The 115,343-nt window shown below is 69.5% G+C and carries 97 protein-coding genes and 3 tRNA genes; 61 read left to right on the forward strand and 39 right to left on the reverse strand.

Features of this window, described 5'->3' with window-relative positions; genetic code table 11:
- Positions 1–67 precede the first annotated feature (67 nt).
- From rplI to ACTVCO_RS00530, 5 genes are all read right to left on the reverse strand, one after another.
- Positions 68–517: a 50S ribosomal protein L9 gene (gene rplI, locus ACTVCO_RS00510; RefSeq protein WP_443726432.1), complete on the reverse strand. Its 450-nt coding sequence runs from the start codon at positions 515–517 to the stop codon at positions 68–70.
- Between the two features lie 29 nt (positions 518–546).
- Positions 547–783 carry a 30S ribosomal protein S18 gene (rpsR, locus tag ACTVCO_RS00515; RefSeq protein WP_102510777.1) on the reverse strand — a complete coding sequence of 79 codons (237 nt, stop codon included), beginning with the start codon at positions 781–783 and terminating at the stop codon, positions 547–549.
- Between the two features lie 85 nt (positions 784–868).
- The gene (locus ACTVCO_RS00520; protein ID WP_443726433.1) at positions 869–1,372 is read right to left on the reverse strand and encodes a single-stranded DNA-binding protein; all 504 of its coding nucleotides are present in this window, start codon (positions 1,370–1,372) and stop codon (positions 869–871) included.
- Between the two features lie 64 nt (positions 1,373–1,436).
- Positions 1,437–1,790: a 30S ribosomal protein S6 gene (gene rpsF / locus ACTVCO_RS00525; protein WP_443726434.1), complete on the reverse strand. Its 354-nt coding sequence runs from the start codon at positions 1,788–1,790 to the stop codon at positions 1,437–1,439.
- A gap of 178 nt (positions 1,791–1,968) precedes the next feature.
- Positions 1,969–4,383 (reverse strand): penicillin-binding protein, encoded by a 2,415-nt coding sequence (locus ACTVCO_RS00530; protein ID WP_443726435.1) that lies wholly within the window; start codon positions 4,381–4,383, stop codon positions 1,969–1,971.
- A gap of 267 nt (positions 4,384–4,650) precedes the next feature.
- On the opposite strand from ACTVCO_RS00530, the gene ACTVCO_RS00535 reads away from it, so the two are divergent.
- The 12 genes from ACTVCO_RS00535 (at position 4,651) to ACTVCO_RS00590 (ending at position 18,684) form a co-directional block, all read left to right on the forward strand.
- Complete coding sequence (locus tag ACTVCO_RS00535; RefSeq protein ID WP_443726436.1) at positions 4,651–5,301, forward strand: PadR family transcriptional regulator; 651 nt, start codon at positions 4,651–4,653, stop codon at positions 5,299–5,301.
- Positions 5,302–5,303: 2 nt separating this feature from the next.
- The gene (locus ACTVCO_RS00540; RefSeq protein ID WP_443726437.1) at positions 5,304–6,398 is read left to right on the forward strand and encodes an inositol-3-phosphate synthase; all 1,095 of its coding nucleotides are present in this window, start codon (positions 5,304–5,306) and stop codon (positions 6,396–6,398) included.
- Positions 6,399–6,488: 90 nt separating this feature from the next.
- Positions 6,489–7,823, forward strand: coding sequence for an MFS transporter (locus ACTVCO_RS00545; protein ID WP_443726438.1), 1,335 nt, complete (start codon positions 6,489–6,491; stop codon positions 7,821–7,823).
- A gap of 212 nt (positions 7,824–8,035) precedes the next feature.
- Complete coding sequence (locus ACTVCO_RS00550) at positions 8,036–9,760, forward strand: ABC transporter substrate-binding protein (protein WP_443726439.1); 1,725 nt, start codon at positions 8,036–8,038, stop codon at positions 9,758–9,760.
- 46 nt (positions 9,761–9,806) lie between these two features.
- A complete protein-coding gene (locus ACTVCO_RS00555; protein WP_443726440.1) occupies positions 9,807–10,802 on the forward strand; it encodes an ABC transporter permease in 996 nt (331 codons plus the stop codon).
- On the forward strand, positions 10,795–11,799 hold the full coding sequence (locus ACTVCO_RS00560) for an ABC transporter permease (RefSeq protein WP_443726441.1): 1,005 nt from the start codon (positions 10,795–10,797) through the stop codon (positions 11,797–11,799). Before ACTVCO_RS00555 ends, ACTVCO_RS00560 begins: the two co-directional genes overlap by 8 nt.
- Before the next feature lie 3 nt (positions 11,800–11,802).
- Positions 11,803–12,705, forward strand: coding sequence for an ABC transporter ATP-binding protein (locus ACTVCO_RS00565; RefSeq protein ID WP_443726442.1), 903 nt, complete (start codon positions 11,803–11,805; stop codon positions 12,703–12,705).
- A complete protein-coding gene (locus ACTVCO_RS00570) occupies positions 12,702–13,571 on the forward strand; it encodes an ABC transporter ATP-binding protein (protein WP_443726443.1) in 870 nt (289 codons plus the stop codon). Before ACTVCO_RS00565 ends, ACTVCO_RS00570 begins: the two co-directional genes overlap by 4 nt.
- Positions 13,568–15,280 (forward strand): beta-N-acetylhexosaminidase, encoded by a 1,713-nt coding sequence (locus tag ACTVCO_RS00575; RefSeq protein ID WP_443726444.1) that lies wholly within the window; start codon positions 13,568–13,570, stop codon positions 15,278–15,280. Before ACTVCO_RS00570 ends, ACTVCO_RS00575 begins: the two co-directional genes overlap by 4 nt.
- Positions 15,277–16,857, forward strand: a complete 1,581-nt coding sequence (locus ACTVCO_RS00580; RefSeq protein WP_443726445.1) for an N-acyl-D-amino-acid deacylase family protein — start codon at positions 15,277–15,279, stop codon at positions 16,855–16,857. The genes ACTVCO_RS00575 and ACTVCO_RS00580 overlap by 4 nt, the downstream gene beginning before the upstream one ends.
- On the forward strand, positions 16,854–18,212 hold the full coding sequence (locus ACTVCO_RS00585) for an alanine racemase (protein WP_443726446.1): 1,359 nt from the start codon (positions 16,854–16,856) through the stop codon (positions 18,210–18,212). Before ACTVCO_RS00580 ends, ACTVCO_RS00585 begins: the two co-directional genes overlap by 4 nt.
- A gap of 43 nt (positions 18,213–18,255) precedes the next feature.
- A complete protein-coding gene (locus ACTVCO_RS00590; RefSeq protein WP_443726447.1) occupies positions 18,256–18,684 on the forward strand; it encodes a RidA family protein in 429 nt (142 codons plus the stop codon).
- A 40-nt stretch (positions 18,685–18,724) separates the two neighbouring features.
- Here ACTVCO_RS00590 and ACTVCO_RS00595 read toward each other — a convergent pair whose 3' ends face one another.
- On the reverse strand, positions 18,725–20,224 hold the full coding sequence (locus tag ACTVCO_RS00595) for a CCA tRNA nucleotidyltransferase (RefSeq protein ID WP_443726448.1): 1,500 nt from the start codon (positions 20,222–20,224) through the stop codon (positions 18,725–18,727).
- A 92-nt stretch (positions 20,225–20,316) separates the two neighbouring features.
- Between ACTVCO_RS00595 and ACTVCO_RS00600 the strand changes: the two genes are divergently transcribed.
- The 3 genes from ACTVCO_RS00600 to murJ are packed head-to-tail and all read left to right on the forward strand — an operon-like array spanning position 20,317 to position 24,745.
- Positions 20,317–20,901: an NUDIX hydrolase gene (locus ACTVCO_RS00600; protein ID WP_443726449.1), complete on the forward strand. Its 585-nt coding sequence runs from the start codon at positions 20,317–20,319 to the stop codon at positions 20,899–20,901.
- Positions 20,901–23,084: a DUF6049 family protein gene (locus ACTVCO_RS00605; protein WP_443726450.1), complete on the forward strand. Its 2,184-nt coding sequence runs from the start codon at positions 20,901–20,903 to the stop codon at positions 23,082–23,084. Before ACTVCO_RS00600 ends, ACTVCO_RS00605 begins: the two co-directional genes overlap by 1 nt.
- The gene (gene murJ / locus ACTVCO_RS00610; RefSeq protein ID WP_443726451.1) at positions 23,081–24,745 is read left to right on the forward strand and encodes a murein biosynthesis integral membrane protein MurJ; all 1,665 of its coding nucleotides are present in this window, start codon (positions 23,081–23,083) and stop codon (positions 24,743–24,745) included. The genes ACTVCO_RS00605 and murJ overlap by 4 nt, the downstream gene beginning before the upstream one ends.
- A gap of 54 nt (positions 24,746–24,799) precedes the next feature.
- Here the strand turns inward: murJ and ACTVCO_RS00615 are convergent, their stop codons facing one another.
- Positions 24,800–25,186 carry a YchJ family protein gene (locus ACTVCO_RS00615; RefSeq protein ID WP_443726452.1) on the reverse strand — a complete coding sequence of 129 codons (387 nt, stop codon included), beginning with the start codon at positions 25,184–25,186 and terminating at the stop codon, positions 24,800–24,802.
- A gap of 103 nt (positions 25,187–25,289) precedes the next feature.
- On the opposite strand from ACTVCO_RS00615, the gene ACTVCO_RS00620 reads away from it, so the two are divergent.
- The 3 genes from ACTVCO_RS00620 to trxA all read left to right on the forward strand — a co-directional run bounded on the left by ACTVCO_RS00620 (position 25,290) and on the right by trxA (position 28,798).
- Positions 25,290–27,428, forward strand: a complete 2,139-nt coding sequence (locus ACTVCO_RS00620; protein WP_443726453.1) for a hypothetical protein — start codon at positions 25,290–25,292, stop codon at positions 27,426–27,428.
- A 66-nt stretch (positions 27,429–27,494) separates the two neighbouring features.
- Positions 27,495–28,472, forward strand: coding sequence for a thioredoxin-disulfide reductase (gene trxB, locus ACTVCO_RS00625; RefSeq protein WP_443726454.1), 978 nt, complete (start codon positions 27,495–27,497; stop codon positions 28,470–28,472).
- A complete protein-coding gene (trxA, locus tag ACTVCO_RS00630) occupies positions 28,472–28,798 on the forward strand; it encodes a thioredoxin (protein WP_443727128.1) in 327 nt (108 codons plus the stop codon). Before trxB ends, trxA begins: the two co-directional genes overlap by 1 nt.
- 138 nt (positions 28,799–28,936) lie before the next feature.
- On the opposite strand, the gene ACTVCO_RS00635 is transcribed toward trxA, so the two are convergent.
- The 8 genes from ACTVCO_RS00635 to rpmH all read right to left on the reverse strand — a co-directional run bounded on the left by ACTVCO_RS00635 (position 28,937) and on the right by rpmH (position 35,896).
- Positions 28,937–29,935, reverse strand: coding sequence for a ParB/RepB/Spo0J family partition protein (locus ACTVCO_RS00635; RefSeq protein WP_443726455.1), 999 nt, complete (start codon positions 29,933–29,935; stop codon positions 28,937–28,939).
- On the reverse strand, positions 29,932–30,972 hold the full coding sequence (locus ACTVCO_RS00640; protein WP_443726456.1) for a ParA family protein: 1,041 nt from the start codon (positions 30,970–30,972) through the stop codon (positions 29,932–29,934). Before ACTVCO_RS00640 ends, ACTVCO_RS00635 begins: the two co-directional genes overlap by 4 nt.
- Before the next feature lie 55 nt (positions 30,973–31,027).
- The gene (gene rsmG / locus ACTVCO_RS00645; RefSeq protein ID WP_443726457.1) at positions 31,028–31,726 is read right to left on the reverse strand and encodes a 16S rRNA (guanine(527)-N(7))-methyltransferase RsmG; all 699 of its coding nucleotides are present in this window, start codon (positions 31,724–31,726) and stop codon (positions 31,028–31,030) included.
- A 1,801-nt stretch (positions 31,727–33,527) separates the two neighbouring features.
- Positions 33,528–34,028: a Jag family protein gene (locus ACTVCO_RS00650; protein WP_443726458.1), complete on the reverse strand. Its 501-nt coding sequence runs from the start codon at positions 34,026–34,028 to the stop codon at positions 33,528–33,530.
- 47 nt (positions 34,029–34,075) lie between these two features.
- Positions 34,076–35,026: a membrane protein insertase YidC gene (gene yidC / locus ACTVCO_RS00655; protein WP_443726459.1), complete on the reverse strand. Its 951-nt coding sequence runs from the start codon at positions 35,024–35,026 to the stop codon at positions 34,076–34,078.
- Entirely contained in the window at positions 35,026–35,430 is a 405-nt protein-coding gene (gene yidD, locus ACTVCO_RS00660; protein ID WP_443726460.1) for a membrane protein insertion efficiency factor YidD, read from the reverse strand. Before yidD ends, yidC begins: the two co-directional genes overlap by 1 nt.
- Positions 35,396–35,755, reverse strand: a complete 360-nt coding sequence (gene rnpA / locus ACTVCO_RS00665; protein WP_443726461.1) for a ribonuclease P protein component — start codon at positions 35,753–35,755, stop codon at positions 35,396–35,398. Before rnpA ends, yidD begins: the two co-directional genes overlap by 35 nt.
- A 3-nt stretch (positions 35,756–35,758) precedes the next feature.
- Entirely contained in the window at positions 35,759–35,896 is a 138-nt protein-coding gene (rpmH, locus tag ACTVCO_RS00670) for a 50S ribosomal protein L34 (protein WP_206188174.1), read from the reverse strand.
- A 412-nt stretch (positions 35,897–36,308) separates the two neighbouring features.
- Between rpmH and dnaA the strand changes: the two genes are divergently transcribed.
- The 11 genes from dnaA to ACTVCO_RS00725 all read left to right on the forward strand — a co-directional run bounded on the left by dnaA (position 36,309) and on the right by ACTVCO_RS00725 (position 48,170).
- Positions 36,309–37,757 (forward strand): chromosomal replication initiator protein DnaA, encoded by a 1,449-nt coding sequence (dnaA, locus tag ACTVCO_RS00675; RefSeq protein WP_443726462.1) that lies wholly within the window; start codon positions 36,309–36,311, stop codon positions 37,755–37,757.
- A gap of 455 nt (positions 37,758–38,212) precedes the next feature.
- On the forward strand, positions 38,213–39,343 hold the full coding sequence (gene dnaN / locus ACTVCO_RS00680) for a DNA polymerase III subunit beta (protein ID WP_443726463.1): 1,131 nt from the start codon (positions 38,213–38,215) through the stop codon (positions 39,341–39,343).
- A gap of 15 nt (positions 39,344–39,358) precedes the next feature.
- Positions 39,359–40,600, forward strand: coding sequence for a DNA replication/repair protein RecF (gene recF, locus ACTVCO_RS00685; protein WP_443726464.1), 1,242 nt, complete (start codon positions 39,359–39,361; stop codon positions 40,598–40,600).
- 67 nt (positions 40,601–40,667) lie between these two features.
- Complete coding sequence (locus tag ACTVCO_RS00690) at positions 40,668–41,174, forward strand: DUF721 domain-containing protein (RefSeq protein ID WP_443726465.1); 507 nt, start codon at positions 40,668–40,670, stop codon at positions 41,172–41,174.
- Between the two features lie 288 nt (positions 41,175–41,462).
- Complete coding sequence (gene gyrB, locus ACTVCO_RS00695) at positions 41,463–43,529, forward strand: DNA topoisomerase (ATP-hydrolyzing) subunit B (protein ID WP_443726466.1); 2,067 nt, start codon at positions 41,463–41,465, stop codon at positions 43,527–43,529.
- Between the two features lie 69 nt (positions 43,530–43,598).
- A complete protein-coding gene (gyrA, locus tag ACTVCO_RS00700; RefSeq protein WP_443726467.1) occupies positions 43,599–46,247 on the forward strand; it encodes a DNA gyrase subunit A in 2,649 nt (882 codons plus the stop codon).
- The gene (locus ACTVCO_RS00705; RefSeq protein WP_443726468.1) at positions 46,244–46,840 is read left to right on the forward strand and encodes a DUF3566 domain-containing protein; all 597 of its coding nucleotides are present in this window, start codon (positions 46,244–46,246) and stop codon (positions 46,838–46,840) included. Before gyrA ends, ACTVCO_RS00705 begins: the two co-directional genes overlap by 4 nt.
- A gap of 105 nt (positions 46,841–46,945) precedes the next feature.
- Positions 46,946–47,019: transfer RNA gene (locus ACTVCO_RS00710), tRNA-Ile, on the forward strand.
- Between the two features lie 28 nt (positions 47,020–47,047).
- Positions 47,048–47,167: a DLW-39 family protein gene (locus ACTVCO_RS00715; protein ID WP_443726469.1), complete on the forward strand. Its 120-nt coding sequence runs from the start codon at positions 47,048–47,050 to the stop codon at positions 47,165–47,167.
- A 10-nt stretch (positions 47,168–47,177) separates the two neighbouring features.
- Positions 47,178–47,253, forward strand: a tRNA-Ala gene (locus ACTVCO_RS00720).
- 152 nt (positions 47,254–47,405) lie between these two features.
- Entirely contained in the window at positions 47,406–48,170 is a 765-nt protein-coding gene (locus ACTVCO_RS00725) for an HAD-IIB family hydrolase (RefSeq protein WP_443726470.1), read from the forward strand.
- Between the two features lie 125 nt (positions 48,171–48,295).
- Here the strand turns inward: ACTVCO_RS00725 and ACTVCO_RS00730 are convergent, their stop codons facing one another.
- Positions 48,296–49,405 (reverse strand): hypothetical protein, encoded by a 1,110-nt coding sequence (locus ACTVCO_RS00730; RefSeq protein WP_443726471.1) that lies wholly within the window; start codon positions 49,403–49,405, stop codon positions 48,296–48,298.
- Between the two features lie 117 nt (positions 49,406–49,522).
- Between ACTVCO_RS00730 and ACTVCO_RS00735 the strand changes: the two genes are divergently transcribed.
- Entirely contained in the window at positions 49,523–50,062 is a 540-nt protein-coding gene (locus tag ACTVCO_RS00735; protein ID WP_443726472.1) for a peptidylprolyl isomerase, read from the forward strand.
- Positions 50,063–50,113: 51 nt separating this feature from the next.
- A complete protein-coding gene (locus ACTVCO_RS00740) occupies positions 50,114–51,067 on the forward strand; it encodes a rhomboid family intramembrane serine protease (protein ID WP_443726473.1) in 954 nt (317 codons plus the stop codon).
- Between the two features lie 189 nt (positions 51,068–51,256).
- Here ACTVCO_RS00740 and ACTVCO_RS00745 read toward each other — a convergent pair whose 3' ends face one another.
- On the reverse strand, positions 51,257–51,601 hold the full coding sequence (locus ACTVCO_RS00745) for a cell division protein CrgA (RefSeq protein ID WP_443726474.1): 345 nt from the start codon (positions 51,599–51,601) through the stop codon (positions 51,257–51,259).
- Positions 51,602–51,712: 111 nt separating this feature from the next.
- On the opposite strand from ACTVCO_RS00745, the gene ACTVCO_RS00750 reads away from it, so the two are divergent.
- Positions 51,713–52,450, forward strand: a complete 738-nt coding sequence (locus ACTVCO_RS00750) for a DUF881 domain-containing protein (RefSeq protein WP_443726475.1) — start codon at positions 51,713–51,715, stop codon at positions 52,448–52,450.
- Between the two features lie 82 nt (positions 52,451–52,532).
- Positions 52,533–53,156 carry an aminodeoxychorismate/anthranilate synthase component II gene (locus ACTVCO_RS00755; protein WP_443726476.1) on the forward strand — a complete coding sequence of 208 codons (624 nt, stop codon included), beginning with the start codon at positions 52,533–52,535 and terminating at the stop codon, positions 53,154–53,156.
- 101 nt (positions 53,157–53,257) lie between these two features.
- On the opposite strand, the gene pknB is transcribed toward ACTVCO_RS00755, so the two are convergent.
- The 7 genes from pknB to ACTVCO_RS00790 are packed head-to-tail and all read right to left on the reverse strand — an operon-like array spanning position 53,258 to position 62,675.
- Positions 53,258–55,360 (reverse strand): Stk1 family PASTA domain-containing Ser/Thr kinase, encoded by a 2,103-nt coding sequence (gene pknB / locus ACTVCO_RS00760; protein WP_443726477.1) that lies wholly within the window; start codon positions 55,358–55,360, stop codon positions 53,258–53,260.
- Positions 55,360–57,138, reverse strand: coding sequence for a serine/threonine-protein kinase (locus ACTVCO_RS00765; protein ID WP_443726478.1), 1,779 nt, complete (start codon positions 57,136–57,138; stop codon positions 55,360–55,362). The genes pknB and ACTVCO_RS00765 overlap by 1 nt, the downstream gene beginning before the upstream one ends.
- On the reverse strand, positions 57,135–58,583 hold the full coding sequence (locus tag ACTVCO_RS00770) for a peptidoglycan D,D-transpeptidase FtsI family protein (protein ID WP_443726479.1): 1,449 nt from the start codon (positions 58,581–58,583) through the stop codon (positions 57,135–57,137). Before ACTVCO_RS00770 ends, ACTVCO_RS00765 begins: the two co-directional genes overlap by 4 nt.
- Positions 58,580–60,052 carry an FtsW/RodA/SpoVE family cell cycle protein gene (locus tag ACTVCO_RS00775; protein ID WP_443726480.1) on the reverse strand — a complete coding sequence of 491 codons (1,473 nt, stop codon included), beginning with the start codon at positions 60,050–60,052 and terminating at the stop codon, positions 58,580–58,582. Before ACTVCO_RS00775 ends, ACTVCO_RS00770 begins: the two co-directional genes overlap by 4 nt.
- A gap of 22 nt (positions 60,053–60,074) precedes the next feature.
- Entirely contained in the window at positions 60,075–61,454 is a 1,380-nt protein-coding gene (locus ACTVCO_RS00780; RefSeq protein ID WP_443726481.1) for a PP2C family protein-serine/threonine phosphatase, read from the reverse strand.
- 5 nt (positions 61,455–61,459) lie between these two features.
- Positions 61,460–61,954 (reverse strand): FHA domain-containing protein FhaB/FipA, encoded by a 495-nt coding sequence (locus ACTVCO_RS00785; RefSeq protein WP_443726482.1) that lies wholly within the window; start codon positions 61,952–61,954, stop codon positions 61,460–61,462.
- A 10-nt stretch (positions 61,955–61,964) separates the two neighbouring features.
- On the reverse strand, positions 61,965–62,675 hold the full coding sequence (locus tag ACTVCO_RS00790) for an FhaA domain-containing protein (RefSeq protein WP_443726483.1): 711 nt from the start codon (positions 62,673–62,675) through the stop codon (positions 61,965–61,967).
- Between the two features lie 228 nt (positions 62,676–62,903).
- Here ACTVCO_RS00790 and ACTVCO_RS00795 point away from each other — a divergent pair.
- From ACTVCO_RS00795 to ACTVCO_RS00835, 9 genes are all read left to right on the forward strand, one after another.
- Positions 62,904–62,986: transfer RNA gene (locus ACTVCO_RS00795), tRNA-Leu, on the forward strand.
- A 398-nt stretch (positions 62,987–63,384) separates the two neighbouring features.
- The gene (locus ACTVCO_RS00800; RefSeq protein ID WP_443726484.1) at positions 63,385–66,936 is read left to right on the forward strand and encodes a DUF7927 domain-containing protein; all 3,552 of its coding nucleotides are present in this window, start codon (positions 63,385–63,387) and stop codon (positions 66,934–66,936) included.
- A 68-nt stretch (positions 66,937–67,004) separates the two neighbouring features.
- Positions 67,005–68,534 carry a SpaH/EbpB family LPXTG-anchored major pilin gene (locus ACTVCO_RS00805; RefSeq protein ID WP_443726485.1) on the forward strand — a complete coding sequence of 510 codons (1,530 nt, stop codon included), beginning with the start codon at positions 67,005–67,007 and terminating at the stop codon, positions 68,532–68,534.
- Positions 68,535–68,584: 50 nt separating this feature from the next.
- Positions 68,585–69,502 (forward strand): class C sortase, encoded by a 918-nt coding sequence (locus tag ACTVCO_RS00810; protein ID WP_443726486.1) that lies wholly within the window; start codon positions 68,585–68,587, stop codon positions 69,500–69,502.
- A 124-nt stretch (positions 69,503–69,626) separates the two neighbouring features.
- Complete coding sequence (locus ACTVCO_RS00815) at positions 69,627–70,436, forward strand: succinate dehydrogenase cytochrome b subunit (protein WP_443726487.1); 810 nt, start codon at positions 69,627–69,629, stop codon at positions 70,434–70,436.
- Entirely contained in the window at positions 70,433–72,391 is a 1,959-nt protein-coding gene (locus ACTVCO_RS00820; protein WP_443726488.1) for a fumarate reductase/succinate dehydrogenase flavoprotein subunit, read from the forward strand. Before ACTVCO_RS00815 ends, ACTVCO_RS00820 begins: the two co-directional genes overlap by 4 nt.
- Complete coding sequence (locus ACTVCO_RS00825) at positions 72,388–73,137, forward strand: succinate dehydrogenase/fumarate reductase iron-sulfur subunit (RefSeq protein ID WP_443726489.1); 750 nt, start codon at positions 72,388–72,390, stop codon at positions 73,135–73,137. Before ACTVCO_RS00820 ends, ACTVCO_RS00825 begins: the two co-directional genes overlap by 4 nt.
- Positions 73,138–73,296: 159 nt before the next feature.
- Positions 73,297–74,754, forward strand: coding sequence for an aspartate ammonia-lyase (gene aspA, locus ACTVCO_RS00830; RefSeq protein WP_443726490.1), 1,458 nt, complete (start codon positions 73,297–73,299; stop codon positions 74,752–74,754).
- Positions 74,751–76,076 carry an anaerobic C4-dicarboxylate transporter gene (locus ACTVCO_RS00835; protein ID WP_443726491.1) on the forward strand — a complete coding sequence of 442 codons (1,326 nt, stop codon included), beginning with the start codon at positions 74,751–74,753 and terminating at the stop codon, positions 76,074–76,076. The genes aspA and ACTVCO_RS00835 overlap by 4 nt, the downstream gene beginning before the upstream one ends.
- Before the next feature lie 89 nt (positions 76,077–76,165).
- Here the strand turns inward: ACTVCO_RS00835 and ACTVCO_RS00840 are convergent, their stop codons facing one another.
- Positions 76,166–77,737, reverse strand: coding sequence for an aspartate:alanine exchanger family transporter (locus tag ACTVCO_RS00840; RefSeq protein ID WP_443726492.1), 1,572 nt, complete (start codon positions 77,735–77,737; stop codon positions 76,166–76,168).
- Between the two features lie 151 nt (positions 77,738–77,888).
- Between ACTVCO_RS00840 and ACTVCO_RS00845 the strand changes: the two genes are divergently transcribed.
- Both ACTVCO_RS00845 and ACTVCO_RS00850 read left to right on the forward strand, forming a co-directional pair.
- The gene (locus tag ACTVCO_RS00845) at positions 77,889–78,710 is read left to right on the forward strand and encodes a YwiC-like family protein (protein ID WP_443726493.1); all 822 of its coding nucleotides are present in this window, start codon (positions 77,889–77,891) and stop codon (positions 78,708–78,710) included.
- Position 78,711: 1 nt separating this feature from the next.
- Positions 78,712–79,812, forward strand: coding sequence for an FAD-dependent oxidoreductase (locus ACTVCO_RS00850; RefSeq protein WP_443726494.1), 1,101 nt, complete (start codon positions 78,712–78,714; stop codon positions 79,810–79,812).
- 44 nt (positions 79,813–79,856) lie between these two features.
- On the opposite strand, the gene ACTVCO_RS00855 is transcribed toward ACTVCO_RS00850, so the two are convergent.
- Positions 79,857–81,266, reverse strand: a complete 1,410-nt coding sequence (locus ACTVCO_RS00855) for a glucose-6-phosphate dehydrogenase (RefSeq protein WP_443726495.1) — start codon at positions 81,264–81,266, stop codon at positions 79,857–79,859.
- 71 nt (positions 81,267–81,337) lie between these two features.
- On the opposite strand from ACTVCO_RS00855, the gene ACTVCO_RS00860 reads away from it, so the two are divergent.
- Positions 81,338–83,134, forward strand: coding sequence for a glycoside hydrolase family 15 protein (locus ACTVCO_RS00860; protein ID WP_443726496.1), 1,797 nt, complete (start codon positions 81,338–81,340; stop codon positions 83,132–83,134).
- Between the two features lie 180 nt (positions 83,135–83,314).
- On the opposite strand, the gene ACTVCO_RS00865 is transcribed toward ACTVCO_RS00860, so the two are convergent.
- Positions 83,315–83,461 carry a hypothetical protein gene (locus tag ACTVCO_RS00865; RefSeq protein ID WP_166412512.1) on the reverse strand — a complete coding sequence of 49 codons (147 nt, stop codon included), beginning with the start codon at positions 83,459–83,461 and terminating at the stop codon, positions 83,315–83,317.
- A 108-nt stretch (positions 83,462–83,569) separates the two neighbouring features.
- On the opposite strand from ACTVCO_RS00865, the gene ACTVCO_RS00870 reads away from it, so the two are divergent.
- From ACTVCO_RS00870 to ACTVCO_RS00880, 3 genes are read left to right on the forward strand one after another with little or no spacing between them, the layout of a single operon-like run.
- Entirely contained in the window at positions 83,570–84,475 is a 906-nt protein-coding gene (locus tag ACTVCO_RS00870; RefSeq protein WP_443726497.1) for a LysR family transcriptional regulator, read from the forward strand.
- A complete protein-coding gene (locus tag ACTVCO_RS00875; RefSeq protein WP_443726498.1) occupies positions 84,472–85,053 on the forward strand; it encodes a low molecular weight protein-tyrosine-phosphatase in 582 nt (193 codons plus the stop codon). The genes ACTVCO_RS00870 and ACTVCO_RS00875 overlap by 4 nt, the downstream gene beginning before the upstream one ends.
- Positions 85,054–85,084: 31 nt before the next feature.
- A complete protein-coding gene (locus tag ACTVCO_RS00880) occupies positions 85,085–86,257 on the forward strand; it encodes a pyridoxal phosphate-dependent aminotransferase (protein WP_443726499.1) in 1,173 nt (390 codons plus the stop codon).
- Between the two features lie 98 nt (positions 86,258–86,355).
- Here the strand turns inward: ACTVCO_RS00880 and ACTVCO_RS00885 are convergent, their stop codons facing one another.
- Together ACTVCO_RS00885 and ACTVCO_RS00890 are read right to left on the reverse strand one after the other, a co-directional pair.
- Positions 86,356–87,345 (reverse strand): ABC transporter permease subunit, encoded by a 990-nt coding sequence (locus ACTVCO_RS00885; RefSeq protein WP_443726500.1) that lies wholly within the window; start codon positions 87,343–87,345, stop codon positions 86,356–86,358.
- Positions 87,345–88,451, reverse strand: a complete 1,107-nt coding sequence (locus ACTVCO_RS00890; RefSeq protein ID WP_443726501.1) for an ABC transporter ATP-binding protein — start codon at positions 88,449–88,451, stop codon at positions 87,345–87,347. The genes ACTVCO_RS00885 and ACTVCO_RS00890 overlap by 1 nt, the downstream gene beginning before the upstream one ends.
- A gap of 211 nt (positions 88,452–88,662) precedes the next feature.
- Here ACTVCO_RS00890 and ACTVCO_RS00895 point away from each other — a divergent pair, with 211 nt between their 5' ends.
- Together ACTVCO_RS00895 and ACTVCO_RS00900 are read left to right on the forward strand one after the other, a co-directional pair.
- Positions 88,663–89,079: a (deoxy)nucleoside triphosphate pyrophosphohydrolase gene (locus tag ACTVCO_RS00895; protein ID WP_443726502.1), complete on the forward strand. Its 417-nt coding sequence runs from the start codon at positions 88,663–88,665 to the stop codon at positions 89,077–89,079.
- Between the two features lie 152 nt (positions 89,080–89,231).
- Positions 89,232–90,512, forward strand: coding sequence for a hemolysin family protein (locus tag ACTVCO_RS00900; protein ID WP_443726503.1), 1,281 nt, complete (start codon positions 89,232–89,234; stop codon positions 90,510–90,512).
- A 71-nt stretch (positions 90,513–90,583) separates the two neighbouring features.
- Here ACTVCO_RS00900 and rlmC read toward each other — a convergent pair whose 3' ends face one another.
- The 3 genes from rlmC to ACTVCO_RS00915 all read right to left on the reverse strand — a co-directional run bounded on the left by rlmC (position 90,584) and on the right by ACTVCO_RS00915 (position 93,790).
- Positions 90,584–91,735: a 23S rRNA (uracil(747)-C(5))-methyltransferase RlmC gene (gene rlmC, locus ACTVCO_RS00905; RefSeq protein ID WP_443726504.1), complete on the reverse strand. Its 1,152-nt coding sequence runs from the start codon at positions 91,733–91,735 to the stop codon at positions 90,584–90,586.
- A gap of 32 nt (positions 91,736–91,767) precedes the next feature.
- The gene (locus tag ACTVCO_RS00910; protein ID WP_443726505.1) at positions 91,768–92,205 is read right to left on the reverse strand and encodes a heavy-metal-associated domain-containing protein; all 438 of its coding nucleotides are present in this window, start codon (positions 92,203–92,205) and stop codon (positions 91,768–91,770) included.
- An 85-nt stretch (positions 92,206–92,290) separates the two neighbouring features.
- Positions 92,291–93,790: an SDR family NAD(P)-dependent oxidoreductase gene (locus ACTVCO_RS00915; protein ID WP_443727129.1), complete on the reverse strand. Its 1,500-nt coding sequence runs from the start codon at positions 93,788–93,790 to the stop codon at positions 92,291–92,293.
- Positions 93,791–94,104: 314 nt separating this feature from the next.
- On the opposite strand from ACTVCO_RS00915, the gene ACTVCO_RS00920 reads away from it, so the two are divergent.
- Together ACTVCO_RS00920 and ACTVCO_RS00925 are read left to right on the forward strand one after the other, a co-directional pair.
- Positions 94,105–94,860: an ABC transporter ATP-binding protein gene (locus ACTVCO_RS00920; protein WP_443726506.1), complete on the forward strand. Its 756-nt coding sequence runs from the start codon at positions 94,105–94,107 to the stop codon at positions 94,858–94,860.
- Positions 94,842–96,389 (forward strand): hypothetical protein, encoded by a 1,548-nt coding sequence (locus ACTVCO_RS00925; protein WP_443726507.1) that lies wholly within the window; start codon positions 94,842–94,844, stop codon positions 96,387–96,389. Before ACTVCO_RS00920 ends, ACTVCO_RS00925 begins: the two co-directional genes overlap by 19 nt.
- Before the next feature lie 662 nt (positions 96,390–97,051).
- Here the strand turns inward: ACTVCO_RS00925 and ACTVCO_RS00930 are convergent.
- Entirely contained in the window at positions 97,052–97,909 is an 858-nt protein-coding gene (locus tag ACTVCO_RS00930; protein WP_443726508.1) for a sugar phosphate isomerase/epimerase family protein, read from the reverse strand.
- Between the two features lie 97 nt (positions 97,910–98,006).
- Between ACTVCO_RS00930 and ACTVCO_RS00935 the strand changes: the two genes are divergently transcribed.
- Positions 98,007–98,897 carry a formate/nitrite transporter family protein gene (locus ACTVCO_RS00935; protein ID WP_443726509.1) on the forward strand — a complete coding sequence of 297 codons (891 nt, stop codon included), beginning with the start codon at positions 98,007–98,009 and terminating at the stop codon, positions 98,895–98,897.
- Here ACTVCO_RS00935 and ACTVCO_RS00940 read toward each other — a convergent pair.
- On the reverse strand, positions 98,894–99,961 hold the full coding sequence (locus tag ACTVCO_RS00940; RefSeq protein ID WP_443726510.1) for a hypothetical protein: 1,068 nt from the start codon (positions 99,959–99,961) through the stop codon (positions 98,894–98,896). The genes ACTVCO_RS00935 and ACTVCO_RS00940 overlap by 4 nt on opposite strands.
- A 170-nt stretch (positions 99,962–100,131) precedes the next feature.
- Here ACTVCO_RS00940 and ACTVCO_RS00945 point away from each other — a divergent pair, with 170 nt between their 5' ends.
- On the forward strand, positions 100,132–100,839 hold the full coding sequence (locus ACTVCO_RS00945) for a Type 1 glutamine amidotransferase-like domain-containing protein (protein ID WP_443726511.1): 708 nt from the start codon (positions 100,132–100,134) through the stop codon (positions 100,837–100,839).
- A gap of 75 nt (positions 100,840–100,914) precedes the next feature.
- Here ACTVCO_RS00945 and metE read toward each other — a convergent pair whose 3' ends face one another.
- The 4 genes from metE to ACTVCO_RS00965 all read right to left on the reverse strand — a co-directional run bounded on the left by metE (position 100,915) and on the right by ACTVCO_RS00965 (position 106,583).
- Positions 100,915–103,284: a 5-methyltetrahydropteroyltriglutamate--homocysteine S-methyltransferase gene (gene metE / locus ACTVCO_RS00950; protein WP_443726512.1), complete on the reverse strand. Its 2,370-nt coding sequence runs from the start codon at positions 103,282–103,284 to the stop codon at positions 100,915–100,917.
- A 23-nt stretch (positions 103,285–103,307) separates the two neighbouring features.
- Positions 103,308–104,309, reverse strand: coding sequence for a methylenetetrahydrofolate reductase (locus ACTVCO_RS00955; RefSeq protein ID WP_443726513.1), 1,002 nt, complete (start codon positions 104,307–104,309; stop codon positions 103,308–103,310).
- A gap of 205 nt (positions 104,310–104,514) precedes the next feature.
- On the reverse strand, positions 104,515–105,057 hold the full coding sequence (locus ACTVCO_RS00960; RefSeq protein ID WP_443726514.1) for a PH domain-containing protein: 543 nt from the start codon (positions 105,055–105,057) through the stop codon (positions 104,515–104,517).
- An 80-nt stretch (positions 105,058–105,137) separates the two neighbouring features.
- Complete coding sequence (locus tag ACTVCO_RS00965; protein WP_443726515.1) at positions 105,138–106,583, reverse strand: family 20 glycosylhydrolase; 1,446 nt, start codon at positions 106,581–106,583, stop codon at positions 105,138–105,140.
- Positions 106,584–106,668: 85 nt separating this feature from the next.
- On the opposite strand from ACTVCO_RS00965, the gene ACTVCO_RS00970 reads away from it, so the two are divergent.
- From ACTVCO_RS00970 to ACTVCO_RS00995, 6 genes are all read left to right on the forward strand, one after another.
- Positions 106,669–107,826 carry an ROK family protein gene (locus tag ACTVCO_RS00970; RefSeq protein ID WP_443726516.1) on the forward strand — a complete coding sequence of 386 codons (1,158 nt, stop codon included), beginning with the start codon at positions 106,669–106,671 and terminating at the stop codon, positions 107,824–107,826.
- 64 nt (positions 107,827–107,890) lie between these two features.
- Complete coding sequence (locus ACTVCO_RS00975) at positions 107,891–109,150, forward strand: extracellular solute-binding protein (protein ID WP_443726517.1); 1,260 nt, start codon at positions 107,891–107,893, stop codon at positions 109,148–109,150.
- 76 nt (positions 109,151–109,226) lie between these two features.
- A complete protein-coding gene (locus ACTVCO_RS00980; protein WP_443726518.1) occupies positions 109,227–110,192 on the forward strand; it encodes a carbohydrate ABC transporter permease in 966 nt (321 codons plus the stop codon).
- A gap of 1 nt (position 110,193) precedes the next feature.
- Entirely contained in the window at positions 110,194–111,009 is an 816-nt protein-coding gene (locus ACTVCO_RS00985; protein WP_443726519.1) for a carbohydrate ABC transporter permease, read from the forward strand.
- A gap of 63 nt (positions 111,010–111,072) precedes the next feature.
- On the forward strand, positions 111,073–111,855 hold the full coding sequence (gene nagB, locus ACTVCO_RS00990) for a glucosamine-6-phosphate deaminase (protein WP_443726520.1): 783 nt from the start codon (positions 111,073–111,075) through the stop codon (positions 111,853–111,855).
- Positions 111,840–112,760, forward strand: a complete 921-nt coding sequence (locus ACTVCO_RS00995) for an ROK family protein (RefSeq protein ID WP_443726521.1) — start codon at positions 111,840–111,842, stop codon at positions 112,758–112,760. Before nagB ends, ACTVCO_RS00995 begins: the two co-directional genes overlap by 16 nt.
- Before the next feature lie 123 nt (positions 112,761–112,883).
- Here the strand turns inward: ACTVCO_RS00995 and ACTVCO_RS01000 are convergent, their stop codons facing one another.
- Positions 112,884–113,492: a thymidine kinase gene (locus tag ACTVCO_RS01000; protein WP_443726522.1), complete on the reverse strand. Its 609-nt coding sequence runs from the start codon at positions 113,490–113,492 to the stop codon at positions 112,884–112,886.
- Positions 113,493–113,613: 121 nt separating this feature from the next.
- On the opposite strand from ACTVCO_RS01000, the gene ACTVCO_RS01005 reads away from it, so the two are divergent.
- Positions 113,614–115,143, forward strand: coding sequence for an amino acid permease (locus ACTVCO_RS01005; protein ID WP_443726523.1), 1,530 nt, complete (start codon positions 113,614–113,616; stop codon positions 115,141–115,143).
- Positions 115,144–115,343 lie beyond the last annotated feature (200 nt).

Raw genomic sequence — 115,343 nt, forward strand, 5'->3', positions numbered from 1 at the left:
TGCGCGCGGGAAGCACGACGCCCGGCCCTCCTCGCGGGGAACCGGGCGTCGTTGGTCAGCGCTGCACTCAGGCGGCGACGACCTTGATCTTGACGTTCGCGGAGACCTCAGCGTGCAGGCGAACCGACACGGTGTAGTCGCCGGTCGACTTGATCGTCTGAGCGACCTCGACCTTGCGGCGGTCGATCTTGGGGCCACCGGCAGCCTCGACGGCCGCGGCAATGTCCGCGGTCGTCACGGCACCGAAGAGGCGCCCGCCGTTGCCGGCCTTGGCCTCCACAGCGAATGCCTTGCCCTGGAGTGCGTCGCGCACAGCGCGGGCACCCTCGAGCGTTGCGATCTCGCGGGCCTTGCGGGCCTTGCGAATCGCGGTGACCTCAGACTCGGCACCCTTGGACCAGACGGTCGCCAGGCCACGGGGGACGAGGTAGTTGCGCGCGTAACCGTCCTTGACGGTCACGACGTCGCCGGGCTCACCGAGGCCAGTGACCTCGTGCGTGAGGATGAGCTTTGCCATCTTCTGTGATTTCCCTTCGAGGCGTCGGCTCAGCGAGCCGAGGACGAGTAGGGCAGGAGGGCCATTTCACGCGCGTTCTTGACGGCACGCGCGATCTGACGCTGCTCCTGGACGGAGACACCCGTGACGCGGCGCGCACGGATCTTCCCGCGGTCAGAGATGAACTTGCGCAGGAGCGCAGAGTCCTTGTAGTCGACGACGTCGATCTTCGCGGACTTCAGCGGGTTGGACTTCTTCTTGGGCTTGCGGACAACGGCCTTGGCCATCGTGGGGGCTCCTTGTCAGGTGCTGTCCCTCCGTGCCGCAGGGCGGCCGGAGGGTCGTCGTGTCTGTGTCCCGGGTGGGGAACGGTCAGAACGGGGGCTCGTCGGAGAATCCGCCGCCTGAGGCTGCGGGACCGGACGTGGCCCACGGGTCGTTCTGCTGGTAGCCACCGCCACCACCACCCTGGGGTGCGCCGCCGAATCCGCCACCACCGCCGCCACCCGAGCGCTGGGCTCGTGTGACCTTGGCAGAGGCGTACCGCAGGGACGGACCGATCTCGTCCACCTGCAGCTCGACGACGGTGCGCTTCTCACCCTCGCGGGTCTCGTACGACCGCTGGGTCAACCGACCCTGGACGAGGACGCGCATGCCCTTGGTGAGGGTCTCTGCGACGTTCTCGGCGGCCTCGCGCCAGACCGAGCAGCGGAGGAACAGCGCGTCGCCGTCCTTCCACTCGTTCGCCTGGCGGTCGAAGGTGCGGGGCGTGGAGGCCACCGTGAAGTTGGCCACCGCTGCACCCGACGGGGTGAAACGGAGCTCCGGGTCCGCGGTGAGGTTTCCCACCACGGTGATGACAGTGTCACCAGCCATTGCCTACTCCTTCGAGATGTACGGGACCCATCGGCTCATGCCGACGGGGTGGAGCGTGGAGACGTCAGGAAGCGTCGGCCTCTGCGGGGGCCTCGGCGACGACGGCGGGTGCCGCTGCGGCCTTGGACTCCTCGCGGCGGAGCACCTTCGTGCGCAGGACGACCTCGTTGAGGCCGAGCTGGCGGTCGAGCTCCTTGGCGGTCGCGGGCGTTGCGGTGAAGTCAACCACCGCGTAGATGCCCTCAGACTTCTTGTTGATCTCGTAAGCGAGACGACGGCGGCCCCAGATGTCGACCTTGTCGACGGATCCACCCTCGGTCGTGACGACCGTGAGGTACTTGTCGAGCGACGGGGCGACGGTGCGCTCCTCGATCTCGGGATCCAGGATGATCATCAGCTCGTACTGACGCATGCTCATACCCACCTCCTTTGGACTTGGCGGTCACGGGACTTCCGTGACAGGAGGGTTGTTGCGTCGCCCTGCGCTGAGCACGTCCGATGGCGGACGGTCGACGCAGGGCAGGATGTCAGGGTACCGGAAACGCTGGCACCCTCACCAACCGTGTGACAGACCGCTCAGGGCCTGGCACTTGTGGTCAGGGCTTCGCGGGCGGCCCGGGCTCCCGCTTGCCCCCGGCCTGGGCCGCGGGCTCGGTCGTCGGGTCGCCCGGATCCTGCGTCGCGGGGGGGCTCGGAGTGGCCTCCTGCTCGGGGGTCGGCTCGGTCGTCGGATCGGGCTCGGGCTCGGGCTCAGGCTCGGGAGGCGGGCCCGAGGACACGATGATCGTGATGCTCGATCCGGGCGGAACCTCGGTTCCCCCGCCGGGCTGCGTCGAGATGACGGTGCCCTTGGGCACGGTCGCGTCGTCGCGGTAGACGACGACGGCCTCGAGGTCGGCGCGAGCAAGGGCTCGGCGCGCGGCCTTCTCGCTCGATCCGGCGAGGTTGGAGGGCACGACGGCCGACGTCGGGGTCGTCTCGGTCTCGGTCTCGGTCTCGGTCGGTTCGGTCGAGGGGTCCTCGGTCGGCTCCTGCGTCGGCGTCGGTCGTTCGGGGACCGTGCGCTCGGGGAAGTTCTCGACGGGAACGCCTTCCATCGCCTTGATCATGTACGACGTCCAGATGTCCGATGGCGCGGAGCTCCCTGTGATCTCCCGGTAGCCACGGAACGGCGTGATCTCCTCCTGGGTGCCATCCTCGCCGCTCTGGTAGAGCGCGACGGCCGTGACGACCTGCGGAGTGAAGCCGACGAACCATGCGGAGCGGTTGTTGCTCGACGTTCCCGTCTTGCCGGCGACGGGTCGACCGAGACGCTTGGCGGTCGTGCCCGAGCCGCGCTCGACGACTTGGGTCATCGCGTAGGTCGTGTCGGCGACGACGTCTGCTTCGATGACGCGGCGGGGAGGCGTGGACCCGCGGTAGACGTCGTCGTCCTCGCCGAGACGGCGCACCGACTCGACGATGTACGGGTCGGAGTGCATACCGCCGGCGGCGAGGGTTCCGTAGGACTCCGCCATGTCGATCGGGTGGACGGCTGCGACGCCGAGGACTGAGGACGGCACGTCGTCGAGGTCCGGGGTGTCCGCGGGGATTCCGGCACGCACCGCGACCTCGTTCGTCACGGCGGGGGTGAGCTCGAGGTTGAGCTCGACGAAGGGGGTGTTGATGGAGAACTCTGTGGCGCGCAGCAGGGTGACGCGTCCCCAGCTCTGGTTGCCGAAGTTGCGGACGGGGTCCTTGACGCCCTCGAAGCGACGCCCGCTGCGGCCGTCGAACCGGTCGTCGAGCGTGTGTCCGGACTCGAGCGCCGCGACGAGCGTGAACGGCTTGAACGTCGAACCGGCCTGGGCCCGGTCTTGGGTGACGCGGTTCTGCTGGACGACCGTGTAGTCCTCACCGCCGTACAGGGCGCGGATCGCGCCTGTGCTCGCGTCGAGCGAGACGGCTGCGGTCCGCAGGTTCTTTGACGCTCCCTCGAGGAGCCCTTCCTTGAGGATGGTCTCTTGGAGCGCGGCCTGGTTCTTGCGGTCGATCGTCGTGACGATGCGCAGCCCCGCCGTGCCGATCTCGTCGTTGGTCGTGAGTCCCGTCGCGACGACCTCGCGACGCACCATGTCGAGCAGGTAGCCCCGGGGACCCGCGAGCGCGTTGGACCGTTTGACCTTGATCGTCTTCGGGAGCTTGAGCTTGTCAGACTCGGCCTGGGTGAGGGCGCCCGTCTCGACCATCGCGCCGCGGACGTAGTCGAAGCGACGCTGGGCGTCCTCCTCGCTCGTCCGCGGGTCGAAGTTGTTGGGCGACGGGATGACGCCTGCGAGGAGGACGGCCTGGGCGGTCGTGAGCTCCTTGGCGTCGACCCCGAAGTAGGCCTGTGCGGCGGTCTGGATGCCGTTGGCCCCGCGGCCGAAGTAGATGGTGTTGATGTAGCTCGCGAGGATCTCGTCCTTGTCGACCTCCTGGCCGAGCTTGAGGGAGAGCAGTGCTTCCTGGAGCTTGCCGACGTAGTCCGTCACTGTCTCGTCGCCGAGATAGCGCTCGGCGTACTGCTGGGTGATGGTCGAGCCGCCCTGGCGCTTGCCGGTCGTGACGTTGATCCACAGCGCGCGCGCCATGCCCTTGACGTCGACGCCGGCGTTCTCCCAGAAGGTCCGGTCCTCGGCTGCGACGACGGCGTCCTTGACGACGTCGGGGATCTCGGACTCGTCGACGATCTCGCGGTTGATCTCGAGGAACTTGCCCATCTCCGTCTTGCCGTCGGAGTAGTAGACGGTCGTCGTCTGCGCGAGCGCGACAGAGGAGGCGTCGGGGATCTCGGTGCGGGCGTAGGCCGTGATGAGGGCTCCGACGCCGACGGCGATGACGAAGAGGAAGGAGGTGAGGATGAACCGCCACGAGGGCATCCAACGGTGGATGCGGCCCCGGCCTGCCCGTGGGTAGTTGAGCAGCCGACGACGGCTCGGCGTTCGCGCTGGTGCGCGTCCCGCGCTCGTTGCCTTGCTCGACCTGGTCACGTTGACCCCTTCTCTTTCGGTAAGACGACCGTACGAACCCTATGCGCTTGATCGGCTCGTACGGCAGGAGCATGGGGGCCGCCTCGGACTCTGCCCGGGGCTGCCGCGTGTGCTCCGCACGATCTTCACAGAGCGCGTGACGTGCCGCACGCGTTGCGCCTTGCGGCGGGCGGTCGTGCGCCATAGTCTCTCCGATGTATCGGTTCGATACATCGACGTGCTCGTGGCCTCCTGGGCTCGCGCGACGACCAGGCGGGGAGGTGCAGCGTGCGCGCACGATCGACGGTTCTCGAGACCGCGATCCTCGGCATCCTCGCTGACTCTCCCCTGCACGGCTACGAGCTGCGCAAGCGGCTCAACGTCGTGCTCGGGTCGTTCCGCGCGCTCTCCTACGGATCCCTCTACCCGGCCCTGCGCTCTCTCGAAGGGCGCGCTCTCATCGCCGGGACCGAAACCACGGACGCCCCTCCTCAGCACGCACTCTCCGGACGCCGCTCGCGCATCGTGTACGAGCTCACGGCGCTCGGCAAGGAGTACCTGCAAGGGTTGCTGTCCTCAGCAGGCCCCGCGGCCTGGGAGGACGAGAGTTTCGACGTGCGGTTCGCCCTGTTCGGGAAGACCGACGCCGAGACCCGCCTGCGCATCCTCGAAGGACGTCGCACGCGGCTCGCCGAACGCCTGGAGATGGTGCGCGAGAGCGCCAACCGGACCCGCGAGCGTCTCGACGAGTACACGCTCGAGCTTCAGCGGCACGGCCTGGAACAGGTTGAGCACGAGGTCGCTTGGCTCGACGAGCTCATCGACACCGAGCGCGGGCGTCCCCGTGCTCCGCGGTCCGAGGCGCGACGCGCACCGGGCAGCACCACGCAGAACGAAGCCGCGGACGACCGCCGTCCCGGCACGAACAGCAAGGAGTGAGGATGACCTCCATCCGCGTCGCCATCGTCGGCGTCGGCAACTGCGCCGCGTCGCTCGTCCAGGGCGTCCAGTACTACCGCGAGACCCCGGCCGACCAGAAGGTCCCCGGCCTCATGCACGTGCAGTTCGGCGACTACCACGTCAAGGACATCGAGTTCGTCATGGCGCTCGACGTCGACGCCAAGAAGGTCGGCTTCGACCTCTCCGAGGCGATCGGCGCGTCCGAGAACAACACCATCAAGATCGCCGACGTCCCGCCGCTCGGCGTGACCGTCCAGCGCGGCCCGACCCTCGACGGCATCGGCAAGTACTACGCCGAGACGATCGAGGAGTCGGACGCCGAGCCGATCGACGTCGTGCAGCAGCTCAAGGACAACAAGGTCGACGTCCTCATCTGCTACCTCCCCGTCGGCTCCGAAGCTGCCGCGAAGCACTACGCCCAGTGCGCGATCGACGCGAACGTCGCCTTCGTCAACGCCCTGCCCGTCTTCATCGCCTCCGACCCCGTCTGGGCGAAGAAGTTCGAGGACGCTGGCGTGCCGATCGTCGGCGACGACATCAAGTCGCAGGTCGGCGCGACCATCACCCACCGCGTGCTCGCGCGTCTCTTCGAGGACCGCGGTGTCATCCTCGACCGGACGTACCAGCTCAACGTCGGCGGCAACATGGACTTCAAGAACATGCTCGAGCGCGAGCGTCTCGAGTCCAAGAAGATCTCCAAGACGCAGGCCGTGACCTCCAACCTTGAGGACGGCCCTCTGGCCGGCAAGAAGGAGGACCGCAACGTCCACATCGGCCCGTCCGACTACGTCGCGTGGCTCGACGACCGCAAGTGGGCATACGTCCGCCTCGAGGGTCGCGCGTTCGGTGAGGTTCCCCTGAGCCTCGAGTACAAGCTTGAGGTCTGGGACTCCCCCAACTCGGCCGGCATCATCATCGACGCGCTGCGCGCGGCGAAGATCGCCAAGGACCGCGGCGTGGGCGGCCCGATCCACGCTGCTGCGACGTACTTCATGAAGTCGCCGCCGCTGCAGATGGAGGACGGCGTCGGCCGCGCCCGTCTCGAGGCGTTCATCGCCGGCGAGGTCGAGCGCTGACCGTTCGTCCTTCCGGACTCTGTCACGGGTGAGCCCCGCGCCACGGCGCGGGGCTCACCCGTTTGTGCAGGTCCCGGTTACGGTGGTCGGGTGCGCGTCATCACTGAGCTCGGGACCTTGCTGAAGATCCGTGACTTCCGACGGCTCTTCGCGATCAGGCTCGTGAGCCAGTCGGCCGACGGCATGTTCCAGGCCGGCCTCGCGACCCTCTTCTTCTTCTCTCCCGAGCGCGCGTCGAGCGCCGGGCAGGTCGCGGTCGCTTTCGCCGTGCTCCTCGCGCCGTTCACGATCGTCGGCCCGTGGGCTGGCGTGTTCCTCGATCGCTGGCGTCGGCGGCAGGTGCTCCTCGTGGGCAACCTCGTGCGCTCGGCGGTCGCCATCGTCATCGGTGGGCTCATGCTCGCGACGCCCGCGGGCGAGGATCTGGGGCTGGGGATCTACGTCCTCGCTCTCGTCAACCTGTCGATCAACAGGTTCTTGCTCTCCGCCCTGTCGGCGGGTCTGCCGCGGATCGTCGACGGTCCGCTGCTCCTCACCGCGAACTCCCTCCTGCCGACTCTCGGAGCTGTGGCGTCGGGGGTGGGCGCGGGGCTCGGGCTGGTCATCGGGCTCGTCGCACCGGCGGGCCGGGTCAAGGACGCGGGCGCCGTCGTCGTCGCCGCGGTGCTCATGGCCGGGGCGTCTGCGCTCGCGCTGCGTCTGCGTGCCGATCGACTCGGCCCCGAGGATCCCGATCGGACTCCTCTGCGCAGCTCGCTGGGTGTCATGGCGCGGGACCTAGCCGCGGGGGCGCACTACCTCTGGCGGCGCGGGACGCCAGGGCAGGCGCTCGTCGTCATGGCCGTGCACCGTTTCTTGTTCGGCATGACCATGGTCTACGGGATCTTGCTCGCGAAGAACTATCTCGCTGACCCCGCGGATGCGACGGGCGGGCTCGGCACCTTCGCTCAGATCGGCGCCGCGACCGGCGTGGGGTTCGCGGCGGCCGTCGTACTGTCACCCACCGTGGGGGCTCGGCTCGGGCAGCGTCGATGGATCCTCGTGTGCCTGGGGCTGGGGGCCTTCGCGCAGGGCGCGCTTGCGATTCACGTCTCGCTTCCCCTCATGCTCGTGGCGGGAGCCGCGCTCGGGCTGTCGTCGCAGGGTGCGAAGATCGCGGTCGACACGATCGTGCAGCGGGATACGGCCGACGAGTTCCGGGGACGCGCCTTTGCGTTGTATGACGTCCTCTACAACACCGGGCTCGTGGGTGCGGCCGCGCTTGCGGCGCTCGTCCTGCCCGACGACGGCTATTCGCGCCCGTTGTACGGGGCGCTTGCGGCGGTGTACGTCGTGGTGGCGTGGGTGTTTGCGGGGCGTGGGGCGCGGGTTGCGCACGAGGTCGAGCTTCCGGGCCGCGCGGCGCGGGAGTCCGAGGCGGCCTGACCGGCTCTCCGGCCGGCTGGTCGTGCGCCGTGGGGACCGTCGCGGGAGGCGTCCCACGCGTTTGTCAGGTTGGCTGCCTAACGAAGTCTCATCTTGGTAACAACCTCCGACTGACCGGGCATGGGTAAGTAAGTGTTCCTTACTATGGCTGCAGCCCTCCTCGCGGAGGCCCGTTGGCGCAATGATGCGTCATTGAGCGAAAGGGACGACGAATGTTCCGCACTACCCGCAAGCGCATGCTCCCCGTGGTAGCTCTCACGGCAAGCCTCTCGTTGCTCGCCGCCGGCTGCGCCGGCGACGACAAGCCCACCGAGACCCCGAAGCCCGGTGGCTCGGGCTCCTCTGACGGCGCCGCCGCCAAGATCGACCGCCCGCTCGTCGTGTTCGCCGGTTCACAGACGCCGATCACGCCGAACTTCAACCCGTACGCGCCCACCGTGCTCCACGGCGCCCTCGGCCCCATCTACGAGACGCTCTTCCACTACAACAAGACGTCGGCCGACCCGGCCACCCCGATGCTTGCCGAGTCCTTCGAGTTCAACGAGGACGGGACCGCGGCGACCATCAAGATCCGCCAGGGCGTCAAGTGGAACGACGGCAAGGACTTCACCGCCGACGACGTCGTCTTCTCCTTCACCAACGTCGCCAAGGCGAACTACATCGACAGCGCTACGGCCGTCGACGCCTCGACCGTCGAGCTGAAGTTCAACGCGCCGTCGTTCACCAACGAGTGGGCCATCTTCGGCGCGACGTTCATCGTCCCGAAGCACATCTTCGGCGAGTTCACCGACCTTGAGAAGCTCGTGGCGTTCGCGAACGACACTGCCCCCGTCGGGACCGGACCGTTCGTCCTCGAGGCCGCGACGTCCGCGTCGTACACGCTCAAGGCCAACCCGACCTACTGGCAGAAGGGCAAGCCCGCGCTCCAGGAGGTCCAGTACCTCGGGATCGACGGCAACAGCTCCGCACAGGCCATGATGCAGGCGGGCGAGCTCGACTACATGTCGCTCTTCGTGCCGAACCCCGAGTCGCTCACCGGCGGCGGCGAGGTCGCCATGGTCAACACGCCCATGGACCCGACCGTGCTCTACACGTGCGCCAACGCAGATCTTGGCTGCGAGGGTGCTCAGACGGACCCCGCCGTCCGCAATGCCCTCAGCCTCGCGCTCGACCGCGGCACGATCAACAAGAAGGCCTTCGTCGGTCTCGCCGGTTCGATCTCACCGACGTTCGCGCTCCTGGGCCGTGACGACAAGTGGATCGCCGACGACATGCCCAAGGAGATCGCTCAGGCGGCCGACGTCGCGGGGGCCGAGAAGACCCTCACCGACGCGGGCTATGCCAAGGGCTCGGACGGCATCTTCGCCAAGGACGGCAAGAAGGTCTCCATGAAGCTCATGGTGATCTCCGACTGGTCCGACTACGTCGCAGCCACCGAGCTCATCTCCGCCCAGGCCAAGGCCGCGGGCATCGAGGTCACGGTCGAGACGACCGACTGGGACGGCTTCTCCAACGCCCGCCTCTCCGGCGACTACGAGCTCATCATCGGCGGTATGGTCGGCACGTCGCTGTCCGACCCGTTCCAGCTCTACCGCGACTGGTTCGCCGGGACGCACACCCAGAAGGTCGGCACCAACCTCGAGCCCGGCCAGTGGAACATGACCCGGTACTCGAACAAGATCGTCGACGACGCCGTCGCGGTCGCAGCAGGGACGCGTGACGAGGCCACCAAGAAGGAGGCCTACGGCAAGATCCAGACGGAGATCGTCCGCGATCTCCCCTACATCCCGCTCATCATCAACGCCACGCAGACGTTCTTCAACACGGTCGACTACAGCAACTGGCCGACCGAGGACAACATGTTCGCGTTCCCGGCCTCGTGGGGCTCGGTCTCCTCGGGTGTCGTGCTCGCTGACCTCACTGGTCCCGCGAAGTGACATCTGAGCCGAAGAGGAGCTGGAACGAAGTGAGGACGGCAGCACGATGAAGTTCTACGTCAGAAGGATCACCTTCTATCTCGTGACCCTCTGGGCAGCCATCTCCCTCAACTTCTTCATCCCGAAGCTCATGCCGGGCAATCCCGCCGACATCTTCAGGGAGAACCTCCTCCGCCAGGGGGGCGAAGTCACGCCCGCCATGGAGAAGACGATCCAGCTCCTCTTCGGCTCACCCACCGACTCCCTCTGGGAGCAGTACACGCGGTACTGGTCGAACCTCTTCCAGGGCAACCTGGGAATCTCGACCACGAAGTACCCCACCCCCGTGACAGAGCTTCTCGCGGACGCGATGCCGTGGACCCTCATCCTCGTCGGCACCGCGACCGTCATCGCGTTCGTCCTCGGAGTCGGGCTCGGCGCCTGGGCCGGCTGGAAGCGAGGCACGTGGGTCGACGGGTTCATCCCCGGATCTGCGCTCCTGCAGTCGATCCCCTACTTCTGGCTCGCGCTCGTCCTCGTCGCAGTCTTCGCTGTCAACCTCGGGATGTTCCCGATCATCGGCGGCTACTCGGCCCGCGAGTTCCGTGGTGGGCCCGAGATGTCATGGGCGTTCATCTCGAACGCTGCATTCCACGCCGTTCTCCCAGCGGCCACGATCGTCATCTCCTCCGTCGGCGGCTGGCTCATCGGGATGCGCAACATGATGGTCGCGACGCTGTCGGAGGACTACGTGACGACCGCCGAGGCCAAGGGCCTCAAGCCCTCACGCGTCTTCCTCACCTACGCGGCCCGCAACGCTGCACTCCCCTCGCTCGCGGGCTTCACGATCACGCTCGGGTTCGTCGTCGCCGGATCGATCGTCATGGAGCAGGTCTTCTCCTACCCCGGCATCGGCAAGCTCATGATCACCGCAGTCACCCAGAAGGACTTCGCTCTCATGCAGGGAGTGTTCCTCGTCATCACCCTCACGGTGCTCGCGGCGAACTTCCTCATGGACATCTTCTACGGAATCATCGACCCGAGGGCGCGTCAGAATGTCTGAGAACACGACCATCGAGACCACCGCCGACGCCGCGCTCAGCCCAGCGGCAGGAACACCCGTCCTCAGCGGCGCACCCCAGCGCGGCGGCCTGCGGTCCTTCATGCCGCGGATGTCCGGCAAGCTCATCGTCGGCCTCATCCTCACGATCGGCATCACCGCGTTCGCGCTCATCGCACCGCACGTCACGCAGGACCCCCGCGTCTACGAGTCCGACCGCTTCCTGCCCCCGGGCGGCGGGCACCTGCTCGGCACCAACAACCTCGGCGCCGACGTCCTCGCCCAGCTCGCAGAGGGCGCCGCAGGCTCACTCATGGTGGGGCTCGTCACCGGAGTCATCGCGATCACGCTCTCGCTCGTCTTCGGCATCGTCGCCGGGTACGTCGGCGGGTGGACCGACGAGATCCTCTCGCTCATCACAAGCATCATGCTCGTCATCCCGGGCCTGCCACTCATCATCGTCATCGCGGCCTACCTCGAGAACCGCGACCTCATCGTCATCGCGATCATCCTCGGGCTCACCAGCTGGGCCGGGCCAGCGATCGTCCTGCGCACGCAAGCACGATCCCTGCGCAACCGGGACTATGTCGCGGCGTCCCGCGTCGCCGGCGAACGACCGACTCGCATCATCCTCGTCGAGATCCTCCCCAACCTGCTGCCGCTCCTTGCTGCCCAGTTCCTCGGCGCGTTCATCGCAGCAATCCTCGCCGAAGCCGGTCTGTCCTTCCTCGGCCTCGGCCCCTCAGGGTCCCTCACCTGGGGCGTCATGCTCAACCAGGCGATGGCCCACAACGCCTTCCAGATCGGGGCGTGGTGGTGGTTCGTCCCACCGGGCCTGCTCATCGCCCTCTTCGGCTGCGGCCTCTCGCTCATCAACTTCTCGATCGACGAGATCATCAACCCCAAGCTCCGCAATGCTCCGGCCGCGGTCAAGAGCGTCCGCAAGGCGCGCAAGGCGGGCGCCGAGGTCACGTCCTCCGCAGCCCCGAAGGAGGCCTGAGACATGCCCGTCGCACCGCTGAGCTCTGCCGAGCACGCCGCCTACCTCGCGCAGCAGACCCCCGTCCTCACAGCGACCGACGTCTCGGTCACCTACGAGGTCACGCCACCGGTCGAGGCCGTCAAGCACGTCTCGCTCACCCTCAACCGCGGCGAGATCCTCGGCCTCGCCGGTGAGTCCGGCTGCGGCAAGACGACGCTCGCGTACGGACTCAACCGCCTGCTCAAGCCGCCGGCGCTCCTCACGAGCGGCGCCGTCACCTTCCACGACGACAGCGGCGAGAACATCGACGTCGTCGCACTGGGCGACGCACAGCTGCGAGCCTTCCGCTGGGACAAGGTCTCGATGGTGTTCCAGGGCGCGATGAACTCGCTCAACCCGGTCATCTCCATCCGTGCGCAGCTGCATGACATCTTCACGACGCACCGTCCGACGATGTCTCGCAAGGAGAAGGAGGCGCGCGCCGCCGAGCTCCTGCAGCTCGTCGGCGTCGACCCGAGCCGCCTCGGCTCCTTCGCGCACGAGCTCTCGGGCGGCATGCGCCAGCGCGTGATGATCGCCATGGCGCTCGCGCTCAGCCCGCAGGTGATGATCATGGACGAGCCGACGACGGCCCTCGACGTCGTGGTCCAGCGCGGGATCCTGCGCGAGATCATGCGCCTGCGCGAGCGGTTCAACTTCGCCGTCATCTTCATCACGCACGACCTGCCGCTGCTCCTGGAGATCTCCGACCGCATCGCCGTGATGCGGTCCGGTGAGATCGTCGAGCTCGACACCGCCGAGAACATCCTCGGGGCACCTCAGCACGAGTACACGAAGAAGCTCCTCGGGTCGTTCCCGAGCCTCTTCGGCGAGCGCGGCGACTTCGTCCGCACCGGAATGACGACGACGGAGGCGGGCAAGTGACCGGGAGCCTCGAGGTCCGTGACCTCACCAAGGACTTCAAGATCCGCAAGGGCTTGAGGAGCACGGCATTGCGCGCGGCCGACCACGTGAGCTTCACGCTCGAGCCCGGCAAGACCATCGCGCTCGTCGGCGAGTCAGGCTCCGGCAAGTCGACCGTCGCCCGGATGATCGCGAAGCTCGAGACCCCGTCGTCGGGGCAGATCCTGCTCGACGGTGAGGACTCCGCGACCCGCGGCTCGGGCCTGCGCGACTATCGCAACAACGTGCAGATGGTCTTCCAGGATCCGTTCGCCTCGCTCAACCCGTTCCACTCGATCGCGCACCACCTCGAACGGCCGCTGACGATCCATGGCCGCGCACGCTCGCGTGACGAGATGAACACGCTCGTCGACGAGCTGCTCGAGCGCGTCAACCTCACACCCGCGTCGGCGTACGCAAGCCGGCGCCCGCACGAGCTCTCGGGCGGGCAGCGCCAACGCGTCGCGATTGCCCGTGCGCTCGCTCCCGGTGCCCGCTTCCTCATCGCTGACGAGCCCGTCTCGATGCTCGACGTCTCGATCCGCCTCGGGGTGCTCAACCTGCTTGCGCGCCTCCAGCGTGAAGAGAACCTCGGTGTCCTCTACATCACGCACGACCTCGCGACAGCCCGCCACTTCTCGGACGAGATCCTCGTGATGTTCCGCGGCAAGGTCGTCGAGCGAGGCCCGTCCGACGAGGTCATCCTCAACCCGCAGCACGACTACACCAAGCTGCTGCTCTCGGCCGCCCCCGAGCCCACCAACCAGGGCAAGCTCCGCCGCGAGGTCCGTGAGGAGCTCGCGAGCGGCGCCGGCCCCGGCGACCGCTTCGGCACCAGCGGCCTGTGACCGGCACCGCGGCGTCACGCGCTCCGCTGCCCCTCCCGCGTTCTGTCGCCGCGGGTCAGGGGACCGTCGCCCTCCACGACGGGACGCGGTTGCGTGTCGCTCCTCAGCTCCGTCCGGCCGCCCGCAGGTGGGCCCGTGACGCCGCGGATGCCTTGGGGATTGACGTCGTCCTCGCTGAGGACGACGCTCACGTCGTCCTCGATCTCGACCCCGTCCTGCCCGCCGGCGGCTACACCCTGGCAACCAGCCGCACCGGTCCGCGCGTGACGATCATGGCGGGCGACCTCGGCGGTGCGTTCGCCGCCGTGCAGACGCTGCGCCAGCTTGCGGGCCCTGACGCTTTCCGGCGCGCGCCCAGCGCGTCGCCGGCGCACCTTGAGCTTCCGGTCGTCGCGATCGAAGACGCTCCGCGGTTCGGGTGGCGCGGAGTTCTGCTCGACGTCGCCCGGCACTTCATGCCGAAGGCCGACGTCCTGCGCTTCGTCGATCTCGCAGCCGCGCACCATCTCAACGTGCTGCACCTGCACCTCACCGACGACCAGGGCTGGCGCGTCGAGATCGACGCTTTCCCCCTCCTCACGGAGGTGGGCGCATGGCGCCGGGCGACGCAGGTGGGAGCCTGGCGCTTCCCCAACCTCGACAACCAGCCGCATGGCGGCTTCTACACGAAGGACGACCTGCGCGAGATCGTCGCGTACGCGCGGGCCCGCGGCATCGAGATCATGCCGGAGATCGACGTGCCCGGGCACGTCGAGGCGGCGATCGCCGCCTACCCGGACCTGGGGGTCTCCGCGAAGCCGCGCGAGGTAGGCGTCACGTGGGGGATCTCGACCGACGTGCTCGACCCGGGCGAGGCGACGCTCGACTTCTTCCGCACCGTGCTCGACGAGCTCGCCGACGTCTTCGACGGGCCGTGGCTCGGGCTCGGAGGCGACGAGGTTCCGCCCCACCTGTGGCGCGAGGCACCTCACGTCGTCGCGCAGGCTGAGGCGCTCGGGCTTGCGTCCGTCGACGAGCTGCACGGCTGGTTCGTCGGCCGCCTCGCCGAGCACGTGCTGAGCGTGGGGCGGCGTCCCGTCGTCTGGGACGACGCCGTGACCGAGCACCTGCCGCAGCAGACGATCGTCACGTCGTGGCGCGGCTTCGCCGCGGGCGTACGCGCCACGCAGGCCGGCCACGACGTCGTCATGGCGCCCGAGCAGGTCGTCTACCTCGACCACCGCGCGGCCGACGGCGAGGACGAGCCCGTCCCCGTGGGCTTTGTCCGCACCCTGGAGGACGTCTACGCGTTCGAGCCCCTGCCCGCCGACGTGCTTGAGCTCGCGGGCCCGGTCGGCCCGGGCCGGGTCCTCGGCGTGCAGGCGTGCCTCTGGGCCGAGCACCTTCCCGACGCCCGACGGCGCGACTACGCGGCCTTCCCGAGGCTCGCGGCGTTTGCCGAGGTCGCGTGGTCGCACGTGACGGACCGCTCCCCCGGCTCGGCCGCTCAGGCAGAGTTCCACGCTCGCCTTGTCGACGCCCACCTGCCGCGGCTTGCAGCCGCAGGCGTCGAGCTGCGCCCGCTTGCGGGCCCGCTCCCGTGGCAGAAGCGCCCGGGAGTCCCGGGATGGCCGCTCGACCTGGCCGCCACGCTCGCGGCAGCGGGCCCCGAGGGCCACGTCGGCGGGTGGCACGAGGGCAACGAGAACACCGCGGGGGCGCCGGCATGATCATCCGTGGCGCCCGTGTGCCCGAGGGCACGGGTCTCTCCGACCCCGTCGACCTTCACGTCACGGGTGACCGGCTCACGGCGCTCATCCCCGCGGGCACCGGGGGCGCCGCGGGCGCCGCGGGTGCAGCGGGCACAGCGACCGCGGACCAGGTCGTCGACGCGGACGGCCGCATCGCTCTGCCGGGCTTCATCGACGCGCACTCGCACGCGGAGTCGGCGCTCTTCGAGCCCGACATCCAGCTGGCCCTCCTGCGCCAGGGCGTCACGAGCGTCGTCCTGGGCCTCGACGGCGTCTCGTTCGCGCCGGATCCGTCCGGGGCCGGCTGGGCGGGCGCCTACTTCGCGGGGATCCTCGGACCGCACCCGACGTTCAGGGGCGGCTCGGTCGCGGACCTGCTCGCGACGTACGAGGCGACGACCCCGCTCAACGTCGCCTACCTCGTGCCGCACGGGACGCTGCGGCACGCGGTCCTGGGAGGATCGGCGGCACCCGCGGACGACACGGCCCGGGCGCGCATCGTCTCGCTCCTCGAGGAGGCTCTCGACGACGGCGCCGTCGGGCTGTCGACGGGTCTGGAGTACGTCCCGGCCGCGTACGCGGACCGCGCAGAGCTCGAGGCTCTCGCACGCGCCGTGGCGGAGCGAGATCTTGTCCACGTGAGCCATATGCGCGGCTACGAGGAGCACGCGGCGCGCGCCCTCGGCGAGCTCACGCAGCTCGCCGTCGCGACCGGCGTGCGCACGCACGTCTCGCACCTGCACGGTCCTGCCGACGAGATCGTCAGGGCCCTGGCGGCAGCCACCGACGCGGGCGTGGATATGACGTTCGACTCCTACCCCTACCTGCGCGGCTGCTCGATCCTCTCGATGGTTGCGCTGCCGACGTGGCTCCCGCTCGCGGACGCCTCCGCCACCCGGGAGGCGCTCGCCGAGCCCGTGGCCGCGGCACGGGTCTCCGCGCACCTCGCGACGCTCGACGATCTGTGGCCCCGGGTGACCCTCGCGTCAGTCCCGGGGGAGCTCGCGTGGGCCGAGGGCCGAACGCTCCTCGACGTCGCCGCGCGGCTCGGGAGCACTCCCGCGGACGCGGCGCTGCGCCTTCTGCTCACGTCCGACCTGCGGGTCACGTGCCTCTTCGAGCAGCCACCGACGGGGACGGACGCCGCCCTCACGACGCTCGCGTCCCACGCCGGGCACACCGTCGGCTCGGACGCGATCTACCCGGGCTCGCACCCGCATCCTCGTGGCTGGGCGACGTTCCCGGCGACGCTTGCGCGCATGCTCGCACCGGTCGGTCCATGGTCGTGGGCCGACGCGGTCGAGCACCTGTCGACCCGCGCGGCCCGCGCGCACGCGCTTGCGCGCGGAACCCTCGGCATCGGCTCGGTCGCCGACATCGTGCTCGTGGACGAGGGCGCGCTCGCCCCGCGCGCCACGTACGTCGATCCGCGCGTGCCTGCGGACGGTATCGACGACGTCGTCGTCGCCGGCGTCCCCGTGCTCGCCGCCGGAAGGCTCACGGGAGCCACGCCCGGGCGCGCGCTGCGCCCTCAGCCAGGAGGCGGTCGAACATGACGACGACCACGACGCGTCCCGGGACCACCGTCGGTCCGTGGACGAAGGGACTGCGTCTCGACGAGGCCAGACCGCTCGAGGAGGTGCGGGCACACCTCGCGGCGCATCGTCCTGCGCTCACCGACGCGCTCTTCTCGTGGCCGCTGCTGACGATCGACGCCGACGCGCTCGACCACAACCTCACGACGATGGCGCGGATCGCCGCCGACCGGGGCGCGCTTCATGCGCCGCACGCGAAGACGCACATGTCACCGCAGCTCGCGGAGCGTCAGCTGACCGCGGGTGCGTGGGGTCTGACGGTCGCTGACGGGGCTCAGCTGCGGGCCGTCCTGGCGTGGGAGCTGCCCGCCTTGCGTCGCGTCGTCGTCGCCAACGAGCTCGTCGACGCACGTGACCTGCGCTGGTTGTGCAGCGAGCTCGCGCGCCGCGCGTCGCTCGGGCGTCCTGTCGAGGTCCTCGTCCAGGTCGACTCAGCGCGCGGGATCGAGGTGATCGCGGGCGTCCTCGCCTCGATCCCCGGCCTGCACGACATCGGCGCGGCGGTGCCCGGCATCCTGGTCGAGCTCGGTGCGAGCGGCGGCCGGGCAGGGGCACGCAGCCTTCAGGAGGCCGAGGCCCTCGGCCGGCTCGCCCACGCTCAGCACGTCCCGGTGCGGGGCGTGAGCGGCTACGAAGGTTCCGTCGCCCGGGGCTGTGATGCGGCGGCGCTCGCGACCGTCCGACGCTTTGTCGCGGACCTGCGCGAGCTCGCCGGCCGTCTCGTCGCGAGCGGCGTCGTCACGCTCACCTCACCCGCGGGTGTGGCCGACGAGCCTGCCGTCATCGTCTCCGCGGGGGGCAGCGCGTACCTCGACGTCGTGCTCGACGCTCTTCCGGGCCCGGTCCTCCCGCCGGGGTACATGAACGCGGTCTCGGTGCACCCGGTCGTCCGTGCGGGCGCGTATCTTACGCACGACGACGGTCTGCTCGCGCGCGCGAACCCGTGGTCGCGGATGCCCGCCGAGTGGCGTGCCGAGGCGCCCAGGCCTGCGCTCCGGGTGCACACGCAGGTCCTCTCGACGCCCGAGCAGGGCCTCGCCGTCCTCGGCGCGGGTCGACGTCACGTGCCGTACGACATCGACCTCCCTGTTCCTCTGGGCATCTCGGGGTGGGCGGTGACGAAGGTCGACGACCAGCACGCGTACCTGCGTCATACCGCTGGGCCGCCGGACGCCCCGACGCCGACGTCCCTCCAGCCGGGCCAGGTCATCACGCTCGGCCTGTCGCACCCGTGCACCGTGTTCGACAAGTGGCGCACGGCCGTGCTCATCGGCCTCGACGGCCGCGCGATCGACGTCATCGAGACCCAGCTCTGAACCCTCGCGTCCCACCGCCCGTCCACGACCGAAGAGAGACACCATGTCCGTTGGCCCCAAGGTTGCCGTGAGCACGCCCGACGCACCTGCCCCCGCGCACACGTTCCACCAGGGTGTGCGTCGGGGACCGTTCGTGCAGGTCTCAGGCCAGGGACCGGTCGAGCCGGCGACGGGCGAGTACCTCTTCCCCGGGGATGTCGCAGCGCAGACGACCCGTACGCTGCACAACGTGCTCGCGATCGTCGAGGCTGCAGGGGCGACGTTCGACGACATCATGATGTTGCGCGTCTACCTCACGCGTCGGGAGGACTTCGCCCTCATGAACGACGCCTACGGTGCCTTCGTCACGGCCAGGTCGACGACGGGTGTCCTGCCGGCGCGCACGACGGTCTTCACCGGGCTCCCGCGCGCCGAGATGCTCGTCGAGATCGACGCGTTCGCGATCGTCGCGTTCGCGATCGTCGCGGACTAGCTGCGCGGGGCGCAGGCCGTGCACCGCGTCCGAGCCCGGCTCAGTCGCCTGCGCGCTCCGGCTGGTCGTCCCACCAGACGAGGAGCGCCTCGCGGCCCTCGTCCTCGCTCATGGGACCACGGTCCATGCGGAGCTCGAGCAGGTGCTTGTAGGCGCGTCCCACGAGCGGGCCCGGTGTGACCCCGAGGGTTGCCATGATCTGACCGCCGTCGAGCGCGGGCCGGATCGACGCGATCTCTTCAGCGGCTGCGAGCGTCGCGATGCGCTGCTCGAGGTCGTCGTAGGCTGCGCGCAGGCGCGCGGCCTTGCGCTTGTTGCGCGTCGTGCAGTCGGCGCGCGTGAGGCGGTGGAGGCGTTCGAGGAGTGGCCCGGCGTCCGTGACGTAACGACGGACCGCCGAGTCGGTCCAGGCACCGTCGCCGTAGCCGTGGAAGCGCAGGTGGAGCTCGACGAGACGAGCGACCTGCTGGATCGTCTCCTTGTCGTAGCGCAGCGCCCGCAGGCGCTTCGTCGTGAGCTTGGCTCCGACGATCTCATGGTGATGGAAGCTCACGGATCCGTCGTTCTCGAACCGGCGCGTCGCGGGCTTGCCGCAGTCGTGCAGCAGAGCCGCGAGGCGCAGGACGAGGTCGGGGCCGGGCACGGGGCCGTCGGGGCCCGTCTCCAGGTCGATCGCCTGCTCGAGGACGGTGAGCGTATGCTGGTAGACGTCCTTGTGCCGCTTGTGCTCGTCGACCGTCTCGCGCATGGTCGCGAGCTCGGGCAGGACGTGCGTCGCAAGTCCAGAGTCCATGAGGGCCTCGAGGCCGCGGCGCGGGTGCGCGGCGACGAGCAGCTTGTCGAGCTCGGCGCGGATGCGCTCCGCCGAGACGATCGTCAGGCGGTCGGCCATCGCGGTCATGGCCGCCCACGTACCCGGTTCGATCGTGAAGCCGAGCTGGGCTGCGAAGCGGGCGGCCCGCATCATGCGCAGCGGGTCGTCGTCGAACGACATCTCGGGTGCGATCGGGGTGCGGAGCACACCGATGGCGAGGTCCTCGAGCCCACCGTGGACGTCGACGAGCTCGAACTGCGGCAGGCGCAGCGCCATGGCGTTGACGGTGAAGTCCCGGCGCGAGAGGTCCCCGTCGAGCGTGTCACCGAACGTGACGACAGGCTTGCGTGACTCGGGGTCGTACTCGTCGCTGCGGTACGTCGTCACTTCGACGACGACGTCCTCGCGGTCGAGCCGCGCGAAGCGGCGCGCGCCGATCGTCCCGAAGGCCTTGCCGATGTCCCAGTGGGCGTCGCCCCAGCGCGCGAGGAGCGCGAGCGTCTCGTCGGGCGTGGCCGACGTCGTGAAGTCGAGGTCGTTCGAGGCGCGGCCGAGGAAGGCATCCCGGACCGGGCCACCCACGAGCGCGAGCTCGTGGCCTGCGGCTGCGAAGATCTCACCGAGCTCACGGACCTCGGGGGGCAGGGAGGCGACGACAGAGAGCGCACGGCGCCGGAGCTGCTCGAGCGTCGCCTGTTCGGGCTGGGGAATCTGGTCGTCGTCCACGACGACCAAGCGTGCCAGATGGAGCGGTCGGCGGCCCAACGGATCAGCGGTTCGTGGCCCGACTACCCCGTGGCCTTCGTTACAGTGACGTTATGGAAGAGCACGCGGCCGAGGGTCAGGGACGTCCGGGCGTCCCTGCACCGCCTGGCGGGCACGCGCTCCGCATCGATCGTGTGGCGGTGCGTCGCTCTGCCGTGCACACGACGTCCCAGCTGCCCGTCGTCGACGAGACGTCCGCGGGCGGGCTCGTCGTGGGGCTCGAGGACGGCACGCCGTGCGTTGCCGTCATCGCCCGACGCAACCGGGCCGGACGCCTCGAATGGTGCCTTCCCAAGGGCCACCTCGAGGGCGTGGAGACTCCCGAAGAGGCGGCGGTGCGGGAGATTCACGAAGAGACTGGGATCCTCGGGCGCATCGTCGAGCGCATCGGTTCGATCGACTACTGGTTCTCGGGCGACGGGCGGCGCGTCCACAAGGTCGTCCACCACTTCCTCCTCGAGGCGATCGGCGGGTTCCTCACGGTCGAGGGTGACCCCGACCATGAGGCTGAGGACGTCGCGTGGGTTCCTCTCGCCGATCTCGACGCCGTCCTGTCCTACCCGAACGAACGGCGGCTTGCCGCCGAGGTGCGGGCCCTTCTCCGGCGCGGCAGCGCGTCTCACGGCACGGCTCCCTGATGGGCCCCAGGTTCGCAGGTCGTCCCGCGCGGGACGGCCGGGTGCGCGCGCGCAGCAACGCGCTGGTGGGGACGGCTCTCGCGGCTCTGCTCACGCTCGCGTCGCTCGGTGCGGCGCTGCCCGCAGCCGCGGCGGCGTCAGCGACCGGTGCCCGCAGCGTCGTCGCTGAGCCCGCGGCGACGCCCGCGCCCACCGTCGTCGTCACCGAGGTGCTGCCGCGCGCGATCGGGACCTCCGACACGGTGCGGGTCACGGCGCTCGTGACGAACACGACGGACGTCCCTCTCGAGTCCGCGCACGCACAGCTGGGCGTCGTGCGGTACCGCCTGTCCTCGCGCGAGGCGTTGCGCGGCTGGGCCGCGGGCGAGGTGACGACGATCCCCCCGACACCCGTCGCGCGCCAAGACCTCGAGGGACCCCTGGCGCCCGGTGCGTCACGGGTCGTCACCCTCACCGCACCCGCCGTCGACCTGCGCCTCCTGCCCTACCCGGAGTCGAGCGGCGTCCGCGGCATCGTCGTGAGCCTCGCCGACCCCGTCCGCGGCACGCTGGGCGAGGGTCGGGGCTTCCTCACCTGGACACCGACGCTCGACGTCGACCCCGTCCGGCTCTCCGTCATCGTGCCGCTCACGGGCCCCGCACCGGATCCGACGGACGTCGCGGCGTGGTCGACGCGCATCGGCGTCGACACGGCGCCCGGCGGGCGCCTCAGCACGGTCGTCGCCGGAACGGCCGCGACCAAGGGTGTCTCGTGGGTCGTCGACCCGGCGCTCGTCGAGCAAGCCGCAGCAGGCACCCCCGTCACCGCGGCGTGGGCGTCAGCCCTGCTCGCGGGCGCGAACGGGCGGGACGTCTTCGCCACCGACCGCTTCGACCCCGACCTTGCGGCGCTCGCCGCAGCCGACGTCACGCCGCTGGGTGACGACCGCGAGCCCCTTGCGCCACCGAGCGCCGCCGCCACGCAGCCCGACGACCAGGCGACACCGACGGACAATCCGGTCGAGGCGGCACGGCGGGCTGCCCAGGCGTGGCGCACCGATCTTGCGCTCCCCGCGACGCGGACCGCGTCGACGACGTTGCTCGCTGCGGCCGCGTCCGCGGGACGGTCGCTCATCGTCGTCGACGACGGCCTCGCCGGGACCGGGATGACGACGGCACCCGGGTCTGTCGCCGTGACGACGGACGGGGGGTCGATCACGGCCCTCGTCCCGGACGCGATCCTTAACCAGCTGTTCGCTGAGGCGACCGCGCCCCTCGACCCTGCGGTCCCCGCCGCCCACGCGGCTGCGGCGCGGTCGCACGCGCTCATGGTGCTCCTGGCCGAGCTGGCGACGGTCGGTGAGGAGCCAGCCCTCGCGCAGCCTCACGTCGTCATCACGGCGGACCGTTCCTGGTCGCCCGACGGCGCGGCGGTGACCGCCGTTCTCGCGACGCTCGCCGGCGACCGCACGATCGACCTCGTCCCTGTCTCGACGCTCGTGGGCTCGCCCCAGGCCGCCGTGCCCCGCACGCCGCTGCCCGAATCGGCATCGCCGGTCGCCGACCTGCGGCCCGTCGCGGTCCGGCGTGCCTGGGAACGGGTGAGCGACGTGCGCGCGTTCTCGGACGTCGCGGCCGACCCGGGCGCGCTGAGCGACGGACCGGTCGACGCCACGTCCGCAGCGCTCGCCGTGGCGTGGCGCAGCGCGACGGGAGAGCGCCTGCGGCTCCTGGGTGCTGCGCGCGCGCAGACGGAGCGGATCCTCGAGGGCATCTCGGTCGTCGCCGGGAGCGACATCAACCTCATCTCCGACCGCGGTGACCTCCCCATCAGGATCCGCAACGATCTCGGTGTCGCGGTGTCGATCGGCGTCGCGCTCGTGCCCGACGACCCCCGCCTGAGCGTTCTGGATACGCCGTCTGCCGTGGTCGAGCCCGGGACCGAGGTCAACGTCGAGGTCCCGGTGCGAGCCATCGGCTCGGGCGACGTCACCGTGCTCGTGCAGCTGCGCGGTCCGAGCGGTGACGTCGTCGCCGAGCCCTACGCGTTCGACGTGCGCGTGCGGGCGGAGTGGGAGACGGTCGGGACCGCGGTCATCGGCGTGCTGCTCGCCCTGCTCGTCCTCGGTGGTGTGGTCCGCACGATCCGGCGTGGGCGCTCGACCCGGCGCACAGCCCCGATCCGCCCCTTGGAGGACGCGTGAGCGAGGCCGCACAGGGTTCTGACAGCCTCGGACGGTCGAGCGTCGTCATGGCGGTCGGGACGGCTGCGTCGCGTGGCCTCGGGTTCGTGCGCAACATCCTCCTCGTCGGGGCCGTCGGCGCGACGGGGATCGCAGCCGACACGTTCGACGTCGCCAACAAGATCCCGACGATGATCCACGCGGTCGTGCTCGGCGGGATGCTCAACGTCGTCCTCGTCCCGGCGATCGTCAAAGCGTATGCACGGCGGGACGGGGCCCGGACCGTCGACAAGCTGGTGACGTCGGCAGCACTTGCGCTCGTCGCGCTCACGACGATCGTCATGGTCGGGATGGGCGTCGTCGTCCTGGCGCTCGGCGGTTCGCAGTGGTCGCCTGCGCAGCAGGAGCTCGGTGTCGTCATGGCGCTGTGGTGCGCGCCGCAGCTGTTCTTCTACGGCATGTACGCGGTCCTCTCGCAGGTGCTCAACGCGCGTCGCGTCTTTGGTCCGGGCATGTGGGCGCCCGCGATGAACAACGTCGTCTCGATCCTCGGCTTCGGCGTCTTCGTGGCGATGTACGGCTGGTACGAGCCGGGGGCGCCGCTCGACGCGGTGACGTGGTGGACCTCGCCCCGGATCATCCTCATCGCGGGGACGGCGACGCTCGGGATCGTCGCGCAGGCGCTCGTCCTCCTTCCCGCGTTGCGCCGGGCGGGGATCACGCTCCGGCCGAACATCGATCCGCGCGGTGCCGGACTGCGCTCTGCGGGCAAGGTCGCCCTGTGGACGCTCGCAGCGACGCTCCTCGACCAGGGGGCGGTCGCGGTGACGACGCGGATCGCGGCGAGCGCGCCGTGGGCCGCGGGTGACGGTGTGGCGGCGGTGCCCGGGGTCGCAGGGCCGAGCGCGTACACGCAGGCGCTCATGATCTATCTGCTGCCGCACTCGCTCGTCACGGTCTCGGTCGCGACAGCGCTCTTCACCGGTATGGCGGCAGCGGCGCACGCGGGGCGCAAGGACCTGGTCCGACGGGACCTCTCGCGGGGGCTGCGCACGATCGGTGTCTTCACGCTCGTCGCCACCGCCGTGCTCGTCGTCCTGCGCGAGCCTCTCGTGCGTGTGCTCGTGCCCTCGATGTCGCTCCCGAGCCAGGCGGCGATCGCCCAGGTCCTGGGCGTCATGGCGCTCGGTCTCGCGCCGCTCGGCGCCATGGTGTCGATGAAATGGGTGTATTTCGCGTTCGAGGACGGTCGCACGGTCTTCGTCATCCAGGTGCCGATCGCAGCGACGCTAGTCGGGGGTTCCCTGCTCGGCTCGGTCGTCCTGCGCCCTGAGCTGTGGGTCGTCGGAGTCGCGGCCGCGATGGCGCTGTCGAACGTCGTGGGCGTGCTCCTGCGTGGGCGTGCCCTCGGACGGCGGCTCGACGGCATGGACGGCGCGCGCATCGTGCGTCTCTACGTCCGTGCGGGAGTTGCCGCGCTCGTCGGCGGAGGTGCCGGCTTCGCAGCTCTGTCCGCGTTCGGCGACCGCGCTGTCGAGTCCTGGCCGTGGGCGGTTCTCGCGTGCGTCGTCGTCGGGGCGGTCATCGGGGCGGTCTACCTCGGGCTGCTCCGGCTCATGCGGGTCGAAGAGACGGCGGCGCTGCGCGGTCTGGTCGAGCGGGTCGTGCGCCGCGGGCGCTGACATTGACGGTCGCGCGCGGGGTCGGCTCAGCAGGCGCGGCCCGGCGGGCGCGGCTCAGGCGTCGCGGATGTCCCCGTCGAGGTAGTACCAACGCCCGCCGCGTCGCAGGAACCGGCTGAGCTCGTGCAACCGGCCCGGCCCGTCCGGCCCTCCCCACGTCGCGATGAACTCCACCGTGCCCTCGTCCTCCCCGGGGCCGCCGCCGTCGGCCACCTGGACTGTGAGCCCCGTCCACGCGGGGCCGTCGGCGAGATCGATCGTCTCCGGGCGCGTGCGGGGGTGCCAGGTGCGCCACACGTGATCGGCGTCGCCCAGCACGTAGGCGGTGTAGCGCGAGCGCATGAGGTCGGCGGGGGTCGCGGCTTCCCGCTCGCGGTGGAGCAGCGGAAGACAGCACGTTTCGAGGGTCGAGCCGGAGCCGCAGGGGCAGGTCGCTGGCATGCCCGTACGGTAACCTCCCCGCCGACGTGGTCGTCCACCGTAAGATCGATGAGGGCGACGCGGCACATCCGCTGAACCTGTGACGTCCACCGGAAGGGGCACCGTGACCGAGTCGCACGTCGGAGACGTGATCGCCGAGCGCTACCGCCTGCGCGAGCGTGTTCCCTACGACGTCGGCGACGCTGAGCGTTGGGCGGCGGAGGACGAGATCTTGGGTCGCGAGGTGCTCGTCACGATCGTGTCGGGCGAGCGTGCCGAGGTCGCGCTCGACGAGGCCCGCCGTGCGTCGCTCGTCATGGACCCACGCCTTGTGCGGATCCTCGACGTCGGCCGCGCGGACGTCGTCCCCTACGTCGTGATCGAGCGTCCCCGAGGCCGCACTCTCGACGACGTCGTCCTCGAGAGCGGCCCGCTGTCGGGTGAGCACGCCCGTGCGATCGTCGGAGAGGTTGCGCAGGCTCTCGCGGTCGCCGAGCGCCGCGGGGTGCATCACCTCGCTCTGCGCCCTTCAGCCGTCCACCTGGCGCCCGGCACCGTTCAGCTTGAAGGCCTCGGCCTCGATGGCGCGCTGGGTGACGGCTCGCTCGGTGGTTCGCGTGCGAGCCTCCCGGCCGACGCCGCCGGCCTGGGACGACTCCTGCAGTTTGCGCTCACGGGACAGCGCATCGCCGACGTTCCTGTGCCCGCCGGAGCGCTCGACGGGCCCGCGGACGACGATGTCGAGGCGGTCGCCCTGGCCTCCGTCGCACGTTCCCTGCTCACGAGCCTCACCCCTGGGCTGCGCGCGCCGAGCGCGCTCGTCGAGGAGCTTGAGCCGTGGGGCGAGGTGCACGTGCCCGAGGCTCCCGTGCCCGCACCGAGCAGCCCCGTTCCTGCGCCTGCGCCTGCCGCTGCCGCTGCCGCTGCCGAGGCGAGCCTCGAGGGCGAGGCCTCCGAAGACGTCGGTCCTGCTGCCCTGGCGGCCGTCCCGGGTCCGCCGACGACCGGGGCACCGGCCGCCTCCGACCCCGCCGTGGGTGGCGAGCGCCCCGCCAACGCGATCGATGTCGCCGAGGCGGCCGTACCCGAAGGACCCGTGGTGCCAGCTCCTCTCGAACGCACATCGGTGCGCGGCATGCTCGCGGGCACGCCGCTCGCACCCGCCGTTCCCGGCGCCCCCCAGCCGCCACCTGCCGCCGAGCCCGTCCGCCGCACGAGCGTGCGGGGCGGAGGCGCCAGCCTCCCCGGCGGGGTGGGTGCTGCCGCTGCGGCAGCAGCCGCGGCCGGGGTCACGGTCGTCGGCTCAGGTGCGGGGGCCGCAGCGGGAGCCGTTGCGGGCGCTGCGGCGGGCACTGCGGCGGGTACTGCCGGGGTTGCCGGAGCAGGAGCCGCCGGGGTTGCCGGCGGGGCGACAGGCGCCGCAGGAAGTGCCGCTGCTGGCACAGCGGAGGGGATCGCACCCGGGAGCGCCGCAGGAGGCACCGCCGGATCGACGCCTTCCGCTCCGAGCGCGGCGCCCGTGGGTGCCCCCGCGGCCCGCGTGTCGTTCGACGCGGCGGTCCTCCAGCAGGCCCATTCCGCGGCAACGCCGACGCAGCCGCGAGTTGGTTCACGCCCGACGACCGCTGCCCGCAGCGCAGAGATCCGTACGATGCGCTTCGATCCCACGATCTTCACGCTCGTCGTCGCCCTCGTCCTCGTGGTCGGTGGGGTCCTGTGGTCCATGGGCAACCTCACGGAGTTCCGCTCCCCCTTCCAGTGGGGCTCGAACATGCGGCCCGTCGCAACCGACGGCTCGGACGGCACGCAGTCACCTCCCGCGACGACTCCGCCGACCCTGCCCGTCATCGTCTCGGCTCAGCAGCTCGATCCGGACGGCGACGACAACGAGCACCCCGAGGCGGTTCCGCGCGCGATCGACCTCGACCCGACGACCGGCTGGTTCACGCGCACCTACCGCTCGGCGACGTACGCGGGCATGAACAAGCGTGGTCTGGGCATTGCCGTGACGTTCGAGAAGCCCGCTCCGGTGTCGACCGTCTACATCCAGTCGAACAGCACCGGCGGCCGCATGGAGGTCCGCGCGACCGACCCCTCGAAGCCTGATGAGGGCACGGTCCTGTACAAAGGCCCCATCGAGAAGGACATGGAGATCGAGGTGAAGGAGCCGGTCGAGGCCGAGCACATCGTGCTGTGGTTTACCGAGCTGCCGCAGACCTCGGGCCAGAACCGCGCGGAGATCCTTGAGATCTCGGTGTCCTAGACCCTCGGGAACAACCCCTGCACCGTCCGGCGTTGACCGGGTGGAGACCTCAAGAGTGGAGAGCACGTGAGCAACGAGCACAACGGGGACGTTCGCGACCTCATCATCGTCGGTTCTGGCCCCGCGGGCTACACGGCCGCGGTCTATGCGGCGCGGGCCGGCCTGAGCCCGCTGGTCCTCGCGGGTGCGTTCACCGCGGGCGGTGCCCTCATGAACACGACGGACGTCGAGAACTTCCCGGGGTTCCCCGACGGCGTCATGGGCCCCGAACTCATGGCCGGCATGCAGAAGCAGGCTGAGCGCTTTGGCGCGGAGATCGAGTGGGACGACGCGACCGAGCTCGACCTCACAGGCGACATCAAGCTCGTGACGACGTCGGAGGGCACGGTCTACAAGGCTCGCGCCGTCATTCTCGCGACGGGTTCCGCCTACCGTGAGCTGGGCCTCGAGGACGAGCGACGCCTCTCGGGCCGCGGGGTCTCGTGGTGCGCAACGTGCGATGGGTTCTTCTTCAAGGACCAGCACATCGCGGTCGTCGGAGGCGGTGACTCGGCGGTCGAGGAGGCGACGTTCCTGTCGCGCTTCGGCTCTCAGGTGACGATGATCCACCGCCGTGACGAGCTGCGTGCGTCGAAGATCATGGTTGACCGGGCGATGAATGACCCGAAGATCTCGTTCGCGTGGAACTCTGAGGTTGTTGGTATCACCGGTGACGACAGGGTTCGCTCGCTCACGCTGCGTGACACCGTGACGGGTGAGGAGCGCGAGCTCGACGCGACGGCCCTGTTCGTGGCTATCGGTCACGTACCGCGCACCGACCTCGTCAAGGGTCAGGTTGACCTCGACGAGAACGGATACATCGTCGTGGAGGGCCGCTCGACGCGCACGAACCTTCCCGGGGTCTTTGCGTGCGGTGACGCTGTCGATCACACGTACCGGCAGGCCATCACCGCAGCCGGGACGGGTTGCTCGGCCGCTCTCGACGCCCAGCACTTCCTGGCGGCACTCGACGACACGACGTCGTCGGTCGTTGCGGGGGCATGATGGCTGCCACTCCTGTCACAGACGCGACGTGGGCCGACGAGGTCATGGGCGCCGACGTTCCGGTGCTCGTCGACTTCTGGGCTCCGTGGTGCGCACCGTGTCGGCAGGTAGCTCCCATCGTCGAGGAGCTCGCGGTGCAGTTCGCGGGCCGGGTCAAGGTCGTCAAGCTCAACACTGATGAGAACCAGGCGACGACCGCGGCCTATGGCATCGTGTCGATCCCGACGCTCAACATCTATTCGGGCGGGGAGCTCGTCCGGTCGATCGTCGGCGGGCGCCCCCGGCAGGTGCTCGCCAAGGAGCTCGAGGACGTTCTCGCTGGCTGATGCGGTGAGCTGAGGTCGTGCGACGGTGTGCGACAGCGCGCGTTGGCGAGTGCGCTATGGCGGGCAGCGCGCGGGAGTGACGAAACGCCTGTGGCCCTGATCCGTTGGATCAGGGCCACAGGCGTCTGTGGTCGATGTCTATCGCTTCCGGAGGACACCCGGGTCTTCGGGTGCCATGACGTCGAGGATCCGGTTGAGGTCGTCGACGGACGCGAACTCGATGGTCATCTTGCCGCGCGTGCGGCCGAGGTCCACCTTGACGCGGGTCTCGAAGCGGTCGGAGAGGCGCGTCGCGAGCTCGTCGACGGCGGCACTGCGTGTTCCGGCGCGGGGCTTGCGTGGTGCGGGCCGTGGCTCGAGCCCTCCCATGGAGACGATCTCTTCTGTGGCGCGCACAGAAAGGCCCTCGGCGACGATGCGCTGAGCGAGCCTCTCGATCGCGGCGGCGTCCTGGAGGCCCAGGAGGGCGCGTGCGTGGCCGGCGCTGAGCACCCCGGCCGCGACACGACGCTGGACAAGGGCGGGGAGTTTGAGCAGGCGCAGGGTGTTGGAGATCTGCGGTCGCGATCGCGAGATGCGGGTTGCAAGCTCGTCGTGCGTGCATCCGAAGTCATCGAGGAGCTGCTGGTACGCGGCCGCCTCTTCGAGGGGGTTGAGAGCAGCACGGTGGAGGTTCTCGAGGAGGGCGTCGCGGAGGAGGTCATCGTCATCGGTCTCACGGATGATCGCCGGGATCGACTCCTTGCCGGCCTCGCGTGAGGCGCGCCAGCGCCGCTCCCCCATGATGAGTTCGTAGGCGGCCTCACCGGTCGGGTCGGGACGCACAACGATCGGCTGGAGCACGCCGATCTCGGCGATCGATCCGACGAGCTCATTGAGGTCGTCCTCGTCGAAGACGGTGCGTGGCTGCCGCGAGTTTGGCCGAATACTGTCAAGCGGGATCTCCCGGAAGCTTGTTCCCGGGATGGGCACGAGGCCGCCGTCGTCGACAGTCTCGACGGGGGTCGCAGTCGTGGCGATCGAGGCGGCGGTTGAGCCCCCTCCGGGGAAGAAGACATCGACGGGACGTTCTTCGTTCGATGCGGTGGGGATGAGGGCTCCGAGCCCACGCCCGAGTCCGCGCCTCTTCTCGCTCATGCGTCCTGCCTTTGGGTCGGGGTGGGCGTCTGTGGATTTCCGCGTTCGGCGATCTCACGTGCTGCCTCGAGGTAGGCGAGTGCGCCCGTCGAGTTGGGGTCGTACGTCATGACGGTCTGCCCGTACGACGGAGCTTCGGAGACCCGCACGGAGCGTGGGATCGCGGTGAGCAGCGTCTGTGCGGGGAAGTGCTCGCGAACCTCCGCCGCCACCTGTTGCGCGAGGTTCGTGCGTCCGTCATACATCGTCAGCAGGATGGTGGCGACGTGCAGGTCCTGGTTGAGGTGCGACTGGATCATGCTGATGGTCTTGAGCAGCTGGCTCAGCCCTTCGAGCGCGTAGTACTCGCACTGAATCGGGATGAGCACCTCGCGCCCGGTGACGAACGCATTGACCGTGAGCAGGCCCAGGGACGGTGGGCAGTCGACGAGGACGTAGTCGAGGCGCTCCTCCCCCGCCGCTTCGCGGTGTGCGAGGTAGGCGTCGAGTGCTCGTCGCAACCGTGTTTCACGTGAAACCAGGGAGACGAGCTCGATCTCTGCACCCGAGAGGTCGATCGTCGCGGGAACGCACCAGAGGGTCTCGATGTCGGGGCAGCGCTGGACGACCTCGGCCATGGGTGTGTCGTTGACGAGGATGTCATAGACGGAGGGGGTCCCGGCCCGGTGCTCGACGCCGAGGGCAGTCGAGGCGTTTCCCTGGGGGTCGTTGTCGATGACGAGCACGTTGAGGCCCGACTGGGCGAGACCGGCGGCGAGGTTGACGGTCGACGTCGTCTTGCCGACGCCGCCCTTCTGGTTCGCCACCGTGATGATGCGGGTGTGTTCGGGGCGGGGGAACCGACGTCCACGCAGGCTGATGCGCCGCCGGGCGTCGAGCGCCAGCTGGGCGGCAAGAGGCGTGTCGTCCTCGAACGACGGCACGCTCTCGAGGATCTGGGCGCGCCGCCGTTCCTCATGGCTCTCATGCTCGTACGGCGATGTTTCACGTGAAACGTGGGTCGCCTCGCCCGCCGTCATCGCGTCGCTGTCCTTCACACGCTTCCCTCTCGATCCTTGCCGCGCTGTGGTGATCTCCGATGCCGCTGTTGGATCATCGGGTTCGGGTCGCCGTCACGACTGACGTGGTCGTGAGTCCCTCGATCGTCGGAGCCAGGTGCACGGCGGCATCGGTCGCGCCGTACTTGCGCAGGACCTTCGTCGCCGCGTCGATCTCGTCCTGCGCCGAGCGCCCCTTGAGGACGATGAGCTCTCCCCCGCGCCGGAGCAGCGGGAAAGCCCAACGCCCCAGCTTGTCGAGTGCGGCGACCGCCCGTGCTGTCACGGCATCCACCTCGAGGGCACCGTGGAACTCCTCCGCGCGGCCGCGCTTCACCTCGATGTTCGTCAGAGCAAGTTGCTCGGCGATCTCTGTCAGCCAAGCGCAACGTCGCTCCATCGGCTCGACAAGAAGCACCTGCGCAGCGGGCCTCATCGCGGCGATAACGATTCCTGGCAGGCCTGCACCCGAACCGAGATCGATGATGGTGCCTTCCTCGGGAAGGAAAGGCACAACCGACGCCGAGTTGAGGATGTGACGGGACCACAGCCTCGGGACCTCGCGCGGGCCAATGAGGCCGCGCAATTCACCTTGAGAGACCAGGGCGTCGTGGAACGACCGGACAGCCGGGAAAGCGTCGCCGAAGTAGTCGGCCAGGCGCGGGTCGTCCGAGGCAAGTGACTCCTCTGCTTCGACCTCCGCCACTGACGTTTCACGTGAAACATCAGGGTGTTCCTGGGGGTTAGCAGGCACGCAGCACTCCTTCGACGGGGATTCCGTCCTAGGCTACCCCGCACGTCGGACACCGGGCCGTCCTTGGGGCGCTTGTTGGGATGTTCGCGCGCGCGACCTCGCACTCGAGGTCGGGTCCCGGGACTCACCCTCCCCCACACTGGCCCACACCGTCGCCATGTCGGGCTGCAGGCAGACCCCATCTGCCCCGCCCGCGCCACGCCGCCTCAACCTCCCACGATCCCACCCGCACACCCGGACACCCGAACGCACGCTGACGCAGGAACGCACGCTGGAACACAGGGACCTGCGCCCACCCGCTGGCCCGCACACCCACACACCCCACCCCCACGTGGTTGAGCCGCTCAAGCGGGATCGTTCGGCCTCAGACGACGCATCCCTTCCTCCGACGACATGCTCATCAAGCGGTGCACCCCGCCACCCCCGCACACGTCTCACGACACCGTCCGGGCCCTGACTCTCCGGTGGTAGCGCGCACGAGCTCTGGTCCTGCGCCACCGACAGCCGTAGCTGCAGCCCTACGATCGATTGCGCCAGCGGTCTCCTCGCGCCACATCGCAACGGCGGAGGGACGGGCGAGGCCGGGCTCTCTAGGCACGCGTCATGATGCGAGGTGCCGCGCCTTCTCCGAGATCCCATCGCCTTGGGGCCACCGGGGGACTGGCGACGGTGTCACACCGACCGTGGTTTCACGTGAAACAACCACCGACTCGCATCGACTGGACCCTCGGGAACCCGCACGCGGATATCTCCCCGGCCCGACAGCGGGCGGCCCGCACCGCTTGACCCGTGCGCTTCGGGACTCCACCCGACCGCCGCCCAACTGGTGTTCTACGCCCTGCGCGTGGGCGCACCGCACTCCCCCGTCCACAGACATGCCGTGTGTTCATCGCACGACGCTCCGTACGTGCCCCTCCGCCCACGTGCCCCGTGCCCCATCAGCGGACGTCTCCCACACACCACCCCGCAGCCGTGTCCCACCAGCGGACGTCTCCCAGACACCTCTACGCAGCCGTGTCCCACCAGCGGTCCTCTCCCACACACCTCCCCGCAGCCGTGCTGCTTCAGCGGACCTTAGGCTCGCACCTGCCAGCAGCCGTGCCGCTTCAGCGGACGTCTCCTTCACATCTCCCTGCAGCCGCTTCCCTCCAGCGGACGTCCCACTCACCCCTCCGCGTAGCTGTGGCGCACGCGCCCCGCGGCGATTCCGTTCCAGAGCTCTGGCTCGCGTTGCGCCGGGTGCGCGTCCCCTCCGTGTCGCATCCTCTGTTGAAGGGCTCCCAACGGCGAAGTCACCGGTCACGCGCCGTCGCTTCCCTCAGCCGTCGTGCAGGGTCCACCGACATGGACCGTGGGTATCCCGGGCTGGGCCACCAGCGGACTCGACGGGCCCCACGCCCGTAGTCGGGTCCAGCCGAGCTTCTCGCATCCGTGAGAGCAGGCCGGAAGCACGGTGTGGCTCGCACGCCCCCGACCTACTCCCGTTCGCCCGCACCGCGCAGCCCCACGTCGAACCGGTCGGCTCAGCTAGCACGACCCGCCCGACACGCTCAGCCCCCTCCGCGCGTCGCCACCCTCGACTGCGCCATCGCTTCGCAGCGGCCTGTCGCCACTGGCCCGTGCACAGCTCGCCGTCCCTCGTTGATGGTGGGCGCCATCGCCTCCATACGCCCTGTGTTTCACGTGAAACATCGAGCATGACCGAACGCCGCCGTCCTCCCTGCAACCCAGGCGTGGGTAGCCCCTCCGGAACGCAAGAGCGGGCCACCCCGCACTGGGGTGACCCGCTCTCGAACTCCGCTCAGGCGGAAGGACTGATCTTGATGTAGCGCGCCGGGTCAACCCCGTGCGACTCGCTCGTCAGGCCCGCGGCGGTCACGGCATCGTGGACAACCTTGCGCTCGAACGCATTCATCGGGTCGAGTTCGACGGACTCACCAGAGGCACGAACCGATGCGATCGTCTCCTCCGCAAGCGTCGTCAGCTCCGCGCGACGACCCGCTCGGTAGCCGGCGACGTCCAGCATGAGCCGGCTCCGCTCCCCTGTGCGAGCCTGCACCGCGAGCCGAGTGAGTTCCTGGAGAGCATCCAGCACCTCTCCATCGGGACCCACAAGGCCCTGCAGCTGCTGGGGAGCGTCGGTCACGACCTCAACCGTGGCCCGGCCATGGTCGATGTCCATGTCGATCTCACCATCGAGGTCGGCGATGTCGAGAAGTTCTTCAAGGTAGTCAGCGGCGATCTCACCCTCTTCTTCCAAACGGGCTGTCGTCGACTTCGGCTCGGTGTTCTGGCTCGTCACCTGATGCTCCCTACGGCGTTCTGGTCAGGAATCCTGGCGGCGCCAGGTCACTTCTTCTTCTTGCGCTTCTGGCGCTGCGCCGAGACCGGCTGCTGGCGCTGCCCAGCCGGGCGCTCGATGACTGACGTCTCACCGTCAGCGCTCGTCACCTCGACAATGCCCTTGGCGCGGCGACGCGCCTCGAGGCGCCGTGCTGCCTCAGAACCGGGCGTGGGGATCTTACGGATCGTGTAGAACTGCTGGCCCATGGACCACAGGTTCGAGATCGTCCAGTAGACAAGCACACCGATCGGGAAGTTCACGCCGGAGACCGCGAAGACGAGCGGCAAGATATACATCATGTTCTTCTGCATCGACGCGGCCGGGCCCTCGAGGGCCGAAGGCGGCATGTTCTTCATGGTGAGCTGGCGCTGAGTGAAGAACTGCGTGGCAGACATGATGAGGATGAGCAGGGCCGTGACTACCTTGACCTGCGTGACGTCAGAGTTGAGGAACGTCTCCGAGAGCGGAGCACCGAAGAACGTCGAGTTCTCGATCTGGCTCGCTACGACTCGGTTGATCGGCCCGATGGGATCGTTCACCCCGGAGGCGATCTGCGGCAAGGTGTTGAGGACGCGGAAGAGTGCGAAGAAGATCGGGGTCTGCAGGAGCAGAGGCATGCACGACGCGAACGGGGACGTCTCGTGCTTCTTGTAGAGCTCCTGCATCTCGCGGGCCATAGCCTCGCGCGACGCCTGGTCCTTCTTGTTGGCGTACTTCGCCTGAAGCTTCTTCATCTCGGGCGCGACGACCTGCATACCGCGCGACGCGTGGATCTGCTTGAAGAACAGCGGGATGAGCACGGTTCTGATGACGAGCGTGAGGCCGACGATCGACAGGACCCACGTGAGGCCGCTGTCGCCGGGCATTCCGACGCGTTCGAGAATCCAGTGGCACCCGAACATGATCCAGGCCACGACCCACTGGATCGGGAACAGCAGGTTGTACATCCACTCCATCAGGACAACTCCATGCAGGCAGGTTTCTCGGCTGCGGCGCACACATGCGTCGGAGCCTCGGGCGTGCGCGATCCGGTCTCCTGCACGGCAGGACGTCTCACATCACCAGGAACGTCGTCGACGCCCCCGTAGTTCCAGGGATTGCAGCGCAGGACCCGCCAGATCGCGAGCCTGCCACCTTTGAGCACGCCGTGAATCCTCACGGCGCGGACCGCATATTCCGAGCAGCTCGGGTAGAACCTGCACGAGGGCGGGGTCATCGGCGAGATGACGAGCTGGTAGGCCCGCAGCAGCAGCAGGACGCCACGGCCAGGAAGCCGACGAACGACGCGCCAGGCACGCTGAGCGCCGTTCACACCGCGGCCCTGCTCACGCGCCGTCTCGCTTGTGTAGGCGACCGACACGGCTCAGGCATCCGTCGAGATCGCGTGCGAGCTCGTCATAGTGCTTGTCCGCGGCCGCCGGAAGAGCCCGGACGACGGTAGTGCTGCCGTCCGGCAGGCTTGCCACGTGCTGTGCCATCGCGGCGCGCAGGCGCCGTTTGACGGCGTTGCGCGCCACCGCATTCCCCACTGCTTTAGAAACGACAAAACCGACCATGGCCCGTCCACCGTGCTCGTCGAGGACGAGGTGGTGGACGACCATGGTCGATCGTCCGGCGCGCACACCCTCGCGAACGGTCCGACCGAAGTCGGTCGAACGCCGAAGGCGGTGCGCCGCAGGAAGCACCGGTCAGGCGGACAGCTCGACGCGGCCCTTGCGACGGCGTGCGGCGAGGATGGCGCGGCCGGCACGGGTGGCCATGCGGGCGCGGAAGCCGTGGGTCTTCGCACGACGCCGGTTGTTCGGCTGGTAGGTCCGCTTGCTCACGAGATAACTCCAGAACGTTGACATGAGGCCCTGCCACAGGAAAGGGCAGGATCCGGGGATCAGGGCACGCGGGCACGACGAAGGTGCCGAACGGCTGTCTGACGCTATGCCGGGGAGGGCTCCCAGGTCAAGCCAGAGCGCTGTGACCTCCGACGGGTCGAAAGTCACAGGATGTGGACGGCGCCATTGCCGTACCGAAGTCACACCAATGTCATTCAGCATGCCACAGGGGGTGCGGGTCCGTCACGGCGGGACCCACACCAGCGGCCCGCTGACGCCGTTCACGGGCGTGACGGGTGCCGCTGGGGGTGGGACTACCCGGCTCTGTCCCCGGAGTTCACAACCTGTGGAAAACTATGTGGACAACGACGGCCGTGCGACGCTCGCACTCCGTCCCGAGCAAAGGAGAACGATGTCCGCAACAGACGTCGACGTCACCGAGGTCTGGTCACGGGCGATCGCCGAGCTCGAGGCCAGCCCCGACATGACTCCCCGCCAGATTGCGTTCATCAAGCTCGGATCGCCCCTGGCCATCGCCGAGGGCACGATCATCGTGGCGGTCGCCAACGAGTGGATCCGGGAGTACCTCGAGAACCGGGTGCGGACCGAGCTCACCGACGCGCTCACCCACGCACTCGGTCGCGACGCCCGCTTCGTCATCACTGTGGACACCTCGCTCGCCGACGCACAGGAGGAGCTGGCTCTCACGCGTCCCAGCGCCGACGAGCAGCCCGAGCCCGCGCCCGCCCCGGCTCCCACGCAGCGGATCTCACACTCCGAGGTGTTCAACACCTCGGGCCCGAGCTCCTCACCGCAGCCCTTCGAGCCGACGAGCCTCAACACCCACTACGTGTTCGAGACCTTCGTCATCGGTGCCTCGAACCGCTTCGCTCACGCGGCCGCCGTCGCCGTCGCCGAGGCTCCCGCCAAGGCCTACAACCCGCTGTTCATCTACGGCGGCTCAGGCCTGGGCAAGACGCACCTGCTCCACGCGATCGGCCACTACGCGAAGAGCCTCTATCCCGGGGTCCGCGTGCGCTACGTGAACTCGGAAGAGTTCACGAACGACTTCATCAACTCGATCGGTGAGGGCCGGGCCGGCGCGTTCCAGCGCCGGTACCGCGAGGTCGACGTGCTCCTCATCGACGACATCCAGTTCCTGCAGGGCAAGGAACAGACGATGGAGGAGTTCTTCCACACCTTCAACACGCTGCACAACGCCAACAAGCAGATCGTCATGACGTCCGACCTACCACCGAAGCAGCTCAACGGCTTCGAGGACCGACTGCGCTCGCGCTTCGAGTGGGGTCTCATCACCGACGTGCAGCCGCCGGACCTCGAGACGAGGATCGCGATCCTCCGCAAGAAGGCGGCGGGGGAGCGCCTCGCAGCGCCGGACGATGTGCTCGAGTACATCGCCTCGAAGATCTCGACGAACATCCGTGAGCTCGAGGGCGCGCTCATCCGCGTGACGGCTTTCGCGAACCTCAATCGTCAGCAGGTCGACATCGGGCTCGCAGAGATCGTGCTCCGGGACCTCATCACCGACGAGGACGCCTCGCAGATCACGGCCGGCAGCATCATCGCCCAGACCGCGGCGTACTTCGGTCTCTCGATCGATGACCTGTGCGGCAACTCCCGGTCGCGGGTGCTCGTCACGGCCCGTCAGATCGCCATGTACCTGTGCCGTGAGCTCACAGACCTCTCTCTGCCGAAGATCGGTCAGGAGTTCGGGGGCCGCGACCACACGACGGTCATGCACGCGAACCGCAAGATCGGTGCACAGATGGCGGAGCGGCGTTCGATCTACAACCAGGTGACCGAATTGACGAGCCGGATCAAGCACGAGCATCGGTCCTAGGTCCCAAGTCTCGATGCTCTGTCGAGACTCACGTGGGATGTCTTTCCACACCTGTGGATTGACCTGTGGACAACGGTGGACGAGGGCCCCAGATCTGTGGACACCACCGTGCACAACGGGGGACCGTGTTGGGGCGCATCGGCTCCGTCCACAGGACGACCGAGTTCTCCACAGCTGGTGCACGGACGCGGCGAACAACAAGTTTCATCGTCTGACCTGCGAAGACAGCCACTATCCCCAGAATCCACAAGACCTACGACGACGATGACAGATTTCTCCTAGGGCAATCCACATCACCTTCATGGGGCTGACGGAGCATGCCGAGCCTCCAGCTCGAGGAGGCTCAAGATCTTGGGAATCCCAAGATGACCGGGACACCTGGGGTCGCGTAGTCTGCATACGTCCTGCGTCTCGGCACGAGCACGTAGGTCCCCACAGCGAAGGAGTGCGAGCAGATGAAGTTCCGCGTCGAGCGAGACGTCCTGGCCGAGGCCGTCACCTGGGCCGCGCGGACCCTTCCTGCCCGTCCCCCGGCTCCCGTGCTCGCCGGCATCCGCATCGAAGCCGATCCCGTGGGCGTCCTCAAGCTCTCGACCTTCGACTACGAGGTCTCGGCGCGCTCCGAGATCCCCGCCGAGGTGTCCGAGGCCGGCGAGGTCCTCGTCTCAGGCCGCCTGCTCGCCGAGATCTCGCGGGCCTTGCCCAACCGCCCCGTCGACGTCGTCGTCGAAGGCACGAAGGTCAACGTCACCTGTGGCTCGAGCCGCTTCTCGCTGCTCACCATGCCGGTCGAGGACTACCCGGCGCTTCCGTCGATGCCGCAGGTGGTTGGCGTCATCTCCGGTGATGAGCTCACGGAGGCCGTCGCCCAGGTGTCGGTCGCGGCCAGCAAGGACGACACTCTCCCTCTTCTCACGGGCATCCGTGCTGAGCTCGAGGGTTCGACGATCACGCTGCTCGCGACCGACCGGTACCGCCTCGCGCTGCGGGAGCTTCCGTGGCGTCCGAACCAGACCGACATCTCGAATGTTGCGCTCGTTCGCGCTCGCACGCTGTCCGAGGTCGCCAAGTCGCTCGGGTCCTCGGGCGATGTCACGGTTGCGCTCTCGACGGGATCGGGTGTCGACCTCATCGGGTTCGAGGCGGGCGGCCGTCATACGACGTCGCAGCTGACCGACGGCGACTACCCGCCCGTGCGGCGGCTCTTCCCCGACGAGACGCCGATCCACGCGGTCGTCGCGACGTCGGCTCTCATCGAGGCCAGCAAGCGGGTGTCGCTCGTCGCGGAGCGCAACACACCCATCCGCCTCTCGTTCTCGGACGGCCAGGTGGTGCTCAACGCGGGCCAGGGCGACGACGCTCAGGCCTCCGAGGCACTCGAGGCGCTCCTCGTCGGCGAGGACATCTCTGTTGCGTTCAACCCGACGTTCCTGCTCGACGGGCTCGGCGCTCTCGGGACCGACTTCGTCCGTATGAGCTTCACGCACCCGAACAAGCCGGTCGAGTTCACAGGTCAGGACTCCCTCGACGGGGAGTCGAAGACCCACTACCGCTACCTGCTCGTTCCCATCCGCTTCGCGAGCTAGCACCCGGAGGGCCGGGTGTTCGTCTCCCACCTCTCTCTGCAGAACTTCCGCTCTTACGCACAGGTCGATCTCGAGCTCGAACCCGGGATCAACGCGTTCGTCGGTCCCAACGGACAGGGCAAGACCAACCTCGTCGAGGCTGTCGGGTATATCGCGACCCTCGGTTCGCACCGGGTCTCGACAGACGCTGCGCTCGTCCGGGCAGGCGAGGAGCGTGCCGTCGTCCGCACGCGCGTCGTGCGCGGCGACCGCGCCTCGACGATCGATCTTGAGATCAACGCGGGTCGAGCCAACCGGGCGCGCCTCAACCGATCGCCGGTCCCTCGGGTGCGCGACGTCGTGGGGATCCTGCGCACGGTGCTGTTCGCACCTGAGGATCTCGTCCTGGTCAAGGGTGACCCCGACGCGCGCCGGCGGTTCCTCGACGACCTCATGATCCTTGTGAGCCCGCGCCTTGCCGCGGTCCTTGGTGACTACGAGCGCGTGCTCCGGCAACGCTCGGCTCTTCTCAAGTCGGCAGGTGGGCCACGCCGGCGAGGGCGGCCGAGCGCGGGGGAGGAGTCCGCGTCACCTGACCTACGCACCCTCGACGTGTGGGACGCGAAGATCGCGTCCCTGGGTGCCGAGATCATCGCGGTCCGCCAGCGCCTCGTCGCTGGTCTCGCACCGTACGTCGCCCAGGCTTACGACCAGGTGAGCGCTGGGCAGGGGCGTGCTGAGATCACGTATCGCTCGAGCCTCGCTGCCGCCAGGAGCGACCAGAGGCCCGACGACGTCGCGGCGCCCGCCGGGCAGCCGTCCGAGCCTCAGACGCCCGCCGAGCTGGAGGTCCAGCTGATCGAGGCGATGGCCCAGCTCCGGCCCAAGGAGATCGAGCGGGGAGTGTGCCTCGTCGGGCCTCATCGCGACGATCTCGTTCTCACCCTTGGCGGCCTTCCGGCCAAGGGATATGCGAGCCATGGGGAGTCGTGGTCGTTTGCGCTCGCGCTGCGTCTCGCGTCGTACAACCTCCTCACCGAGGGTGTGGCGACCGAGGACGACCTCTGGATGAGCGACTCGCGCGAGGACGGCGAACCGGTTCTCATCCTCGATGATGTCTTCGCTGAGCTCGACGTCCGGCGGCGCGAGCGGCTCGCCGATCTTGTCGTCCAGGCGCGGCAGGTGCTCATCACCGCGGCCGTTCCGGCCGATGTTCCAGCCTCTCTCGTCGGTGCGCGGTTCGACGTCCTGGGTGGCGAGGTCACTCGTGGCGCCTGACGAGCCGGTGGAGCTCCCGCAGCCGCGCGGGGTGCCGGCGGTCGATCCTGACGGCCCTGCACCTGATGTGCGTGCTCTGGTCGGCCTGCCCCCGCCGCAGCAGGTCGCGAAGGAGGCGTTCAACCGGGCCCGGGCTGCGGCACGTGATCGCGGAGCACGGCCGGGCGTGACCTCGCGCTCGCCTCTCGCTGAGCAGCGGTCGGGGGCCCGCCCGGGGGGACGGGACCCGCAGCTGTTCGGGGACGTGGTCGGGAGGCTGCTCGCCGAGAGAGGCTGGAGCAAGGAGGTCTCGGTCGGCGGTGTCATCGGTCGGTGGCGTGAGGTGGTGGGTGACGAGATTGCCTCGCACGCGACCCCGGTGACGTTCGACGACGGTGTGCTCATCGTTCAGGCGGGCTCGACGGCGTGGGCGACCCAGCTCGAGTTTCTTCGACCCTCGATCCTGGGTCGGCTTGCTCAGGAGCTCGGCCAGGGGGTCGTCGAGGAGCTGAAGATCCTTGGTCCGGCGGCGCGGTCGTTCGCCCGTGGTCCACGTCGGGTCCGAGGCAGAGGCCCTCGGGACACGTGGGGCTAAGAAGTTATCCACAGACTCCTGTGGATGAGGCAGTGGAAGACGTGACGTGCCTGTGAAAATCGCTGTGGACAACGCGTCTGAGGCCTGAAAATCCGCCCGTGACAGGTAGACTGGACAGGTTGGGCCGGGCACGTGGCCAGACCCCGGTCACGGGGCCACCACAGACTCTCCCACCGACGCTCGCACGACGTCCCCCGATGGGGATTCCTGCGGGGGCCGGCCGATCCTGGCCGACCTCGCCGCAGGGGCCACGATTCGTCGCGGCCGCTCGGTACAGCGCCGTTGAGCATGGATTTTCCAGCGTCGAGCCGAGGAGTACCTCTTCCAGTGACTGATCAGCCGAGCACTCAGGACGCGGGACTCCCGACATCCTCAGCTCCCAGCTACGACGCCAGCTCGATCACGGTTCTCGAGGGCCTCGAGGCCGTGCGCAAGCGACCTGGCATGTACATCGGTTCGACCGGCGAACGTGGGCTTCACCACCTTGTCTACGAGGTTGTGGACAACGCTGTGGATGAAGCCCTCGCCGGCTTCTGCGACCACATCGAGGTCACCCTCCTGGACGACGGCGGCGTGCGCGTCGTCGACAACGGTCGTGGCATCCCAGTCGCCATGCACCCGACCGAGGGCCGCCCCACCGTTGAGGTCGTCATGACGATCCTTCACGCCGGCGGCAAGTTCGGTGGCGGTGGCTACGCAGTCTCCGGTGGTCTTCACGGGGTGGGAATCTCGGTCGTCAATGCGCTCTCGAGCCGGGTCGAGACCGAGATCAAGCGCGATGGTTTCACGTGGAACCAGTCCTTCGCAGACGGCGGCAAGCCGTTCGGTGAGCTCCGCCAGGGTGCTGCGACGACCGAGACCGGAACGTCCCAGACGTTCTGGGCCGACGCCACGATCTTCGAGTCGGTGATCTTCGACTTCGAGACCCTGCGCGCGCGCTTCCAGCAGATGGCCTTCCTCAACAAGGGCCTGCAGATCACGTTGACCGACGAGCGTGCGCTCGAGGTCGACGAGGACGAGCTCGCGACCGACGAGCAGCCCGAGAAGCCTCGCCACCGCGCCGTGACGTACCGCTATGACGAGGGCCTGACGGACTACGTCCGCCACCTCAACTCGACGAAGAAGATCGAGGTCATCCATCCGGAGATCATCGACATCGAGGCCGAGGACACCGAGCGACGGATCTCGCTCGAGATCGCGATGCAGTGGACGAGTGCCTACTCAGAGTCTGTGCACACGTACGCCAACACGATCTCGACGACTGAGGGCGGAACCCACGAAGAGGGCTTCCGCGCCGCACTCACCGGCCTGGTCAACCGCTACGCGCGGGCCAAGAGCCTGCTCAAGGACAAGGACGAGAACCTCACGGGCGACGACGTCCGCGAGGGGCTCACCGCCGTCATCTCGGTCAAGCTCGGCGAGCCCCAGTTCGAGGGCCAGACGAAGACGAAGCTGGGCAACACCGAGGCCAAGACGTTTGTCCAGACCATCGTCAACGACCGCCTCGGGGACTGGCTCGAGTCCCACCCGAACGAGGCACGCGACGTCATCCGCAAGGCAGTCCAGGCCTCTCAGGCCCGACTCGCCGCGCGCAAGGCCCGCGAGGCGACGCGCAAGAGCCTCCTCGGCTCGTCGTCGATGCCGGGCAAGCTCAAGGACTGCCAGTCGAACAAGCCCGAAGAGTCCGAGATCTTTATCGTCGAGGGTGACTCGGCAGGCGGCTCGGCCGTCCGCGGCCGCAATCCGTACAACCAGGCGATCATGCCGATCCGCGGAAAGATCCTCAACGTCGAGCGAGCCCGCCTCGATCGCGCCCTCGGCAACGCTGAGGTCCAGGGTCTCATCACGGCTTTCGGCACCGGGATCTCCGAGGACTTCGACATCGAGAAGCTTCGGTACCACAAGATCGTCCTCATGGCGGATGCCGACGTCGACGGCAAGCACATCGCGACGCTCCTGCTCACGCTGCTCTTCCGCTTCATGCGGCCGCTCATCGAGCAGGGGCACGTCTACCTCGCGCAGCCGCCGCTCTACCGCCTCAAGTGGTCGAACGCCCCGCACGACTACGTCTACTCGGACGAAGAGCGCGACCAGGCGCTCACAGCGGGTATCGCGGCCGGCCGGCGCATCCCCAAGGACAACGGGATCCAGCGTTACAAGGGTCTCGGTGAGATGGACTACTCGGAGCTGTGGGACACCACGATGGACCCCGAGCACCGCACGCTGCTCCAGGTGACCCTCGACGACGCGGCCACCGCCGACGAGGTCTTCTCGGTGCTCATGGGTGAGGACGTCGAACAGCGACGTTCCTTCATCCAGCGCAACGCCAAGGACGTGAGGTTCCTCGACATCTGACGGCCACCCGGCCACAGCTCAAGGAACATCCCGCAGGACCGGCCCAGCGCCGAGTGAAGGAACGAGACGGTGAGCGAGAACACCCCCGAGAACGGGACGACGAGCGACAACTACGACGTCGTCAACCACGGACGGATCGACCAGGTCGACCTCCAGCAGGAGATGCAGAAGTCGTTCCTCGACTATGCGATGAGCGTCATCGTCTCCCGCGCACTGCCCGACGTGCGCGACGGGCTCAAGCCCGTCCACAGGCGGGTGCTCTACGCGATGTACGACGGCGGCTACCGCCCCGACCGCGCATTCTCCAAGTGCACCCGCGTCGTCGGCGACGTCATGGGCAAGTACCACCCGCACGGTGACACGGCGATCTACGACGCCATGGTCCGCCTCGTGCAGGACTGGTCCCTGCGCTACCCGCTCATCTCCGGCCAGGGGAATTTCGGCTCCCCCGGCAACGATCCGGCCGCCGCCCCCCGTTACACCGAGTGCCGCATGGCGCCGCTCGCGATGGAGATGGTCCGGGACATCGACAAGGAGACCGTCGACTTCCAGGACAACTACGACGGCCGCACGCGCGAGCCCGTCGTTCTTCCGTCGCGTTTCCCCAACCTTCTCGTCAACGGCTCGGCCGGCATCGCCGTCGGTATGGCGACGAACATCCCGCCGCACAACATGCGCGAGGTCGCCGACGGTGTCCGCTGGCACCTCGCCCACCCCGAGGCGAGCCGCGAAGAGCTTCTTGAAGCACTCATCGGTGAGATCAAGGGCCCCGACTTCCCGACGGGCGCCTCGATCCTCGGCCGCCGCGGGATCGACGACATGTACCGCACGGGCCGTGGCTCCATCACGATGCGCGCGGTCGTCAACGTCGAGGAGATCCAGGGCCGGACGTGCCTCGTCGTCACGGAGCTGCCCTACCAGGTCAACCCCGACAACCTCGCAGCCAAGATCGCCGACCTCGTCAAGGATGGTCGCATCGGCGGGATCGCCGACCTCCGCGACGAGACCTCCGGCCGCACGGGCCAGCGCCTCGTCGTCGTGCTCAAGCGTGACGCCGTCGCCAAGGTCGTGCTCAACAACCTCTACAAGCACACGCAGCTGCAGGACACATTCGGTGCCAACATGATCGCGCTCGTCGACGGCGTGCCGCGCACGCTGTCGCTCGACGCGTTCATCCGTCACTGGACGACGCACCAGATGGACGTCATCGTGCGCCGGACGGCCTTCCTCCTGCGTGAGGCCGAAGAACGCGCTCACATCCTCACGGCCTACCTCAAGGCTCTCGACATGCTCGACGAGGTCATCGCCCTCATCCGCGCGTCGTCGACCGTCGAGGTGGCACGCGACGGGCTCATGGCTCTTCTCGACGTCGACGAGGTCCAGGCACGCGCGATCCTTGCTCTTCAGCTGCGCGCGCTCGCCGCGATGGAGCGTCAGAAGATCACGGACGAGCACGCCGACCTCATGACGCGGATCGCCGACTACAACGAGATCCTCGTGAGCGAGACGCGTCAGCGTCAGATCGTGGGCGACGAGCTCAACGAGACGGTCGGCAAGTTCGGTGACGAGCGACGCACGACGATCCTCCCCTTCGACGGCGAGGTCTCGATGGAAGACCTCATCGCCGAGGAAGAGATGGTCGTGACGATCACGCGCGGCGGCTACGTCAAGCGCACGCGCACCGACAACTACCGTGCTCAGAAGCGTGGCGGCAAGGGGGTGCGCGGGGCGCAGCTGCGCGAGGACGACATCGTCGACCACTTCTTCGTCACCTCGACGCACAACTGGCTGCTGTTCTTCACGAACTTCGGCCGCGTCTACCGGGCCAAGGCGTACGAGCTGCCCGAGGGCGGCCGCGACGCCAAGGGCCAGCACGTCGCGAACCTCCTCGCGTTCCAGCCCGACGAACGCATCGCCCAGGTCCTCGCGTTGCGCACGTACGAGGACGCGGAGTACCTCGTGCTCGCCACGCGCCGCGGGCTCGTCAAGAAGACCCGCCTGTCGGAGTACGACACGAACCGCACCGCGGGCCTCATCGCGATCAACCTGCGAGAGGACGACGAGGGCAAGGCCGACGAGCTCGTCTCGGCACGTATCGTCGAGTCCGTCGACGACGTCATCCTCGTGAGCCGCAAGGGTCAGTCGATCCGCTTCACCGCGAACGACGAGCAGGTCCGCCCCATGGGCCGCTCGACCTCGGGCGTCACGGGCATGAAGTTCCGTGACGACGACGACCTGCTCGCCATGGACGTCGTCCGTGACGACGCGTTCCTCTTCACCGTGACCGAAGGTGGGATCGCCAAGCGCACCCAGCTGACGGTCGACAACTACCGCCTCCAGGGGCGCGGTGGCCTTGGCATCCGCGTCGCCAACCTGCCTGAGCGCAACGGTGACCTGGTCGGAGCCCTCGTCGTCGACGAGGAGGACGAGGTGCTTGTCATCATGGAACGCGGCAAGATTGTGCGATCGGCCGTGAGCGGCATCAACCCGACCGGGCGCACGTCGCAGGGCGTGATCTTCGCCAAGCCCGACAAGAACGACCGCATCATCGCCGTGGCCCGCAACGAGGAGTCCTCGGTCGAGGAAGACGACGCGGCGCCGTCCGAGGACCGGATCGTCACCCCTGAGGAGGACGCCGTGACGGATGATGCGGGGCAGACTGGGACAACCGACGTCGAGGAGACCGACGTGACGGGCACCGAGGAGGACCGAGCGTGACCGAGAAGCAGGACGCCACACCGCCGGCGATCACACCGAAGACCCCGTCGCCACGCCCCGATGCGGTCAAGGAGACGAAGCCCGTTCCAGCGCCTCAGTCGGCCGAGCCTGCTCAGGCGTGGCCTGCAGGGACGGGCGCGGGCGGGACGAGCGCTCCGGCCAGCACGGCGGCCACCGCGCGCGCGGCCCGTGACGCCGACGCCGAGATCACCGACGACGAGATCGACTATGCGCCGCGCAAGGTGCGGCTCACGCTGTCGCGGATCGACCCGTGGTCGGTCATGAAGATGTCGTTCCTGCTCTCGATCGCTGTCGGCATCATGATCGTCGTCGCGGCATTCGTGTTCTGGTACGCGCTCAACGACCTCGGCGTCTTCACGTCGATCGACGAGACCATCCGGAAGATCGTCGGAACCGAGTCCGAGCTCGACATCCTCCAGTACGTCGAACGCGACCGTGTCGTCTCGATGGCCATGGTCATCGCGGTCATCGATGTGGTGCTTCTCACGGCCCTCACGACGATCGGAGCGTTCCTCTACAACGTCGTCGCGGCCCTCGTGGGCGGCGTGCACATGACGCTCACGGACGACTGAGAGACACATCACGGGACGGCCCGGCACCTCGTTTTGGAACGAGGGCTGTTGCTGGGGTAGTCTCGGTGCGCTGCCGTCGCGGGGAAACCCGCAGCGTGCGGTGACGGGCCCATAGCTCAGGCGGTTAGAGCGCTTCGCTGATAACGAAGAGGTCGGAGGTTCAAGTCCTCCTGGGCCCACGGAAGTACCCCTCAAGGAGGTTGTCCAATGAAGAAGCTTCTTCTCGTCGCCGTGGTTGCGACGGTCGGGTACTACGCCTGGCGGAAGTACTCGGAAGAGACAGCGGGCAGAGATCTTTGGGCAGAGGTCGCCGACACCTTCGAGTGAGGCGCTCCACGGGGCCATGGCGCAATTGGTAGCGCACCTGCTTTGCAAGCAGGGGGTTGGGGGTTCGAGTCCCCCTGGCTCCACCACACAACAGACGAAGCCTTGTTCCGCAGCTGCGGAACAAGGCTTCGTGCGTTGACGGCTGTGTGCGTCGACGGACGCGGAAGCCTGGGGCCGCTGTCCCCCCGCGCTGGGTAGGCTGACCGGGATCTGACACGCACATCCTTAGGAGCAGCACGTGCCTACGCCTCGCCTCGTCGCCTTCGACCTCGACGACACCCTCGCGCCGTCGAAGTCTCCTCTCGACACCCGCATGGTCGAGCTCCTGCTCGCACTGCTCGAGCGCGTTCCCGTATGCATCATCTCGGGCGGTCAGATCGCCCAGTTCCGTATGCAGGTCCTCGAGCGCCTCGGCGACGTCGACCCCGCACTCCTCGAGCGCCTCCACCTCATGCCGACGTGCGGCACGCAGTACTGGCGGCACCGGGAGGGGGAGTGGCACCAGGAGTACGCCGAGAACCTCACCGACGACGAGAAGCAGCGCGCTCTGACGGCCGTCGAGGGCGAGTCTCGCCGCCTCGGCCTGTGGGAGTCCGAGACCTGGGGACCGATCCTCGAGGACCGTGACTCGCAGATCACGTTCTCGGCGCTCGGCCAGGCCGCACCCGTGGCGGCCAAGGCGGCGTGGGATCCGGACGGCACACGCAAGGCCACCCTCGCTGACGCTGTCGCCGCGCTCGTCCCCGATCTCGAGGTTCGCTCAGGCGGCTCGACCTCCGTCGACATCACCCGCAAGGGCATCGACAAGGCGTACGGCATGGCGCGCCTCGAGACGCTTGCCGCCGTGCCGCTCGACGACATGCTCTTCGTCGGTGACCGTCTCGACGAGGGCGGGAACGACCGGCCCGTCCTCGACATGGGCGTGCGCTGCCACGCTGTCGAGGGTTGGGAGGACACCGCCGAGTTCCTCACCGAGCTCATCCCCAGCCTCCCGCAGGGCTGAGCGTCCCGGCAGGCTGAGCGACCCGGCAGACTGAAGACCCCGTCGGGTGCTGAACAGAGCATGTCGGCGCCACACGCGACGATGGCCGCCCCTCGGGGCGGCCATCGTCGTTCTTCAGGGTGTGCTCACGCGTCAGGTGCAGGCGGCTTGGGTGTCGCCTTGCGTGGGGCGCGCGGCTTGGGCGTCTCGGTATTCTCCGCGCCAGCGTCGCTGGCCTTGGCCGACTCGGCCCGCTTCGCAGTGCCGCCGGACCGTGGTGCCTCGGCAGTCGCGGGTGCCGCCGCGTCGTCGGCTGCGGTGTCAGCGGCAGCCGGGGCGGCCGGCTTGGTGCTGACCGGCGGCGTGACCGCCTCGACCGTCTCGGCCACGGCCTCGACCGCGTCGTCGTCGGCCTTGGGGTTTGACGCCGCAGCAGCAGCGACCGTCGCAGCGACCTCTCCGCCCGAGCTCGCGGGGCTCGTGGCGGTCTCTGCCGCGCCGGGCTTCGACGCAGACGCCTCAGCCTCGGCCGAGGCGTCGTCGAGCGCGTCAGCGAAGACCGAGGTGTCGACCTTCTCCCACGGCTCGGCCCACGGGTCGACCTCGGGCTGGGACTTCTTCCACACGACGTACGCGCCACCGGCGGCAGCTGCGGTCCCCGCGACCCACCAGAACGCCTTGCCCTTGCCCGACGACTTCTCGGCCTTCGCCGCAAGGTTCGCCGCTGCGCCGGAGAGCGAGTCCGAGCCGTGCCCGGCCGCGTCCTGAGCCTTCGACGCGAGCTTCTCGACGATCCCGCCGTCGGTCGCGTCGTCGGCGACCCGAGCGAGAAGGTCAGCGGTCGACGCTGCTGCCGCACCAGACTTCTCGGCTGCGGTCGCTGCAGCAGCGTTGAACGCCTGCACGAGACGGGGCAGGTACTCGTCCACGACCTTGTCGTGGGCCGTGTCGAGAGCTGGGCGAGCCTTCACGGCCGCCGCCTCGACGCGTGGGGCGGCCGCCTGGACCGTCTCGTCCCACACCTTCTCGATGCGGGGCGTGAGCCATTCCTTGAATGCCTCGAGACGCGGGGCGCTCCACACGACGGCGTCCTGCGCCGCGACCTTGGCCCGCTCGGCGAGAACTCCCGCGACGTGCGCTGCCTGCTCGGCCGCGTCACCTACTGCAGCGGCGGCTGAGGCCGCCTGCTCCTTGACCCTCTCGGAGTCAATCCCGTCAAGGGTCTCCTTGGCTTGGTTGCGGATGCCGCCGAGCATGGTGCCTCCTGTGATTGCGGTGACAAGGTGTGCTGGTCCTACTGTGCCACCGTTCGGGGTCTCACCGCGACGGCTCAGGACTCCCGTCCGGCGCCGGTTTCGTGGGAGGATGAGCCCATGTTCGCAACCCTGCACACCTCCGCGGGCGACATCCGCGTCGAGCTGTTCCCGAACCACGCGCCAAAGACCGTCGAGAACTTCACCGGACTTGCGACCGGTTCGAAGACCTGGACGAACCCGACGACGGGCTCTCCGTCGAACGAGCCGTTCTACGACGGCCTCATCTTCCACCGCGTCATTCCCGGCTTCATGATCCAGGGCGGCTGCCCGCTCGGGACTGGCACGGGCGACCCCGGCTACAAGTTCGACGACGAGATTCACCCCGAGCTCGACTTCTCCAAGCCGTACCTGCTCGCCATGGCGAACGCCGGCACGCGTCGCAACCCGCTCACGGGCAAGCCTGAGGGGACGAACGGCTCGCAGTTCTTCATCTCCGTCGACCCGACGCCGTGGCTCACGGGCAAGCACACGATCTTCGGTGAGGTTGCCGACGACGCCTCTCGCAAGGTCGTCGACGCGATCGCGGCAACGCGCACCCGCCCGGGTGACCGACCGGTCGAGGACATCACGATCAACAGCGTGAGCCTCGAGGACTGACCTCCTCGTCCTGCACGTTCCGAGAGCCGCCGTACACCCCAGGATGCCCGCATGAGCGACAACGTCCAGACGGGGGGTGCGGCGGCTCCCGTCTGCCCGCGCCACCCCGACCGCCCTTCGTACGTCATGTGCCAGCGGTGCGGCCGTCCCGCCTGCATCGACTGCCAGCGTCCCGCGGCGGTCGGTGTGCACTGCGTCGACTGCGTCGCTGAGCAGGCGCGCCGGGCGCCGGTGACCCGGACCATCCTTGGCGCGCGCGCGGGTGACGAGCGTCCCGTCATCACGATCGTCCTCATCGCGATCTGCGTCGTCAGCTACGTTCTGCAGCGCAGACTCGGCGTTCAGTGGACGGGGCCTCTTGAGATGGCTCCTGTGCTCGGCGCGCGTGAGCCCTGGCGGCTCCTCACGGCGACCTTCCTCCATGTTGACTCGATCGCCCACATCGCCTTCAACATGATTGCCCTGTGGTCGGTCGGTCCGACCCTTGAGCACGTCCTCGGGCGCGGCCGCTTCCTCAGCCTGTATCTGTTGTCGGCCCTGGGCGGCTCAGTGGCGGTCGTGTGGCTCGCGGACCCGCTGACATCCGAGTGGAACACGGCCGTGCGTGGTGCCTCGGGCGCGGTCTTCGGCCTCTTCGGCGCGTTCGTCGTCGTGCTGCGTCGCTTCGGCCGGGATGCGTCTCAGGTCTACGTCGTCATCGCCCTCAACGTCGTCATCGGCTTCGTCATCCCTCGGATTGCATGGGAGGCGCACCTCGGTGGCTTTGTCGTCGGGGCCGCCGTCACTGCCGCGTTCGCCTACGCTCCGCGCGAGCGCCGGCACCTGTGGGCGTTCGTCGTGCCGATCGTCGGAACGGTGGCGCTCGTGGCGGCGGTGTCGCTGCGGTTCGCGACGGTCCCGGAGTGGACGCCCGTCGGGGACATGTTCCTGCCTCCGCCGGGATACACGGACTCTGCGCCAGCGGATCCGCGGCACTCCGAGCTGTGGAAAACTCCGGTCGTCTGACGGGCCTCACGGGTTCTCCACAGCGTTACTCACAGCTGTGGAACTACAAGGGTGTAGTTATCCACAGCGTTGTCCACCGGTGGGGACAGTCTGTCCACGACCGTGCCCGTCACGGGCCGGGACGCAGAACGTCCCCGGCACCCAGAGGTGCCGGGGACGTGAGATCAGGCTGCGTGAGAGAGGGCCCGCCTACCGCCAGCGCGTCGTCAGACCGAAGCCCGCAATGAGGAAGGCGAAGCCCACACCGAGGTTCCAGTTGCCGTTGATGTTGAACGCCTCCTGGAACGGGATCGGCCAGCGCATCGATGACAGGTACGCGACGACGACGTAGACGAGGCCGAAGATCATGAGGCCGAGCATGGTCGGCACGAGCCACGGCGGGTTGACGCCGGCCTTGCGTGCCTTCTCGCGAGCCTCCTGCTTGAGCTGCTTGTCGAGCGAGGCAGCCTTCTTCTTCGCAGCGGGCGGGACAACAGCCTTCTTCTCGGCAGCTGCCGCGGACGGCTCATTCTCGGACGGCTTCGGATCGGACACGGCGCGAGGCTCCTGTCTGGACGGTGGGACCGGGACCCAGCAGTCCCGCGACACGGCATAGCCTAGTGCCCGGGCGGCCCAACGCCCCGCGCACACCCGGAGGCGAGACTCATGAAGAGCGGAGAAGCCGCCGCACGACGCCTGCAGCGAGCCCCCGTCGTCGTCATGCTCGTGCTCGCGCTCGCCGGGCTCCTGTTCACCTCCTCGGCGCGGCTCGCCCGCAGCCAGGGCGAACGCCACCCCGAGAACCTCGCGCAGCTCATCGAGGTCGAAGAAGACCGCGTGCGCGAGATCGAGCAGACCGTCGACGAACTCGACGAACAACTCGCGCGCGTCGTCCCTGTGACGGGGCCCGACGTCGACGAAGCCGCCTACCTGCGCGACGCCGTCGCCGCAGGCTCGATCGCGGTCACCGGCCCCGGCGTGCGCGTCGCCCTCGACGACGCCCCGCCCCAGCCCGCCGGCTCGACGCTCCCCGCCGACGCGCTCGTCGTCCACCAGCAAGACCTCGAGGCCGTCATCAACGCCCTCTGGGCCGGTGGAGCCGAAGCCATGACCCTCCAAGGCCAGCGGGTCCTCACGACCACCGCGTTCCGCTGCGTCGGCAACGTCCTCTCGCTGCACGGCCGGGTCTACTCCCCGCCCTACGTCGTCGAGGCGATCGGCGACCCTGCAGCGCTCCTCAGTGCGCTCGATGCGGCCCCCGAGATCGCGACGTACCGACAGTGGGTCGACGCCGTCGGCCTCGGCTGGGACGTGAGCACGCCCGCCACGCTCGACCTCCCCGCGCGCACGGTCGCGAGCCTCGAGCACGCGTACCTGCCCGACGACGTCGATGCGTTCGGGTGACCGAGCGTGGACCACGTCACGCCCACGGCCCGAGCCACGGCATGATGGGAGCACGACCCACCCCGTCCACCCAGGAGACGCCGTGACGCGCATCCTCGTCGTCGACAACTACGACTCGTTCGTCTACACGATCGTCGGCTACCTCGACCAGCTCGGAGCCGAGACGACCGTCGTCCGCAACGACGCCGTCCCCGAACCGGACGCGTGGGACTACGACGGCGTGCTTGTCTCACCCGGACCGGGAACCCCCGCCCAGGCAGGAGCAAGCCTCGACGTCATCCGCGCATGCGCCGCACGTCACCTGCCCATGCTCGGCGTGTGCCTCGGTCACCAGGCCCTCGGCGAGGCGTTCGGCGCAACGGTCACGCACGCGCCCGAACTCATGCACGGACGCACGAGCCTCGTCGAGCACGACGACGCGGGCGTGCTCGACGGCCTCCCGCACCCCTTCACAGCGACGCGCTACCACTCCCTCGCCGTCGTCCCCGAGACGATCCCCGACGAGCTCGAGGTCACGGCGCGGACAGCCAACGGGATCATCATGGGGCTCCAGCACCGCGAGCTGCCCCTGCACGGGGTGCAGTTCCACCCGGAGTCGGTCCTCACCGAAGGCGGCCACAGGCTCTTCGCCAACTGGCTCGCCCTCGCCGGCCTCAAGGACGCCGTCGAACGCTCCGCGGGACTCGCGCCGCTCGTGCGGCTCTAGCTGACAGGAACGAGGCCCGGGCGGCTAGGTCCGCGCGCTCACCGTTCAATGACGCGAGCTCCCGACCGTGAGGTCGGAAGCTCGCGTCATGTGGTCACATCTCAGCCGTTCTGGTCGCCCTCGTCGCCAGTGGGCTCGGTCGTCGGGTCGGCCGTCGGCTCCGTCGTCGGGGTCTCGGGCTGGGGGCCCGGGCCCTTCGAGACGTAGATGACGACCGTGTCGCCCTCTTCGGCGGCGGTCCCAGCCGTGGGTGCGCGGAACACCGTCCCAGCGACCTGCTCGAAGGACTGCTCCTCGATGACGTCAGCCTTGAGGTTGCGCTCGGCGAGCGCCTGCTCAGCCTCGGCGCGCGTCATCCCGACGAGGTTCGCGGGAACGACGACGGCCTCGGGCTCGGGCTCACGCGCGATCGTGATCGCGATGACCGTGCCGTGCACGACCTGACCCGCCGCGGGAGCCTGCGTGAGGACGGTGCCTGGCTTCGCCTCGGCCGACTCCTCGGACTCGTACGACGCGGACACGCGCGGGTTCTCGCTGAAGAACTTCTCGACGTCCTTGCGCTTCATCTCGGTGAAGTCCGGGACGTCAACGTTGCCGTTCGAGATGAACAGGACGATCTTGTCGCCCTTGCTCACTGCCTCGCCCGCCTCGGGGTCGGACTTCGTCACGCGGTCGCGCTCGATCGTCCCGCTCGGCTCGGTCTTCGTCGAGTCGACGAGGAGACCCGCATCCTTGAGCGCCTGCGTCGCCCGGGTCTGGTCGAGCCCGGCGAGGTCAGGGACCTCCGTGGCGCCAGGGCCTGAGGAGAACCACACCGTCACCGACGTGCCCTCGGGAACGGACGTGCCCTCGCCCGGCTCGGACCGCAGCGCCGTGTCGCGCGGCTCGACCGACTCCTCCAGCTGCTGCACGAGCGTGAGCTTGGCTGCGTCGAACTCCGACTTCACCTCGGCCCGCGTCTTGCCGACGACGGTCGGCACCGCGACGTTCTTGACGTCGGGCTCCTTGTCGCCGCCGAGCAGGGTGATGAGGAGGAACGCCACGACCGCGACGACCGCGATCGCCACGAGAGTCCAGATGAGCGTCCGACGACGACGGTCCTCGGGAGGCGCCGTCGCGACCGCCTGCGTCGCGGTGACCGGAGAGGAGCTCGGTGCGGGGAAGCCCGTCGCGCCAGTGCCCGCTCCGGTGGGCGCCCAGGCATTGCCCGCGGGCGCCGCGGGCGGCTGCTGCGGGAAGGCCTGCGTCGCAGCGGCGCCGAAGACCTGCGTCGCGGAGTCGTCGACCGACGGGATCGCCGCAGCGGCCGCCGCGACCGTCGCGATGCCCGCGGCCTCGACATGACCGCCGTGGATCGCGGCCTCGAGGTCCGCGCGGAACTCTGCAGCCGAGCCGTAACGGTCGACCCGCGACTTCGCGAGCGACTTGAGCACGACACGGTCGAGGGTCTCGGGGATGTCGCTGGCGAGGCTCGACGGTCGGGGCGGCGCCTCTTGGACGTGCTGGTAGGCGACGGCCACCGGCGAGTCACCCTGGAACGGCGGACGCCCCGTGAGGAGCTCGAAGAGCAGGCACCCGGCCGAGTAGAGGTCCGAGCGCGCGTCGACGGACTCGCCACGCGCCTGCTCGGGCGAGAGGTACTGCGCGGTCCCGATGACCGCCTGCGTCTGCGTCATGGTCGCAGCGGAGTCCGCGACGGCGCGCGCGATGCCGAAGTCCATGACCTTGACCGCGCCCGTCGGCGTGAGCATGACGTTCGCGGGCTTGATGTCGCGGTGGACGATCCCGGCGTGGTGGGAGTACTCGAGGGCCGAGAGCACCCCGGAGGCGATCTCGACCGCTTCATCGATGGGGACCGCGTGCCCTGTGCGCAGGATGTCGCGCACCGTGTGACCCTCGACGTACTCCATGACGATGAACGGCACGTGCTGGACGGTGCCCGACGCCTCTGTGTACGTCTCTTCGCCCGTGTCGTACACCGCGACGATCGCCGGGTGGTTGAGGGCTGCGGCCGACTGCGCCTCGCGGCGGAAGCGTGCCTGGAAGGACGGGTCGCGTGCCAGGTCGGAGCGGAGGATCTTGATCGCCACCGTGCGGCCCAGGCGAGCGTCATGCCCGATGTGAACCTCGGCCATGCCGCCGCGGCCGATCAGCTCGCCAACCTCGTAGCGTCCGGCAAGGATACGGCGTGCCTCGTGATCCACTAGTCGTCCTTCGTCGTCGGGGGGACCACCTTGTGGCCCCGGGCCGCTTGCGCGGCCACGGCAATCTTGTCATCAGTTCGCAGCGTTGTGCCGCCGGGACCGTGGAGCAGTCCCGGCAACGGGATGAGGAGAGCGGCAGCCGCTGGTCCTGCCGCACCCGTGAGGATCGACGCGATGACAATGACCCCCACGAGGACGACGAGCCCGACGAGCGGCCACGAGAGACTACCGAACCGCAGGCCCGTCGTCAGTCGGCGCGCCCCGCGCGGACTGGCCGGCGCCGGCGGAGGCGGGGGCACAGGCATTCCTGAGGCCGCGCGACGAACGGTCGGTGAGGTGGTGCCTGTGGGCGACCAGCCAGGAAGAGCCGGGGGTGCGCCGGGAACCGGCGGAACGGGGGGAGCGGGGCGAGGCATCGGCTGTGCGGCCGGGACGGCGAGACCCGCCGTGGCGGTCGGAGAAGCCGGACGCAGCGTGCTCGGGCGTGTCGCCTGGTGCGCCGCGGCCCCGGATGCCCACGGCGCAGCAGGGGCCGGCGGAGGAGGTGCAGGAGCGACGGGAGCACCCGCGGACGGCGCGCTCCGTCGTCGCATCGGGGCGAGCTCGGCGTCGGGCGGCAGCTCGATCGCGGTGCGTGGCGCCGGAGCCTCCGGACGCCGGCGAAGCACTGCGCGCGTCGCTGCGGACCCAGGGACGACGAAGGGCTGCGCCACTGCCGCGCCCGCAACCGCGCCGCTTGCCACGTCGGGCGTCACGGGCGCGGAGACCGCCGGCCGTGCGTGCAGCTCACGACGCGTCCGCGGAGCGAACGACGGTGGCATGGGCGACGGTGGCACGGCGGCCGCCGGCGCGGACACCGCCGGCGCGGAGGCTGACGACGTCGAGGGGACCGAGGCCCCGGAGCCCGAGACCCCGTGACGCGTGACCCGCTCCGTGAGGTGGCCGAGCGGGTCAAGCTCAGCAAGACGACCCAGCTCATCGATCCGCAGCGCAAGCGCGGCCGCCGACCGCGGCCGCTTCTCAGGGTCCTTCTCGAGCATCTGCATGACGAGGGTGCCGAGGCCCTTGTGGATCGTTGACGGGAGCGGTGGAACCGCCTCGTTGACGTGCGCGACCGCGATGTCGACCGCGGTCGCCCCCGTGAAGGGCCGGTGCCCGACGAGGGACTCGTACGCGACGATGCCGAGCGCGTAGATGTCGGACGCGCCCGTCGCGGGCCGACCGATGGCCTGCTCGGGCGAAAGGTACTGGGCCGTGCCCATGACCATGCCCGTCGCGGTCATCGGAACCTGGTTGGCTCCGAGCGACACCCCGAAGTCGGTGATCTTCACCGTCGAGCCGTGCTCGAGCAGGATGTTGCCCGGCTTGACGTCCCGGTGGACGACGCCACCCACGTGGGCCGCATGGAGGCCGCGCGCGGCCTGCGACAGGATCGGCAGGAGGCGTCGCAGCGGCAGCACCGGCTCGCGTTCGAGGAGATCGCTCATGGGCTCACCGACGACGAGCTCGAGGATGAGATATCCCGAGCCGTTCTGCTCGCCGTAGTCGAAGAGCTGGGCGATGTTCTCGTGGCTGAGACCCGCGGCGTTCCGCGCCTCGGTGCGGAGCCGCTCGAGGAAGTCCTCGTTGCCCGCGTACTCCTCCTTGAGGACCTTGGCCGCGACGTCGCGCGCGAGCGACTGGTCGTGAGCGACCCACACCTCGCCCATGCCGCCGACGGCGATCTGGCGGACGAGACGGTACCGGTCGCCGAGCACGAGCCCCGCGCCCGGCCTCATCGCAGACCTGCCTGCAGCACCTTGCGGGCGATCGGTGCGGCGACCGCACCGCCCGTCGCCTCCGAACCCATCGACCCGCCGTGCTCGACGACGACCGCCACCGCGATGCGCGGGTTGTCCGCGGGAGCGAACCCTACGAACCACGCGTGAGGCGCAGCCTCCTTGGTCGTCTGCGCAGTACCCGTCTTGCCCGCGACCTTCGTCCCCGCGATCCGGGCCGACGTGCCGGTGCCCGAGTCGACGACGTCGACCATCATCGCCGTCAGGGTGTCGGCCGTCTGCCGAGACACCGCGCGGCCAAGGTTGACGGGCTCGGCGTCGGACACGATGTCGAGGTCGGCGTCCCGGACACGCTCGACGAGATACGGCTCGAACCGCTCGCCGCCGTTGGCGATCGCCTGGGCGACCGACGCCATCTGGAGCGGCGTCGCCGCCACGTCCATCTGACCGATCGAGCTGAGAGCGAGCTCAGGCGGCGTCAGCGCGTCAGGGAACCGCGACACCGCGACCGTCTGCGGGATGGCCATGCGCTGCGTGAAGCCGAACGCCTCAGCAGTCGTCCGCAACGCATCCTGCCCGACCGCGAGCCCGAGCTCGGCGAACGCGGTGTTGCACGAGATGCGCAGGGCGTCCGCGAGCGTCTGCTCGCCCGAGGCGGCGCAGCGCGAACCGCCGAAGTTCTGCAGGACGGACGACGACTGGGGGAGCGTGAACGTGTCCGGCGCCGGGATCATCGTGTCGGCGCGGTACGAGCCGGACTCGAGGGCCGCGGCTGCCGTGAGCAGCTTGAACGTCGATCCCGGTGGGTAGAGCGACGCGATCGCGCGGTTGCGCAGGGGGTTGCCGTCGTCGGCGAGAAGCTCCTGATACGCCTCGTTGACCTTCTTCGACCGGTGACCGGCGAGGACCGCCGGGTCGTACGACGGGGTCGAGACCATGGCGAGGATCGCCCCCGTCTCGACGTCGAGCGCGACGACAGCACCGCGCTGCTTGCCGAGCGCAGCGGTCGCCGTCTCCTGAAGCGTGCGGGAGAGCGTGAGCTCGACCGAGCCACCACGCTGCTGGTGACCCGTGACGAGGTCTTGGAGACGACGCAGGAAGAACGAGTCCGCGGTGCCGTTGAGCACGTCGTTCTTGGCGCGCTCGATCCCGTCGCGGCCGAAGACGATCGAGAAGTACCCGGTGACGTGCGAGAACAGCGGCCCGTCCGTGTACGTGCGCTGGTAACCGAACGCGTCGTCGGACTCGACGGACGACACGACTGCGTCACCGCCGACGATGATCGGCCCGCGTGAGACGCCGAACTCGCGGTAGATCGACCGGACGTTGCGCCCGTCCGCGTTGAGCGAGGGAGCCTCGCGTACCTGGATGTTCGTGGCCGCGACCATGAGGGCGAGCAGCAGGACGACGGCGACGGTCGACAGACGGCGGATCGCGGAGTTCACGAGATCACCTCGGTCGGGTGCGAGTCGGGTGTCGTCGGCCCACTGCCCGTGGGTTCGAGCTTGCCGTCGGCGTCGTCGGGCTCGTCGTCCGCGTCGTGGATGACGGGCGCGGCCCCGCCGCGCACGGGAAGCGGCGCGGGACGCCGCGCAGCGTCCGAGATCCGCAGCAGGAGCGCAACGATGATCCAGTTCGCCAGGAGCGAGGACCCGCCGTAGGCGAGGAAGGGGGTCGTGAGGCCCGTGAGCGGGATGACCCGCGTGATGCCCCCGACGACGACGAAGACCTGCCACGCGATGACGAACGACAGACCCGACGCGAGGAGCTTGCCGAACCCGTCGCGTACCCCGATGGCGGTGCGGAACCCGCGCTGCACGAGGACGACGTACAGCATGATGATCGCGAGCAGGCCTGTGAGCCCGAGCTCCTCACCGAGGGCCGCGATGATGAAGTCCGACTCGGCGAACGTCACGAGCTCCGGGTTCCCCTGGCCCCAGCCCGCGCCCATGAGGCCGCCCGAGGCAAGACCGAACAGCCCTTGCACGAGCTGGTAGGAGCCACCCGGCGCGCGGTCGTAGATCGCCGGATCCATGGGGTTGAGCCAGACGTCGAACCGCGCAGCGACGTGGCCGAAGGTCTGCGCGGCGAGCGCCGCGCCGCCCGCGAACAGCACCATGCCGATCGCGATCCACGAGATCCGCTCGGTCGCGACGTAGAGCATCGCGACGAACAGCCCGAAGAGCAGCAGGGACGTGCCGAGGTCGCGCTGGAGCACGAGGATCGCGAGGCTCACGGCCCACACGACGATGATCGGACCAAGATCCCGGGGTCGAGGAAGCTGCACGCCCAGGACCCGCGGACCGGCGAGCGCGAGCGTGTCGCGGTTCGTCACGAGGTAGCCGGCGAAGAAGATCGCCAGGGCGATCTTCGCGAGCTCTGCGGGCTGGAGCGAGAACCCTGCGAGGGAGATCCAGATGCGCGCGCCGTAGTTCGACACCCCCAACCCGGGCACGAACGGCAGCACGATGAGCGCGAGCGCCGCCACCATCGCCACGTAGGCGCGCTTGCGCAGCCTGCGGTGGTCACGAAGGACGAGGAGGACCGCTGCGGCCGCAAGGACGCCGACGGCCGTGATCCCGAGCTGCTTGGACGCGAGCTCGGAGCTCCGCCCGGCCGCCTGGTCAGCCAGGTCGAGCCGGTGGATCATCGCGAGGCCGAGCCCGTTGAGCGCGACCGCGATCGGGAGGATCACCTGGTCGGCGAACGGCGCGACCTTGCGGACGAGCACGTGAAGCACTGCGGCGAGAACGACGAGCCCGGCCGTGCGCACGTAGAAGTCGGCGGGCAACGACCCATGCATCGCCAGCTCGACCTGCGCGTACGCACCCATGCCGAGGACGACCGCGCCGACGAGGAGCCCGAGCTCTCTCGCGCGACCCGTCCTCGGGGTTCCGGGCTCGACGGTCGCCATCACTCGACCTTGGGTGCGGGCGTCACTGGGTTGCCCCGGACGTGGGCGCCGTCGTGGTGGTCGCCGCCGGCGTCGTCGGCTGGACCGGCGCGCTCGGGTCGAGCGTCGGGGTCACGGTGGGCGCGACGGCGGGTGGCGTGGGCGAGACTGCCTCGACCGCGAGCGACAGGGCGTGCGTGTGCGCGGCGACGAACGACGGCTGGTGGATGGTCGCGCGCAGGCGGTCCGCCTTGAACGGGTCGAGGTCGGCCACCTGCGTCTCGGTCGTCATGACGACGTGCGAGAGAGGTAGCGGGCCCAGGTCCTGCGGGATGCCCCGGAAGATCGCGACACGGCCGCCGTCGATCCCGAGGTAGTACTGCGTCTGCGTCCACGCATAGGCGCCCCAGCCGGCACCGCCGAGCACGGCAACGATGACGAGGGTCCACACGATGCGTGCGAGCGTGCGACGACGACGCTGGGGGATCGCGGACGTGTTGGCCTCGAGCTCGTCGTCTGCCGCGTCGTCGTCCGGGGCGGACGCCTCGTCCTCAGCCGCGGCTGCCGTCGCCGCGACGAGCGCGGCGGCCTTCGCGGCAGGGCTCTCAGCCGCGGCGGACGGGAGGTTCCGCTCGACGGCTGCGGCTCCCGCGACCTCGATCCCGGACGTGGGCGTGACCCCGTCGGGAAGATCGTCGGTCGCGAGAACGTCGGCGACGATGCACGTGATGTTGTCCGGGCCGCCCGCGCGCAGCGCGAGCTGGACGAGCCGCTCGGTGCACAGACCCGGATCGTCGATGTCAGCGAGCGTCGAACGCATCGTGTCGTGAGAGACGTAGCCCGAGAGGCCGTCCGAGCACAGGAGCCAGCGGTCGCCGGGCCGTCCCTCGCGGACGGAGAGATCGGGACGCAGCCCGAGCCCGAAGTCGCACAGGACCCGCATGACGACGGAGCGCTGAGGGTGGACCTCGGCCTCCTCGGGCGTGATCTTGCCCGTGTCGACGAGGTGCTGGACGAACGTGTGGTCGGTCGTCACCTGCGTGAGCTCGCCGTCCCGCAGCAGGTAGGCCCGGGAGTCGCCCATGTGGGCCATCGCGAGCATCGAGCCCGCACGCAGGATCGCGGTGATCGTCGTCCCCATGCCGGAGAGCTCCGGCTCGGCCGTCGACCTCGCGACGAGCGCTTCCTGCGCGTTGTCGATCGCCCGCTCGAGCTCGGTCACCGCGTCGTCCGCGCCGAACGAGTCATCATTGAGGGGCGCAAACGTCGCCACCGCGATCGATGAGGCGACGTCCCCGCCCGCGTGGCCCCCCATGCCGTCGGCGACGACGAGCAGGTTCGGGCCGGCGAATCCGGAGTCTTGGTTGTTCGATCGCACGAGCCCGACGTCTGAGCGAAGGGCGTAGCGCAATGCGATGGGCACGGGGGTCACCTCTGCAGCTCGAGGAAGCTCTGACCGATACGCACGGCGGTGCCGACCGGGAGGATCTGGGGCTCGGCGAGGCGTTCCGGGCCGATGAACGTGCCGTTCGTCGAACCGAGATCCTCGACGACCCAGTGGTCGCCCTGGGGGAAGATCCGTGCATGGCGCGAGGACGCGTAGTCGTCGTCGAGGACGAGGGTGCATGCGGCCGCGCGGCCGATAAGGATGGCCGACTCCGTCAGCGGGATCGTCGTGCCGGCAAGATTGCCCTCGGTGACGACGAGGCGCGTCGGGCGGGCCTCCGTCTGCCGGGGCCGAGGCTCGGAGCTCTCGGCCGACCTGGCCGACGTCGTCGGGCGGCGTGTGCGGTGCTCCGTGGCCCGGGTCGAGACCCGCGTCCCGTAGATGTCGCGACGCAGCACGCTGATGGCGACGAGGACGAACAGCCACAGCGCGGCCAGGTAGCCCAGCCTGAGCAGGGTGATCGTCAGCTCGCTCATGAGTGTGTCGTCACCGGTCCTGGTTGTCGGCTGGGGAGGTCCCTGTCCAGAACATGATCCTGGTGCGGCCGATCGTGAGGGAGTTGCCGTCGAGCAGCGTGGCGGCGGGAACCTGATGGCCTTCGACGAACAGTCCGTTGGTCGAGCCGAGATCTGTTGCGACGACGCCGTCGGACGTGATGCGGATCTCGAGGTGCCGGCGGCTCACGCCGGGGTCGTCGACGACGATGTCTGCCTCGGAACCGCGCCCGATGACCGTGACCGGTCCGGTGAGGAGGTAGCGCTGGCCGTCGATGTCGACGAGCGGGTGGCGCGAGCTGGGACTCGCGGACGCAGGTGCGACCGCGCCACGCACGGTGCGTGACGTGAGATCGAAACGGCCCGCGGCGACGTCGTCGTGGACCTCGAACGTCACCGTCACGGGGCCGACGAACGCGTACCCCTGTGAGGAGGAGTGGTCCGTGACGTTGGCCGCGAGCTCGTCGGCGAGAGTCTCGGCACCCCACTGCTCGATCCGGTCGAAGTCGTCGGGCGCGAGCGCGAACGTGAACTCGTTGGGGACGACCGTGCGATCACGGTCGACCGCGGCCGCCTTGTCATCGACCTCGCGGCGCAACGCGCTCGCGAGCTCGACGGGCTTGAGCTCGGAACGGAATGCGCGGGAGAAGGCCGAGCTGACGACCTTCTCAACGCCCTTCTCAAAGCGGTCCAGGACGCCCACGGCACCTCCATCCCTTCAGCAAAGTGGCGCGCTCGAGGCGCGCAGGCCACGTCGCCGAGCACGGCGAACGCTCCCTGATCGTATCCGCGGACGGCGCGATGCGGGGCGCTAACACGTGGACGCGGTGTGCGGATCGCGTGCCTCGGCGTCGTGTGGCCGTGGCTCCTCCAGCGAATTCGTGCGCTGCTCCCCAGCCGTGCTAGCCTTTCGAGGCTCGCAAGAGCACATGCGTGAGTGGCGGAATGGCAGACGCGCTGGCTTCAGGTGCCAGTGCCCGCAAGGGCGTGGGGGTTCAAGTCCCCCCTCACGCACGCATCACACGAAGGCCCGGATCGACGATCCGGGCCTTCGTCGTGTTCGGAGGGCCGCGCCGGGTGAACAGCATTCGAGCGGGAGGCCCCCTTATGGGATTGCTCTCGCCGCCGATGGGTTGAGAACAGCGAGGTCTCAGGGTCTGCGCAATGGCGCGTGGCACGCCCCGCTGTGGGAACGCTCCCAACATCCGTTGGGCGAAAACTGACCCACGAACCGAGACGATATGGCAGAGACGACCATTTTCTGATCCTTGTAAGTTGCTGCAAAAACCGGCAGGCTCCAACCAGCCGGGTGCGGCAACCCTGGATTCGCCTCACCCAGCAACTCCCGCCAACCACATTGCTCACGTGGCCTCGTGGACCCCTCGAGCCCTCACCCTGACCGGATCAAGCCGATGCATCTTCGACCCGTCGCCGTCCTGTGCGCCCTCGCGTTCGCCGTGAGCGGGCTCGCGCTCGCAGGCGCGCCCGACGTGGCGGACGCGGCGGGCAACGGCGACACCGTGTTCATCGACGATGCGCTCCAGAGCTCGCCGCTCGGCGCCCAATGGACCGCAAGCGGCTACAACTGGACGCCCGCGCCCCGCACGATCGCGCAGAACAACACGATGGTGCACTCGAACGACACGGCAGGCTGCAACGGCGCCGACTTCGTCTGCCTCGCCACCTACGACGCAGCCCGCGACGGCTACTGGCTCACCATGACGAGCGACAACACTCGCGGAGGACTTGGCGAGACCGGCTTCGTCCTCCACAACGACGCGTTCTCGTCAGCCCGCGGCGTCATCATCGAGTACGACCAGCGTGTCTACCGCACCAACGATGGCAAGTCGGGCGGGCTGCAGCAGGGGGGCGGCGACGGCATCTCACTCTTCCTCGTCGACGCGAACCCGCCAGACTACGACCGCGCGTTCGAAGTCGAGACCTCGACCTTGCTGCCTGGTGGCTACGGCGCGGCCCTTGGCTACTCGAGCGTCGCGAGCACCGGAGATGCCTGGTGTCCCGTCCAGCCCGGGCTCGCCGGCGCCTACCTCGGCATCGGCTTCGACGTCTACGGCAACTTCCAGAAGGCTGAATCTCAGCCCGGCTTCGTGACCAACCGGGCGACGCGCCCCCGGTCCGTCTCAGATGCGAACCCGACTGCCGTCGATGCTCGGCTACCCCAGTCAATCGGTCTGCGCGGGTCCGGCGTCCGGTTCAAGAACGCGGCCTCATGCATCCAGACAGACCAGACCCAGCTCGAACGCGCCTACGGCATGCTCCGCGTTGCCGAGGTGAACAACCCCGGGTACGCGACGTTCTACTCAACGATCTGGGACGCCGGCTCGCAGGCGTCCGACTACGAGTATCAGTACAAGACGAGCGACGGCGTGTGGCACAACTGGTTCGACATGGAGCCCTCAACCCGTGGGGGCACGACGAGTGGCTATATGCAGGCCCGGGTCGCGCAGTCCGCGATGCCCGTGGTCTTTGCCATCCGGAAGAAGTCCGACCATGGTCGCTACAGCGAGACGCCCGGCTTACGGCAAGACGCAATCGTCAATGGTGCCACCGCGACGATTCTTTACACGGGAGAGACCACCGGCGGCTACCGCTGGCTCGCCGGAACAGGCTCGCACGGCTCGACGACGACGGGCGCCTGGATCGACAACGTCAAGAATGACGCCCGTCAGTACCGCCGCGTCCGCGTCTCCCTCATGCCGCGAACGAGCGGGGCTCGCGAACTCGTCGTCTCATGGAGCAACAAGCTCTCCGTCGCCGACGACGTCTGCGTCGACCCCGTGACCAAGGAGCCCAACGGCCTCGTCGGCGCCGCGTGCGCTGCAGCCGGGGGCGAGTGGCGGCTCGGAACAACCCCGACCGTCACCGAGCAGTTCCGCTACAACCTCGCTGACAACTCCTACCAGGCGGGCATGCCGGCGCAGTTCAGGCTCGGCTTCGCCGCCTCGACCGGGTGGGCCGTCAACCACCACCAGATCCGCAACCTCCGTGTCACGTCACCGACCGACCTCGCCGTGACGAAGTCAGTCGCGCGCGGCGCTGCCGAACCCACGACGACCTGGGTCGACGACGTCACCGGACAAGCTGGCGACAGCGTCTCCTACCGTCTCTCCGCGACCAACGAAGGCACCTCGCCGCTCGACCCGGCCTTCCCCGCGACCCTCACCGACCCGATGACCGCAGTGCCCTACGCCAACCCTGCGGCTGTCACCTGGACCGCCTCAGCGACCGGCGGCGCCCAGGTATGGGACGCCGCGACCTCGGCCTGGGTGACGACCCTCAGCGGGACCGGTCCCCTTACAGAAGCAGCAGCCCTCCGTTGGCACTCGCCCGACCGCACGACCGCGCCCACCGCAGCCGTCGTCGTCACCGTGACCGGGACCATCTCGACGGCGGCAGCGGCCGGGAACTACCCGAACACCGCGAGGGTCACGGTCTCCGGAGCCGGAGGCCCGCAAGAAAGCAACCTCGCCAACAACGAGGACGCAGCCCTCCTCCGGCTTGTCGACGGCGACACGTGGCGCGTGAGCAAGTCCGCGCAGCCCGCAAGCGGCACCGTCGTCACCGCAGGCACCGAGATCACCTACACGGTCACCGCGGCGGCCGACGGCGCCCCAGGCCGCGGCGACGTGCGCGAGGTCGTCCTCACGGACGACCTCTCCGACGCCCTCGACGACGCAACCTTCGTCGCCGGATCCGCAACCCTCGCTGTCGGCACAGCCGATCCCCTCCCCGTGCCCGACCCCGCAGGGATGACCCTCACCACGGCCCCAGTCGATATTCCCCACGGGCAGACCGCAGTCCTCACCTATCGGGTCCGAGTCGCCGCCGACGTCGCGGCCGGCACGAGACTGCGCAACGTCGTCGTCGGCGACTCCACGACAGGCGACCCCGAGAGCTGCGCGCTCCCGGCTGACCCCGAGGACCCCGTCTGCGCGACCACCCACACGACGCCCGCGTGGACGCTCGCCAAAACGGTTGCCGACGCCTCGCAACCCGGAACCTCGCTGCCCGACGGGACCCTCGTCCAGCCCGGCACGACCCTCATCTACACCGTCACCGCCACCAACGCCGCACCCGGAGCCGTCGAGGTGACGCTCAGCGACGATCTCGCCGACCTCCTCGACGACCCGGCCGGAGCGCGCGGCCCCAAGGCCACGTTCGTCCCGGGATCCGTCAACGTCGTCGTCGCTGGCACTCCGGGGGGAGGAACCCTGCCCGCCGGCCCCGACGCCAGTCACCGGCTGACCGTCGGACCGCTCGCCCTGCCCGCAGCCACGACGACCGGCGGGACGACGACCCCCACGACCGCCGTCCTCACGTACCGCGTCACCGTCGCCACAGACGCGTGGGCCACCACCCTGCGTAACGCCGTCACCGGCGCCGGAACCGACCCCGTCGGTGGGAGCGACCTGCCGCCCCTCGAGTGCACACCCACCGACCCATGCGCGACCGAGCAGCTCACCCCCGCGCTCCTCCAGGTCGAGAAGCGCGGCGAGGACCTCTCAGGGACGGTCGTCCCCATGGACGGCTCGTCCTGGGCGCTCTACGCGGACCCCGAACTCACCACCGTTGCCGCCGAGAGCCTCGACCCCGTCGCAGGCGCCACCGGGCTCGTCCGCACCCAGATCGCCCCCGGCACCTACTGGCTCGTCGAGACGAGGTCGCTCCCCGGATTCCAGCTGCTGCCCGCCCCGCTCGAGCTCACGGTCGCAGCCGACGGGACAGTGACCCTCGCAGCGGCCACGAGCCACGTGGCGGTGCGCGACGACACTGCCGACGATCACGCCTGGACCGTCGTCGTGCAGGACATTCCCGCCCTCGCCCTGCCCGAGACCGGAGGGGTCCGCCCTCTCGGCCTCGTCGCCATCGGCCTGCTCCTCACTCTCCTCGCGGGGGGCACCGCCCTCCGCGTGCGCCGGCGCTCCGCACCCAGGGGGTCGTGACGCCACCTCACTGCACGACCAATCACGTACACCACCTCTTCAGGGACCACTTCAAGGGAGAACCTCCTGTGACACGCACACCCACCTGGCGCCGCGCGGCGGCAGCCCTCGCCGTCGGCGCGCTCGCCGTCATGGGCGGCGCGAGCGTCGCGCACGCCGCACCCACCATTGACCCGGCCGCGACGGGGACGCTCTACGTCCACAAGCGCCTCAACCCGACCGGCACCCTCAGCCCCGCCGACGGGCTCGAGGATGCGGCTGCGCCCGGCACGCCGCTCGCCGACATCGCCTTCGACGTGCAGCGGGTCACCGCCGTCGACCTCACGGAAACCGCCGGGTGGGAGGAGGCACGCGCCCTCGCTGCGGACCCGTCCACCCTCACCGCGGGTGATCTTGGCCCAGTCGTCACGCAGGTGACCGTCGCCCCCGACGGCATCGCGACCTTTGCGGGCCTCCCTGTCGGCGCCTACCTCGTGACCGAACGGCTCACACCCGCGCAGGTCGCCTCCGGCCTCACGGCCGCCGCGCCCTTCGTCGTCACCATCCCCATGACGCACCCCACAGACCTCGACACGTGGGTCTACGACGTCCACGTCTACCCGAAGAACCTCCAGTCGTCGGTCACCAAGACCGTCGACGACGGCCCCGGGACGACGTACGCGGTCGGCGACCGCATCGGCTGGACCGTCACGGCTCCCGCGCCCGCGCAGACGACGACGACCTTCGTCTTCAAGGACGTCCTCTCCACGCACCTGGCGATCCCCGCCCCTGCGGCCGACAACATCTCCGTGAGCATCGGCGGAACGCCGCTCGCCGCAGCCGACCTCACGGTCGAGTACGACGAAGCAACCGACAACACCCTCGTCGTGCGCCTCACGGCGTCCGGCCTCGCCACGCTCAACGCCGTCGCCGGCACGCCCGTCGACATCGAGCTCGCCTTCGAGACCACGGTCGTCTCCCTGCCCGCCGACGGCATGATCGAGAACGCTGCGGTGCTCTTCCCCAACGACGCGTTCCCCGAGACCGGCCCCGGTATCGAGACTCCACCCGTCGAGTCGCGGTTCGGCGAGCTCAACATCCTCAAGCAGGAGTCCGGCTCGGCCACCGCGCTCGCCGGAGCCGAGTTCATGGTGTTTGCCAGTGAGGCCGACGCGCTCGCGTACGCGGCGGACCCCGGCGCGAACGCCGCGCTGCCCTTGCGTGCCCAGCAGAACGGCACGGGCGCGCTCGTCGACAGGTTCGTCACGGGAGTCGACGGCACCGTGTCAGTCACGGGACTGCGCGCCTCCAACTGGCAGGACGGTGCGCTCCTCACCGACCCCGCCGACTACCAGGGCTACTGGCTGCTCGAGACCAAGGCTCCCTCGGGATACGAGCTCGCGACCGCACCCATCGGTGCGATCAACGTGCTCTTCGACAGTGCCGCACCTGCGGTCCTGCCGTTCGGTGACGTCACCGTCCCCAACGTTCTCAAGCCCGAGCTCCCCCTCACAGGTGGTCAGATCGCCTCCGGCGTCTTCGGGCTCCTCGGTGCGCTCGTCCTCAGCGGCGGCGTCCTCCTCGTCATCCGCGCGCGCCGTCAGAGCGCCGGGGCCTGACCCTCACGCGCCGTGCGGCGGGTTCGTCCCGCCGCACGGTACGCACCACCATGAGCGCGACGACGACGGCACGCCATCGGCGGCCTATCGGCAGGCGACGACCCTGGACGCGGTCCGGGATCGTCGCCGTCGTCGTCGCGCTCGCGGGCGGAGCAATCCTCTCCTACCCGCTCGCCGCACCCTGGATCACCGACATCGTCCAGGCCGACCAGCTGGTCTCCTACCGCCGCGGAGTCGACGCCCTCGACCCCCGCGAGGCCGCACAGATCCGCGACCTTGCGCACCGCTACAACGCCAACCTGCCCAACGGGCCTCTCCGTGACCCGTATGTGCTCAATGCGAGCGGCGAGGCTGTGAGTCTCGACGAGGGCCGCACGCGCTACGACTCCGAGCTGCGCGTGCCTGGCGTGAGCGATGACATCCCCATGTCACAGCTCGACATCCCCGCGATCGGCGTGACGCTCCCCGTCTACCACGGCACCTCCGAGGAGACGCTCACGCGCGGCGTCGGCCACTTCTACGGCTCGGGCCTGCCCGTCGGAGGCGAGGGAGTCCATGCCGTCCTCACAGCGCACTCCGGGTACGTCGACGCGACCCTCTTCGACGACCTCGACCAGCTCGTCGTCGGCGACACCTTCTCCGTCCTCACCCTGGGGGAGCTGCTTCACTACCAGGTCGACTCGATCGCGACCGTGCTGCCCGACCAGTCCGAGCTGCTCCGGCAGGTTCCCGGGGAGGACTACGTCACGCTCGTCACGTGCACGCCCCGCTACGTCAACACTCACCGGCTCCTCGTGCGAGGGGTCCGCACGGGCGGACCCGCCGCAGCTGAGGCCCCCGACGACATGACACGCCTCGTCACCGCGCCCTCAGCCGGGGTCCCGTGGTGGGCCCTCGTCACGGTCGGGCCAGCCGTGGGTACGTTCTTCCTCGTGCGTCCGCCCCGGGTTCGGCAGCGCGCAGGCTAGTCCGCTTGGCGTCCGCGCGACGCCCGTTTCTACGGTCTGGATCGTGAGAATCTCGGGCCTTGCGTCCCATGAGGACGGCTCGCGGCGTCCTTACGGTGGTGTCAGCAACCACAGGAGGAACCCGATGGCTGACCTGCGCAACGAAGCGACAGGGGCGAACAGCGCCCCCGTGGCCCCGGACCGACGACCGCTCCCGGGGGCCGAGCCTCAGGCTCTCGCCGTCGGCCGAGTCACTGACCAGCGGATCCGCAAGGCACCCACGATCCCCTCGTGGGCACTCAAGGTGGCCATGGCGATCACGGGCTCACTCTTCGTGATCTTCGTGTTCGTCCACATGGTCGGCAATCTCAAGGCGTTCATCAGCCCGGCGGACTACAACAGCTACGCGCTGTTCTTCCACACCGCGCTCTACCCGCTGCTGCCGGTCGACGCGATGCTCTGGATCATGCGGATCGTCCTCCTCGTGAGCCTCGTCATCCACGTCGCGGCGGCGGTGACGATCGCCGCCCGCGCCCGCGCCTCCCGCGGCAGCTTCCGGCGCAAGAAGCTCAACCTCCGCTCCTACGGCGCCCGCAGCATGCTCGTGAGCGGCTTCGTCATCCTCGGATTCCTCGTCTTCCACCTGCTCGACCTCACGGCCGGCAAGGTCGTCGCGTCCGACGACTACCGCCACGTCACGCCCGAGACGTCCTTCGCCTACGAGAACCTCATCGCCAGCATGGAGCGCCCCTGGTCCGCGGCGATCTACGCGATCACGCTCCTCATCCTCACCGTGCACCTCGCCCACGGCATCTGGACGGTCGTCTCCGACCTCGGCGGCACAGGCAAGCGGCTGCGCAAGATCGCCATCGTCGTTGCTGGCGTCGTCGCCCTCGTCGTCCTCGTCGGAAACATCCTCCTGCCGATCGCCATCACGACTGGAGTGCTGTCATGACGTTCACCGCCCCCGACAGCGCCGTCCCCGGAGTCGAGACCGGATCCCTGCTCGACGGGCAGATCCCCGACGGTGACGCCCGCACCGCATGGGAGCGACGCCGCCTCGACTACAAGCTCGTCAATCCCGCCAACCGACGCTCGTTCCGCGTCATCGTCGTCGGGACGGGCCTCGCCGGCGCAGGGGCCGCAGCCGCCCTGGGTGAGCTCGGCTACGACGTCCACGCGTTCACGTATCACGACGCCCCCCGGCGCGCGCACTCCGTCGCCGCCCAGGGCGGCATCAACGCGGCACGTGCCCGCAAGGTCGACAACGACTCCATCGACCGCTTCGTCATCGACACCGTCAAGGGCGGTGACTTCCGCGGCCGCGAGGCCGACGCCTTCCGCCTCGGCGAGGAGTCCGTGCGCGTCATCGACCACCTCGCGGCGATCGGCGCGCCCTTCGCCCGCGAGTACGGCGGCCAGCTCGCGACCCGCTCGTTCGGCGGCGTCCAGGTCTCGCGCACCTACTACACGCGCGGCCAGACCGGCCAGCAGCTCCAGATCGCCTCTGCCCAGGCCCTGCTGCGTCAGGTCGACGCGGGGACCGTCACCCTCCGCACCCGCCACGAGATGCTCGACCTCATCGTCGAGGACGACCGCGTCCAGGGCGTCGTCGTCCGCAACCTCCTCACAGGTGAGATCAGCGCGCACACAGCCCACGCCGTCATCCTCGCGACCGGGGGCTACGGCAACGTCTTCTACTTCTCGACGCTCGCCAAGAACTCCAACGCCTCGGCCGCCTGGCGTGCCGTCCAGCGCGGAGCTCTGCTCGCGAGCCCGAGCTTCATCCAGTTCCACCCCACTGCGCTGCCCATCTCGAGCAAGTGGCAGTCGAAGACGATCCTCATGAGCGAGTCGCTCCGCAACGACGGCCGCATCTGGGTCCCCACCGACCCCGCAGAGACGCGAGCACCCGGTGACATCCCCGAGGCCGAGCGCGACTACTACCTCGAACGGAAGTACCCCGCGTTCGGCAACCTCACCCCCCGCGACGTCGCCTCACGCAACGCGCACGAGCAGATCCAGGCAGGCCGCGGCGTCGGACCGCTGAAGAACTCCGTCTACCTCGACTTCCGTGACGCCATCAAGCGCGTCGGCAAGAAGAAGATCGCAGAGCGCTACGGCAACCTCTTCGAGATGTACACCCACGCCACCGGCGAGGACCCGTTCACCGCCCCCATGCGCATCGCCCCCGGCGCCCACTTCACCATGGGCGGGCTCTGGTCCGACTACGACCAGATGACGTCGCTCCCCGGGCTCTTCGTCGGCGGCGAGGCAGGCTGGGGCTACCACGGGGCCAACCGCCTCGGCGCGAACTCGCTCCTGTCAGCATGCGTCGACGGCTGGTTCACACTCCCCTACGCGGTGCCGAACTACCTCGCGCCGCTGCTCGGGACACGACGTCTCGACGACGACGCGCCGGCCGTGACCGCGGCCCTCGCCCGCGCCGAGTCCCGCGTCGCCCAGCTCCTCGCCATCAACGGCGAGCACGGCCCCACCTACTTCCACCGCCTCCTCGGCGACATCCTCTACGAAGGCTGCGGCGTCGTCCGCACCCGGGAGTCGCTCACCACCGCGATCGAGAAGATCCGCGCGCTCAGCGCACGGTTCTGGACCGAGCTGCGCGTCCTCGGCGACGACGACCGGCTCAACCAAGAGCTCGAGAAGGCTGGCCGCGTCGCCGACTACCTCGAGCTCGCCGAGCTCATGTGCATCGATGCCCTCGACCGCGAGGAATCGTGCGGCGCCCACTTCCGCGCCGAGCACGAAGCAGACGGGGAAGCCATGCGTGACGACGAGCTGTGGGCGTTCGTCTCCGCCTGGGGCGTGCCCGGCGACGGACGGTTCGTCCGTCACGCAGAACCCCTGACCTTCGACGCCGTCCCGCTCACGAGGAGGAACTACAAGTGAGACTCACCCTGGAGGTCTGGCGCCAGACCGACCCCGCCGACGCAGGGCGCTTCGAGACCCACGTCGTCGAGGACGCAACCCCCGAGATGAGCGTCATCGAGCTCCTCGACCGCCTCAACGAGTCCCTCGTCGAACAGGGTCACGAACCCGTCGCGTTCGAGTCGGACTGCCGCGAAGGCATCTGCGGGGCCTGCGGCGTCACCGTCGACGACCGCCCGCACGGCCCGCAGCGCAACACCCCGTCCTGCCACCAGCGTCTCTCGTCCTGGAAGGACGGGCAGACCATCCGCATCGAACCGCTGCGCGCGGGGGCCTACCCCGTCGTGCGCGACCTCGTCGTCGACAGGTCCGCGCTCGACCGCATCGTCACCGCGGGCGGGCACGTCGCGATCCAGGCAGGCACGGCGCCCGACGCCGACACGACGCCCGTCGACCACGCGCTGGCCGAGATGGCTCTCGACTTCGCCGCGTGCATCGGCTGCGGCGCCTGCGTCGCCGCATGCCCCAACGGCGCTGCACACCTCTTCGTGGGGTCCAAGCTCCAGCACCTCGCAGCCCTCCCCGGAGGACGCGAGGAGCGCGGCAAACGAGCCCTCGCCATGATCGACGAGATGGAGCAGGACTTCGGCCCGTGCTCCTCCTACGGTGAGTGCGCCGACGTCTGCCCCGCGGGCATCCCGCTCGCGGCCATCGCCGTCGTCAACCGCGAAAGGATGAGGGTGGTGCTGCGCGGCAGGAACAACTGACCCCGACCCGGGCGGAGCCCCGCTCCGCCCGGACGAGCCCCCGGGCGCGTTCCGTGCCCCGATCTATCTGGGTGGCAACGACGCCCCCTGATCGGCAAAGACGCCGATCACGCCTAGCGTGAGCAACGACGCTGACGCCAGACGGACGGAGAAGAGACGATGAACCCGCAGTTCCGCACCGAGATCGACCTGCTCGGCCCCAAGGATGTTCCCGCCGACGCCTACTACGGCGTCCACACCCAGCGCGCCCTCGAGAACTTCCCCATCAGCCCCGCCAAGATCAGCGACATCCCCGAGTTCGTCCGGGCGATGGTCATGGTGAAGAAGGCCTCCGCCCTCGCGAACAAGGACATGTTCACGATCCCCGGCGACGTCGCCGACACGATCGTCGAGGCGTGCGACCTCATCCTCGACGAAGGACGGTGCCTCGATCAGTTCCCCATCGACGTCTTCCAGGGCGGCGCGGGAACGAGCGTCAACATGAACACCAACGAGGTCGTCGCCAACCTCGCGCTTGAGCTCCGTGGCCTGCCCAAGGGCAGCTACGACGTCATCAACCCCAACGACCACGTCAACCAGTGCCAGTCCACCAACGATGCCTACCCCACGGGCTTCCGCATCGCGGTGCACACGGTCGTCGAAGGGTTGCGTGAAGAGCTCGGACTCCTCGCCGCTGCCTTCGAGGCGAAGGGAACCGAGTTCGCCGACGTCCTCAAGATGGGCCGCACCCAGCTCCAGGACGCCGTCCCCATGACGGTCGGCCAGGAGTTCGGAGCATTCGGGCTGCTCATGCGCGAGGAGATGCGCTACCTCGCCCGCCAGATCGAGCTGCTCCTCGAGGTCAACCTGGGGGCCACCGCAATCGGCACCGGGATCAACACCCCGCTCGGCTACCCCGAGAAGGCCTCGTCCCGCCTCGCGGAGGTCACCGGGCTTCCCGTCGTCACCGCAGAGAACCTCATCGAGGCGACGAGCGACACGGGCGCGTACGTCGCCGTGCACGCGGGCCTCAAGCGCGTGGCCGTCAAGCTTGGCATGATCTGCAACGACCTGCGGCTGCTGTCCTCCGGGCCACGCGCGGGCCTCAACGAGATCAACCTGCCCGAGCTCCAAGCGGGGTCCTCGATCATGCCGGCCAAGGTCAACCCCGTGCTGCCGGAGGTCGTCAACCAGGTGTGCTTCAAGGTCATGGGCAACGACGTCACCCTGACGATGGCTGCGGACGCTGGTCAGCTCCAGCTCAACGTCATGGAGCCCGTCATCGCGCAGTGCGTCTTCGAGTCCGTGAGCCTCCTGCGCAACGCCGCCAAGGCGCTGCGCGAGAAGTGCGTCGACGGCATCACCGTCAACGCTGACGTCTGCCTCGCCTACGTCATGGGGTCCATCGGCATCGTCACGTATCTCAACCCGATCATCGGCCACCACAACGGTGACCTGGTCGGCAAGGAGTGCGCCCGCTCGGGCCGCTCCGTGCGTGAGGTGGTCCTCGAGATGGGCCTCCTCGACGAGAAGACGCTCGACGAGATCCTCTCGCCGGCCAACCTCATGCGGCCGCAGTACAGCGGCCACCTCTACAAGCACGACGACGATGTCACGCGACAGGTTGACGCGAGATGATGATGGTCATCCAGTTTCTAGTCGTCCTTGCGGCGATCTTCATCGGTGCCCGCCTCGGCGGGATCGCCATCGGCTTCGCCGGTGGCATCGGAGTCCTCGTCCTTGCGCTGCTCGGCGTCACCCCGGGGGCCATGCCTCTCGACGTGATCTCGATCATCATGGCCGTCATCGCGGCGATCGCCACGATGCAGGTCGCCGGTGGCATGGACTACCTCGTCGATCTGGCCGACAGGGCGCTGCGGAAGAACCCCAAGCACCTCAACTTCCTCGCGCCGGGCATCACCTACCTCATGACGATCATGGCGGGCACGGGCCACACAGCCTTCTCGACGATGCCCGTCATCACCGAGGTTGCCAAGGAGAACAACATCCGGCCCTCGCGGCCGCTGTCCATCGCGGTCGTCGCGTCGCAGATCGCGATCACCGCCTCCCCGATCTCGGCCGCGGTCGTGTTCTTCTCCGGGATGCTCGAGGAGGGTGACACGGGCGTCGACTACATCGGCCTGCTCGCCGTCGCCATCCCCTCGACGTTCCTCGCCTGCATGGCGACGGCCGCGATCATGATGGCGATCGACAAGGTGCGGGGCACGCAGAAGCTCGACACCCTGCCCGAGTTCCAGAAGCGTCTCGCCGAGGGCACCGTGGAGCCTCCGACAGGCCGCACGGAGCGGGAGATCACGAAGGGCGCCAAGGTCTCGGTTCTCATCTTCTGCCTCGGCCTCCTCGTCGTCATGACGTACGCGACCCTCATCTCCGACAAGGTGGGGCTCATCGAGGAGCCCGTGATGGGCCGTGATGCCGCGATCATCTCGATCATGCTGTCGATCGCCACGCTCATCGTCGTGTTCTGCAAGGTGCAGACGCCGGAGATCCTCACGGCCTCGACCTTCAAGTCCGGAATGAGCGCGGCCATCTGCGTGCTCGGTGTCGCCTGGCTTGGCACGACGTTCGTCAAGGCTCACGAGGAGGCCATCATGACGGCGTCCTCCGACATCCTCAAGAACAACACGTGGCTGCTGGCTGTCGTGCTGCTGTTCGCCGCAGCGCTGCTCTACTCCCAGGCGGCGACGTCGAAGGCGCTCATGCCGACGGCGCTCGTGATCGGTGTCTCCCCGCTCGGCATGGTCGCCGCGTTCCCGGCGGTGTCCGCGTTGTTCATCCTCCCGACGTACCCGACGCTGCTCGCGGCCGTCGAGATGGATGACACCGGGTCGACGAAGATCGGCAAGGCCGTCTTCAACCACCCGTTCCTCGTCCCCGGCCTCATCAACATCGCGATCGCGGTGGGGCTCGGCTACCTGTTCGGCTCAGTCATCCTCTGATCTGCACGACTGACGGCGTGGCCCCCCGGACGGGTGTGTCCGGGGGTCACGCCGCGTGGACGGTCAGGTGACCTGGTGGCCGGGTCCAGCTAGAGGGCGACGAGCAGCTGGACGAGGAGGATCTTCACGACCATGCCGAGGGCGAACGTGGCGGCGTAGCCCGCGTCGATGCGGTCGTCCATCGCGCGGCTGTTGGCATCCGCGAGGATGGCCGGCTGCCCGAGGAACCCGGCGAACGCGCCGGTCGTGCGCTGCGCCGAGATCCCGAGGCGCTTCGCACCGCCGAAGAGCACGAGGGCTCCGACGACGACGACCGCCGCGGCCGACGCACCGATGAGCAGCCCCTCGACGCTCAACGCGCGTGCCGCGAAGTCCTGGCCCGAGGAGAGGCCGACGGCCGCGAGGAAGAGCACGAGCCCGAGCTGGCGGATCGTGAGGTTCGCTGCGTGCGGCATGCCCCACACGACCGGGCCCGTGCGCTCGAGCCCGCCGAGGATCATCCCGACGACGAGCGGTCCGGCTGCCGAGCCGAGGGAGAACTCGATACCCCCGGGCAGGGGGATCGTCACGAGACCCGCGAGCAGTCCGAGGGTCATGCCGAAGCCCATCGTCAGGGCGTCGACCTCGGAGACGCGGCGCTCGGAGTCGCCGAGGAGCTTGCGGACTTCTTTGAGGCGGTCGCGGGGGACGACGGGCAGGACGCGGTCACCGAGCTCGAGGACGAGGTCGTCCTTCGCGAGGAGGTCGGCGTCGCCGCGGCGGACGCGGGTGATGACGCCGCCGTAGCGGCCGGGCAGGTCGAGCGAGCCCACGGTGCGTCCGGCGACGGTCCGGTTGGAGACGACGACGCGGCGGTAGTCGACCGAGCGGCGGTCGTCGGCGAGGTGGTGGTCGACCTCGCGTCCGAGGTGGTCGACGACGCGGGCGACGGCCGTTGCGGGCCCGACGACGACGACCTGGTCGCCTGGTCGGAGCTCGTCGTCGGCCGCGACGACGCGGGTGCGCCCGCCGCGTGCGAGGTAGGACATGCGTACGTCCTGCTCGTCCCACCCGGGAATGTCGGCGAGCCAGCTGGGGCGCTCGACCTCGACGGTCGTCGCGTACAGGCCTGCGCCCGAGACCGAGGCGGGGTCGCGTCGGGCGTCCCACACCTTGTTGACCATGCTCGCGACGATGAGGATCGCGACGACGACGCCCACGGGGTAACCGAGGGAGTAGCCGACGGCAGGGGCGTTGGACCCGGCCGCGTCGACGGCGGCGGCGAGCGCGGGGGTCGAGGTGAGGGAGCCCGTGTACATGCCCGCGGCGATCGCGCCGTCGAGCCCGAGGAGCTTGCCGGCGCCTGCGGCGACGCCGGCGGAGGCCACGAGGGCGATCGTGGCGACGACCATGAGGGGCCACTGTCGGCGCAGGTCGCGGAAGAACGTCGAGCCAGCGGCGAGGCCGACCGTGTAGACGAAGATCCCGAGTCCCAGGGTGGAGAGCAGTCCGAGGCCCTCACCGAGGCGGGGGTCAGCTGCGCCGACCGCGAGCCCGACGAAGAGTGCGCCTGCGGCGCCGAAGCGCAGGGGGCCGAAGGGGATCGCACCGAACGCCGTGCCGAGGGCGACGACGAGGAAGACGGTGAGAAGGGGGGACGACGCGAGGACGTCGAGCTGCACGGAGAGCTCCCTGTGCTGGTGGGCGACGGACTCCCACCAGAATAGGTGGGATGATTGCGTGATGGGGAAAGTCGTGACGTGTACGACAAGTAGCCCCGGTCACAGGCAGCCCATGATCTGACACTGGCGGCTGGTGTGTCACGATGGGCGTGTGGCTGACGTCGATACCCCCCGCCCGCAGGCCATACGACCGCGCCGCAAGCGCCGCCGCAGCCCCGGATGGGTCCCCGACCAGCACGGCGCCTGGGCCATGCTCATCGTCCCCCTCGCCCTCGGCGTCGTCCAGACCGGTCCCACCTGGATCCACCTTCCCCTGAGCATCGTCTGGATCCTCGGCTACCTCGCCTTCTACGCCACGGGACAATGGCTCCGCTCGCACCGCAAGGCCCGCTGGTTCCCGCCCGTGCGCGCCTACGTCCTCGCGTGCATCGCACCCGGGCTCGCCGTCCTCGTCCTGCGTCCAGACCTCCTCATCTGGGCGGCCGTCTTCGCCCCCCTGCTCGCCGTGAGCCTCGTCCTGCACCACCAGCGCAAGGACCGCACCCTCCTCAACGACGTCGTCACCGTCGTCGCCGGATGCCTCGTCCTGCCCGTCGCGCATCACGCAGGCCTCGACCGCGCCGTGCCCGCAGACCCAGCCGCCTGGGCGGCTACGTGGGTCGCGACCGCGCTCACCGCCGGCTATTTCATCGGGACGATCCCGTACGTCAAGACGCTCATCCGCGAGAAGGGATCACGCACCTGGTACGTCGGCTCCGTCGCCTACCACCTCGTGCTCTGCGCACTGCCGTGGGCGCTCGTCGCCACGACGACGGTCCCCTTTGGTCCTGTGCTCCCCACGATCTTCTACGGGATGCTGGCAGTACGTGCGGCTCTCGTCCCGCCCCGGGGTGCGACGCCGCTGCAGGCGGGTATCGGCGAGATCGTCGCGTCGATCGCGCTCGCCGCCATTGTCGTCGTGGAGGTGTTCTGAGATGTCCGGGAACCGCGTGGTCGTCGTCGGCGGAGGGTACGCCGGAATTGTCGTTGCCCGAGAGCTTGACGACGTCGCCGATGTCACGCTCATCGAGCCCAAGAGCGAGTTCGTCCACGCGACCGCGGCGCTGCGCGGCGCGGTCGACGTCAGCTGGGAGCCGCAGGTCTTCCTGTCCTACGACTCGCTGCTCACGCGCGGCCGTGTCATCCATGACCGTGCTCGACGCATCACCCCACGAGCCGTCCACCTCACGTCGACCGACGTCATCGAGGCCGACCACGTCGTCATCGCGACCGGAACGTCCTACCCCTTCCCCGCGAAGTTCATCGAGTCAGACGCCTGGGTCGCGCGAGCACGCCTCGGGCGCCTGCGCGAAGCCCTCGCGAGCAGCGACCACGCCCTGCTCGTCGGAGCCGGGCCCGTGGGCCTCGAGCTCGCAGGCGAGCTCCGCCACGCCTTCCCGGACATGGCGATCACGATCGTCGAGCAGGAAGACCGCATCCTTCCGTCGCCCGAGCTCGTCGAACCGCTGCGCGCGAGCCTGCGCACGCAGCTCGAGGAGGCAGGCGTCCGCTTCATCCTGGGCGCACGCCTCGCCTACCTGCCCCCCGTCGACGTCGCTGTGCGCCAGCCCTTCACCGTCGAGACGACGACGGGCGAGAAGATCACGGCTGACATCTGGTTCCGCGCCTATGGCAACCGCGCCGAGTCCGACACGCTCGACGGAACCCTCGCCGCGGTACGCCGGGGCGACGGGTCGGTGCGCGTCAACAGCTTCCTCCGCGTCGCCGGGCACGGCACCGTCTGGGCCGCCGGCGACGTCACCGACGTCAAGGAGTCCAAGCGCGCGCAGCACGCGATCGCGCACGCGCACGTCGTCGCCCAGAACATCCGGTCCGTCATCGCGGGCGAGGAGCCGAGCACCGTCTACCGGCCGGAGCCCGAGATCGTCGTCGTGCCGCTCGGACCCGAGGGCGGAGCGTCCCAGGTCATGCGCCGCGACGGATCACGCGTCGTGCTCGACGCGGCCGAGACGAGCCGCATCAAGGGGCAGGACCTCATGGTGGGTCCGATCAAGGACATCCTCGGCCTCGAGTGACGACCGTGCCCGTCAGCGCCGCTCACGGTCAGTGCTGCTCCAGGTCAGCCCTGCGTCGTGTGGTGCGCTGAACGCCGCAGGATCGGAGCCGCGGGGAGCGCCAACCGTTCGGGGCCCTCCGAGCCCGCCGCATAGTCCGCCATGGGCACGAGTTTGCGGTGCCATGCCTCGCGAACCGGCTCGAGGATGCGCCAGCACTGTTCAGCAGCCTCGGCTCCGACGGACAGGGTGACGTCGCCGTCGAGGATCTCAGCGAGCACCTCGGAGTAGGCGAGCAGCTGACCGTCGCCGAGCTGGCTCACCAAGGCCTCGCGTCGTAGCCGAAACGGATCTGGTCCGCCGGTGAGATTGAGGTGGAGCTGCATCTCGTCCGGACCGAGAGTGAAAGTGAGCCGGCCGCCGTCGGGGACGTCGCCGGTCAGTCCCGAAGCGAGATGTCGCACGGGCCGGAACCGGAGGGTGACCTCGGAACGTGGCTGAGCGAGAGCCTTGCCGGAGCGTAAGCGGAACGGGACCCCGGCCCACCGCTCGGTCCGGACCTCGCACACCACCTCCGCGTAGGTCTCGGATGCGCGCCCAGGGTCGACACCAGGCTCGTCCACGTAGGCGACGGACGTGCGACCGTCGATCGCACCGGCCCCATACCGGCCTCTCCGGGAGAATGTCGCGGGATCGTCGTTCCAGAGATGGGTGGCGCGCAGCGCTGCGGTCTTGGCCGCGCGCAGGGTCCGTGCGTCCATCGCGGCCGGCGGCTCGAGAGCGATCAGGCTGAGCACCTGGAGCAGGTGGCTCTGGATCATGTCGACAAGCGCACCCGCGTGGTCGTAGTAGCGGGCGCGATCTTCCAGGCCGAGCGACTCGTCGAAGCGGATATCCACCGATTCCACGTGCTCTGCATTCCAGGACGGGGCGAAGACTCGGTTGGCGAGGCGGACGCCGAGGATGTTGAGCAGGCTCGATCGGCCGAGGAAGTGGTCGACCCGGAAGATGCGGTCCTCCGGCACAAGCTTGCGAAGGACGCTGGTGAGCTCGTGTGCGCTGCTCTCGTCAGTCCCGAACGGCTTTTCCAGCGCGAGGACGGTGTGCTCGGGGAGATCGATCGACGCCAGGACGTCACAGCACCGCCGAGTCACGGCTGGTGGCAGGGCGAAGTAGATGACCAACGGGCCCTGGGCGCGCGCGACAAGGCTGTGCATGCCCGCCCTGTCCGTGACGTCCGTCGTGGTGTAGGTCGTCTCGCCGAGCCGAGAGACCTCAGCCTGGGCGCCCACCTGCGCGAAGCTCGTCGCGACCGTCTCGCGCCAGGTGGCCGTGCTCCACTCATCCGAGCCGGTGCCGTGCACGACGATGTCGCGGTCCGGCTCACGCTGAAGGAGCTGGCCCAGCGCGGGCAGGAGAAGACGAGACGTGAGGTCCCCGGAGGCCCCCAGGATCAGCAGCGTCGTTGTCGCCATCGCTCCAGGGTATTTCGGATGCCGCGACCCGCCACCGCGCGCTGCGCGAGGACCGTGCAAGGATTGATCGGATGGCGACACCTATCGAGGACTACGCCCTCTTGAGCAACTGCCGTACCGCGGCACTCGTCTCCCGGGACGGGCGCATCGATTGGCTCTGCCTCCCACGCCTGGACTCCCCGTCCGCCTTCGCCGCGCTGTTGGGCGACGCCGACGACGGAAGCTGGCACGTGCGCCCGAGCGACCCCACCGCGACCGTCACACGTCGATACGACGACGACACGTTCATCCTCATCACCCGGTGGGAAACTGCGACCGGCGTCGTGGAGGTCCACGACTTCATGCCTGTCGGGCCGCAGGCGCACGTTGCGGTCGACCGGACCGATCTGGTCCGTCGGGTCGTCGGTATCTCGGGGTCCGTCGAGCTTGCCGTCGATCTACGCATCCGGTTCGACTACGCACGCGCCACGCCCTGGGTTCGGCAGACGGGCAGCCCGAAGACGCCCGAGCTCATCGCCGTCGCTGGCCCGGACGCGCTCGTCCTTCGTGGAATTCACATGACTGCCGACGACCACAGGCACACGGCCCGACTCGAGGTTGCGCAAGGCGACGAGCACAACCTCGTGCTGACCTGGTACTCCGCGTTCCGCCCTGTGCCAGGGGCGCTGCATGTGGCCGAGGCCCTCGAGCAGACCCGAGACTGGTGGCAGACCTGGGCTGATCGGGTGACCTACGAGAGCGAGTACCGCTCGGACGTCGTGCGCTCGCTCCTCGTGCTTCGAGCGCTGACCAACCATGACACCGGTGGGATCGCCGCCGCTGCGACCACGTCCCTCCCAGAGGACTTCGGTGGTGCCCGCAACTGGGACTACCGCTTCGTCTGGCTCCGTGACGCTGCCCTCACCCTCGAGGCGCTCCTCAGTCACGGTTTCGTCCAGCTTGCCGATGATTGGCGTACGTGGCTGCTCCGGGCCGTCGCCGGTGATCCTGCCGACCTGCAGATCATGTACGGCCTGGCTGGCGAGCGGAATCTCGCCGAGTACGAGCTGCCGCATCTCGCTGGCTATCGCGGGTCGCTCCCGGTGCGGGTCGGCAACAGCGCGTCTCTGCAGTACCAGGCCGACGTCGTCGGTGAAGTCCTCGTCACGCTGTCCGCGGCACGCGAAGCTGGCCTGAGGGACTCGGAGTTCTCGTGGGCACTCGAACGACACCTCGTCCGCTATGCGGTTGACCAGTTCGAGAGACCTGACAGTGGCATGTGGGAGGTCCGGGGGGAGACGCAGCAGTTCACCCACTCGCGCGTCATGATGTGGGCGACCTTCGATCGTGCGATCCGTGCGGTCGAACAGCACGGGCTCGAGGGGCCGGTTGCTCAGTGGCGCGAGATGCGGCGGCGCGCTCGGGAGGAGATCGACACGCACGGTGTCGTGAACGGGCACTTCACCCAGTACTACGGTGCCGAGGACGTGGACGCTTCCCTGCTGCTGCTTCCCCAGGTCGGGTTCTGCGCGCCAGACGACCCTCGCATGCTCGCCACGGTGGAACGGATCGAGGAGTCGCTCATGGTCGACGGGCTTGTGCTCCGCTACCGCACCGGCACGGGCATCGACGGGCTCCCCGGCGACGAGCAGCCGTTCCTCGCCTGCTCGTTCTGGCTCGTCGAGCAGTACGCGACGACCGGACGCCTCGATGAGGCTCGCGCGCTCATGGCGCGGCTCCGCACCTGCTCGAACGACGTTGGCCTCTTGTCGGAGGAGTTCGACCCGCGGCGGAACCGACAGGTCGGGAACTTTCCCCAAGCGTTCTCGCACCTCGCTCTCGTGCGCGCCGCGGATGCTCTCGCGGGAGTGGGAAAGCAGCCACGCTGAGGTGAACGGCGCCCCCGGGCGCTGGTGTGGCCGCGCCGTGTCGCCCGGGCCGAGTCGACGGCCCGGGCCCGGCATTGCCGAAGAGCCGCGATCATTGAGATCGCGGCTCTTGGTGACGACGCGGAGGATGGCGTCGTGGCGGGCGGACGGTCAGTGGCTGCTGAGCTCCCGCCGCGGTTCTTAGCGGAGGTAGAGCGGGGACTGATCGGGCACCCGGTGGAGGTCCATCTTCATCCGGAGCTCACCCTGGGGCGTCGGAACAGCGGGGACCGCGTGACGCTTGAGCCACCGGACGACCTTGGCGACGGGCTGCTGGACGGAGGACATCTCTCTCACCTTCCTGGACTTCTGTGGTCGTGCTGACACCTCAATGATGACGGCGAATCGGCTTAAGCACAATCGAATTGTTGTGGACCTAGGGTTTAGAGTTACTACATGGCAACGGATGCACGCAGGCTTTCCTTTCTCTTGGCCGTCCACAGGGCTGGCGGAGTGCTCGCAGCCGCGGATCTCCTGCATGTCACGCCCTCGGCCGTGTCCCAGCAGATCGCGCGCCTCGAGAAGGAGGAGGGCGTCACAGTGCTCGACCGCGGTCCCCGCGGAGTCACCCTCACACCCGCCGGACGCGTCCTCGCCGAAGCTGCCGAACGGATCGAGGGTGAGCTCGTCTCAGCCCGCAAAGAGCTCGCCGCCCTGGGCGACGACGTGGCCGGAACGGTGACGGTCGCCTCCTTCGAGACGATCACCGTCGCCGTCCTCGTCCCCGCGCTCGTCGCCCTCAAAGAGCTCCACCCCGGCGTCGACATCGTCCTCAAGGACATGGAGTACGCCGAAGGCGTGCGCTCCCTGCGCGCAGGCGAGGTCGACATCGTCCTGCACGAGCGCGACGAGCACACCAAGCCCAACGCCGGCCGCGGCCAACGCGACATCCCCGTCCTCGACGAACCCTGGCGGCTCGCCGTCCCCGCGTCCATGCCCACACCCGGATCCCTTCACGAGCTCGCCGGAGTGCGCTGGGTGGGCCCCGACCCCGGGACGGCCGCTGCCCGCGCCCTCGGCCGCCTCGGCGAGGAGATCGGCGCCGAACCCATCGTCCGGCACTCGTTCTACGAGTTCGGCGTCGCCCTCGCGCTCGTCGCAGCAGGCGAAGGCGTCGCGCTCCTGCCCGCGCTCGCCCTGAGAGCCGGCGTGCCCGACGGCGTCGAGGTTGTCACCATGCCCGGCCTCGGAACCCGACGCATCGTCGCCCGGCACCGCCACAGCCGCCACGAGCCCGGCCCCGCCGTCGCCGCCGCCCTCGAGGCCATCGGCGAGGCCGCCGCGAGCATCGACCTGCCATGACCCGCACCTCCCGCACGAACCCCACCCGTCACCGCACCCCGAGCGACACGACGGCAACGACGAAAGAAGACCACATGCTGAGGATCATGACCGTCTGCACGGGCAACATCTGCCGGTCACCCATGGCACAGATCGTCCTGCAGCACCGCCTCGACGCCGCAGGTCTCGGCGCCCACGTCACGGTCGACTCGACCGGGATCTCGGACGAGGAGCACGGCCGACCCCTCGACCGGCGGGCACGGACGGCGCTCGTCACGCGCGGCTACGCCGTGCCCGCGCACGCCGCCCGACGCGTCCGGGCCGACGAGCTGCCCCGCTACGACCTCGTCCTCGCCATGACCCAGCACCACGCACGCGTCCTGCGCTCGATGCTCCCGACGGGCGACGAGCGCGTCGTCATGTACCGCGCCTTCGACCCCGCCGCGCCCGCGCTCACCGACGGGCACGAGAGTCCGCTCGACGTCGCCGACCCCTGGTATGGCGGGCCCGACGACTTCGAGACCTGCCTCGACGAGATCGAAGCCGCCGCCGACGGCGTCGTCGCTCACGCGCGCACCCTCCTCACCCGCCGCACCTGAGCCGGCACCCTCCGTCGGGCAGGATGGCCTCATGAAGGTCTCGCAGCGTGCCTCAGTCCCGCCGTTCGCCGTCATGCAGATCATCGCGGCCGCCAACGCACGCCGCGCCGCAGGGCAGGACATCATCAACCTCTGCGCCGGCGAACCCGCAACAGGAGCGTCCGACGCGGTGCGCGACCGCGCGCGCGAGTTCCTCGACGGCCGCAGCCTCGGCTACACCGAGGCGCTCGGAGCTCCCGCGCTGCGCGAGGCGCTCGCCCAGCACTACGGGCGCTGGTACGGGATCGACGTCGACCCCGCACGCATCGCCGTGACGACCGGCTCGTCGGGCGGGTTCATGCTCGCGTTCCTCGCAGCCTTCGACGTCGGCGACCGCGTTGCGCTCGTCCGCCCCGGCTACCCCGCCTACCGCAACATCCTCGCGACCCTCGGCTGCGAGGTCGTCGAGCTCGCTGCGGGCGCCGACGTCGGCTACGCACCCACGCCCGCGATGCTCGACGTCGCCCACGCCGAGGCCCCGTTGACCGGCCTCGTCCTTGCGAGCCCCGCCAACCCGACCGGCACGATGATCGACCCAGCCCGCCTCGCCGCGCTCGCGGGCTGGTGTGCGGACCACGACGTGCGGCTCGTGAGCGACGAGATCTACCACGGCATCGTGAGCGACCCCGCCCGCTGGCCGGGCGCGACGGCAGCCGAGCACCTCGCCTCCGGGGCGGTCGTCGTCTCGTCGTTCTCCAAGTACTGGGCCATGACCGGATGGCGCCTCGGCTGGCTCGTCCTGCCCGACGACCTCCTCGCGCCCGTCGACGCGCTCGCGGGCAACGTCGCACTCTGCCCGCCCGCGCTCGCACAGCATGCTGCCGTTGCCGCGCTCGAGCCCGCGGGGTACGCCGCGGCGGCGCGCGACGCCGAGCAGTACGCGCGCTCTCGCGAGGTGCTGCTGGGACGCCTCGACGAGGCCGGCTGGAGCGAGGTCGCACCCGCTGACGGGGCCTTCTACGTCTACGCGAGCATCGCCGGCTCGGGCCTTTCCTCGCCCGAGTGGTGCGCGCGCCTGCTCGATGAGGCGGGCGTCGCCCTCACTCCCGGGACGGACTTCGACCCCGTCGACGGGCACCGCTGGGTGCGCGTGTCGTGCGCGCAGGACCCGGCGACGATCGCGGAGGCGGTCGACAGGATCGCCGCGTGGCGCGCGACGCTGTGAGCGCGACCTCCCCGTGAGACAGCAACGGCGGGCGCTCCCGTGAGGAAGCGCCCGCCGTTGCCCGGGTTGTCTCGGGGGAAGGCAACCCAGCCAGGTGGTTAGTGCACGTCGCGGCGTCGGAAGACGACCCACGAGAGCACGATGAGCAGCGTGACGACCGCGCCGAGGAAGACGGCGGCCTCGCCGCCCGTGACGAACTTCTCGATACTCTCACACGCCATATATCCGTCGGGATCCGGCTTGCAGACCTCGATGTAGTACGACGCCTTCCCGTTCATCACGGCGCTGAGCTGGGTCGACAGGAACCAGCGGTGCAGCCCCGACTGCCAGAACATCCCCGCAAAGACCGCCTCGACCACGACGAAGTACCCGCCGACGACGCCGATCACGGCGGCTGTGTGACGAAGCAGTGCCCCGAGCGCCGCGCCGACCGCACCGCCAACGATGACGACCCCGACGGAACGCGCCACGACGCCCGCGAGCTTGGCTGTGTCGAGCGGCGCGTCCGACGGGATTCCGCGGAGCGACGTCCACGCGGCCGTCCCCAGGATGCCGAGGGCGGCGACGAGCACGGCAGCGCCGAAGGCGACCACCGCCGCGGAGGCGAGCTTGGAGAAGAAGACAGGCGTACGGCGCGGGGCGAAGGTCAGCCAGTTGCCGAGCGACCCCGTCGAGAATTCCGCCGCCGTGAGCGAGGCACCGAGCAGGACCATGAGCGCAGCAGCGAGCGAGAGCAGACCTGAGGTCTCGCTGCCGACACGCTCGGCGAAGCCGTCAGGAATCCACGTGTAGTACTGGAGCTTCGGCGGCTCGAGGATGCCTTCGCAGCCCCAGTCCTCGGCGCTCACACCCTGCTCCTTGGCTCCCTCCACGCAGCCTGCATAATCTGCCTGGTGGGACTGCTGCCACATCGCGAGGTCGGCCTCGTACTGGGTCTGGGCGCGAGCCGTCTCTGCGGCGTCGGGCATCTTCGTCGAGGCAAAGTTGCCCACGAGGAAGATGAAGCACAGGCCGACGAGGCCCGCGAGGATGATCCAGGTCGCGCGGCGGGACCGGGCGCGGAGGACTTCAGCTGCGATGAGTCGCATCACGCCTCGCCTCCCTCGGTGTTCGTCGGTCGGCCGTAGGGGCTGGCCGGTGGCGGTTGGGGAGCGCCGGCCGGTGGTGCTGCCGCTGCCGCTGCCGGGGAGGCAGGTGCGGCGTGCATGCCCGGGGTGTGCGGAGTCTGGGGAACCCCGGCAGTCGTACCCGGACCCTCGCCTGCGGTGAGCTCAAGGAAGAACGCCTCAAGACCGGCACGCTGAGCGACGAGCTCAGAGACCCACAGGTCGTGGTGGGCGAGACGGCGGGTGATCTCGGCCGGGTCATCAACTCCCGTCACTGCGAGCATCACGCCGTCGCGGCTCACCCCGAGGCCGCCCTCGCGCAGCACACGCTCGGCGGCGTCCGGCTGATCGATGCCGACACGGATGGTCGTCGTCGCCTGGGAGGCGAGCAGGTCCTTGACGCGGCCCTGTGCGAGCGTGCGGCCCCGGCCGATGATCGTCACGGTGTCAGCCACGTGCTCGACCTCGCTGAGGATGTGGCTCGAGACGAGGACGGTCTTGCCCGAGGCACCGAGCGAGCGCATGGTCTCGCGGATCTCGTGGATCCCGGCGGGGTCGAGGCCGTTGGTCGGCTCGTCGAAGATGAGGAGGTCTGGGTTCTTCAGCAGGGTCGCTGCGATCGCGAGGCGCTGCTTCATACCGAGCGAGTACGTCTTGAAGAGGTCCTTGCCGCGGTCCGTCAGGCCGACGTCCTCGAGCACCTGAGCGACAGCGCGCTCCGGCGCGCCGATTCCCTTGGCGAGGATCTCGAGGTTGCGACGCGCGGACATCGTCGGGAAGAACTTCGGCTGCTCAACGATCGCGCCGATGCGCCCGATGACCTCGGGCAGTTGGCGCGGGATCGTGTAGCCGAGGATGTTCATCGTGCCGGCGTCGGCGTGGATGAGGCCGAGAAGCATGCGGATCGAGGTCGTCTTGCCCGAGCCGTTGGGGCCGAGGAAGCCGTGGACGCCCCCGAGCGGGACGTCGAGGTCAAGGCCTTGGACGGCGACCGAGCGTCGCCCGGTCGCGCTCCGGTACGTCTTGCGCAGGTTGCGCGTGGAGATCGCAAGGTCGCCTGGTGAGGCGCCGTCGAACGTCGTCGTCATGGTCCCCCGTCTCTGTCGGCCCCGATGGCCGCGCATCGCAGCAGGTCCGTGCGACCGCCGCCCCTCGGAGACTAGTGGGACAGCGGGTGAGGCGTCGCGTTCTGGGGGACGTGTCCCCGTTCTGGGTGCGCCGCACCTCACCCCTGGGGCGCATACTCGCCGCGTGGGCGTCTGCGACGCCGGGTGACGGCGAACTGGCAGAATGTCACGCATGGAACGCACCCGGGTCGTCGCGGCGATCATCGTCGACGACCTCGTGGCACCGACGCGCGTGCTCGGTGCGCGCAGGGTCCGTCCGGAGCGACTCGCCGGCCGGTGGGAGTTTCCCGGGGGCAAGGTCGAACCCGGCGAGAGCGTCCTCGGGGCGCTTCGTCGCGAGCTCCACGAGGAGCTCGCGGTCGCTGTCGAGATCGGGACCGAGCTCGCGGGCCCGCACGCCGACGGATGGCACGTCACGGAGCGACACACCATGCGGCTGTGGTTCGCGACGCTCGCGAGCCCCGAGCCGGTTCCCCTCACCGAGCACGACGAGCTGCGCTGGCTCGACGCCGCGACCCTCGACGACGTGCCGTGGCTCGACGGTGACGTCGAGATCGTCGACGCGCTGCGGCCGATCCTGCTGCGATAGCCCCGCCCCCAGGTGGCGGCTGTGTGGGCTGTTGCACATCCCACGGGCTCATCTTGACTCGGCTGGCGCGTGCATCTTCTACTGACTGACATGGATGACTCTGGCAGTAGTACCTCGGGCCCCCTCTCCTCGATGACCGGGAGGGTGGCCTGATGGATCAGGACACGGTGCTCAACGTCCTGCTGGTCGTCGTCTTCGTCCTTGTCGGCGGCGTCTTTGCCGCAACCGAGCTTGCGCTCGTCTCGCTCCGTGAGGGGCAGGTCGACAAGATGGAGAGGGAGGGCGGACGAGCCGCCCGCACCGCGCGGCTCGCGCGCGATCCCAACCGCTTCCTTGCCGCCGTCCAGATCGGCGTGACCGTCGCCGGGTTCCTCTCAGCGGCCTACGGGGCCTCGACCCTCGCTCCCGACTTCGCTCCGCTGCTCACGTCGCTCGGCCTGTCAGCAAGCGCAGCCTCGACGACGTCCCTCATCGGTCTGACGCTCCTCATCGCCTACCTGTCGCTCGTCCTGGGCGAGCTCGTCCCCAAGCGTCTCGCGATGCAGCACACCGAGAAGCTCGCGCGTGCCGTCGGCCCGCCGCTCGACGTGTTCGCGCGCCTCATGCGCCCCGTCGTCTGGACGCTGTCCAAGTCGACGAACGGCGTCGTGCGCCTCCTCGGCGGTGACCCGGACGCGTCCGGCGACGAGATGAGCGACGAAGAGCTGCGCGGGATCGTCACGGGGCACGAGGGCCTGGCACCTGACGAGAAGCGGATCCTCGGCGACGTGCTCGACGCGGGCGCGAGGTCCCTCGCGGAGGTCATGCGTCCTCGCACCGAGGTCGCGTTCATGAGCGCCGACCTCACCGCAGCCGGTGCCCTCGACGTCGTCGCGGACGCGCCGTACTCGCGCTACCCCGTGATCGGCGAGAACTTCGACGACGTCCTTGGGTTCTTGCACGTGCGAGACCTGTTGCGGGCAGCACCCGGCGTCCACGTGCGAGACCTCACGCGCGAGATCCTGCTGCTGCCGAGCACGAACCGCCTGCTGCCGGCGATGTCGCAGATGCGGCGCGACGGCGTCCACATCGCCGTCGTCGTCGACGAGTACGGCGGCACGGACGGGATCGTCACGCTCGAGGACCTCGTCGAGGAGCTCGTGGGCGACATCCGCGACGAGTACGACGAGGCTGAGCCCGCTCACATCCGCGCTGCCGACGGCATCGCGCGGGTCGACGCAGGCGTGACGATCGAGGAGTTCGCTGAAGAGACGGGCGTCGAGCTCGAGGACGGCCCGTACGAGACCGCCGCCGGGTTCGTCATCGACCGACTGGGGCGCCTCGCCGAGGTGGGCGACGAGGTCGTCGTCGGTGAGGCGATCCTGCGCGTCAGCGAGGTCGAAGCTCGCCGCATCCGCGCCCTCGAGGTCACCCTCCCAGCGCTTCCCCACTGACGGCGAGCACGGGCTGACCCCGGGGGCCGGCCGCGGAGAACCCGGCCAGTCCGACCCGAGCCCCCTGGGGTCTAGCGCGCGGGGCGCCCTGCGCGCGTGAGGTGGACCGCAACCTCGTAGTGGGACGTCTGCGGGAACATGTCGAGCACCTGCGCCTCCAGAACCCGCAGGGACGGCATCGCGCGGAGGTCCTTGGCCAGGGTGAGAGCATTGCAGCTCGAGTAGATGACGTCCGAGACCGCTGACGACTCGAGCCAGTGCGCGAGCTCGGCACCGACCCCGCGCCGAGGCGGGTTGACGACGACCATGTCGGGGACGTCGCTCGGGGCCGCGGCGAGCGCGAACGCTGTCGCGTCGGCCGCAAGAAAACGTGCGTCGAGCCCGTGCTCGCGTGCCGTGAGCGCAGCCGACGCGACGGCCTCCTCGCTCACCTCGACCCCCAGCACGTCGCGGCCCTCGCCGGCTGCGCGCAACGCAAAGCCTCCGACACCGCAGTACAGGTCCCAGACGCTGCGCGGGTTCGCGGCCCCGACCCACGCAGCGCCGAGGTCGTAGAGGGCAGCAGCGACCGGGGTGTTCGTCTGGAAGAACGAGCGCGGCCGCAGGTGCAGCCCGACACCACCGACCCGCATGAGCAGGGACGACGCCTCGGTCAGGACGATCTCTCGGTCACCCTCGAGCACGGCCTTGTGCTCCGGCTGGACGTTGAGAGTGACGACGCGCAGGCCCGGCAGGGCCGCAAGCAGCCAGGGCAGGTGCTTGCGCACCCGAGCCTCAGGTTCGGTCGACCGCACGACGAGCCGCACCATGAGCTCGTCGTCCGCTGACAACGTCACGAGCACGTGCTTGAGCTCACCCGTGCGCGCGGGAACGTCGTACGGCTCGAGCCGAGCGCGCGTGACGAACTCCGCAATGGCCGGCAGCGCCGCAGCGAGCGGCTCCTCGTGCAAGCCGCATCCGCGCAGGTCGACGCCGCGTCCCGCCTCGTCGAGGATCCCGAGCGTCGGCGCCGCGACCGTCCCGCCCACGACCATCTTCGCCTTGTTGCGGAAGCCAGCCGGGGGCGAGGCCACGGGCGTCAACCAGGTGGCATCAACCGCCGACGGGACGTCGGCGAGCAACAGCCGAGCGTGCGCGTCCTTCGCCGCGAGCTGCTGCGGGTACGGCACACCGAGATGGGTGCACGACCGGCAGACGCCAGCGTCGAAGTAGTCGCAGTGCATGGGCCGGCGCAACGAGAAGTGACCCGAAGGGGTCAGCTACCGCAGCCGCACCCGCCGCAGCCGCAGCCACCCGCGGCCGGGGCGTCCGACTGCTCGAGGACGGCGGCGTCGATGTCCTCACGCGGCGTGAGCGTGATACCCACCGGGCCTGCGGCCGTCGCAGAGCCCGAGCCGATGTGGCTCGTCCCCGCGTAGACCTCGGAACGCGTGTCGGCGAGCTGCGAGAACTCCTGGGCGCTGCCGTGCGTCGAGACGCCGGCAACCTCGTAGCCGGCCTCGTCGATGGCTGCGCGCAGCGAGTCCTCCGAGAGGGCAGCGTCAGAGAGGATCGTCACCTCGGACGCCTCACCCACGTTGAGGTCGACCGAGACGTTCTTGACGCCGGCGACGGCCTCAAGCTCCTTCGTCACGGCGGACACGCAGTGGCCACAGGTCATGCCGGTGACGTCGAGTGTGGTGATGGTAGGCATGTGATCTCCAACGTTCAGGGCCGGCGGAAGCATTCCCATTCTCGCACCGGGCGGCCGTCAGCGGTGCGACGCATGAGCCTCATCGTCACCAGGGGTAGGGCTTGTAGTCCTTGAGGAAGACACCGAAGACGTCCTCGCCCGCCTCGCCGCGCACGATCGGGTCGTAGACCCGGGCGGCGCCGTCGACAAGATCGAGCGGTGCGTGGAAGCCCTCTTCGTGCAGGCGCGCCTTCGTCGTGTGCGGACGCTCGTCCGTGATCCAGCCCGTGTCGACGCTCGTCATGAGGATCTGGTCGGACTCGAACATCTCGCGCGAGCTCGTGCGCGTCAACATGTTGACCGCGGCCTTCGCCATGTTCGTGTGCGGGTGGCCCGGGCCCTTGTAGCCGCGGTTGAACTGGCCCTCCATCGCCGAGACGTTGACGATGTACGTGCGCCGGGCGGGGGACGCCGCGAGGGAGGCGCGCAGCCGCGAGACGAGGATGAACGGCGCCGTCTCGTTGCACAGCTGGACCTCGAGCATCTCGAGCGGGTCCACCTGGTCGACCTTGTCGACCCACGAGTTCTGCGAGACAAGGTCGGGCACGAGGCCGCCCGCGTCGATCGCCGTGCCCGTCGCGACCCGGTCGAGGGACGACGAGCCAGCGGTGAGCGCAAGCTTCGTCAGCAGCCCGGGAGCCGTGACGGACTCCTCGACGTGCGTCGAGACCGGCACGCCATGGTCGCGTCCGCCCGCGCGCACGGACGCCTCGAGCGCCGCCGGGTGCGCGTCGACCGACCGACCGTACGTCGTCACGGGCGGCAGGTAGGGGAGCTCGGGGAGCGGCGCAGACTCGGCCGCGGCGAGCGGCGCGTACGCGCCAGGGGAGCGGCGCACGGTCTGCGCGGCGTTGTTGATGAGGATGTCGAGCGGCCCCTCGGCCGCGACGTCGTCGGCGAGCGCCATGACCTGTGCGGGGTCCCGCAGGTCGATGCCGACGACCTTGAGGTTGTGGATCCAGTCGGCCGCGTCATCCATCTGCGCGTAACGGCGGACGGCGTCGTTGGGGAAGCGCGTCGTGATCGTCAGGTGCGCGCCGTCGCGCAGGAGACGCAGCGCGATGTACATGCCGATCTTCGCGCGCCCGCCCGTGAGCAGTGCGCGACGGCCCGTGAGGTCCGTGCGTGCGTCGCGCCGGGCACGGTTCTCTGCCGCGCAGCTGGGGCAGAGCTGGTGGTAGAAGACGTCGATGTCCTGGTAGGGCTGCTTGCACACGTAGCAGCCCTGCGGCTTCGAGAGGCGTCCCGCGAAGTTGCCCTGAGCCGAGCCGGGACGGATATCGATGCCCTCGGTCTCGTCGTCGATCCGCGTCGGCGCGCCCGTGGCGGTCGCCTCGATGACCGCGCGGTCGGCGTCCTGGATCGCGGCCTTCGCCTCGTCGCGGCGCTGCTTCTTCACCGTCTTGTAGAGCTTGGCCGTGGCACGCTGGAGCGCGACCTTGTCGGGGTGCTCGGGCGGCAGCGCGTTCGCGGCCTCAAGGACCTCGAGCGCGCGCGCCAGTTCGTCAGGGCTCAGCTGGGGGGTGGCAGACACGTGCTCAAGTATCCCTGAGCGCGCAATGACGCCGGACACATCGCTGGCGCACCCCGGGTGCGCTTCTGCACCCAGCATTGGTTGATGCCGGGTGCAGAGCCGGTTGCTTGCGTGGGCGAACCTCCTAGGGGTGCATGGGCGCAAGTCACTGGTCTGGGTGAGGCGCGCGCGTGCTCCGGTGGTCGGTTGCTTGCGTGGGCGCACCCCGTGGTGGTGCGTGGGCGCAAGCCATTGGTGGGCGGGCGAGCGCGCGCGCCGGTCGTCGGTGGCTCGCGATAGCGTCAACCTGGACGACGGCGCCCCGCTGTCGGCAGAAGGGACAGCACATGGATGTCGCGCTCGGGCTCGAGGGCCTGCGCAAGACGTTCGGCACGAAGGTCGCGGTCGACCGTGTCGACCTCGCAGTGCCGACCGGTTCCTTCTACGGTCTCGTCGGCCCCAACGGGGCAGGCAAGACGACGACGCTCTCGATGGCGACGGGCCTCCTGCGACCGGACGCAGGGCGCGTCACCGTGCGCGGCACCGACCTGTGGGCCGACCCGGTCGCCGGCAAGTCGCTGCTCGGCGTCCTTCCCGACGGCGTGCGTCTCTTCGACCGCCTCACCGGTCTGCAGCTCGTCGTCCACGCGGGGATGCTCCACCGCATCCCGCGCGCGACCGCGTACGAACGCGCCCTCACGCTGCTGCGCGCCCTCGACCTCGAGGCCGACGCCGAGACCTTCGTCGCCGACTATTCCGCCGGCATGACGAAGAAGATCGCGCTCGCATGCGCGCTCGTCCACGCCCCGCGACTCCTCGTGCTCGACGAGCCCTTCGAAGCCGTCGACCCCGTCTCGGCCGCGTCGATCCGTGCGATCCTTGCCGACTACGTGCGCACGGGCGGCACCGTCATCGTGTCCTCCCATGTCATGGACCTTGTCGAGCGCATGTGCGACCACGTCGCGGTCCTTGCCGCCGGGCGCGTCCTCGCCGCCGGCACGGTCGACGACGTCCGCGCGGGCGTCAGCCTCGAGGACCGCTTCGTCGAGCTCGTCGGCGGACGCCGCACCGGGGAAGGCCTCGAGTGGTTGCACAGCTCCTGAGCCTGCGCTGGCAGACCTACCTCGGCACTCTCCGCCGGAGCGTGTGGCAGGCGATCGGCTCGGTCATCGCGATGCTCTACGCGCTCGGCGGCGGCGCGCTCATGCTCCTGGGTGGCCTCTTCGCAGGGCTGCAGCACGACCTCTCTGCCGAGATCATCGTTGGTGGATCGATGCTCGTCCTCGGCTGGGCCGTCGGACCTCTCCTCGCCTTCGGACTGGACGACACGTTCGACCCACGGCGACTCGCCCAGTTCCCGCTCACCACGCGCGACCTGATTCTCGGCACGTCCGTCGCCACGCTCCTCGGCCCCGGGGGTGTCTTCACGGTGCTCGCCGCGCTCGGCGCCGTCGCCGCCTGGATCACCGCGCCCGCAGCGGCAGCGGTTGCGCTCGTCGCGGTCCCGCTCGGCGTCGTCACCGCCGTCGTCGGAGGTCGCGCAACGACGTCGGCCGCGCGCCCGCTCGTCGAAGGACGACGCGGTCGCGACGTCCTCGTCGGCGTCGTCGTCCTCGGCATGTCTGGCCTCGGACTCACGCCGCTCCTGTTCGGCGAGTTCGAGCTCAACTTCGGAGAACTCGCGCTCACGGCCGCCCCGTGGCTCTCGTGGACACCGTTCGGTGCGGCGTTCGCCCTGCCCGCCGACATCGCGGCAGGTCAATGGGGCGCGTTCGCCGGGCATCTGGCGATCGCCGTCGCGACGCCATCCCTGCTCGTGCTGTGGTGGCGTCGCACGCTCCGCACGTCGACGGGCCGACCCGCCCACACGTCGTCGGGACACAGCCGCGGCCTCGGCGTCCTCGGACGCGTCCCGGACTCCCAGTTCGGCGCAATTCTCGCGCGCTGCCTCACCTACTGGGTCCGTGACCCGCGCTACCTCACCTCGCTCCTGTCGATCCCGGTCATCGTGCTCGTGGGCACGCTCCTCGCAGGTCAGAGCAGCTGGCTCCTGCTCATGGGACCGATCGTCGCCTGGACGTGCGGCTGGGCGATCTCCGTCGACGTCGCCCTCGACTCGACCGCGTTCTGGACGCACGTCGCCGCACCGATGCGCGGGGTCGCCGACCGTTGGGCGCGCGTCGTCGCGATCGGGGCCCCGGCGCTTGTGCTCACCGGCGCGTCCGTCCTCTGGAGCGTCGCCCGCACAGGACGCTGGGAGACGACGCCCGCGATCCTCGGCGTGAGCGTCGCGGCGCTCCTTGCCTCGCTCGGGCTCGCCTCAGTCGTCTCAGCGCTCGTGGTCTTCCCCGTCAACGAACCCGGTGACAACCCGTTCGCCTCGAAACAAGGTGGCTCGATGGCCGCGATGATCTCCCAGGGCGTGGGCACGCTCGTCCTCATCGTCGTGCTCGCGCCAGCGGGAGTGCTTGCTGTGCTCTCGCTCGTGCGTGACTCAGCGACGATCGGCTGGGGTGCCGCCGCGATCGGGCTCGCCATCGGGCTCGCTGCGCTCACCGGAGGTGTCGCGTTCGGGGCGCGGCGACTCGACGCGACCAGCCCCGACCTGCTCGAACGGCTCCGTTCCTTCTAGCCCGAGACGCATCGCTAGACCGGAACGCATCGCGCCCGGTGCGAGCCGGGTTGGTTGCGCTGGCGCACCCCTGGGGGGTGCGGGGGCGCAAGGTGCTCGGACGGGTTGGCGGGGGTGGGGTGCGGGGGCCGGGTTGGTTGCGCTGGCGCACCCTTGGGGGGTGCGGGGGCGCAAGGAACTCGGGACGGCACCACCGGGGTGGTGCCCGACGGAGTTGGCCCGCGTTTGGCGGTGTGCCCGGTGCCGGACGGCCCGGGCGAGTCGGGTTGGTTGCGTGTGCGCACCCCTGGGGGGTGCGGGGGCGCAAGGTGCTCGGACGGGTTGGCGGGGGTGGGGTGCGGGGGCCGGGTTGGTTGCGCTGGCGCACCCCTGGGGGGTGCGGGGGCGCAAGGAACTCGGGACGGCACCACCGGGGTGGGGCCCGACGGAGTTGGCCCGCGTTTGGCGGTGTGCCCGGTGTCGGACGGCCCGGGCGAGTCGGGTTGGTTGCGTGTGCGCACCCCTGGGGGGTGCTGGGACGCAAGGTACTCGGACGGGCTGGCGGGGGTGGGGTGCGGGGGCCGGGTTGGTTGCGCTGGCGCACCCTTGGGGGGTGCGGGGGCGCAAGGAACTCGAGCGGGTCGGCGGGGGTCCGCGCGGCTCATGTGGACCCCCGGGCGTCGCTACACCCAGGGCGACTCGGGGCGGTGATGCTCGGGCGCCGGGGTGAACTCCGCGGGCTTCCCCGGCGTGAGGTAGGTGCGCGCAAAGTGCAGCGACTGCGCGAGGTCGGCGCGACGCTCCGTCGCGTCACGAGCCTTGCGCGTCCCGATCTCGACGACGACGTCGCCGTCGAACTCGTCGCGCGCGAGCGTCTGCAACAGCTCGCGCACGGGTTGCGTACCGCGACCGGGCACGAGGTGCTCGTCGAAGCCCGAGTCCGTGCCGTCGGTGAGGTGAACGTGCGCGAGCCGCGGCCCGAAGAGTGCCGCGAGATCCACGCACGACTGCCGGGATGTTGCCGCGTGCGAGACGTCGAGGGTGACGCGGTCGTAGTCGTGCTCCGTCGGGTCCCAGCCCGGCAGGTAGCCCATGTACTCGCGTTTGCGACCCCGCCACGGATACATGTTCTCGACCGCGATCGTCAGCCCGGAGTCCTCCGACAGTGCGCGCACCTGCTCCGCGAAGTGCCGTGAATAGCCGCGCTGCCACGCGAACGGTGGATGCACGACGACCGTCGACGCTCCCAGGGTGAGGGCCATGTCGACGGTCTTGGCAAGCTTGTGACCCGGCTTCGTGCCCCACACCTGCTGCGAGACGATGAGCGTCGGCGCGTGCACGGACCGGATGGGCATGCCCGTCTCGCGCGAGAGCTGCGCGAGCGCAAGATCGTCGCGCGAGATCTTGTCGTTCCACACCATGACCTCGACACCGTCGTACCCGAGCTCGGCCGCGAGCTCGAACGCGATCGGTGCCTTACGTGGGTAGACGCTCGCGGTCGACAGGGTCACGTGGGGTCGCGCTGACGGTTCACCAGCCATGTCGTCCACAGTAGTCCGGGGCCGCCCGGTCGTCGCGGGCGCGGCCCGTTCGTGGCCGCGCTGGTCGGAAGGGCCTCGCGTCCGCAACGATGGGGGCATGCCTGCCGACCGCGAGAGCCTCTTCCCGGGGACGACGTTCGTCTCGACCGTCCTCGACGCCGCCGACACCAAGGCGGAGATGTCCCGTTGGCTCACTCGGGTCTACCTCATGCGCGCCGCGATGGCGGGCCTGATCATCGGTGTCTTCTACCTCGCCAACTACGCGATCATCGCGGCGTTCGTCGCGGTCGACCCCGGGCTGGGCACGATCGGTCGGCTCGCGGGCGCGATCGTCTTCGGCTTCGCGCTCACATTCATCTACTACACGCGCTCCGAGCTGCTCACGTCGAACATGATGATCACGACGATCGCCGTGTACTACCGGCGCATGCGCGTGAGTCGCATGGGTGGCCTGCTCGCGCTGTGCCTGCTCGGCAACGCGCTTGGCGGGCTCGTCATCGCGGGGCTCGTGTCAGCCTCGACGCTGCTCGACGGGTCCGCGGGCGACCTCGTCACTCGCGCCGTGGAGACGAAGCTCGCGTTCGTCACGGGTGGGTTCGACGGCATCGCTGACCTCTTCGTCCGCGCCGTCTTCTGCAACTTCCTCATCAACCTCTCGATGCTGCTCGTCTACAACGGGCTCGTGAGCTCCGACGGCGTCAAGGTCGTCGCGATGAACGTCGCGGTCATGCTCTTCGCGTTCCTCGGCTTTGAGCACTCGGTCGCCAACACGGTGCTGTTCATGGTCGAGGGCCTCCACGCCGGGGTGTCGCTCGGGGCGGCGGCCGCGAACGTGGGCGTCGCACTGCTCGGCAACTTCGTTGGTGGCGGGCTGCTCATCGGCTGGTACTACGCGTACGCGAACGACCCTGTGCGACGTCGCCGCGCGGGCCTGAGCGAGGTCGGCGACGCACGGGACCGCGCCGCGGGGAGCGACCAGCCGAGCTAGTCGACGGCCGGCTCGGCCGTGTCGGCGTCAGACAGCGGGGGCGCCGGAGAAGGGACGGGCGTGCCCGTGGGCTCCGGGAACGCGGGTGCGACCGTGGGCGCGTCTGTGGAGAGGTCGGTCGGCTCCGTCGTCGGGCCGGGCGATGCGGGGCCAGGCGACGCGGGGTCCGTCGGCTCGACGGTGGGGACGTCCGTCGGCTCGTCCGTCGGCGGGACGGTCGGCTCGTCCGTCACGGTCGGGGAGGGCACGGGAGTCGGCGACTCCGTGGGCGTCTCGGTGGGGACCGGTGCGCGCGTCGGCTCATCGGCCGGAGGCGTCGTCGGTGCGGGCCGTACCCGCTCGCGAACGCGAGTGATCGTCGTGCCCGAGCCCTCAACCCCCCGCAGCGCCTTCGAGAGCGGTCGACCCAGCCCGAGCTCGACGACGGTGAGCGTGAGCACGATGACGAGGAACGTCGTGACGGCGACGATCCCGAACGCGCGCCTCGCGCTGCGGCGCGCGGGCGCCATGAGCGCCCGACCCTCGGCGAGGGTCGGAGCGTCGGCTGCGACCGTGCGTCCGGGCGCGGACGTGGCGCGATCGAGCTGAGGGCCGACGGGCACGACGAGGGGGGTCTCACGCGTGACCACAGCAACCTCGGGCGCTGCCGCAAGAGGAATGACGTCCGTCGTGACGACCGGCTCGAGCAGTCCCGTCGACGCAACCTCGGTGGGCGGCGGCACGCGTGAAGGCTCGAGCACCGCGGTCTCCTCGGCCGACGACGACGTGCGCAGGTAGCGCGGCGCCAGCTGCGTGACGACGACCTGTGTGCGCACGAGGGAGCGCGTGTAGGCGTAGTTCGCGAACGCCGTGAGGATCGCGGCAGCCGCCGCGCCAATGAGCGTCCCGGCAACCCCGAGATAGGACAGCGCGACGGTCGAGGTCACGGCCGTGAGCACGCTCGCCACAATCTGCACGGTCGAGGGCCGCGCGGGCATGGCTGGCTGCGGGCGCGACGACGCGGTCGTCGGGGTGACCTGGTCGTCCGACGGCCGGTGCGGGTGTGAGGGGCGCGAACTCATCATCGACAACTCTAGTGAGCGGCCGTGGACCTCGCGTGAAGAGGACGGGACCGCACCGTGGGGCATGTTCTGCGGGACGTGGCGTCGGCCACGTTCGGTCCACCCGGAGGTTCCTGACGGCCCCGTACCGGAATGAACGTGCAACCTGCGTCCGGGGATGGTGGGGTGGAGCGATGACGACGCACGTGCTCGCCCTCGGGGGCGGCGGCTTCTCGATGTCCGACGGTCACGGGGCGACCGCGCTCGACCGCCATGCGCTCGCGCTGTCTGGATCCGACCGGCCGACGGTGTGCTTCGTCCCGACCGCGAGCGGTGACGCGACGCCCTACATCGAACGGTTCGAGGCCGCCTACGCTCCGCTCGACTGCGAGACGCGAGTGCTGCGGCTCGTCGCCGACGGGGCGCAGTCCGTTGCGCGCACGCTCGAGGGCGTCGACGTCCTCATGGTGGGTGGCGGCAGCACGGTCAATCTTGTCGCGCTGTGGGAGCTCCACGGAGTGACGCGCGAACTCCGGCGGCTCGCTGCGGAGCGTGACCTCGTGCTCGCGGGTCTGTCTGCCGGGGCGAACTGTTGGTTCGAGGGGTGCACGACTGACTCGTTCGGGCCGGTGGTCGTGCCGTGGCGCGGTGGGACGGGGTTCGTCGAGGGCAGCTTCTGCCCGCACGCCGACGGCGAGGACCGTGTCGGTGACTATGCCGCCGCGGTCGCGTCGGGCGCGCTCCCAGCAGGCTGGGCGGCCGACGACGGAGCGGCCGTGCACGTCGTCGACGGCGTCGTGCGCGCGCACCTTGCCGAGCGTCCTGGTGCGGTGACCTATCGGGTCGAGCCCGACGGTCAGGGGGGAGCGACGGTCGTCGCGCAGCAGGTGACGCTCGTGTGAGGTGACTGTGAGGGCCCCTGCACCGGGACACGGTGCAGGGGCCCTCACAGTCCGAGCCGTACGGGGCAGGGCTGGTTAGGCCGTGCCCAGCATCGCCCGCGCCTGCCGTGTCGCCTCGACGAGGTGCCGCAGCGACTTTTCCGTCTCCGCGTAGCCGCGCGTCTTGAGGCCGCAGTCCGGGTTGGCCCACAGCAGGCGCGGGTCGACGGACTCGAGAGCGAGCGCGAGCAGCTCGGAGATCTCCGCGGCCGATGGCACGCGTGGGGAGTGGATGTCGTAGACACCTGGCCCGACGCCCCGGTCGAAGCCCGCCGCGCGCAGCTCGTCGAGCACTTCCATGCGTGAGCGCGCCGCCTCGATCGAGGTGACGTCGGCGTCGAGGGCGTCGATCGCGCCGATGACCTCGCCGAACTCGGAGTAGCACAGGTGCGTGTGCACCTGCGTCGAGGCTGCAGCCCCTGCGGTCGCGAGGCGGAACGACCCGACCGACCACGCGAGGTAGTCCGCGTGCGCCTCACGACGCAGCGGCAGGAGCTCGCGCAGCGCAGGCTCGTCGACCTGGACGACGGCGATCCCCGCGGCCTCAAGGTCGGCGACCTCGTCATGCAGCGCGAGCCCGATCTGGTCGGCGACCTCGCGCGCGGGCACGTCGTCGCGCACGAACGACCACGCCATGATCGTCACGGGGCCCGTGAGCATGCCCTTGACGGGCTTGTCGGAGAGCGACTGCGCGTATGTTGTCCAGCCGACCGTCATGGGTGCGGGGCGCGACACGTCGCCCCAGAGGATCGACGGACGCGTGCAGCGTGAGCCGTAGGACTGCACCCAGCCGTTCTCGGTCACCGCGAACCCGTCGAGCAGCTCCGCGAAGTACTGGACCATGTCGTTGCGTTCAGCCTCGCCGTGCACGAGCACGTCGAGCCCCAGCTCTTCCTGGAGCCGGACGACGCGCTCGATCTCGGCGCGCATCGCGGCCTCGTACGCGTCGGTCGCGAGCTCGCCCCGCGCGTGCGCGGCACGCGCCTTGCGGATCTCGACCGTCTGCGGGAACGAGCCGATCGTCGTTGTCGGGAGCGGCGGCAACTGCAGCCGCTCCGCCTGCGCGGCACGGCGCTCGGCAACGTCGCCGCGTTCGCGGTCCGCAGTCGTCACGGCTGCGGACCGGGCGCGGACAGCGTCGTCCTGCACTCCCGCCGCGACGGCGCGCGCGGCAAGGGCCGCGCTCGCGGCCTCGACCTCAGTCGCAACCGCGTCACTGCCCGACGTGAGCGCGCGGCCCAGCACCGCGACCTCGGCGACCTTCTCGTCCGCGAACGCGAGCCATGCCCGCAGGCCCTCGTTGAGCTGAGTCTCGGCGGCGAGAGTGTGCGGCACGTGCTGGAGCGACGTCGACGTTGCAGCCGCAACCGTGCCGCTCAGGGCACGCAGCGACTCGAGACGATCGATCGCACTCGCGAGGTCCGTGCGCCACACGTTGTGGCCGTCGACGACGCCGCCGACGAGGGTCTTGCGTGCAAGGCCCGCCTGCACCGCATCGTCGGCTGCAGCGGGAACGGCGCCCTTGACGAGGTCGAACGCGACCGCCTCGACGTTGCTCGTCGCAACCGCAGCGAGTGATTCGCGCAGCTCGCCGTACGGCGCCGCGAGGAGGATCGCGGGTCGTGCGCTCGCGGCCGTGAGCACCGCATACGCGCGCTCGGCTGCGACCGCGAGTGCGGTGGGCGAGGTGCGGAGCGTGTCGGTGACGAGCGCGGGCTCGTCGAGCTGAACCCACTGCGCGCCTGCGGCCGCGAGGCGGCCGAGCAGTTCACCGTAGGCGGGGAGCAGGTCGTCGAGCCGGTCGAGCGGCTCGTACCCTTCGGGGGCGTCGTCGGCAGCCTTCGCCAAGGCGAGGAAGGTCACGGGACCGACGATCACGGGACGCGTCACGACGCCCTCGGCGATGCCCTCGGCCACCTCGGCAACGAGCCTGTCCGACGCGAGCCGGAAGGCTGTGGCCGGGCCGATCTCGGGGACGAGGTAGTGGTAGTTCGTGTCGAACCACTTCGTCATCTCGAGCGGTGCGAGCGCACCCGCGCCGCGGGCGAGCGTCGAATAGCCCGCGAGGTCGAGGGTTCCGTCGGCCGCGCGCAGGTGCGCGAAACGCTCGGGAAGCGCGTCGAAGGTCACGGCTGCGTCGAGCACCTGGTCGTAGAACGAGAAGGAGGCCGGAACAGCCGACGGCTCGGTGAGACCGAGGCTCGTGAGGCGCGCACGGGTTGCGGCGCGGAGGTCGGCGGCGACAGCGGAGAGCTCTGCCTCGCTCGTGCGACCGGCCCAGAAGGACTCAAGCGCGCGCTTGAGCTCGCGGCGGGGGCCGATGCGGGGGTACCCGAGCACCGTCGTCGTCGGAAAAGCGGGAAATGTACCGGAAAGAGGGGCGCGAAGGCCCGAGGACGTTGTCATGCTGCGTGCTCCTGGAGGTGAGATCAGGGGCCGTCGACTCGAACGACGTCCCTGAGGGGTTCACCGGCCCGCGGCCCTCCGGCCAGGTCCGACGCGATCTGCGCGCCGCCGCCGAGGTGAACACCCTCGAGCAGGTCCAGTGCTGGTGCTGCGTTGTTGAACGTGTAGACGTGCAGGCCGGGAGCCCCGGCCTCGAGAACAGCCCGAGCAAGAGCGACCGACGCACGCATGCCGTGCGCGTGCCGCTCATCCTCGGGGAGAGCCTCGAGCTCGGCCGTGAGCCGAGCCGGGGCTGGCACGCCCGTAAGCTCCGCAACCCGGTGCAGGCGGCGGGGCTCGGTCGTCGGCAAGATGCCGGCGAGAATGGGGATGGTCACGCCCGCAGCACGGGCGCGATCCACAAAGTCGACGTACGTCGACGCCTCATAGAACAGCTGCGTGATCGCAAACGTCGCGCCTGCCCCTTGCTTGACGAGAAGCCGCTCGACCTCCTGCGCGGGCGTCGTCGCCGCTGCACGGTTGCCGCCCGGGAACGTCGCGACCGCAATCGTCAGCGGACGCGTCGCTCCGCGCAGCGCGCTCGCGGGAGACTCACCGCAGCGCACGGCTTCAACCTGCTGAAGCAACCGGATGAGGTCTTCAGAGGAGTTGACGCCACCCGGGCTCGGCGTCCAGTCAGGCTGGTCGAGGGGTGGGTCGCCGCGCAGCGCGAGGAACGACCGGATCCCCGCATCGAGGAACTCGCGCACGACCTCGGTCACGTGCTCACGCGTCGCCGCGACGCACGTGAGGTGTGCGATCGGCAGGACAGGCGTGTCGCGTGCGATCGTCTGGACGACCTGGCGGGTTGTGGCACGGTCCGTCCCAGCCGCGCCGTACGTGACCGAGACGAAGTCGGGCCGTGCCGCGAGCAGGGCACGGGCGGTGGCCCAGAACTTGGGGGCCGCGTCGGGGTTGCGCGGGGGCATGAGCTCGAATGAGACGGTCGGGCGCGCCGGTGCGCAAGTCAGGTCGGTGATGCTCATGGTCGGCCTCCGCAGGGTTGGTCCATCGGACCTGGCGTGAGCACCCGTTCCCTCAGGAGGCTTCCTCTTGGGCGGGTTGCTGCGGCGTCGACGAGCCAGGACTCTCGGCCGCTCTGGATGGTGGTGCGAGCCTAGGGGCGGCCCACAGCACTCCCCAAGCCGTCCCGGATCGTGAGACTCGCGTCCGGAGGCCGGTCGCCTGCAGTCAGTTGCGGCGTCCTCGACGGGGCTCCGACGGCGGGAACTCGCCGTCGTCCGAGCCGTCGTCCGCAGCGAACAGCAGCTCGGAGAGCTGCTTCTTGACCTCGGCGACCCGGGGCACGTCGTACAGCATGACGCCAGCCTTCTCAGTCGCATCCGAGATGACGATCGTGCCGCACCCGAGCATCTGATCGAGCAGGTCGCGCTCGTACGTGAAGTCATTGATACGGAACAGCGGAATGTCGCGCCCCGTCTTCGTGAGGATTCCCGAACGCGTGATGAGGCGACGCGTCGTGAACGTGTACGACGTCGTCCGCCACCTCAGGTATGGCACAACCGTCCAGATGACGACGACAACAAGCCCGACGACGCCGACAGCCGGCACCGCCCACGTCTTGACGTTGTTGTCCGGAAGGAAGATGAGCGCCGCCGCGACGGCCGCTGCGACGAGCAGCAGCACGAGGAACGGCACGAAGACCTTCTTGATGTGCGGGCGGGTCTGAAGAACAACGCGCTCGTCATCACCCAGGCTGCGATCGATCGACATGCCGCGATCCTCCCAGACGTCGTGCCCCCGTGTCCTCCCGTTCGTGCGTGTCGCACGAACGGGAGGAGACGGACCGGTGCTCAGACCCCGCGACGGTCGCCCGGATGATGGACGACGTGACCCGCGGCCTCCCAGGCCGCGACATGCACGGCAACGTCTGCGAGGAACGAGTCGTAGTCATGCGGCGACCCCCACGCGACCGAGGCCTCGGCTGCAAGGCGCGGAAGCAGCTGGTAGGTGACGTCGCCCCAGGTGCGCACGGTCTCCGTCCACAGCGCGGTCTCGACTCCGACGACGCGCTCGGCCGGGACGCCCGGAAGCTCAGCGACCGGATCCCAGTCGTACGCCGTACGCAGGTCGATGAGACCCGCCCAGTCCTGGCCGATCACCTGGTCGGCGTCGTGGAACATGTCGAGATACGCCTTGGGCGCGGGCGACGAGACGACCTTGAGGTCAAGCACCTCGGCGCGCGAGGCGAGCTTCTCGGTGTCGACCTTGGGCGTCCAGTACTGCAGCCACGAGCCCGCGGGCAGGTCACCGTGCAGGCCTTCCTGCCACATCGTCAGGTGCTTGCCGGTGGACGCGGCAAGAGCCCCGAGGCGGGTGATGTAGTCGCCGTACTCGGCCTCCTCGAGAGTGAGGCATTCGTCGCCGCCCAAGTGGATCCGGCTGCCGCGCGTGTGCTCGGCGAGCGTCGTCACGACGTCGGTGACGAGCTCCCACGACGCGGCCGACACGAGGTCGACCGTGCTGAAACCCACCTTCGTGCCCGTGTAGGGCTCGCGGACGGCGCCGTCCTGCGAAGCCTCCGGGTACGCGACGAGCAACGCGTGCGTGTGCCCGGGCAGGTCGATCTCGGGAACGATCTCGATGTGGCGGGCGGCCGCGTAGTCCTGGAGCTCGCCGTACTCGGCGAGCGTGAGGAAGCCGCCTGGGCCTTCGGAGCAGTCGGTCGTCGCGCCACGCTCGGTGAGCAGCGGGCGCGAGGGGATCTCGATGCGCCAGCCCTGATCGTCTGTGAGGTGCAGGTGGAGGCTGTTGAACCGCAGCTCCGAGGCGAGGTCGACGAGCTGGCGTAGGTGCTCGGGCCCGTAGAAGTGGCGGGCGATGTCGAGCATGACGCCGCGGTGTGGGTAGGCGGGGGCGTCCTCGACGACGCCGAGTGCGACCGTGCCCGCGGCCGGGTCGACGAGCTGTGCGAGGACGGTCACGGCCCAGTACGCGCCGGCCGGGTCGGCCGCGGTGAGGGCGAGCGTGTCGGCCGTGATCGTGAGGGTCGATCCCTCGGCGGCGAGCGTGGCGTCCTGGGTCGCGGTGACCGTCGGGGAGCCGGCTACGGAGGCCCCGGCGTCTGTGGTCGGTGCCGCGAGGACGGCCGCGAGCTCAGACGCGCGCCGGGCGGCGTGAGGGGCCCAGGTGCGCAGGGCGTCGGCGAGCGCGGTGATCTCGTGGCGACCGACCGGACGGGTGGTGCCGGTGAGCACGGAACGACGGGGAGCGGGGAGGGGGGCGGGGCGGGTGTTCACGGTGGAGATCCTTCATCCGTTGCGACTTGGTAACGGGGGGAGGCGGGGCTTGACCAGAGAAAGTAAGTAAGGTGTACTTACTTTCATGGCACGCACGTCTACGTCAAGGGACGCTCGGCAGGGCACTCAGCGCGTCACTGCGCCGACGGGAAAGATCCTGCCCTCTGATACCCGTCTGCACCACCGTACCCTCGTTCTGCAGCATCTTGTCGACGAGGGCCCGCAGTCGAGGGCGGACCTCGCGCGCCTCACCAAGCTCGCTCGCGTGACGATCTCGGACGTGGTCGCGGGCCTCATCGCTGACGACCTCGTCATCGAGCTCGGCGTCCGCCCCGGAACTCACATGGGCAAGCCCGCGACACTCGTCGGGCTCAACCCCGTCGGGGCCTACATCGCGTGCCTCGACCTCTCCGGCGACCACGACCTGCGCGGAACGATCGTCGACCTCGAGGGCACCGTCGTCGTCTCCCACGAGGTCGCGCTCGGCGACGACCGTGGCGACGACGCGGTCGACCGCACCGTCGAGCTCGCCCGCAGGCTGCTGCTCGACGCCCCCGGCAAGGTCCTCGGCCTCGGCGTCGGAACCCCCGGGATCGTCTCGGTCGACGGCGTCGTCCGCAACGCGCCCAACCTCCGCTGGGAGCGCCTTGCGCTCGGGGAGCACCTCCGCAACGTGCTCGGCACCCCCGTCCACGTCGCCAACGACGCCGACACGGCAGTCCTCGCCGAAGACACCTTCGTCAAGGGCGGCGGCGCCGGGCTCCTCCTCGTCGAGATCGGACGCGGCGTCGGCGCCGGGATCCTCGTCGACGGCAACCTCCTGCGCGGCCCCAACGGGACCGCAGGCGAGATCGGCCACGTCACCGTCGTGCCCGACGGCGAACCGTGCACGTGCGGCCGCCACGGCTGCCTCGAGTCGCTCATCTCAGCCCCCCGGCTCCGCGCCCGCATCGCAGGCCTCAGCGAGGCCGAGGCCGGCAGCGAGCTGTCCGCGGCCGGGCGCCAGCTCGGTGCGGTCCTCGCGCCCGTCGTCCAGGCCCTCGGCCTGCGCGACGTCGTCCTCTCCGGTCCCGCCGAGCTCCTCGACGGCCCGTTCCGCCAGGCAACAGAGTCCACGGTCCTGGCCCTCACTCGTCCCTTCGCAGACGAACAGGTCGCTGTTCGCATGTCTGCGCTGGGTCGCGATGGCGTCCTCCACGGCGCCGCCGCACTCGTCCTCGACGGAGAGCTCGGGCTCTCCTGACCGGACCGCAGTACCTGTCCACGCATCATTCTCGGTCGAAGACGACCACCGAAGGGAAAGATCGATGAAGATCCACAAGCTCGCCGCGCTCGGCGCGGTGGCTGCTCTTGCGCTCACCGCGTGCAGCAGCGACCCCAACCCCGGGGAGACGACAGCGCCCACGACCAAGTCGACGGTTCCCGCCGCCGAGCGCTCCATCACCTTCTGGGTCGCTGGAACCGACACGAACGACGACATGCGCAAGTTCCTTGTCGACACGTTCAAGGAGAAGACCGGCGGCGCGACGCTCAAGATCGAGCAGATCGAATGGAAGGAGCTCGTCCCGCGCCTGCAGACGGCTCTGCCCAACGCCGAGCAGACCCCTGACCTCGTCGAGATCGGCAACACCCAAGCCCCGACGTTCACCTCGGTCGGCGCCTTCACCGACCTCACCGCCTCGCTCGCCGACCTCGGTGGCGAGAAGGTCGGCCCGAAGTCCTTCGTCGAGGCCGGAACGTACGACGGCAAGCTCTACGCCGTCCCGTACTACTGGGGCTCGCGTTACGTCTTCTACAACACGGACGTCTTCGAGAAGGAGGGCGTCAAGGTTCCCACGACGCTCGCCGAGTTCAACGAGGCCGCGAAGAAGCTCACGACCGCCGACCGCTCGGGCCTCTGGCTCCCCGGCCAGGACTGGCGCAACGGCCTCTTCTGGCTGTTCGCCAACGGCGGCAACATCGCCACGGTCGAGGGCGGCAAGTGGGTCGGTGGACTCTCGAGCCCCGAGTCGCAGACCGCGCTCGCCCAGATCCAGGATATCTACACCAACGGCACCAAGGCGCCGAAGGACGGCCTGGACGAAGAGCCGTGGGTTCCCTTCAACGAGGGTGACTCCGCGATGTTCATCGCTCCCGGCTGGGCTCGCTGGTCGGTTAAGGAGGACGTGAAGTTCGCGCCCCTCGCCGTCCCCGGTGTCGAGGCCGGCAGCTACGCCGCAGGCCTTGCCGGCGGCTCGAACCTCGCGATCTCGGCGAAGTCGAAGAACCAGGACCTTGCACTCGAACTTCTCAAGGTTATCTACTCCGAGGAATACCAGACCCTGCTCGCCAAGAACGGCATGGGCCCGGCCATCTCTGACTTCAACTCCCTCATGGGCGACGACGAGTTCGCGAAGGCAGCTATCGCCTCCGCCGAGAACTCCAAGCTCACCCCCGGCTCGCCCGGCTGGGCCTCCGTCGAGGCGGCCAAGCTCATGGAAGAGACCTTCGGAAAGATCGCAGCAGGCGGCGACATCGTCGCGATCGCCAAGGACGCCGACGCGCGTCTCGGCGAGATGCTCAACTGACGACAGCACCATGACAGGGGCGCCGGCCGCAACCGGCCGGCGCCCCTGCCCGTGCCGGGAAGAATGAAGTGTCCTCATGAGTGACGTCCTTGCGCGCGCCCCACAGTCCCGGCGCGCACCGACCGGGCGACGCCCGGTCCCCTCCACCCAGCGCGCCCGCCGCGCGACCGCGATCGCGCCCTACCTGCTCGTCCTGCCCGTCGTCCTCATGATGGTCATCGCGCTCGGCTACCCCCTCGTGCGCCAGTTCGTCATGTCGTTCCAGGAGTACGGCCTCAAGCAGCAGTTCGGTGCCGACCCGGAATGGATCGGACTCGACAACTACGAGGCGATCTTCGCCGACAGCGCCGTGTGGGCGGTCATCATCCGCTCCCTCCTCTTCTGCCTCGTCGCGGCCAGCGCCACGATGGTCGCCGGCATGGCGGTCGCCGTCCTGCTCACCAAGGTGGCCACCTGGCTCCGGATCACCATCCAGTCGGTCCTGCTCGTCGCCTGGGCGATGCCCGTCATCGCCTCGATGACCGTGTGGCAGTGGCTCTTCGACACGAACTACGGCGTCATCAACTGGGTGCTCGCCAAGATCGGACTCAGCCAGTTCCAGGGGCACTCCTGGCTCATCGACCCGCTGTCGTTCCTCACGATCGCAGCGCTCGTCGTCGTGTGGATGTCCGTTCCCTTCGTGGCGTTCTCGCTCAACGCCGCACTCACGCAGGTCTCGGGGGAACAGCTCGAGGCCGCCGAGCTCGACGGCGCCAACGCGTGGGAACGGTTCCGCCACATCAAGCTGCCGACCATCATGCCCGTCGTCATGGTCGTCTCCCTGCTGCAGGTCATCTGGGACCTGCGCGTCTTCGCGCAGATCTACTACCTGCAGATGGCCGGCGGCGTCGCGAGCGAGACCAACCTCCTCGGCACCTACATCTACAACCTCGGCCTCGGCCAGGGTGACTTCGGCAAGGCCGCAGCCGTCGCGATCTTCATGCTCGCCCTCACGCTCGGCCTGACGTTCTTCTACGTCCGCAAGCTCGCGAAGGAGGTGTGACATGCGCAAGGCCCTTCCCAACATCTTCGGCGGACTCGTCGCACTCATCTGGGTCTTCCCCGTCTACTGGATGGTGAACTCCGCCTTCCTCTCACCCGGCCAGGTCCGCGGCAAGAACCCCACATGGCTGCCGTTCGGCGGAGACTTCTCGTCCTTCGGGCGCGTCTTCGACGACCGCTTCCTCAACTCGATGAAGCTCAGCCTCGTCGTCACGCTCATCACGGTCGTCGTCGCACTGCTCTTCGCGTTCCTCGCAGCGATCGCCGTGAGCCGCTTCAGGTGGCGTGGCCGCAAGGCCCTCGTCGTCATCGTGCTCGTGGTTCAGATGATCCCCGCTGAAGGCCTCTTCATCTCCCAGTACAAGATGCTCCAAGGCTGGGGGATGCTCAACACCGTCGCCGGGCTCTCGGTCCTCTACATCGCAGCAGTCCTGCCCTTCACGGTCTGGATGCTGCGCGGGTTCGTCGAGGGAATTCCCGCCGACCTCGAGCACGCTGCCATGATCGACGGATGCAGCCGCACCAAGGCCTTCTTCGTCGTGACCTTCCCGCTTCTCGCGCCCGGTCTCGTCGCCTCCGGTGTGTACGCCTTCCTCCAGGCATGGAACGAGTTCACCCTTGCGACGGTCGTCATGAGCCCGTCCAACCGCACCGTCCCGCTCTGGCTCCAAGGCCTGACCTCCGCCAGCAACGCGGCGATTGACTGGCCCGGCGTCATGGCGGGGGCGATCATGGTGGCGATCCCCGTCGTCGTCTTCTTCCTGTTCGTTCAGAACAAGATGACCGACGGCATGGTCTCCGGCGCTGTGAAGGGCTGACAGTAGTCATCACGGGTGCGCCCGTCACCGCGGGCGCACCCACCACTGAGAAAGGCACCACCCATGGAGATCGTGATCCTGCCGTCCGCCGACGCTGTCGGAAAGGTCGGGGCCGACATCTTCGAGCGCGTCGTGCGCAGCACCGAGCACCCCGTGCTCGGACTCGCCACCGGGTCCTCGCCGCTGCCCGTCTACACCGAGCTCGTCCGCCGTCACGAGGACGAAGATCTCTCGTTCGCCAACGCCGAGGCCTTCTGCCTCGACGAGTACATCGGACTGCCCGTCGGGCACCCCGAGTCCTACCACCAGTTCATCCGACGCGTCTTCACGGGCCACCTCGACATCGCCGACACGGCCGTGCACAGCCCAGACGGCACCGCAACCGACATCCCGGCAGCAGGCCGCAGCTACGACGCCGCGATCGCCGCCGCGGGCGGCGTCGACCTGCAGATCCTCGGGATCGGCACCAACGGGCACCTCGCATTCAACGAGCCCGGCTCCTCCCTCGCCTCCCGCACCCGCATCGTCACGCTCACCGAGCAGACCCGGACCGACAACGCGCGGTTCTTCGACACGCTCGACGACGTTCCCCGCTACGCCCTCACGCAGGGCCTCGGCACGATCATGGAGGCCCGCCACCTCCTCATCGTCGCGACCGGCGCCGGCAAGGCCGCCGCCGTTGCCGCCGCGGCCGAAGGACCCGTGACCGCCAGCTGCCCCGCGTCAATCGCGCAGATGCACCCCCACGTCACGCTGCTCGTCGACGAGGCCGCGGCCACCGACCTCGTCAACGCCGAGCGCTACCGCTACGTCTACGCCAACAAGCCTGAATGGCAGGCATCGTGAGCCTCGTCATCGCCCTCGACGTGGGGGGCACCAACATTCGTGGCGAGCTCGTCGACCGCGAAGGCACCGTTCACGCGGCCGCCCACGAGCTCACCGCCGGGTCCGACGGTGACGCGACGCTCGACGCGATCGAACGGGTCTGCCGCACGCTGCTCGCGGCCGCCGCTGACGGCCGCGTCGTCGACGCCGTCGGACTCGCCGTCCCGGGCGTCGTCGACTCCCGCACGGGCGTCGTCCTGCTCGCGGGCAACCTCGGCTGGCGTGACCTCGCCGTGAGCGACGTGCTCGGGCAGCGTCTCGGACTTCCCGTCCTCCTCCACCACGACGTCAACTGCGCCGGCCTCGCCGAACGCGAGCTCGGCGCTGGGCGCGGGGTCGACGACCTGCTCGCGATCTTCATCGGGACCGGCATCGCCGCCTCGCTCACCGTGGGCGGGGTGACGCTCGGCGGAGGCGTCAACCAGGCCGGCGAGCTCGGGCACGTCGTCATCCGTGAAGGCGGGCTCGCCTGCCCCTGCGGGCAGACCGGATGCCTCGAGCGGTACTGCTCCGCGTCGTCGATCGGCCTCGCCTACGCCGCCGCCACGGGCCGCGACGGCATGACGTCCCTCGACGTCGTCACAGCGCTCGGAGACGACCCGCGCGCCGACGCCGTGTGGGCCGACGCCATCGCAGCGCTCGCCACCGGAATCCTTGGAGCCATCACCCTGCTCGGCACCCAGCGGGTCGTCATCGGAGGCGGTCTCGCAGCCGCGGGCGACGCCCTCGTCGTCCCCCTGCGGACGCAGCTCGAAGCGACCGTCAAGGTCGCGACCATCCCCGAGATCGTCGTCGCAGAGCTGGGTCAGCGAGCCGGTGTCATCGGAGCTGCGCTCGCCACCTGGAAGCGGCTCGCCGCCCACTGAACGCGTCCCGTCGGCGGTGACCCCCGCCCGCCGGCGGGGCGCTGTCGGCGGGCGCCGCCGACGGCGGGGCGCACGCGGTAGTCCGTGCCGCTCAGGCCGACGACCTCGGCGACGCGCCGCGGGTCAGGGGAGCCTGCCGCCCGACTCCGTCAGGTAGCACGCTGCGCACACGGCTTCGTAGGTGACCTCGGCGCCACCGTCGATCGCGACCTGCGCGCCATCAAAGATGGCCTGGCCGTCGATCCGCCGGGTCGTGAAGATCGCCTTGCGACCGCAGCGGCAGATGGTCTTGAGCTCCTCGAGCGAGTGCGCAATCTCGAGGAGGCGACGCGAGCCAGGGAACGCCTCGGTACGGAAGTCCGTGCGGATGCCGTAGCAGATGACCGGCACACCGTCGAGGACGGCGATGCGCAGCAGGTCGTCGACCTGCTGCGTCGACAGGAACTGGGCCTCATCGATGAGCAGGCATGACACGTCGCGGCCGCTTGAGCGTTGGACGAGCGCGCGGTGCTCTTCGAAAAGTGCGTGGGCGTCGTCGGTGGCGCCCACCAGGTAGTCGACGTCGCGGACGACACCGAGCCGCGAGTGGATCTGGCGGCCAGCCTTGGTGTCGAGGCCTGGCTTCGCAAGGAGGATCCGGTGCTCGCGCTCCTCATAGTTGTGCGCGGCCTGCAGGAGCGACGTCGACTTGCCGGAGTTCATCGCTCCGTAGCGGAAGTACAGCTTGGCCATAGGGAGATTCTCCCATCCTAGAAATCCACTCCGGACCTTCGCGGCCTGTCGGCCCGGCTGCTCCGCAGGCGGGCGTAGGCTCCCTCACGCGAAGATCGACCCTGCACCCGAAGGAGTCCGCATGACGTCCACCGCCCCGCGGCCGCCGTCCGCCGCCAGCACCTTCGTCCGCAGCCTGGGACGACGCAAGAGCGTCGAGCAGGCGCTCGCATCGAGCGAGGACGCCGAGCGTTCGCTCAAACGGAACCTCAGCGCGTGGGACCTCGCGGTTCTCGGCGTGTCGGTCGCTGTCGGCGCCGGCATCTTCTCCGTCGGTGCGACGTCGGCCGCGCATCATGCCGGCCCCGCCGTCATCCTCTCGTTCGTCATCGCCGCCGTCGTGTGCGGTCTCGCGATCATGTGCTACGCCGAGTTCGCCTCCACGCTGCCGATCGCCGGGTCCGCCTACACGTTCTCGTACGCGACGTTCGGGGAAGGTGTGGCCTGGTTCATCGGCTGGGACCTCATCCTCGAGATGCTGCTCGCCGCCGCGGTCATCGCGAAGTTCTGGGGCGTGTACCTCGGCGACGCCTTCGAACTCTTCGGCGTCAACATCTCGACGAGCGTCACCATCGGTCCCCTCAACCTCGACTGGGGACCGGTGCTCGTCGTTGGGGCCTTCACGACCCTGCTCGTCGTCGGCACGAAGCTCTCGACGCGCGTCAACTCGGTGCTCACCCTCGTCAAGGTCGGCATCACGCTGTTCGTCATCGTCGTCGGGTTCCTCTACGTCAAGGCCGACAACTTCACCCCGTTCGTGCCGCCCGCGGAGCCGGCCGAAGGCAAGGCCGGGCTCCACCAGCCGCTCGTCGCGTTCCTGACGGGCCAAGAGCCCTCGATGTACGGCGTTCTCGGCATCCTCTCTGGCGCCGCGCTCGTCTTCTTCGCGTTCATCGGGTTCGACGTCGTCGCGACGACCGCCGAGGAGGCGCGCGACCCGCAGCGCACCATCCCGCGCGGCGTGCTCGGAGGCCTCGCGCTCGTCACGGTGCTCTACATTCTCGTCACCGTCGTTGTCACCGGCATGGTGCCGTACACGGATCTGGCGGCCACCGAGGACCCGTCGCTCACGACCGCGTTCGTCCTGGTCGGGGCGGAGTGGGCGGGCAAGGTCATCTCGATCGGCATCCTCGTGGGACTCACGAGCGTCGTCATGGTGCTGCTGCTCGGGCTCGCGCGCATCGTCTTCGCGATGAGCCGGGACGGCTTGCTGCCGAGGCGGATGTCCGTCACGCACGCGCGCTTCCGCACGCCTGCCGCGCTGCAGATCGGACTCGGCATTGTCGTCGCCGGGATTGCAGGGTTCGCGGACGTCGGCTTTCTCGAGGAGATGATCAACATCGGCACACTGTCGGCGTTCATCCTCGTGTGCTTCGGGATCCCTTTGCTCCGCCGGTCCCGGCCCGATCTCACGCGCGGCTTCAAGGTGCCGTGGTCGCCTGTGCTGCCCATCGCTGCAGGGCTCGCGTGCATCTGGCTGACGACGAACCTCACCGTGCTCACCTGGCTGCGGTTCCTCGCCTGGATCGTGGTCGGGGCGGTCATCTACGTCGCGTATTCGCGGCGCCACTCGGCGCTGGCCTCGACTGCGCCCCCGGACGAGCGTCGATAGCCGATCCGCACACCGGCTGTGTGTGGATCGGCTATCGAGTGGGGGTCGGGACACCTTTGTTGTGCGGATCGGCTATCGGTTGAGCGCACCCCGGCCCGGCCCCGCCCGGCCCGGAGCCGGGCATCGATAGCGGATCGGGACGCCTCTCGTGTGCGGATCGGCTATCGAGTGGGGGTCGGGACACCTTTGTTGTGCGGATC

It is taken from the genome of Sanguibacter sp. A247 (assembly GCF_052324925.1).
GTDB lineage: Bacteria > Actinomycetota > Actinomycetes > Actinomycetales > Cellulomonadaceae > Flavimobilis.

What these genes read in the sequence shown, in the direction of transcription:
- rplI (WP_443726432.1), bottom strand. Translation starts at nt 517, where the DNA reads ATGGCAAAGCTCATCCTCACGCACGAGGTCACTGGCCTCGGTGAGCCC.
- rpsR (WP_102510777.1), bottom strand. Translation starts at nt 783, where the DNA reads ATGGCCAAGGCCGTTGTCCGCAAGCCCAAGAAGAAGTCCAACCCGCTG.
- ACTVCO_RS00520 (WP_443726433.1), bottom strand. Translation starts at nt 1,372, where the DNA reads ATGGCTGGTGACACTGTCATCACCGTGGTGGGAAACCTCACCGCGGAC.
- rpsF (WP_443726434.1), bottom strand. Translation starts at nt 1,790, where the DNA reads ATGAGCATGCGTCAGTACGAGCTGATGATCATCCTGGATCCCGAGATC.
- ACTVCO_RS00540 (WP_443726437.1), top strand. Translation starts at nt 5,304, where the DNA reads ATGACCTCCATCCGCGTCGCCATCGTCGGCGTCGGCAACTGCGCCGCG.
- ACTVCO_RS00550 (WP_443726439.1), top strand. Translation starts at nt 8,036, where the DNA reads ATGTTCCGCACTACCCGCAAGCGCATGCTCCCCGTGGTAGCTCTCACG.
- ACTVCO_RS00555 (WP_443726440.1), top strand. Translation starts at nt 9,807, where the DNA reads ATGAAGTTCTACGTCAGAAGGATCACCTTCTATCTCGTGACCCTCTGG.
- ACTVCO_RS00560 (WP_443726441.1), top strand. Translation starts at nt 10,795, where the DNA reads ATGTCTGAGAACACGACCATCGAGACCACCGCCGACGCCGCGCTCAGC.
- ACTVCO_RS00565 (WP_443726442.1), top strand. Translation starts at nt 11,803, where the DNA reads ATGCCCGTCGCACCGCTGAGCTCTGCCGAGCACGCCGCCTACCTCGCG.
- ACTVCO_RS00580 (WP_443726445.1), top strand. Translation starts at nt 15,277, where the DNA reads ATGATCATCCGTGGCGCCCGTGTGCCCGAGGGCACGGGTCTCTCCGAC.
- ACTVCO_RS00585 (WP_443726446.1), top strand. Translation starts at nt 16,854, where the DNA reads ATGACGACGACCACGACGCGTCCCGGGACCACCGTCGGTCCGTGGACG.
- ACTVCO_RS00590 (WP_443726447.1), top strand. Translation starts at nt 18,256, where the DNA reads ATGTCCGTTGGCCCCAAGGTTGCCGTGAGCACGCCCGACGCACCTGCC.
- ACTVCO_RS00600 (WP_443726449.1), top strand. Translation starts at nt 20,317, where the DNA reads ATGGAAGAGCACGCGGCCGAGGGTCAGGGACGTCCGGGCGTCCCTGCA.
- ACTVCO_RS00605 (WP_443726450.1), top strand. Translation starts at nt 20,901, where the DNA reads ATGGGCCCCAGGTTCGCAGGTCGTCCCGCGCGGGACGGCCGGGTGCGC.
- ACTVCO_RS00615 (WP_443726452.1), bottom strand. Translation starts at nt 25,186, where the DNA reads ATGCCAGCGACCTGCCCCTGCGGCTCCGGCTCGACCCTCGAAACGTGC.
- trxA (WP_443727128.1), top strand. Translation starts at nt 28,472, where the DNA reads ATGGCTGCCACTCCTGTCACAGACGCGACGTGGGCCGACGAGGTCATG.
- ACTVCO_RS00635 (WP_443726455.1), bottom strand. Translation starts at nt 29,935, where the DNA reads ATGAGCGAGAAGAGGCGCGGACTCGGGCGTGGGCTCGGAGCCCTCATC.
- yidC (WP_443726459.1), bottom strand. Translation starts at nt 35,026, where the DNA reads ATGGAGTGGATGTACAACCTGCTGTTCCCGATCCAGTGGGTCGTGGCC.
- dnaA (WP_443726462.1), top strand. Translation starts at nt 36,309, where the DNA reads ATGTCCGCAACAGACGTCGACGTCACCGAGGTCTGGTCACGGGCGATC.
- dnaN (WP_443726463.1), top strand. Translation starts at nt 38,213, where the DNA reads ATGAAGTTCCGCGTCGAGCGAGACGTCCTGGCCGAGGCCGTCACCTGG.
- gyrB (WP_443726466.1), top strand. Translation starts at nt 41,463, where the DNA reads ATGGATTTTCCAGCGTCGAGCCGAGGAGTACCTCTTCCAGTGACTGAT.
- ACTVCO_RS00715 (WP_443726469.1), top strand. Translation starts at nt 47,048, where the DNA reads ATGAAGAAGCTTCTTCTCGTCGCCGTGGTTGCGACGGTCGGGTACTAC.
- ACTVCO_RS00730 (WP_443726471.1), bottom strand. Translation starts at nt 49,405, where the DNA reads ATGCTCGGCGGCATCCGCAACCAAGCCAAGGAGACCCTTGACGGGATT.
- ACTVCO_RS00735 (WP_443726472.1), top strand. Translation starts at nt 49,523, where the DNA reads ATGTTCGCAACCCTGCACACCTCCGCGGGCGACATCCGCGTCGAGCTG.
- ACTVCO_RS00740 (WP_443726473.1), top strand. Translation starts at nt 50,114, where the DNA reads ATGAGCGACAACGTCCAGACGGGGGGTGCGGCGGCTCCCGTCTGCCCG.
- ACTVCO_RS00750 (WP_443726475.1), top strand. Translation starts at nt 51,713, where the DNA reads ATGAAGAGCGGAGAAGCCGCCGCACGACGCCTGCAGCGAGCCCCCGTC.
- ACTVCO_RS00765 (WP_443726478.1), bottom strand. Translation starts at nt 57,138, where the DNA reads ATGAGGCCGGGCGCGGGGCTCGTGCTCGGCGACCGGTACCGTCTCGTC.
- ACTVCO_RS00775 (WP_443726480.1), bottom strand. Translation starts at nt 60,052, where the DNA reads ATGGCGACCGTCGAGCCCGGAACCCCGAGGACGGGTCGCGCGAGAGAG.
- ACTVCO_RS00785 (WP_443726482.1), bottom strand. Translation starts at nt 61,954, where the DNA reads ATGAGCGAGCTGACGATCACCCTGCTCAGGCTGGGCTACCTGGCCGCG.
- ACTVCO_RS00800 (WP_443726484.1), top strand. Translation starts at nt 63,385, where the DNA reads ATGCATCTTCGACCCGTCGCCGTCCTGTGCGCCCTCGCGTTCGCCGTG.
- ACTVCO_RS00810 (WP_443726486.1), top strand. Translation starts at nt 68,585, where the DNA reads ATGAGCGCGACGACGACGGCACGCCATCGGCGGCCTATCGGCAGGCGA.
- ACTVCO_RS00815 (WP_443726487.1), top strand. Translation starts at nt 69,627, where the DNA reads ATGGCTGACCTGCGCAACGAAGCGACAGGGGCGAACAGCGCCCCCGTG.
- ACTVCO_RS00820 (WP_443726488.1), top strand. Translation starts at nt 70,433, where the DNA reads ATGACGTTCACCGCCCCCGACAGCGCCGTCCCCGGAGTCGAGACCGGA.
- aspA (WP_443726490.1), top strand. Translation starts at nt 73,297, where the DNA reads ATGAACCCGCAGTTCCGCACCGAGATCGACCTGCTCGGCCCCAAGGAT.
- ACTVCO_RS00835 (WP_443726491.1), top strand. Translation starts at nt 74,751, where the DNA reads ATGATGATGGTCATCCAGTTTCTAGTCGTCCTTGCGGCGATCTTCATC.
- ACTVCO_RS00850 (WP_443726494.1), top strand. Translation starts at nt 78,712, where the DNA reads ATGTCCGGGAACCGCGTGGTCGTCGTCGGCGGAGGGTACGCCGGAATT.
- ACTVCO_RS00855 (WP_443726495.1), bottom strand. Translation starts at nt 81,266, where the DNA reads ATGGCGACAACGACGCTGCTGATCCTGGGGGCCTCCGGGGACCTCACG.
- ACTVCO_RS00860 (WP_443726496.1), top strand. Translation starts at nt 81,338, where the DNA reads ATGGCGACACCTATCGAGGACTACGCCCTCTTGAGCAACTGCCGTACC.
- ACTVCO_RS00865 (WP_166412512.1), bottom strand. Translation starts at nt 83,461, where the DNA reads ATGTCCTCCGTCCAGCAGCCCGTCGCCAAGGTCGTCCGGTGGCTCAAG.
- ACTVCO_RS00870 (WP_443726497.1), top strand. Translation starts at nt 83,570, where the DNA reads ATGGCAACGGATGCACGCAGGCTTTCCTTTCTCTTGGCCGTCCACAGG.
- ACTVCO_RS00875 (WP_443726498.1), top strand. Translation starts at nt 84,472, where the DNA reads ATGACCCGCACCTCCCGCACGAACCCCACCCGTCACCGCACCCCGAGC.
- ACTVCO_RS00880 (WP_443726499.1), top strand. Translation starts at nt 85,085, where the DNA reads ATGAAGGTCTCGCAGCGTGCCTCAGTCCCGCCGTTCGCCGTCATGCAG.
- ACTVCO_RS00885 (WP_443726500.1), bottom strand. Translation starts at nt 87,345, where the DNA reads ATGCGACTCATCGCAGCTGAAGTCCTCCGCGCCCGGTCCCGCCGCGCG.
- ACTVCO_RS00890 (WP_443726501.1), bottom strand. Translation starts at nt 88,451, where the DNA reads ATGACGACGACGTTCGACGGCGCCTCACCAGGCGACCTTGCGATCTCC.
- ACTVCO_RS00895 (WP_443726502.1), top strand. Translation starts at nt 88,663, where the DNA reads ATGGAACGCACCCGGGTCGTCGCGGCGATCATCGTCGACGACCTCGTG.
- ACTVCO_RS00900 (WP_443726503.1), top strand. Translation starts at nt 89,232, where the DNA reads ATGGATCAGGACACGGTGCTCAACGTCCTGCTGGTCGTCGTCTTCGTC.
- rlmC (WP_443726504.1), bottom strand. Translation starts at nt 91,735, where the DNA reads ATGCACTGCGACTACTTCGACGCTGGCGTCTGCCGGTCGTGCACCCAT.
- ACTVCO_RS00910 (WP_443726505.1), bottom strand. Translation starts at nt 92,205, where the DNA reads ATGCCTACCATCACCACACTCGACGTCACCGGCATGACCTGTGGCCAC.
- ACTVCO_RS00920 (WP_443726506.1), top strand. Translation starts at nt 94,105, where the DNA reads ATGGATGTCGCGCTCGGGCTCGAGGGCCTGCGCAAGACGTTCGGCACG.
- ACTVCO_RS00930 (WP_443726508.1), bottom strand. Translation starts at nt 97,909, where the DNA reads ATGGCTGGTGAACCGTCAGCGCGACCCCACGTGACCCTGTCGACCGCG.
- ACTVCO_RS00935 (WP_443726509.1), top strand. Translation starts at nt 98,007, where the DNA reads ATGCCTGCCGACCGCGAGAGCCTCTTCCCGGGGACGACGTTCGTCTCG.
- ACTVCO_RS00940 (WP_443726510.1), bottom strand. Translation starts at nt 99,961, where the DNA reads ATGATGAGTTCGCGCCCCTCACACCCGCACCGGCCGTCGGACGACCAG.
- ACTVCO_RS00945 (WP_443726511.1), top strand. Translation starts at nt 100,132, where the DNA reads ATGACGACGCACGTGCTCGCCCTCGGGGGCGGCGGCTTCTCGATGTCC.
- metE (WP_443726512.1), bottom strand. Translation starts at nt 103,284, where the DNA reads ATGACAACGTCCTCGGGCCTTCGCGCCCCTCTTTCCGGTACATTTCCC.
- ACTVCO_RS00955 (WP_443726513.1), bottom strand. Translation starts at nt 104,309, where the DNA reads ATGAGCATCACCGACCTGACTTGCGCACCGGCGCGCCCGACCGTCTCA.
- ACTVCO_RS00960 (WP_443726514.1), bottom strand. Translation starts at nt 105,057, where the DNA reads ATGTCGATCGATCGCAGCCTGGGTGATGACGAGCGCGTTGTTCTTCAG.
- ACTVCO_RS00970 (WP_443726516.1), top strand. Translation starts at nt 106,669, where the DNA reads ATGGCACGCACGTCTACGTCAAGGGACGCTCGGCAGGGCACTCAGCGC.
- ACTVCO_RS00975 (WP_443726517.1), top strand. Translation starts at nt 107,891, where the DNA reads ATGAAGATCCACAAGCTCGCCGCGCTCGGCGCGGTGGCTGCTCTTGCG.
- ACTVCO_RS00980 (WP_443726518.1), top strand. Translation starts at nt 109,227, where the DNA reads ATGAGTGACGTCCTTGCGCGCGCCCCACAGTCCCGGCGCGCACCGACC.
- ACTVCO_RS00985 (WP_443726519.1), top strand. Translation starts at nt 110,194, where the DNA reads ATGCGCAAGGCCCTTCCCAACATCTTCGGCGGACTCGTCGCACTCATC.
- nagB (WP_443726520.1), top strand. Translation starts at nt 111,073, where the DNA reads ATGGAGATCGTGATCCTGCCGTCCGCCGACGCTGTCGGAAAGGTCGGG.
- ACTVCO_RS00995 (WP_443726521.1), top strand. Translation starts at nt 111,840, where the DNA reads ATGGCAGGCATCGTGAGCCTCGTCATCGCCCTCGACGTGGGGGGCACC.
- ACTVCO_RS01000 (WP_443726522.1), bottom strand. Translation starts at nt 113,492, where the DNA reads ATGGCCAAGCTGTACTTCCGCTACGGAGCGATGAACTCCGGCAAGTCG.
- ACTVCO_RS01005 (WP_443726523.1), top strand. Translation starts at nt 113,614, where the DNA reads ATGACGTCCACCGCCCCGCGGCCGCCGTCCGCCGCCAGCACCTTCGTC.